This is a genomic window from Mesorhizobium sp. B4-1-4, from assembly GCF_006439395.2.
Lineage (GTDB): Bacteria > Pseudomonadota > Alphaproteobacteria > Rhizobiales > Rhizobiaceae > Mesorhizobium.
This window is the reverse complement of sequence record NZ_CP083950.1, coordinates 1,476,339-1,588,313: the sequence shown is the minus strand read 5'-3', so window position 1 is coordinate 1,588,313 and position 111,975 is coordinate 1,476,339. Positions and strand designations below refer to the sequence as shown.

The following is a 111,975-nucleotide window of genomic DNA, read 5'->3' as shown; positions in this document are numbered from 1 at the left end:
CACGGCACCGTCATTTCGGCGACGATGTAGAGCTTGTTGGAGCCGAGCAGCACCGTTTCCGTCCACGGAAACCAGGTGCGCGGCATGTCAATGACGACATTGTCGAAATAGGCCGAAACGAGGTCCAGCATGCGCACCACGACATCGGTCTTGAAGGAACGCATCTCCGATGGGTGCGTCGGCGCCGCCAGCACGCAAAGTCCGCTGGCATGTTTCGAGAGCATCACGTCGAGGAGTTGCCGGTCGAGGCGTTCGGGCTGGTTCTCGATCTCGGTGATGTCGAAACGCGGCTCGAGGTCGAGATATTCCGCGCAGGCGCCCTGCTGGAAATTGAGGTCGACCACGCAGGTCGAGGCGCCGCGCGTCACCGAGTGATGCAGCTGGAATGCCGTCTGCAGCGCCAACGTCGTGGTGCCGACACCGCCCGCGGCCGGCATGAAGGTGTAGATCTGTGACTCGGTATTTTCCTCGCGCCCCGGCCCTTGCAGTGCCCGCACGACCGATCGCACCAGGTCGGCCGTGGTGATCGGCTTGACGAGAAAGTCCGCGACCTTGAGCTGCACCAGGATGCGGACGGCGGCGGCGTTGAACTCCTGGGTGACGACGACCACCGGGGCCTTGCCCTCCAGCCTGCGCATGACGCGCTGCAGCGATTCGATCTCCTCCAGCTTCGCCGCGTCCATATCGACGATGATGGCGCCGAAGTCGGTTTCCTGGATCTCGCCGCGCAATTCGGTGACATTCTTTTCCACCGTCGAGAGCTGGATGACCTCGGAGGCGGCGAATGCGGTGCGTGTGTCCTGCACGAAGGTGCTGTCCGTCGATACGAGCAGGATCTTCTTGGTCTTGATGCCGTTTGCCATTCTCGCCGCCTGTGAAGTCGATCCCCGCCTGGATCAGTTGCCCGCCTGAATCAGTTGCCCGCCTGAATCAGTCACTTGTGCTTGTCTGCGCCGTCTTCGCGCCAGCCGCCTGATCGGATGTGACGGGGGCGGCATCACCGCGCTTGGCCGGCACGAGGAGTCTGGTGTTCTGGACACCGTACTTCCACGGATCGACCATCTGCATGACCGTGTTGGCGGCCTGCGCTTCGCCGGCGCCTGTCGTCGGACCTTCGCTGCGCACATAGTCGTCGCTGGTGCAGCCGGCGGCGATACCGGCAAGAAGCAACGCGATGCTTGCTCTCAGGATCACACGCATCGCTTCAATCCTTCGGCAGGTCGAGGAAATGACCGACCGTGGTGGCCGTCCGCGCGGCGCTGCCATCGGCCAACGCCAGCGCACGGCCGTTGTTCGCCCCCTTCACCTCCTCGGTGTTGTTGAGAAAGTAGTCGACGTTGCTGGCCGGTTGAGTGCCGTCCGTCGGCCCGGCCATCTTCTTCGACGGATCGACGGGCTTGACCAGGTAGGGCGTGACGATGATGACGAGGTCTGTCTCGCGCCGCTGATACGATTTAGACGAGAACAGCGGTCCGAGCACCGGCATCTTGCCGAGGCCTGGAATGCGCGAGGTGGTGATGTCGTTCTGCGACTGCAGCAGTCCCGCGATCATGAAGCTCTGGCCGTTCTTCAGGTCGACCGACGTCTTGGCGCGGCGAACGATGAAACCGGGCACCGAAATGTTGCCGATATTGTAGGAGGCCGACGCATCGATGGAGGATACTTCCGGCGCGATGTCGAGGCTCACGAGCCCGTCCTTGAGCACGGTCGGCGTGAAGTCGAGGCTGACGCCATATTTCTTGTAGCTGACCGAGATCTTGCCATTGTCCTCCGAAACCGGGATCGGAAATTCGCCGCCGGCCAGGAAGCTCGCCGTCTCGCCGGACCGGGCAATAAGGTTTGGTTCCGCGAGGCGTCGGGCAAGGCCGCGCTCTTCCAGGGCCTTGATGGCGATGTCGATCGAGACGCCGTTGGACAGCAGCCGGCCGATGGCTTCACCGGTTCCTGCCGCCGGCACCGCCCCGGGGTCAAGCGAAACATCGCGTCCACCAAAGCCGTAGGCAAAGTTGGCGCTGTATTTGGCGCCGAGATCCTGGCCTGCCTGGCGGTTGATCTCGACGAAGCGGACGTTGAGCTGGACCTGCTGCGACGATGAGATGTTGACCGAATTGATCACTTCTTCCTTGCCGGAGAAGCGGGTGGCGATCTTGTTTGCCTTTTCGGCGGCGACCGCGTCATCCGCCTCGCCCGACAGCACGACACGGCCATTGGCCGAGCCGACCTTGATCTTGGCATCCGGCACGCTGGCGCGGATCGTGCTCGCCAGCTGGTCGGTGTCGAGCGTCACCTCGATGTCGATGGTGCCGACCAGCTGCTTCTTGTCGTCGAACAGCGCGATACCGGTGGTGCCGAGATTGTTGCCGAGCACATAGAAAGACTTGTCGGTCAGTGGATTGACGTTGGCGATCTCCGGATCACCGATAACGATCTGGTAGAAGGCAGCACTCGTCATGATCGTCTTGGGCTTGCCCTTGGCGACCTTGATCGATGCATTCCTGGTCGACGAGACGTAGACGACATCGTTGTCCGCCCTGGCGGCGCCGGGTAAAGCGAGCACTCCGCTCGCGGCCAGCGAGGCGACCATCGCCAAGGCGCGCACGAAGTGCCGCCGAGCCGTCATTCGATATAGCGTACGCATCAACATTGTCCCGTCTCGTCCGGTCCCCACCGGCCTTTATTTCTGGTCCCGCGAAGGAACCTGATATTCCTCGGCCTGTGTGCCGCGTGTCACGATGACCGTCTTGAATGTCGGCTTCTCAGGCTCCTTGGCCACCGCGTCGAACAGCGAGCCGGCCGCCGCCTCGGTCTTGGACGCCACCGATCCGCCGAAGGAGGAAATGGTGGTGACGCCGCCATTGCCGTCACCGCCTTCGCTGGCCGACCGCAGCGACAGCGACAACGTGCCGACGGTGCGGGCAAGCGCCACTTTCTGGGCGCCATCGGTCGTCACCTGGATGGTCACGGAATTGGCCACCTGCGGCGTCGTCTGACGCTCGTCGGCGCCCTGGCCGACGCTGAGCACCTTGGCATCGGCGACGACGATTTCGGAGGTGACGGTCGAACCTGCAGCCCCTTGGGCATTCTTGGCCACTTCCTGGATTGCGCCGGCATCGCGTGTCAGCACGACATCGACCCGGTCGCCCGGCGTGACGAAGCCGCCGACGCCGGCGATCTCGTCGGTCCGGATGGTGACCGCCCGCATTCCGGGCGCAAGCATGTTGGAGAGCGTCGCACGGCCGTTTGGTCCCGACAGCTTGGCCAGCAGCACCGGCTCGTTGACCTCGATCGGCGACAGCACCACGCGGCCGCCTTCGCCGAGCAATCCGTCGACGGTGGCAAAGGCGCCCTGCGGCAGGGAATCCTGCGGCCACGGAATTTCGCTGAGCTTGGCGCGGTCGATCTCCATGCCGTAACGCAACGGCGCGTTCGCCACGACGATGGTCTTGAATTCGATCCTGGGCGTGGCTGGAGCGGCGATTGATGCCGTCTTTTCCCCGGCATCGGCCTTGGCCTGGCTCTTGACCCAGAAATCCGCGGCAAAGATCGAGATCGCGCCGAAAACGGCGGCGATGCCGATCATCGTTATGGCCTTGCCCTTCACGCCGAAACCCCTGATGCCCGCAGTTTCTTGTTATGTTGGGCTCACGCTAGGCGGCATTGTTAAAGAATCAGGTATCCCGCACGGCCGCATTTGATCTATTTCCGGCCGCTTGGTTATCGAATGGTTTTAGGATAAGAGGGGCTAGACCCCCGAACGTAACAGGAACCTCCGTCGCTTGGCGCTGAAAAGCGTGGCAGTATCGACGGGTGATTCGCAGCATCGGACTCTATGACAGGCATGGACGAAAACAACGATCTCTTCGCCAATATGGACAAGCAGCCGCAGCCGGTTCGGGCGTCCGCGCGCCCGGCGGATCCGCTGGTGCAGGCGGCAAAACGCCCGGCGGCTTCCAAGGACGGCAGCGAGGGTTACAGCGCCGCCGATATCGAGGTGCTCGAAGGCCTGGAGCCGGTGCGTCGCCGGCCCGGTATGTATATTGGCGGCACCGACGACAAGGCGATGCACCACCTGTTCGCCGAAGTCATCGACAACTCGATGGACGAGGCGGTTGCCGGCCACGCCACCTTCATCGATGTCGAACTCTCGGCCGATGGCTTTCTCACCGTCACCGACAATGGCCGCGGCATTCCGGTCGACCCGCATCCGAAATACAAGAAGCCCGCGCTCGAAGTGATCATGACCACCCTGCATTCGGGCGGCAAGTTCGACTCGAAGGTCTATGAGACCTCAGGCGGCCTGCATGGCGTCGGCGTTTCCGTCGTCAACGCGCTGTCGGACCATCTCGAGGTCGAGGTCGCGCGTGGCCGGCAGCTCTACCGCCAGCGTTTTTCGCGCGGCGTCCCGGTGAGTGGCCTTGAGCATCTCGGTGAAGTGCACAACCGGCGCGGCACCAGGATCCGCTTCCATCCCGACGAGCAGATCTTCGGCAAGGGCGCGGCATTCGAACCGGCGCGGCTCTACCGCATGACGCGTTCGAAAGCCTATTTGTTCGGCGGTGTCGAGATCCGCTGGACCTGCGACCCCTCGCTGATCAAGGAAAAGGATCAGACACCGGCCAAGGCGGAATTCCATTTCCCTGGCGGCCTCAAGGACTACCTCAAGGCGTCGCTCGGCGACGAATTCCAGGTGACGCGGGAAATCTTCGCCGGCAAGAGCGACAGGCAAGGCGGCCACGGCTCGCTCGAATGGGCGGTGACCTGGTTCGGCGGCGACGGCTTCATTAATTCCTACTGCAACACCATCCCGACCGGCGAAGGCGGCACCCACGAGGCCGGCTTCCGTAACGTGCTGACGCGCGGCCTGCGCGCCTATGCCGATCTTGTCGGTAACAAACGCGCCTCGATCGTCACCTCGGAAGACGTCATGATCTCGGCGGCGGGCATGCTTTCGGTGTTCATCCGCGAACCGGAATTCGTTGGCCAGACCAAGGACAGGCTGGCGACGATCGAGGCGATCCGGATCGTCGAGACCGCGATCCGCGATCCCTTCGACCATTGGCTGGCCGACAATCCGCAGGAAGCCTCGAAGCTGCTCGAATGGGTGATCGCTCGCGCCGACGAGCGCGTACGCCGCCGCCAGGAAAAGGAAGTGTCGCGCAAGAGCGCGGTGCGCAAGCTGCGCCTGCCGGGCAAGCTCGCCGACTGCACGCAGAACGCCGCCGCCGGCGCGGAACTCTTCATCGTCGAAGGCGACTCCGCCGGTGGCTCGGCCAAGCAGGCGCGCGACCGTGCCAGCCAGGCAGTGCTGCCGTTGCGCGGCAAGATCCTCAATGTCGCCAGCGCCGGCAATGACAAGCTGGCCGCCAACCAGCAGATATCGGACCTGATTCAGGCGCTCGGCTGCGGCACGCGCTCCAAGTATCGCGACGAGGATCTGCGCTACGACCGCGTCATCATCATGACCGACGCCGACGTCGACGGCGCCCACATCGCCTCGCTGCTGATCACCTTCTTCTATCAGGAGATGCCGGCGCTGGTGCGTGGCGGTCACCTCTATCTGGCGGTGCCGCCGCTTTACTCGATCAGGCAAGGTGGCAAGGTCGCCTATGCTCGCGACGACGCGCACAAGGACGAGCTCCTGCGCACTGAATTCACCGGACGCGGCAAGGTCGAGCTCGGCCGTTTCAAGGGCCTGGGTGAAATGATGGCCTCGCAGCTCAAGGAGACCACGATGGATCCGAGGAAGCGCACGCTTCTGCGGGTCGATGTGATCGATGCCGAGGCGGCGACCAAGGACGCGGTCGACGCGCTGATGGGCACCAAGCCGGAGGCTCGCTTCCGCTTCATCCAGGAACGTGCCGAATTCGCCGAAACGGAAGTGCTGGATATCTGAGCGCCCCCTGCTCTACCTTGTCCGTGCGGGTACGGAGTCGAACATGTGATCGGGGCGCGGCTGAAAGATTATCTCGGGACACGGTTCGCCGACCTGACGCGACCCACGCGCTCGGACTGGATCTTCGCCCTTAGAACCGTTTCGGCCGGCCTGATCGCGCTGCTGGCCGCCTACGCCCTCAAGCTCGACCATCCGCAGTGGGCGATGATGACGGTGTTCATCGTTGCCCAGCCGGTCGCGGGCATGGTGCTGGCCAAAGGCTTCTACCGCCTGCTCGGCACATTGGCGGGCGGATTAGCGGCAATCGGCATCACCACGGTCTTCGGCTCCAATCCGTGGCTGCTGGTGACCGTGCTTGCCGTCTGGATCGGCATCAGCACCTTCGTCTCGTCGCTGTTGCGCAACCCAGAGGCCTATGGCGCGGCGCTTGCCGGCTACACCGCGATGATCATTGGCCTGCCGGCTTTCGGCCAACCCCATCTCGTGGTCGATCTGGCGGTCGCACGCTGCGCTGAAATCGTGCTGGGCATCGTCTGCGCCGGCGTGACCAGCCGGCTGATCCTGCCGAAGCTGGCGGGCGATGCCATCATCGAAAGGCTGAAGCGCTCCATTCTCGACCTTGCCATTTATGCGGGCGGTGCATTTTCCGGCCGCGACAGCGCGGCCTTGGCCGATCTTCACCGAAAGCTGATCGCCGAAGCGGAGATCCTTGGTGAAATGCGCGTCTATGCAAGGCTGGAAGCGCCGAGCCTGGCGACCCGCGCGCATCCGGTCCGGCGGACCATCGGCCAGCTTCTGTCCGCTCTGTCGGCCGCGCGCGCGCTGCATGCCCACGCCGCGCCAAAGAATGCGGCGCTCATTCCCGTGCGCGCCGACCTGCATACCCTGGTCAGGGAACTCGCAGGCAAACCAGGCGCTCTCGAGGATACCACGCCGTGGGTGGCACGGCTCGATACGATCGCCGCCAAGGCACGGCAGATGCCGGACATGCCGGATGGGCAAGGTGACGAGAGGCTCGGCACCATCACTCGCCTGACCATCGCCGCCGATTTCGCGGAAGCCTTGAAGCAGGTGCTGCGCGGCCTCGACGCGTTGCGTGCGCCAGCCCCGCGCGCCGCCCGCGTGCGCAAGCAGCCAGCGCTGGTGGTACACCGCGACTACCATGCGGCCTCGCGCAACGCTGTGCGCGCGGCACTCGCCACCTTGCTGGTCGCGGCCTTCTGGCTGACGACGAAATGGTCGGAAGCCGCGGGCACGGTCATCCTGGTCTCCGTCGTCTCCAGCCTGTTCGCCGCCCGCCCCGATCCGGTGCAAGTGGCCTGGGGCTTTTTCAAGGGCACCTTGCTGGCCCTGCCCTTTGCCTTCCTTGTCGGTCAGATCGCCTTGCCCGCTTTGCCCGGCTTCGGCTGGTTCATGATCTTCGTCGTGCCGATCCTGGTGCCTGCCGCGCTGGCGATGGCCAATCCGCGCTATGTTGGCGTGGCGACGGCCTTTGCCATCAACTTCCTGGCTTTCCTCAGCCCGCATCTGGCGATGACCTATGATCCCGGCCCTTTCCTGGCGGGTTGCGCATCGATCCTGGTTGGCATCCTGCTGGCGATCGGCGTTTTCATCGTTGTGTTGCCCTCCGATCCGTGGCTCTTCGTCAACCGCATCGTGCGCGTGATGCGCGAAGACCTGGCGCGCCTCTGCTTGCATGAGCGTGTGCCAAGACGTACCGCTTTCGAGAGTCTCGCCTATGATCGGGTCAATCAACTGATGTCGCAGACGCAGCGCATTGGAAAAAAAGGCGATGCGGTTCTGGACGGCAGCATAGCCGGTGTCACCGTTGGCGTCGAAATCCTGCGCCTGCGTCACGCGCTGCAAAGTTCCACCTTGGCAGCCGAAACGACCCTCTCGATCTCGAATTTTCTGCGCGGACTGGCGCGCGAGCTGTTGTTCCGGCGGCCAGGCGAGCCGCAGACTTCAACCGTGACCGTCGCCAGACAGTATGCGGCCATGATCACACAGCGAAGCAGCGCCGGTGAAATGCTGCAGATCGCAGCCTCGCTGCGCATCATCGCCGCCGCGATCGAGGATTTTCCCGATTTCTTCGCGAAAGACCGAGGCTAGAGCAATTCAGGAAAAGTGCGCAGCGGTTTTCCTGAATTGCGCAGAAAAAAGAATTAGAGCGGGGTCAGCGATTCCATCTGAACCGCCCTAAGCCGCCGCGATCGCCAGCGCATGGCCGCGTGCGTTCTCGCGCAGCGCGTCGAGATGGATCGACTTGACCAGGGCGGCAAGATCGCCTTCCGCGGATTGCCCGCCCAATTCCTTGAGCATGAGCCAGCTGACTTCCTGCACGCCGGCAATGCGCTTGCCATTAGCGACCTCCCGCCAGATTTTCAGCGCACGCAGGATAATCGCATGCGTGCAGACGGCGAGGCCGGCGCTACGGAACAACGCTTGCAAAGCCACATCATGCCCGCCTGCCAGCAGCGCCCTCACCCGCTGCTCGGACTGCTGGCCGAGCGCGACCAGCGTGGAACCGAAGAAATCGACCTTGCCGTGGGCGATGGTGCGGATGAGAAAGCTCGCCGTGAGATCGCCGCGCAGCCTGAGATGCTCGATCAGCGCGGCGTGTTCTACCTGCCGCGTGCCCTCGATCAGCGTTACCGAGGCCTTGACGCAGGCATCACGCATGACGCGGTCGGCACGCGCGGCGCCCATCAGGGCCATGACCAGCGGCGACGTCTTCAATGTCTCGCCGAGCTTGACGAGCAGCATGTGCCGGCAGTCGGCAGGCAGGCGGGCATCCGATATCAGCGCTTCTCGCACCTGCGGGAGATGCCCGTGGCGTTCGGCCATGCGGCGGAAGCTCAGCGAAGCGATGTCGGCACCGCTGTTGGCAAGCAGGACAGCGCAAGCTTCCGCCTCGCCGATCTCGGCAATGGCCGCCGCCAGCGCCATCGAGACGAGGGGACGGTCGGCAATCAGCTTCTGCGTTGCCTTCGGGCTCGCCGTGACGCGGTTGATCAGATCGGCGTCGGTGAGCAGCGGTGAGCGCGCCAGCACGACGCCGGCGACCTCCGGCTGGTCGGACGCCAGCGCACTGATGATCTGCAGCGGCGCGTGGTGGCTCATCGAAAGCGCTTCCGCCATTGCCAGCCGCACCTTCGACGAGGCATCGTCGAGCAGCAGCGTCAGCGCCGCTTCGGCGGCGCAGCGGTCCTCGAACGGCAGTTCGGAATTGACATAGGCCCGGGCCAGCGCATTGGCCGCCGCGGCACGCTCCGACACCCTGGCCGTGTAGATCCATTTCAGGAAATGCGAAACAACAACCATGCCGCCTGCCAACGCCCCCTTGCCGGAAGGTTTTCCAGCCCCGTGCAGACGGTAGGCAGAAATGGTTTACGAACCGTTCACCATGTTCATTAACTGGCTTGCGAGCGCCGGATGCAGCGCCTATCAACCGTCAGACAGCGCAGGAGACGGAGAATGGCCGGACTATACCTCGAGGAGTTTGTCGTCGGCCACGTCTTCCAGCACACGCTGCGCAAGACCGTGACCGAGAGCGACAACATGCTGTTTTCGGTGATGACGTTGAACCCGCAACCGTTGCATATCGACTTCGATTTCGCCGCGAAAAGCGAATGGGGCAAGCCGCTGGTCAACTCGCTGTTCACGCTCGGTCTGATGATCGGCATCTCGGTCAACGATATCACGGTGGGCACGACGGTCGCCAATCTCGGTATGAAGGAAACGGTGTTTCCGCATCCGGTCTTCCACGGCGACACCATCCGCGTCGAGACAACGGTCGTCTCGGTACGCGAGTCCAAGTCGAAGCCCGATCGCGGCATCGTCGAATTCGAACACCGCGCCTATAATCAGCATGGTGATCTGGTCGCCAAATGCGCCAGGCAGGCGATGATGCTGAAGAAGACCACCTGATGCGCTCGCTGCTGTTTGTCCCCGGTGATTCCGAGCGCAAGCTGGAAAAGGGATTTGGCGCCGACGCCGATGTGGTGATCATCGATCTCGAGGACTCCGTGGCCCCGCACAACAAGGCAACGGCGCGAGAGGTCGCGGCGCGCTTTGTCGCCGAACGCCGGGGGCAAACCGGCTCGGCGATCTATATCAGGGTCAACGATCTGGCGAGCGCACTGACGGATGATGATCTTGGCGCGCTCATCCCGGCGCGACCGGACGGCATCATGCTGCCCAAGTCCAACAGCGGGCAGGACGTCCAGCAGCTCTCGGCAAAGCTCAGGGTTCGCGAGGCGGAGAACGGCCTGCCCGACGGCTCCATCAAGATCCTGCCGATCATCACTGAGACCCCGGCGGGTGTGCTTGCCGCGGCGACCTATGCCGGCGCAAGCGCGCGGCTCGCCGGCCTCACCTGGGGCGCGGAAGACCTCTCGGCGGCGATTGGCGCTCGCTCAGCCCGCGACGGGCACGGCCGCTACACCGACGTGTTCCGCCACGCCCGCCTGACGACCATCCTGGCGGCCGGCGCCGCGGAAGTCGCGGCGATCGACACCGTTTTCCCGAATTTTCGCGACATGGCAGCCTTCGCCGCGGAATGCGCCGAAGCCGAGCGTGACGGCTTTACGGGAAAGATGGCGATCCACCCCGATCAGGTGCCCGTCATCAATGCCGCCTTCACGCCATCGCCCGAGGCGGTGAAACAGTCGGCGGCGATCGTCGCGGCGTTCGCGGCTGCCGGAAATCCAGGCGTCGTCGGCATCGACGGCAAAATGTTCGACCGTCCTCATCTGCGGCTCGCCGAGCGGCTTCTGGCACGCGCGAGGGCGGCGGGGATTTCCGCCTAGACGCGCCAATCGCTACCATGCGCGCCGCCTTGACAGCTCGGCGACCGAATGCCGTCAACGCGCTGTGATTTGCCAAAGCCTGGAATCTATTCCTTGCCCCAGCGCGGCCGGCGCATCGAAAAGATTTCGTTGACGCTGGCATAGTCCATGTAGCCGAGGCGAGCCACGTTGCCAGCCTTGGTGACGTCGAACAGGCCGTCTTTCAGAAAAGCATCGTCGATGTGCACGCCCACCACTTCGCCGGCGACGACGACGGCGCTCGTCGGCGCCCCATTCAGCGCCTTCGGGCGAAAGATCTCAGTCACCCGGCATTCGAGCGCGGCAGGCGCTACCGCCACACGTGGCGGCCTGACGAGACGCGAAGGCGCCATGGCGAGATCGGCATAGACGAACTCATTGACGCCACGCGGCGCATTGACGGACGTGTAATTCATCTTCTCCGCCAGATCGCGGCCGACCAGGTTGGCGACGAACTCACCGGTCTCCTCGGCGAAGGAGGCGCTGTCCTTCTCGCCCTCGGAGGAGAACCAGACGATGAAGGGCCGCGTCGAAATGGCGTTGAAGAAGGAGTACGGCGCGAGATTGATCTCGCCAGCCTTGTTCAGGGTCGATATCCAGCCGATCGGGCGTGGCGCCACGATCGCCTTCGACGGATCGTGCGGCAGCCCATGCCCCTTGGACGGCTCGTAGAACATTCAGCCCGCCCAAGGCCCGGTGTAGTCGGCGTAGAGCTTTGCCGGATCAGGCCGTGGCCGCTCCGGCGCGGGGCCGGCATAAGAGCCGATATGGATGAAACCGACGACGCGCTCCCGCGGCGCCAGTCCAAGGATCGCCCTGCCCTCCGGCACATCGGAATACCAGTTGCTGATCATGTTGGTGCCGTAGCCCAGCGCGTTGGCTGATATCATCAGGTTCATCGCCGCCATGCCGCCGGACAGGAACATCTCCCATTGCGGTATTTTGGGATTCTCTTTCGGCACCGACACCACGCCGATCACCAGCGGCGCGCGCGAGAAGCGCGCCAATTCCTGATTGCGGCGGCCCTCGGGCAGCGGCCCTTCCCGCTGTTCGGCAAGTTCCGCCAGCTTCCTGCCGATCTCGACACGAGCATCGCCGCGATAGAGGATGAAGCGCCAGGGTTCCAGCCGGCCATGATCGGGTACGCGCGTCGCGGCGGCGATCATCGTCGCGATATCGGCATCGCTGGGCGCAGGCTCCTTGAGGTCGGGAATCGGCGCTGAATTTCGGGTCAGCAGGAAGTCGATGATAGGCGACGCCATGGGCGCAAGTCTCCTGGACACTCTGTTTTGAGCTGAAGCGCACCATCGGGAATTCGGGTGGCTCGGGCAAAGGCGCGCGAGCGCCGGACTGAAGAGTCGCGGATCGGACTCTTAAGCCTTGAAATTGCCACCGCCATGGGCTTCAACGCAAGGCATGTTTGAGGGGCGACTGCGACTTTTCCTGCTTCGGCTCTGTGCCGTGCTGTTCTTGCTGCCGGTCGCCATGGCCGTTGCGCAGGAAAAGGACGGCATAAGCGACCTCAAACTTCCCGGAATTTCGAGCTATGCGACGCCCAAAAGCGAAACGCCGCTCGCGCTGGGCGGCGGCGGCTCGATCACGCTTTCCGCCCAGCTGACCGACAAAGGCGCCGACATCACCCGGGGCCTCGTCTGGCGCGTCTTCAAGCCTGAAGCCGTCAATGGCAAATTGCCGATGGTGGCTTCCGCCCATGGCGGCAACGCCGTCTTCCAGCTGGAGCCCGGCAGCTACCTGGTTCATGCCTCCTATGGCCGCGCCGGCGCCACCAAACGCATCACGGTCGGCAAGGACGCCAAGCGGGAAAGCCTCGTGCTCGATGCCGGCGGTCTGAAGCTCGACGCGGTTCTGTCCGGTGGCGTGCGCATACCGCCGAAGAAGCTGCGCTTCTCGATCTACGAGGGCCATGCCGCACCCAATGGCGACCGCGCGCTGATCATTCCCGATGTCGAGCCCAACAGCGTCGTGCGGCTCAATGCCGGCATCTATCACGTCGTTTCGACCTATGGTGCGGTCAATGCGGTCATCCGCTCCGACATCCGCGTCGAGGCCGGCAAGCTGACCGAGGCCACCGTCGAGCATCACGCCGCCGAAATCACGATGAAGCTGGTGCGCGAAGCCGGCGGTGAAGCCATCGCGGATACGTCGTGGTCGCTGCTCAATGAATCAGGCGATCCGATCAAGGAGACCGTCGGCGCCTTTGCCTCGATGGTGCTTGCCGAGGGCGACTACACCATCATCGCCAAGAACCGCGACCGTATTTATCAAAAGGATTTCACGGTCGTGGGTGGGCAGAACCAGGAGATAGAGGTTCTGGCCACCGAAGCCGCGGCGATGGATCCCGAGGAAGGCGCGGATTAGGAGGTCGGCCGGAATCGCTGGCCGCGACTATCCGGCGGTCGCATGATATATTAGTGATATATCATGGCGAAACGTTGCTAAGCGGCCAATTTGGTCCGTGCGGGCAAAAATGGAATCCGGCGGCGCGGTAAAGGCGGCGCCAGGTCGAAGACGCCGCGATAGAGCCGCTCCAGCAGCGCCTTGCGGTCGCGCAGGAACTGCAGATCATTCCAGGTCAGCACATCGCCGACGCGCACCTCGATCGACCGGCCGGAGAGCCGCGCGAATTCGTGGATGAGCAGCGAGGTGCGCAAAGTCAGCGATGTTTTGCCGACAAACTTTGCCACGCGCCCGTCGCGCTCAGCCATGTTCATCGGGCCGCTGACGAGGTGGAACAGTCGGCCGTTCTGTCCTGAGAAATGCATCGGGACCACTGAAGCCTTGGCGTCCTGGATCAGCTTGGCCGGGAACATCTTCCATGGCAGGTCGATTGCCCGGCCGAAACCCTTCGGCGCAGTGGCGACGCCGCCGGCCGGAAACACGACGATGGTGACGCCTTCCCTCAGCAGCCGCACCGCCTCATGACGCACCGCCAGATTGTTCTTCAACGCTTCCTTGGTTTCGGAAAAATCGATCGGCAGCGAATAGGGTTCCATCTCGCGGATCTTGAGCAGATCCTTGTGGATCATCACCCGGAACGGCCGCCCCAACTGCTCGGCCAGCGAGAGCGCGGCGATGCCGTCGCCGATGCCGAATGGATGATTGGCGACGATCACCAGCGGCGTTTCGGGCAGGTCTTTCGGCGGCCATTGGCCGGCTATTTGCATCCGCACGTCGATCAGCTCGAGCATGCGGCTGAAGATGCGCTCGCCGCTCGGCACCACCTGGCGGCGCCAGAAATCATAGAGCACCGCGAAACGATCGCGGCCTGAAAGGCCTTCGACGGAGTGAATGAACCAGCGCGCCAATGCCGGCTGGCGCGGATTGGCGTAGGAAAGCTCGGGAAAGGGTCGTTGGCGCAATTTCAGCTTGAGCATAGGGGCTCGTTACTAGATCGGCGTGACAGGGATGTGAAAATGGCGGTGGATCGCTCCACCGCCATTCGATCGAATCCGTTTTCGTTCAGGCAGCGCGCTTGCGCCGGCGATCGGGTGTGATGGCTTCTTCGCTCAGTTGTGCGATCGCCTGGGCAAGGCCGAGCGACTCCTGGTCGCGCGAACCCAGGCGGCGCATGTTGACCGTCTGCTCTTCCGCTTCGCGTTTGCCGCAGACGAGGATGACCGGCACCTTGGCCAGGCTGTGCTCGCGGACCTTGTAGTTGATCTTCTCGTTGCGCAGGTCCGCTTCCACAGACAAGCCGGCGGCCTTGAGCTTTGCCACCACTTCGGTCGCATACTGGTCGGCGTCCGACGTGATCGTTGCCACCACCACCTGCAACGGAGCGAACCACAGCGGGAAATGGCCGGAATAGTTCTCGATCAGGATGCCGAGGAAGCGCTCCATCGAACCGCAGATGGCGCGATGCACCATGACAGGCTGCTTCTTCTCCGAATCCGAGCCGATGTAGAAGGCGCCAAAGCGTTCCGGCAGGTTGAAATCGACCTGCGTCGTGCCGCACTGCCATTCACGACCGATGGCATCCTTCAACACATATTCGAACTTCGGCCCGTAGAAGGCGCCCTCGCCCGGATTGATCGAGGTCTTGATCCGGTTGCCGGACCTCGACCTGATCGTCTCAAGCACGCTGCCCATGATCGCCTCGGCATGGTCCCAGGCTTCGTCGGTGCCGACACGCTTGTCCGGCCGCGTCGACAGCTTCACGCTGATTTCGTCGAAACCGAAATCCGCATAGGTCGACAGGATCAGGTCATTGATGCGCAGGCACTCCGACGCCAGTTGCTCCTCCGTGCAGAAGATATGCGCATCGTCCTGCGTGAAGCCGCGCACGCGCATCAGCCCGTGCAACGCGCCCGACGGCTCGTAGCGATGCACATTTCCGAATTCCGCAAGCTTTACGGGCAGATCGCGATATGATTTCAACCCATGCTTGAAAATCTGCACATGGCCCGGGCAATTCATCGGCTTCAGCGCGAAGATGCGGTCGTCATCGGTGTCGTCGCCGGCGACCGTCACCTTGAACATGGCGTCGCGATACCAGCCCCAGTGGCCTGACGTCTCCCAAAGGCTTTTATCGAGCACCTGCGGCGCGTTGACCTCCTGGTAGCCCTGTTCGTCGAGCCGGCGGCGCATGTAGTTGACCAGGTTCTGGAACATCTTCCAGCCCTTGGCGTGCCAGAAGACGACGCCCGGCCCCTCTTCCTGGAAATGGAACAGGTCCATCTCGCGGCCGAGCTTGCGATGGTCGCGCTTCTCGGCCTCCTCCAGCATCGTCTGATAGGCTTCGAGCTGCGCCTGGTCGGCCCAGGCCGTGCCGTAGATGCGCGTCAGCATCGGGTTGTTCGAGTCACCGCGCCAATAGGCGCCGGCCACCTTCATCAGCTTGAAGGCGTTGCCGATCTGGCCGGTCGAGGCCATGTGCGGGCCACGGCAGAGATCGAACCAGTCGCCCTGCGCATAGATCTTGAGGTCCTGGTCCTCGGGAATGGCATCGATCAGTTCAAGCTTGTAGCGCTCGCCCTTCTCGGCAAAGACTTTCTTCGCCTTCTCGCGCGACCAGACTTCTTTGGTGAACGGTTTGTTGCGCGCGATGATCTCGCGCATCTTCTTCTCGATCACCGGAAAATCGTCCGGGGTGAACGGCTCGTTGCGAGCGAAGTCGTAGTAGAATCCGTTCTCGATCACCGGCCCGATGGTCACCTGCGTTCCCGGCCATATCTCCTGCACGGCTTCCGCCAGCACGTGCGCGGTGTCGTGACGGATGAGTTCCAGCGCGCGCGGGTCGTCGCGGGTGATGATCTCGACCTTGCCGGACTTGCCGAGCGGATCGCTGAGGTCGCGCACGGTGCCGTCGATGGCATAGGCGACCGCCTTCTTGGCCAGCGACTTCGAGATCGATTCGGCGAGACCGGCACCGGTCATCGCCGCGTCGTATTCGCGGACGGAGCCATCGGGAAATGTCAGGGAAACGGAATTCAGCATTGAAATCTCCTATCCAGTCCCGCAAACGAGCGCGGGTGGTAAAAATGCACGCCGACAGCGGTTCGGGGCTGCGGCGTGCATCAGGTTAGCCGGAGGCGTCCGGCGGCGGCAGTCTTTTATGAGCAGATGCCGCCGCCGTAAAGCCCGGCTCACTGGATCAGTTGTGGCAGGTCCTTCAGGAATGCGGCCCGTGTCGCTAGCCCCTTCGGCATCTCAGTCCGTTTGGTGTCGACGACGAGCCGGGCGAACACGATCTGGCGACCATCTTTCTGCGCCCAGCCGACAATCCAGCCGAGTGAGCGCTTGTCCTTGCCGCCCTCGCCGAGCCGGGTGCTGCCGGTCTTGCCCTGAACGGCCCAATCGCCAGCCTTGAAGCTCGGTATGATGGCGCGTGTCATTTCATGCGCCTTCGCCGACACCGGCATCTTGCCGGCGAGCACCTGGCGCAGGAAGGCGACCTGTTCGACCGGCGTGATCTGCAGCGAGGAGTTGGCCCAGGAACGGGTGAGCCCATCATCCTTGCCGGGATTGCCGGAAACGTCGCCGTTGCCATAATTGAACCTGGAGACATAACCGGCAAACTTTTCGCTGCCGAGCCGACGCGTGATCTCGCGGGAGTACCAGAGCACCGAATCGCGCTCCCAAATCACCGGATCGACGGCCTTCTGGTCCCGCTTCACCGCATCGAATTCGGGTTTGTAGTCCCAGGTTGGCGTATGCTCGTCGCTCAGGATCCCGGCATCGTAGCCGATCAGCGAAAGCGGCACCTTGAACGTCGAGGCGGGACTGAACCGTTGGTCGCATACCCCGTCCTGGTGGAGCGTCTTGCCAGTCGCGGCGTCGGCGATCAGCGTGCATTGCACATCCTCCAGCGGCGCCGACTGCGCGCGCATCGGAAACCCCAGCAGCCAGGCGAGCAGGAAGAGGACTCCGGCCAGGATAAAAGGAAGACGATCGACATTGCGCATTTTTCTGCTCGCTCCAGAAGGGGGTTCGGGAAGCGGCTTAACGAGGTCTCTTGTCTCGATTTTGTCTCAAATGCGCAGTCTTTATGCAGGTTCGCGTTAACCCTACCGGATCGTAAACGCAGCCTAAAGGATGACCGGCTTTCGAACGGCCTTGCGCAGATGCGGATCAGGTTTTGAAGCACCTTTGACGACTGGAGCGGAGCTGGTCGGGTTTTCATTCATGGCTTTCGGCAGGTCGCGGGGCTGCGGCCTTGCTCCGAGAAATTCGGGCAGCAATCCATCGCCCCGTTTTGCAGCGTGGATGTGAATGGCAAGAAACAGCGACATCATGGCAAACCTCATATCCTGGAGGTCTCAGAGTCACCTCGGCCCGCAGGCGTCGCCACCCGTTTCCGGACTATCCTCTGCTGCTAGCTTTGCCGCCTTTTCTGCCGATCCGCCAATAGCGCCAAGGCATGAACCAAACATAACGGTCCGCCAGCACTTCCGGAACCAGGTCGATCCCGTGCGTGCCGAATGGCCCGCAGCGCAGCACGCGGAAAAATCCCATCCAGCCGCCGGCCCACAGGCCGTGGCGGGCGATCGCCTCATGCGCGTATTCGGAACAGGTCGGCAGATGCCGGCAGGAATTGCCGATGAAGCCGGACAGCGTCAGCTGGTAGAGGCGCACGAGCGACGTGCCCAGGAGACGGCCGGGCGTCTTGCGCCACGGGCCGGGCCAGTTGCGGCCATGCCTTGCCGGTCCGGCGCTATCCCCATGTCCATGCGGATCCACCGCTGTTCTCCGTATCGCATTTCCACGCGATAGATGTGGGCTTCCACAAGAGAACGCAATCCCCGCCCCTACCCTGTCATGGGCGCGAGCGGCGAAACGGCTGTCTGTCGACCGGAGGTGTCCACCGGTCAGAGCTGACAGGCTCGTCCGCCGCTCGACGCAAATGCGACGGCAAGGCTCCAGGCAAATAGCAGCCCACGGCCAGTCCGGCCGCGAAGCTGGTGCACCATACCGCGACATTCCAAACTCAAGCCGCTTCTTCGGCGCGCTTCTTTTCGATCTGACCGATCGCGTCGACCACAGCGTCGAAGGTCAGCATGGTCGAGGCATGCCGTGCCTTGTAGTCGCGCACCGGCTCCAAATATTTGAGGTCGGCGAAGCGCCCTTCCGGCGGTTCGCCATTTTCCTTCAGCATCTTCAGCATCGTATCGCGCACCGCGCGCAACTCCTCGGCACTCGCGCCGACGACATGCTGCGCCATGATCGAGGACGATGCCTGGCCAAGTGCGCAGGCCTTCACGTCATGGGCGAAGTCTGTAACCACGCCGTCCGCCATCTTGAGGTCGACGGTAACCGTCGAACCGCAAAGCTTGGAATGGGCCTTTGCGGTTGCGTCAGGATGATCGAGCCGGCCGATGCGGGCGATGTTTCCGGCAAAACCGAGAATTTTCGCGTTATAGACGTCGTTGATCATTATTTTCCAATCCGTCGCCGCCAAGCGAACAGCGATTGCCGCTGCCGCGTCTTCCTTTCGCTCGCTACGGTCTTATATAATGCTGGCAGTCCGGTAACGACAAGGCGACGCATGCCCGCTGTCCTGGCCGGGAAGTTCACGCCGCTTACGGGGCTGGAAACGGGGCGAGTTTCCGACACCGAAAGGTCGTGGTCCGTTCAACTCGTTCCTCCTGAGAGAGGAACTACGGGAGACGCCTTTATGGATGCCGTCATCAAGAAACTCATGCCCCAGTCCGCCTACATGGAAAAGCCGGTCACCGACCGGCCGAGCGAAGCCGAGGTCGAGGCCGCCGTTCGCACCCTGCTGCGCTGGACCGGCGACAATCCGAACCGCGAGGGGCTGATCGACACGCCCAAACGCGTGGCCAAGGCCTTCCGCGAGATGTTCGGTGGCTATGATATGTGCCCGGCAGAGGAACTCGGCCGCACGTTCGAGGAAGTCGCCGGTTATGATGACCTCGTCATCGTAAAGGACATCCAGTTCCATTCGCATTGCGAGCACCACATGGTGCCGATCATCGGCAAGGCGCATGTCGGCTATCTGCCGGATGGCAAGGTCGTCGGCCTGTCGAAGATCGCGCGCGTCGTCGATATCTTTGCCCATCGCCTGCAGACGCAGGAGGCGCTGACCGCGCAGATCGCCGGCGTTATCCAGGATGTGCTCAACCCTCGCGGCGTCGCCGTCATGATCGAGGCCGAGCACATGTGCATGGCCATGCGCGGCATCCGCAAGCAGGGCTCCACCACACTCACCTCCACCTTCACCGGCGTCTTCAAGGACACGCCCGAGGAGCAGGTTCGTTTTGTCACCATGGTGCGTGGCGGCCGGGCATAACGCCTAGGCCGATATCGCTAGACCATGATCCCGAAACGTGGGAACCGGTTTTCGGATAAGATCATGGTCAAACAGGAAAATACATCGGCGATGTCGGCACTGGAATTTCCCGAAGCTCCGTCAGACAAGAAGGCTCTGGAGGAAGGCGCGGTGTTTTCACCGCGCTTCGACACTGCCGGCCTTGTTACCGTCGTCGTCACCGATGCCGAAGACGGGATGCTGCTGATGGTCGCACACATGAACGCACAGGCATTGGCGCTGACCCTGGAGAGTGGCGTCGCCCACTACTGGTCGCGCTCGCGCAATGCGCTTTGGAAAAAGGGCGAAACCTCGGGCAATTTCCAGCATGTCATCGAGATGCGCACCGACTGCGACCAGGATGCATTGTGGCTCCGCGTGAAAGTGTTGGGCCACGACGCAACCTGTCACACCGGCCGGCGTTCATGCTTTTATCGGACGGTGGGGCTGGTCGACGGCAAGGGGACGCTTGCCGACGATGGCAGCAAACCGCTGTTCGATGCGCAAACCACGTATCGAAAGACCTGAGCTTGAACCTTCTGCCTCATACCAACCACACAGATTCATCATTTCGATACGGCCCGTCCGTATATTAGCCTTGGGACAAGGGAGATCATGATGCTCGAGTGGGCGTCATTGCGTAACAGACCAGATGTCAGGGAGGCCAATGGCCTGTCCTCTCCCGGCGGCGCATCCGAAACGAAATCTCCCAAGAAAACAGGAATTTCTCTGGCCCTCGGCGGTGGCTGCGCCAGGGGCTGGGCCCATATCGGCGTGCTGCGCGCGCTCGATGAGGCGGGCATCGAAGTCTCGATGATCGCCGGCACCTCGATCGGCGCGCTGGTCGGGGGCTGTTATCTCGCCGGCAAACTGGATGAGTTGGAAGAGTTCGCCCGCAGCCTTACCAGGCGGCGCATCTTCGGCCTGCTCGATCTCAATCTGCGCGGCAGCGGCCTCTTCGGCGGCATGAAACTGGATGCGCGTCTGCGCGAGCATGTGGCGGGCGTTCGCTTCGAAGACCTGCCCAAGCCATTCGTCTGTGTCACATCGGAAATCCGCACCGGCCACGAAATCTGGCTGTCGAGCGGTTCGCTGATCACGGCCATGCGCGCATCCTATGCACTGCCTGGCGTGTTCGAGCCGGTGAATTGCAACGGCCGAGTGCTGGTCGACGGAGCGTTGGTCAATCCCGTGCCGGTATCGGTCTGCCGTGCCTATGAGCAGCCTCTGGTCGTTGCGGTCAACCTCCATTACGACCTGTTCGGCCGCGCTGCCGTGATAAAGCACAGCGCCGGCGAGCTGGTTGTCGAGAAGGACGCCCCCCGCGCCGGCCACTTGGATCCGGACCACCAGTCGCATCAGACGCGCCTCGGTATCACCGGTGTCATGGTCGAGGCCTTCAACATCATCCAGGACCGCATCTCGCGCGCCAGGCTTGCCGGCGATCCGCCCGACATGTCGCTGCAGCCCAAGCTCAGCCATATCGGCTTGACCGAGTTCCATCGCGCCGACGAGGCGATCCAGCTCGGCTACCAGGCGACCATGGCGCAGATAGGCGAACTGACTAGGCTGCAGTCGGTTCTGGCCTAGAGCTATCCCCTTCAGAAGCCTGCTGTGCCGTTCAATTGACGGAGCGATGCCGCGCCCGCCCCAATTGGTTATGCTGGTCTGCGCAGGTGACGCTGCTCCGCTATGCGCCGCCCAGCTGAGTAACGCGGCTCAGGGGTTACGCCCGCGCCGCGTCGACAATGCGAAATTGCACCGTGCGGCTGCCGTTCCAGTAATTGCCCGACAGCGATCCGGCGACGTGGATTGTCTTGCCTCGGTTCTTGAACAGGAATTCGCCAAGTGCTGTATCGACGGCGCGAAAGGCGATCGCCTGGAGGCGTCCGCCACTTTCCGACTGCAGCTCCGCGCGGATATGGTTGGTGCCGACCGGCCTGGCATCGGCCAGTCGATGGCGCGGCAGCGCGAAAACCGGCGCGACATGCCCGGCGCCGAAAGGCCCCGCACTTTCCAGCGCTTCGAGCAGGCTGAGCGTCGCACCTTCCGCCGCAAGCGCGCCGTCGATCGCAAGGCTTTCCTCGCCCTGCAGCCGAAACACGTTGGCTGCCGCCCGTTCCTCGAAAAAAGCCCTGAGTTCGCCAAGCCTGACACGCTCAACGGTGATGCCGGCCGCCATGCCATGGCCGCCGCCCTTGACGATCAGCCCGGCGTCGGCGGCTTCGCGAACCAATCTCCCAAGATCGAATCCCGAAACCGAACGGCCCGACCCGGTACCGGTGCCGTTGGCATTGAAAGCGATGGCGAAGGCTGGCCGGCGCGCATGATCCTTCAGCCGCGAGGCAAGCAGGCCGACGATGCCGGGATGCCAGTTGTTGCTGGCGGTGACGACGATCGCCGGCCCGCTTCCTCCCGCAAGCTCGGCGTCGGCCTCGGCGCGCGCCGCGGCCAGCATCTCCTGCTCCATCAGCTGCCGCTCCTGGTTGAGCCGGTCGAGCGTTTCGGCGATGGTCCGCGCCTCCACCGGGTCGTCGGTCGCAAGCAGCCGGCTGCCGAGCGCGGCATCGCCGATGCGCCCGCCGGCGTTGATGCGCGGACCGATCAGATAGGCGAGATGGAAGGTGCTGATCGGTTCGCCGATCCGCGACACCCGTGCCAACGCAGCCAGGCCTTCGTTCTTCTGCTGACGCGCCACTTGCAGTCCCTTGACGACGAAAGCGCGGTTGACGCCGGTGAGCGGCACCACGTCGCAGACGGTGGCAAGCGCCACGAGATCGAGCAGCGAAAGCAGGTCCGGCGGGGTGGCGTCGGTCAGGCCGCGCAGCACCCTTGCCGTCTGCACCAGGGCCAGGAAGACCACGCCCGCGGCACAGAGATGGCCCTGCCCGGAAAGGTCGTCGTCGCGGTTCGGATTGACGACCGCAATTGCGGCCGGCAAGGCGCCGCCGACCTGATGGTGGTCGAGCACCACGACATCGGCGCCAGCTGCGTTGGCCGCATCGACGGAAACGGCGCTGTTGGTGCCGCAATCGACGGTAACGATGAGGGTCGCGCCGCGCGAGACAAGTTCGCGCATGGCATCGGAATTGGGCCCGTAACCCTCGAAGATACGATCCGGAATATAGATCTCCGACGGGACGGAGAAATGCGTCAGGAACCGCTTCAGCAAGGCCGACGAGGCGGCGCCATCGACATCGTAATCGCCGAAGATCGCGACCTTTTCCCGCGCCATCACCGCGGCCGCAATGCGGATGGCGGCTCTGTCCATGTCGGTCAGCGAGGCCGGATCGGGCAACAGGTCGCGGATCGTCGGATCAAGGAACCGCTCGGTCTGCTCTGCTGTCACGCCACGCCCGGCCAGGACGCGCGCGACGATATCGGGCACGCCATGACCCTGCGCGATGGCAAGCGCGATCATGTCCTGCCGTTCGGTCAGCCGGTGCTCCCAGGAGAGACCGGTAGCCGACTGCCTGACATCGAGGAAAAGGCGCCTTTCGCCCGTCATGCGCTTTGCCGACTCATGATTGGCCGCAGGATAGGCCAAAGGCGGGCGAAGCCAAGCGGTTCAGGATGGTGCGCCGTCGCGGGAGATCTCAAGAAGAACTACGCTTTCCGCCTTTCAGCCGCGCACCGAAACCGTCGGCCGACCGCACCACTCGCAGGCTCCTCAAACAGGGCCGCGCCGATCGAACGGTCTTATCGTTAAATCTTGCCGCCACCGTCGGCAGCAGCTGCATGGCTAACAACTGCGATGCGGCTTCGCAAGCGGATCTAGAACTTATCCAGATCCTGATGCCGGGCCTTGATCTCCCGCACGGTCCGCGATGACGAGCGCAGCACGATCGTATGGGTGGTGATGTAGGTGCGGCCGAACTTGACCCCCGCCAGCATGTTGCCGTCGGTGACGCCGGTGGCCGCGAACAGCACATCGCCGCGCGCCATGTCCTCCGCCCGGTAGACCCGCTTCGGATCCGAAATGCCCATCTTGGCGGCACGTGCGATTTTCTCCGGCGTATCGAGGATCAGCCGGCCCTGCATCTGGCCGCCGGTGCAGCGCAGTGCGGCGGCCGCCAGCACGCCTTCCGGCGCACCGCCGGTGCCGAGATAGATATCGATGCCGGTCTCATCGGGATCGGTGGTGTGGATGACGCCGGCGACATCGCCATCGCCGATCAGCCGGATCGCGGCTCCCGTGGCGCGCACGGCGTCGATCAGCCTGGCGTGGCGCGGCCGGTCGAGGATACAGGCCGTGATGTCAGACACCGTGACGCCCTTGGCCCTGGCCAGGCTGGCGATGTTCTCGGCCGGCGAGGCATCGATGTCGATGACGCCTTCCGCATAGCCCGGGCCAATGGCGATCTTGTCCATGTAGACGTCAGGGGCAAATAGAAGGCTGCCCTTCTCGGCAATGGCGATGACGGCGAGCGCGTTCGGCAGGTTCTTGGCGCAGATCGTCGTGCCTTCGAGCGGATCGAGCGCGATATCAACCGCCGGGCCTTTGCCGGTGCCGACCTCCTCGCCGATGTACAGCATCGGCGCCTCATCCCGCTCGCCTTCCCCGATTACTACAGTGCCCTTGATGGCGAGGCGGTTGAGTTCCTGGCGCATGGCATCGACGGCGACCTGGTCGGCGGCCTTCTCGTCGCCGCGGCCACGCAGCCTTGCAGCCGCGACCGCGGCCCGTTCGGTGACGCGCACCAACTCCATGGTGAGAATCCGGTCAAGACCGGTGACGATGTTCTGGGCCACATTCATTGGGGAAATCCTCGTTTGCATGCCACCTCCCGCCGGAGGCGCGCCTGTTTTGTCAAACGAGCATGACAACGGCAAGACCTGCCGGGAGTTTTATCGAAAGGCCTGCGATATCAATCGATTAAACCGCATTCTTAAAACGATGCTGGCCTGTTCCCGAGGAATCGGCGCAGCCTGAAACGCGAATTGCCGCTTAGAAAACCGCGAGATATCTGAGCAGCGAAACGATGCCGATGATGATGACGATAATCTGGACGATTTGTCTCATCCTGGCATCGAGCGGCAGGCGCTGAACCAAATAGAGGACCAGAATGATGACCAGGAACGTGATCAGTATGCCGATCAACACGGATGACGCCATGGTGCCCCTCCTTGAAATCAATTCCTGAAATCGGGAACCGAGCCGGCGACGTCGGCTCGGTGTTGGTCAATACCAGCGGCGCGACGTGTCGTTCATCGACTGGCCGACAGCAAGCCCGGCCAGAAAGCCGAGCAGCCCGATCATGCCGACAACAGCGGTCGTCGTGCCCGGGTTTTCGCGTGCGACGTCTGAAACCGCCTGGGCCTGGCTGCGCAACTGCTGTGCTGTTCGCGACGCACGGGTCGCGGCCGTATCGTAGAAGTCCGAAGCCTGCTCGCTGGCATCGTTCAGCATTTCCGCGCCGCGCGCCGAAATGCTCTCGTTGATCTTGGTGATCTCCTTGCGCAGTTCGGCAATCTGCTTTTCCAGCGTCTTCTGGATGTCGTCGATGTTCGGGCTGTCGGACTTGTTGGTGTCGGCCATCAAACGGCTCCCTTGGTTGTTGACCAAGAGAACGGCGCCGGCGCGGTTTCGTTCCGGCCGATCACGGCTATCTGCGAAGTGACACCGGCGAGGCCCCGCCCGACGGCGCCCGGGCGCTACCCTGCCCGCTCGATGCGGATGACCTGCGGCTTGTCGGTCAGGTGGCCGTCCTTGGTGATGCCGTCGACGGCCTTGCGAACGGCGGCCTCGGTGGTCTCGTGGGTCACGAGGATGACCGTCTTCTGCGCCGCCGCCTCGCCGCTGACCGCATGCTGGACGATCGATTCCAGAGAAATATCGTTGTCGGCCATGCGCTTGGCGATTGCGGCAAACACACCGATGCGGTCATGGACGGTCAGCCGGATGAAGTAGCCGCCCTCATGGCTGCGCATCTGCGCTTTCTTGTAGGGTTTCAGCTCCTTCGCCGGCCGGCCGAAGACAGGGCCGTGCTGGAAGCCTGGGCGGCTCTTGGCGATGTCGGCGACGTCGCCGATGACGGCCGAGGCGGTGGCATTGCCACCAGCGCCGGGACCTGAAAGCAACAGTTCGCCGAGGATGTCGGTCTCGATCGCCACCGCATTGGTGACGCCATGCACCTGCGCGATGACGGAGGCGGTCGGCACCATGGTCGGGTGGACGCGCTGCTCGATGCCGCTTTCGGTGCGCTGCGCGACGCCGAGCAGCTTGATCCGGTAGCCGAGATCGCCCGCCGCCCGGATATCAGCCTGGGTGATGTTGGAAATGCCTTCCATGTAGATGTCGTTGGCGGCGATCTTCGTGCCGAAGGCAAGGCTGGTCAGGATCGACAGCTTGTGCGCGGTGTCGTGGCCCTCGATGTCGAAGGTCGGATCGGCTTCGGCGTAGCCGAGCCGCTGTGCGTCCTTCAGGCAGGCGTCGAACGAGATGCCTTCGGCCTCCATGCGCGTCAGGATATAGTTGCAGGTGCCGTTGAGGATGCCGAACACGCGGGTGACCGAATTGCCGGCCATCGCCTCGCGCATCGTCTTGATGACAGGAATGCCGCCTGCCACCGCCGCCTCATAGTTGAGCAGCACACCCTTCTTCTCGGCGATTTCGGCAAGCGCCACCCCATGTTTGGCGAGCAGCGCCTTGTTGGCGGTGACGACGTGACGGCCGGCTTCGAGCGCCGCCTTCACCGACGAGCGCGCCGGCCCCTCATCGCCGCCGATCAGCTCGACGAACACGTCGACGTCGGCGGTCTGCGCCATCTTGACCGGGTCGTCGAACCATGTCGCCGAACAGAGATCGACGCCGCGGTCGCGCTTCCGGTCGCGCGCCGACACCGCGGTGACGGTGATGTCGCGCCCGCATTGCCGGGTCAGTTCCGCTGCCTTGTCGCGCAGCACGCGCGCCACCGACGCACCGACCGTGCCAAGTCCGGCAATTCCAACACGCAGTGCTTCAGCCATAGCAGGCGATGTCCCTCAGGTCAGATCGAAATTGTTTACGGCTTACCGGTGGGCGGACAGCGGCACCACATTGTTGGGCTGCTTGACGCTGGTCGACAGGAAGCGCTTGATATTGCGCGCCGCCTGTCGGATCCGGTGCTCGTTCTCCACCAGCGCCACGCGCACATAGTCGTCACCATGTTCGCCGAAGCCGACGCCGGGCGCCACCGCCACGTCGGCATGCTCGATGAGCAGCTTGGAGAATTCGAGCGAGCCGAGATGACGGAAAGGTTCGGGGATCGGCGCCCAGGCGAACATCGAGGCAGCCGGGGCCGGAATGGTCCAGCCGGCGCGGCCGAAGGCATCGACCATCACGTCGCGGCGCTTGTGGTAGACCTCACGCACCTCGGCGATGTCGGCGCCGTCGCCGTTGAGCGCATGTGCGGCCGCCACCTGGATCGGCGTGAAGGCACCGTAATCGAGATAGGACTTCACCCGGGTCAGCGCCGAGATCAGCCGCTCGTTGCCGACGGCAAAGCCCATGCGCCAGCCAGGCATGGAGAAGGTCTTCGACATCGAGGTGAACTCGACGCAGATATCGATGGCGCCCGGCACCTGCAGCACCGAAGGCGGCGGATTGCCGTCGAAATAGATCTCCGAATAGGCGAGATCGGACAGGATGATGATGTCGTTCTTCTTCGCGAATGCCACCACGTCCTTGTAGAAATCAAGCGAAGCGACCAGCGCCGTCGGGTTCGACGGATAGTTGAGGATCAGCGCCAGCGGCTTCGGGATCGAATGGCGGATGCCCCGCTCGACCGCCGGAATGAAGCCGTCATCGGGCTCGACCTGCAACGAACGGATGACGCCGCCCGACATGATGAAGCCGAAGGCATGGATCGGATAGGTCGGATTGGGGCACAGGATGACGTCGCCGGGCGCGGTGATCGCCTGCGCCATGTTGGCGAAGCCTTCCTTCGAGCCAAGCGTGGCCACCACCTGCGTGTCGGGGTCGAGCTTCACGCCGAAGCGGCGCTGATAGTAGGCCGCTTGGGCCCGGCGCAGTCCCGGAATGCCGCGCGAGGAGGAATAGCGATGCGTGCGCGGATCGCGCACCACTTCGCACAATTTGTCGACGATGGCCTTGGGCGTCGGCAGGTCCGGATTGCCCATGCCGAGGTCGATGATATCGGCGCCGCGCGAACGGGCGCTGGCCTTGAGCCGGTTGACCTGCTCGAAAACATAGGGCGGAAGGCGGCGGACCTTGTGAAATTCTTCCATGGCGGTTCCAGACATCGAAAGAGCCCAGACACTCGGGGGCGTTGGGCGCGCGCTATATACTCATTTGCAGGTAGGGTCGAGGGCGGGGTCGCATTTGCCTTCGATCTGCTTCAGCGTCTGAGGGCCATGCTGCTTGGCCAGATCCGTCAGCGTCGCCTGATTGGTGACCTTTGGGGCGCCCCCTTTGGGCGCTTGTGCATTCTCGTCGGCCTTCAGTTCGGCGAGTTTCGCATTCCTCTCGGCTTCGGTGAACTGTTTGTTCGCCACTTTCGGTGGGATGTTCAGATTCGGAAAGGTGCCGGTATCCTTCGGGCCCGCATCCTCGGCCATCGGCACCGGACCGCTGGTATTCGTGCTCGAACACCCAGCAACCCCCAGCAGGATCACCGCCGTGCCGATGCGGCAAAAGCGTGCGGCACCAAAAAAAACAGTCTCGCCAATATTAATCGTCATATTGTTTCCTTGGCAGCCGGGGTAGAGCGAGATTGGACCCTGCCGGATGTCCCATGTTAATATGTCAAGAAAACGCTTCGGGAGGAACCCCGCGAACCATGTCCAAGACACCCGATTCGGGCCAAGCGGAAGATGACGAGCCTTCGACCGTCGAGCAATATCTGGTGAAGGATCCGGAGCGCTTCGCGTTGAATATGGCGCGGATGGTCGAGCAGGCCGGCAAGGCGGCGTCCGCCTGGGCCGAGCCGCGCGAACGCGGCGAAGTGCGCGATCACGTCGCCGAACCGGTTGTCGACATGGTCAAGACGTTCTCGAAGCTCAGCGAATACTGGCTTGCCGACCCGCAGCGCGCGCTCGAAGCGCAGACGCGGCTGTTCGCCGGCTATATGACCGTATGGGCGAACGCCATCCAGCGCGTCAACCCCAACGCCGAAGGTCCCGACGATGCCGTCAAGCCGGAGCGCGGCGACAAGCGGTTCCAGGATCCGGAATGGGGCCGCAACGCCTTCTTCGATTTCCTCAAGCAGGCCTATCTCGTCACCTCGCGCTGGGCGTCCGAATTGGTCGAGCACGCCGAAGGTCTGGACGAGCACACCCGCCATAAGGCGAGCTTCTACGTCAAGCAGGTGTCCAACGCCATCTCGCCGTCGAATTTCATTCTGACCAACCCGGAACTGTTTCGCGAAACCGTGGCCTCCAACGGCGAGAACCTGGTGCGCGGCATGAAGATGCTGGCCGAGGACATCGCCGCTGGCAAGGGCGACCTGAAGCTGCGCCAGGCCGATTATTCTCCCTTCGAGATCGGCAAGAACATCGCCACCACGCCCGGCAAGGTCGTCGGCCGCAGCGATGTCGCGGAGATCATCCAGTATGAGGCGGCAACCGAGACGGTGCTGAAACGCCCGCTGCTGATCTGCCCGCCGTGGATCAACAAGTTCTACATACTCGACCTCAACGCGCAGAAATCCTTCATCCGCTGGGCAATCGAGCAGGGCCATACCGTCTTCGTCATTTCCTGGATCAATCCGGACGAGCGTCACGGTGCCAAGAACTGGGAAGCCTACATCAGGGAAGGATTGCAATACGGCCTCGACACGATCGAGAAAGCCATAGGCGAACGGGACGTCAACGCGATCGGCTACTGCGTCGGCGGCACGCTGCTGGCAGCGGCATTGGCGCTGATGGCCAAGGAAGGCGACGACCGCATCAAGTCGGCGACCTTTTTCACCACGCAAGTCGACTTCACACATGCCGGCGACCTGAAAGTGTTCGTTGACGAGGAACAGGTCGCGGCGGTGGAAAAATCGATGAATGAAAAGGGCTATCTCGACGGCACCAAGATGGCGACCGCCTTCAACATGCTGCGGTCCGGCGACCTGATCTGGCCCTATGTCGTCAACAACTACATGCGCGGCAAGGAACCCCTGCCCTTCGACCTGCTCTACTGGAACGCCGATTCGACCCGCATGGCGGCGGCCAACCACTCCTTCTATCTGCGCAATTGCTATCTCGAGAACAACCTGTCGCGCGGCACGATGGAACTGGCGGGGCACACGGTCTCGCTCGGCGATGTCACCATTCCGATCTACAACCTCGCCTCCAGGGAAGATCACATCGCGCCGGCGCTGTCCGTCTTCCTCGGCTCGAAATTTTTCGGCGGCGAGGTCGAATATGTGATGGCGGGATCGGGCCATATCGCCGGCGTCGTCAATCCGCCCGCATCCAACAAATACCAGTACTGGACCGGCGGTGCGCCGACTGGTGACTTCGCCCAATGGATAGCCAACGCAACCGAGCATCCCGGATCCTGGTGGCCGCATTGGCAGAGCTGGATAGAGGCCAAGGACAACACCCGCGTGCCTGCCCGCAAACCCGGCAAGCATATGAAAACCTTGGGCGATGCTCCCGGCACCTATGTCAAGGTGCGTGTGTAACGGACTGTAATGTGTGGTGAGTTGACGGACCGTCAAAAGCGGGCGAAATGGTCGTCAACCATCAAGCGGCCGTAATTAGGCGATTACTGCAAAAATACTTCCAGGCTTGCTGATTTGACACAGGTCTCGTTTCCGGATCGGAGACAAAGGTTGCCTTGACGCCGATGCCCAGGCGTTGCGCCAAGGACAAACCGACCGGACATCGAGGGGGAATTGACTTTGAAATCAGCAGGATGGAGCCTCGCAAAGGGAGAACGCCGCGCCGTCGTGGCAGCGCTCTGCTCCGTGCTCCTGGCCTCCTGCACATCGGCCGGCGACCCGACAATGTCGGTCGTGATGCCTGGCTACAATACCTCCTCTTCGGACATCCACGCGGCAACCACCGGTAAGCCGGTCGCCACCGCCGATTCGTCATCGCAGATGACGGCCACGCAAACGACCGTGATGAGCGAAGGTGACACGGCGCTGCCCGAAACGGTCGCCTACGTGCCGATGACCAAGCCCGAAGCCGCCTTTCCGCTGATAACGCCGGCCGGCGCTCAAACGATCGCGGGACAAACGCCACAGGCCTTGCAGCAGCCGGCGCAGACGGCGCAGCAGACCGACGCGGTCGCGCAGAAGATCGCCGCCGCCGATGCCGCCGTGACGGCGGCAAAGGCCGCCGCGGCGCCGGTGATGAACAATCCGGTTTATTTGACCGCGGGTGAAATGCCGCAGGCCGAGCCGCCGAAGAAAAGAGGCTTCCTGGCCTCGATGTTTGGCGCCACGCCTGCCTCGGCGACGCCTGCTCCGCTGGTCAACACGCGATCGGGCGAACAGCCGGCCGCGCAGGCCAAACCAGCGCCGGCGGCGGCAAAGCCGATCATCACTTTGGCCTCGGCCGATTCCACGGCAAAGCCGATACAGTTGGCTTCGACCGGTGATGAAGCCGGTCACATCACGGGGAGCGACGCCCTGCCTGGCGTGCGCCAGACGGCCCTGTTCGAGATCAAGCGCAAATCCGGCCTCGACGATGAAAGCGACGTCGACCTCAACGAGGACGAAGGCGGCTCCTATCAGGTTGCGTCCGCCGCCGGCATGGCGCGCCTGGCGCCCAACGGGCTGCTGAGGCAGAACGAAAACGTCGATGTGGCCTGCCTGAAGCCGTCTCTGGTGCGGGTACTGAAGACGATCGAAGGCCATTACGGCCGCAAGATGGTCGTCACCTCGGGCTATCGCGACCCTGCCCGCAACCGTCGCGCCAACGGCGCCAAGAACTCGCTGCACATGTATTGCGCCGCCGCCGACATCCAGGTGCCCGGCGTGTCCAAATGGGAGTTGGCGAGCTATATCAGGACGATGCCGGGCCGTGGCGGCGTCGGCACCTACTGCCACACCGAATCGGTTCACGTCGATGTCGGTCCCGAGCGCGACTGGAACTGGCGCTGCCGGAGGCGCAGCGGCGGTGACGAGGGCTGATTTCGGAGTGGGCCAGCCGGACACCAAGCAGAATCTGGTGTTGCAGGGCGATCCAATGTCGAAGTGGCTCGCAATCGTCTGAAAGAGTTCGCAAATCAACGCGGTCGTCTTGTTGGGCAGCGGCCGGAAACTGGTGTCAAGGCCGCGCAAATCGATCGCTTCGACAGGTCGGAAAAAAGTTGTCGCGAGCGGCCACAGACGGGTTGCCGGTTGCGTGCAACGTCAGTATAAGCCGCTTTCATCTGAGCGCGCCCATCGTCTAGCGGTCAGGACACCGCCCTTTCACGGCGGTAACAGGGGTTCGATTCCCCTTGGGCGTACCAGAAATTTCAAGCACTTAGCACCTCTTCCCCTGAACTAGCCGAATAAGCACCGAATACACGTCTGCGGACGATTGCGAACGGTGCTCTGTTGATTCCGTGTCGTTTCCTGCGACTATCGGCAAGTCCATGCGACATGGACGTGGTGCGAAAGGGGCGAAAATGGATATGCTAGACAAAGCGCTCGCCGATCTCGATCAGGCTGCAGAAATGTGCCAAGCATCATGCGAGATGATGATTCACCAGCAAGCAGCAATCTTCTCTGACCCAGAGCTTCTGAAGGCCGCAATCACCCAGCTCTATCGGCAGCACCTCGCTATCAGTCGAAACATCTCATTTCTAGGGTCGGTGATGCAAGCGCTGCGGGACGGGATCAAGATACCGCCTGTGCCAAACTGAAAGCCCGGAAGCCGAAGCCGCCGAGCCATCTCGTAATCAGGTAGCCGTAATAGGCTCCGATTGGGGTTCAACGGGCCTTGACGGTTTTTCGGGCCGATGGACCCGGCCATGCTGTTTGCTCCTCCCTGTAGGGGTAGATATGCACCATACGTTCGCCGAGTTGTGCTCGCCACAGCTCCGCCACGACCGCATCGGCTCTCGCTTTGCCGACACGCGCCTCGATGAATAGGACGCTGGCGACCATCTGCGCCCACGCGATTCGAACCGCCTCGTCGCGATCGCTGCCATCCTCGACTGAACTCAGCCGGTCCATTGCATCGAAGATGGCAATCTTGTCCTGGTCACGCATGCGCCCTTCTCCCTCACCTTCCGCAACGATCGGATCGCGGGGGATTTTGGAAAGGCTTAGTTTGTTCGGCATTTGCTTTACTCCATCTATTTGAACAGATTGAATATAGCTCGCAATCATTACCAATGTAAATTGATCCAAATTGATTATTTAGTTACCAATATGGTTGAAAAATACTTTGGCGTAACCGAACTGGTTCCATGTGGCAGGCGGCGTCACCGAAATGGTTACAATAGTCCTCGGCGATGGCGAGATGATCGGCGGCGGCGCTGGCGTGAGGCTGCGGAAGTAAATGAGCCCCACTACTCTGGACTTTCGTATCGCAGCGGATGCGCGTTCCTAATGCTAGGCCGTGCGACTTAAGGCCCATGTCGCTCGCGCATAAGTCCAGCCGCCGAAACCATTCGCTTGCCGTTTCATTTCACTGCCAACTGGCGAGAACAGTCCCTTCATCGTCAGTTCAATGGATGCCCGCCACGTCCTGCGATATCGGGCATCCAAGATGACGGAGTGACGGTGCCCATACCTGACGAGCTACGCGACGTTTCGCTTAGATTTGAGTGCCCGAAGTGCGGGCATCCCACCATCCGGAAAGGCTCATGGTTCAAAGTGATTTCCAACTTCACATGCGAGAACTGCGGGGGTGAACTTCGGCTCGGCTACCCCGACAAGTTGGCCCTGTTCGAGAAGCATAAGCACCTGGTCGGCTAACGCCTGCGCCATCGCCTCGCTGCTGATGACATTGAAGGCAATCCCGATCCCAGGCACGTCAGCACGTCATTTGCTGAACGCCAAAACCTTACCATGCGGATGCATATGCGCCGCCTCACCCCTCTGACTAATGGCTTTTCCAAGGTCGAGGCTCACGCCAACGCCGTGGCGCTGCATTTCATGTACTACAATTTTGTGCGCATCCATGCCACGTTGCGCGTGACCCCGGCGATGGCCGCTGGCGTGACTGACAAGCTTTGGGAGATCGGCGACATCGTGGCACCAATCGAGGCGAAGGAAGCCGAGAAGCCAATGGTGCGCGGACCCTATAGGAAGCACCGCGATTGCCTACTCTGGCTTACCGAGACTGGGGGAGCGACAATGAGAAGAATTTTATCGGTTCTGTGTCTGTCCGCACTTGTCACGACAAGCGGTCAGGCTCGACCTGCGGTCAACATAATCACGTATGAAACCTTTTGGGATTTCTGTCGAAACCGGGCAACTGATGAACATGACAGGGCCGTTTGCACTGCTTACGTTCTCGGCCACGTGGATGCCGCCGTTACCATTTCTGAAAATATGAGCAACGGGCCAAAGCTATGCATGGACTTTGACAGCATACCTGCGCTGGTCGATCGTGTGTTGTCTTACGTTCCGTCAAAACTGACAAGCGAAGGTCACGTTTCGACTCTCATCCAGGCCGCTATCCTAAAAGCTCTAGCCTGTTAATTTCAAACTGACCCACTACCCGAAATCGTCCGGCTTGCGCGCATGCTCCGGTTGCGGCACGGTAAAGGCCGGGACAATATTGCGGGGGAGCAATACTGTGCAGATGGTAGCTGGCTTAAGGGTGCTTATGGGCACATTGGCGATGGTCACGCCGACAAGAGCAGGCAACTTAGAAGATTGCTCGGCCTATGGGCATCTCGCTTACACAATCATGAAACAGCGTCAAAGTGGCATCGATATGTCGGTCCTGATGTCGATTCTCGAGAAGAAAGCCGACGGGGCTGCAAAGCGGCAGGCGCAACAGTTGGTGATCGACGCCTACGACACACCCCTGTTCGAAATCGAAGAGAACAAGCAGCGCACAATTTCTGAGTTCGCTAATAAGGCGCAAGTGTATTGCTACCAGTCCAAGGGGTCACAGTGATCGCAGCGGTAATGCTCGCAGTGTGGTGATTTGCGTTCCTGCTAACGTAGGGCCATGATCTGTCTGCCGGGAGGGCCTCCGGCATGGCTTGGCTGCTGGTCACCCCAACCCAAACACCCACCTGGCAGCCGGGCCGCCACGCTCTCGCCAGCAGCGTTCACTCCTCCGCAGCATGGCGCACCGACCCGGTGGTGTTCCATTGGATGAACTCGACTTCCTTCCCTGTCACTTCCCGCACGGCGTTCAACAGCGCCTCATGCAGGGTCCGCGTTGAAGGGTAATGCTCACATTGCGGCGAAATGAACGGCTTCACGATGCTCAAGTGCAGCGCCTCGGCCGCTACAAGGAAGCGCTCGATTTCAGCCTCGGAAAGCTGTTTGGATGGTCTGCTTCTGGCCATTTGGCGATCTCCGGTTTTTTGAAGTCGTCGCCGCAACGAAAGGATTATATTCCTTATCTCGCGCTGCCTGCCAAGCCCTTACGCGATCACACCATGTCCAAAAGAGGTATCTTAGCCATGCTGAATATGCGGCGGTCCTGGAGGCGGGCCGCCGGGCCGGCGCCTAATCAGGCAATTTCCCCCAACGGAAGGGCGCCGGTCACTTCCTACCTCCCTGGCCAGAGTATATTAGCCAGCGCTTGACGAAGCCGGCCGCCGCGCCAGAATCCTTGAATGGCGAAGGGTAGCATTAACGTTGGCGATGAGGTTGCCATCACCGCGACTGTGCGCAGGCGAGTGACTGAGGATCGGGTAAGCGTCTCAATCTCTTCCTATAACCAGCCGCATTCCATCTTGGATCGAACATCGAAGGTAACGCGCGGCCAGCCGATCGAGCTGATAGGCGATGTCGTCCGCGTTGACGAGGGCAAGGTGACGGTCAACCTCGGCGTGCCGGTCACGGTGGATGCCGCGACGGTTAGGTTGATGACCGCCTACGTGCCGCCGAAGCGCAAAAGGCCGCTCGTCGATAAGCCGACGTAAAAGAAAAACCCGCTGACCGAAGTCAGCGGGCCATCTCCCTCATACCTGCGCCCCCTAGTCCCCAGACAATCCGCCGCTCCAGGAAACCCTACGCAACAGCGTTTGTAGAGCTAAACCTGCTTGCTGCGCTGTAACTCTGCGGCAACACTCGCCCTCAGATGTGTCTCGTTTCGGGACGAAAAAGCCGGCCCCGGTTTTGCATTGAACAGAATGCCGGTGCTCCTCCACCCGGTCCTGATCGGGGGATCAGGTTAAGCTCGCCGGGGCATGGGCTTGGGGTCTTCGGCCCGGCGAGCTTTCCTTTTCAGTGCAGCAGCAGCGCGCCGACGACGGCGCAAGAGGCAAATGAGGGCGAGGACGGGCATCATGCTTTCCCCGCTTCGCCGTATGCCGCCTGGATGATCTCGCCGGCCGACATCATGGCGAGCACGTATTCGTTGCCGAACGCCTGCCACAGGGTGTACGGGATCGACACGCTGATGGTTGTGCCGTCCTCCATGTCAAAACGCATCCCGACCCACTCGCCTTTCGGCGCAGGCCGTTCGTGCGCAAGCACAATCTGCCGTTCGATAACCGCGGGCAGCCCGTGTCCTGCATGCGCATATCTCCGCAGCCAAGAACGGCTGGACAATGCGCTCTCGCTGACCGCCTCAGGAATGTTCATCCATCCCTCGATTGATACCAATCTCAACGAGTCGGTACGCATTCAGGGGCATGACTTGCATTTTGTCACGGTCGACCTCGCGCGATCGACCCTGGGGGTTATCCAGCGCCTGCGCGACATCGTTCTATCGCCCAGAACCGACATGGTCAGCGCCTAAGATAGTTGGGACGCTGTGCCGGTGCCCTTTACGCGGCAGTCGGGTAGCGACCAGGGCGATCTGTTCCGCAATGTCGAGGATCTTGCGATCGTGTTACTCCGGCGCTGGATCAGGTCTTTCGTCTTTCTGAGCAAGTCCGGAACCGGAACCCCCCCAGCGACTTCCGCGACGGAACGATTACGAAGCGGCGTTTCGTGAAGGACCGACGATTGACGGTTCAACATGGTGTGATCGCGGAGCTTGGGTGCCAAGTCATCTTCAGAGCGAAGCTCATTTCCGGCACGCCTTCACAAGCTCTTCGACGGCTCCGAGCGCCGCTGCCACGTCAGCTTTTACGATGGGCTGCGTGGGATTGTGCGAAAGCGGATTGAGGATGAGCTTCTTGTATTTCTTCAATCCCTCGAAGGCGGCCTTGCGGTCGGCGTTCCCATTTGCATGGGCTTCGCCCTTGTTGAGCAAATCCTCAATTTTGATCTTCTGCGGATCATCGGTGTAACCGAACTGGATGTTGTGTTTGCGGCAATAGCGGCGCAGTGTCAGCTCGCATGCCGTCCGGGCATAGTTCGCTGCGGCAGCGGGATGATTGTCGTCGAGGAACCGGCCCGCCTGTTTCAACGTCTCGGCGACGAGGTCGTCCTGGCTTTCCCAGATCACCGGGCGCAGCAGGCCGTCGGCGTCGAGCTTCTCGTATATCTCGATCGCCTTCCAAGGCTCGCCCGAGAGTTGCTCGCGTGCGAGTTCGAACCAGAAGCGGTCGTGGGTGAGCAGGATTATCTGCCACTCCTTGAACAACTCCCCGATCACGTCCAGCACCGGCCGGCGGTGCGAATAGTCGAGGCTGATCAGCAGGTCGTCGAGCACCAGCAGCTTCAGCGCCTTGTCGTTTTCCGGGACGCAGGCGAGGCGACCGGCAAGATAGGTCGCGATCGCCAGCGCGGAAAGGCGCGCCTCATTCAGGAAATTGGGTGGCGCCGGCAGCGCATGATCCCGGAATTTGACGCTGGCGGTCATCGTCTGGTTGCTGAGCTCGCGCGCTTCCTCGTCATAGTTCACGCCGAAGAAGGTGAAACCTACCAGTTCGAGCGCATCCGGCTGAAAAACGTCGAGCAGTTTACGAAGGACGGATTTGGCATGAGCTTCCAGCGCCGCGAGCGCCTGCTTCATGCCTTCATTGAACTGGTTGCAGGCGTCCTTGACCTTTTCCGCGAAGTCCGGCGGACGACGTGTTCCCTTGCTATACTGTACGCGGCGCTCAAGGCCGCATTCACTTCCGCCCAAAGTTCACCGACGGTTCGCCTGAGTCCCCCTGCCATTGTCGCCTCGTAGTCGGCAAGGAGTTTTTCCACCGTCACGGTGAGCAGATTCGGGGCGTCGTTCGCCGTCCGACCCGTGTTCATTTCGATCAGCCGCGTGTGGCTCAGAAAGGCCGACTTTCGCGCCGTATCGAGCACATTGGCGGTCGGGTGCCCCGCCGCGGACCAGTGCAGTTCGGTCTTGTCGGTCAGCGTGGCCTTTACGCTCGGTTCGGCCGGATCGCTGAAGACATTGCACATCTGCGAAATGTCCTGTGCCTCCACCGAGAACAGTCCACGCAGCGCCCGGTAGATGGAGGACTTGCCCGATCCGTTCTCGCCCCAAGCCAACAGGTTCTTGCCGTCGAGCAAGAGCGAGGCCGGCGCGAGCGCCGGGAAGGCTCGGAAGTCCGAAATATAAATGGACGCAATCTTCGCTGCGCTTTCTCCCCCCGAATCCGCCATGTCAGGCTCGCCCCTCAATGATCCGCACCGCGTCGAGGGATTGCAGGTCGAAGAGGGTCGCATAAAGAGGGTGGGCGGGGTCGGCGAGGCAGCGCGACCATTCGTCGGCGGCGCGGGCGAGCGCGGCGCCTTCGAGATCGGCGAGGCTCATCAGCCCCGCCTCGCGCGACGCTGCGAAGGGGCGCAGATTCCGCGCGTGCAGTTCCTCGGCGAAGAACAACTCGTAGACGAAGGCGTTGATCAGAGCTTCGAGGCGGGGGCGATCGGCACCGGCGAGGATTGCTCTCACTACCGTCTTCACTGACGCCTCTTGCGTGGCTCCCGCTTCTGGGATCGGCAGCTTGCCAACATACATCGGCTTGAACTCGTAGAATCCTCCCTGTTTCGAGGAAAACTCCTGCCGCGTGATCCACCACGACATGGTCGAGTTTAGAACCGCGAGCAGGAAATGTGAGCGCTCGGTGACGATGATGCTCGTCTTGTCGTTGCCGTAATATCCAGTGTCGTCGGGTGCATAGGCACACTGCTTTTCGATCGCCGGAACAAATATCTTCGGCTCTTCGAAATTCTCCCAATAAGCAACGGTGTCCTGAATCTCGTGCCATTTGTACGGACCGGCTTTACGACCGCCCCAGGTGCCATCACGTGTGTCGTTCCAATCGCGCGGCTTTGGCTCCAGTTGCGGCCGAAATTTCTCCAGATGCGCCTTAATGGCGGGGTAGCGGTCGATGTCCGTGCCCTGGCGCGTGAAGATTAGCCATTTGTCCGCCGGCTCCACCTGCCACCGCTTCACATCGCGCCCGCGCAGGAAGGGTTTGATAATTTCCGCGCTCTTTGGATCGGCGGCGATCAGTTCGGCGCGTTTGACACCGTCGATGACGAAGGCTTCGTTCAGCCCGGTCAGTATGCCGCGATAGAAGCGCCCCTGGCACCATTCGCCGAGCGGCGTGCCACCCGCGCGCAGGCGCGCGAGCAGGTCACGCTCGGCCTGGGGCTCCAATTGCCAGCCGCCGGGCGAGAGATCAGCCTGGGGCATGGCGAAGGCTTCGGCGGCGAAACGCTCAGGGAAGCGCTTGACCGATTCTTTGGGCTCCTCGCCTTCGATCGGCGTCCAGTTGAGTGACTGGATCGTCTCGCTCGGCCGAGGCTTGCTGGGTACGGATTTGCGTGTGCCAACCAGAATGGTGGGATAGGCGATCGCTTCGAACACCGGGGCATCACCGAAATCGACGATCTTCAAGATGCGCGCATGCGTGATGAGCCATTCGCGCAGGCCCTTGCCGTATCCGGCACGATACCATTTGTTCGAAGTGATGAAGGCGAGCGCGCCCGATGGCTTGAGCAGCCGCAACGCGCGTTCGTAGAAATAGACATAGATGTCGGCGGCCCCGGCGAAGGTCTCGTAATCCGCCTTGAGCTGGGCCTTGGCGATCACCGACTTATCGTTGACGCGGAAGCTCTCGATCTTCTCCTGCCGGATGTAGGGCGGATTGGCGAAGGCGATGTCGAACCAGCCTTCGTCGGCCGAGGCGTCGAGCCCGAACATCCATTCGCCGTCGAAGAAGGGTGCGAAGGCATTGGGATCGAACGGGTCCCAGGCCGCAAGTTTTTGGGCGTCATCACTAACAAATGTATGCTCACGTGCCACTTCGGCGGCGATCTCTTCGCGTAGCGCCTTGATGCGTTTCTGCATAGCCCGCTTGGCCGCACCGTTGGCGGCGGCGAAGAAGGCGCGATTGGCCTCGCGCAGAGCTCGCTGCTTGGCTGCCATGTCCCGAGTCACCAGCACTGCTTGGCCGCTGCGGTGCAGCGGGGTCAGCGTGTTCGCAGCGACGAACTTGGCCTCAAGGTTAGGAAGCGGCGTGATGCCACGATTGGGGCGGTCGGCGTGTTCTTTCTGCTCCACGGCCAGGCTGATAAAGCACCGCAGCTTGGCGATCTGCACGGCTATGGGCTGAATATCCACGCCGTGCAGGCAGCGATCTATCAGGAACAGCTTGCGCGTGTAGTCGGGATAGTGGCCGCTTGCGAACTTGACGTCGAAGTCGGTAAGTGCAGCTTCGGCCGTTTCAATCTCAGCGGCGCGTTCATTGGCTGCGGGAATGGCTTCGGCCTCGGCGAGCCGCCGTTCGTAATAGAGCCGGTTGTGCGCCTTCCACTTCTCCCCGCCGGGATCCAGCACATCAAGCATGTGGACCAGCTTCTGCAACAGGCCGAGCGGGAACGCGCCCGACCCCACAGCAGGATCGATGGCCTTGCAACTCTCGATGGCGGCGATCAGGGCATCCACTTGGGCTGAGCTGAAGTCATGCGAACGGCTGGCGAAGCTGAGCAGAGCGCGGAGGCTAGCTTCGTCTTTCCCCGAAGGTCCGGCGAATGCCGTGCGCGGAGGGCTCTTGAGGTTAAGCTCCCCCGGCAAGGCGCCGAAATTTAGCCCCTGTGCGCGAGGACGCGCGGCGTTCAGGTCCAGTTCGCTCGGCAGCTTCGGCAGCAGCCAGGCGACCAGCGCCTCGTCCACCATGAAATCGACCACCTCGCGTGGGGTATAAAAGCTGCCCGACTTGTTGCGGGCGGTGGTTCTGGTGTCCACGTTATAGGATGCAAGCAGGTTCTCGAACACCTTGCCCAGCAACTCGGGATCGAGGGCGGCTTCCTCTTCAAGCGGAGTGTTCTCCTCGACGGTGAATTTGTAGCGCTCGAACAGGTCGACAAGGCCGGGCACATCACGCGGCGCCTTGGCCTTCTCGAACCAGCCGGACAGATCGACGCCCTTCGCTCCCCCGAAGAACAAGGCGTTGGGCAGGCGCGGCTGCTTGTCCGGCTGATCGGAAAAGCCGTCGATGCGTAGGATCAGGCCTTTGCGCTCCCGCTCGGCGTGCCCCGCACGCGGATCCTCGCTCGCAATCTCGGTATCCAGGCATTCGAACAGGCCGCCGTTGAGAAAGGGCACGCTGGCAAAGGTTTCCAGCGCCTTGTCAGGTTCCGCGAACAGGGCGGCGTAGCGATAGACGTGGTGGCCGAGGTAATCCTTCGATTGCCCGCCCTCGTCCTGCCGCCAGCGCCGCTCGGACATCTCCGTGTTGAGGGTGGCGAAGAACAGGTTCTGGAGGATGGCGAGGTAGTAGCCGTGGCCGGCGGGCATCGCGGCGGGCGGCTCCTTCAACAGCTTCGCCAGCGCGGCTGGGTCGAACAGGGCCTCTGGGAAGGCCCTTCTCCTTGACGAACCAGACGAACATCAGCCTGGTGAGCAGGCGGATCAGTGCGATTTCCTTGGCGCCCTCGCCATTGCCCTGACCCTTGGGGAAGGCGAGTGGCGCGCTGGTGCTGGCCCAGGCGAACCAGTCGGCCAGCTCCTCATAGAAGCGCTTGTTGAGTTCGGCGGCCGACAGTGTCTCCAGCCATAGATCATAGAGCGCACGGAAATCGGACGGAGCCTTGCGCCGGGCGAGTGCTGCGAGCGAGAGGTCGGCCAGAATTTCGACATGGGCACGGTGGGGCCGGGCGAGGTCGATGTCCTTGATCAGGCTGATCCGCCCACCGACCACGTCGCGCGAGGCGTCGCGTCGGTTGGAGCGACGGTCGATCACCGTCAGAGTCGCGTGGTCGCCATGGCGGAACAGCACAATCGCAGGCATCGCGAACCCACGATTGAGAGCGCGCACGATCGTGACAAGCTGGCGACGTGACCAGTTGCCGTCGTCCAGATCGATGGCGAGGATGACGAAGGAGTCGATCGCGCCACGCTGGAAACTCCCGCCTGTCGCCGGATCGCCACCACGAGACAGCGCGGGCAGTTCGTCGCCGGTGAGCTGAAACAGGAAATGCACCGCGCGCCAGCGGCTCAGGGTCTCGAAACGAGCCGTATCCATCCCCATCGCTGCGAGAAACTGGACCGGGGCGGCAGGAGCGTCCAGCGTCTTGGGACTGCGATAGCCCATGGCGCCGAGCAGCGCCCGACCCGCATCCGCGAGGTCCGCGCCAGCAAGCCCGGATACCGCGTCGCGGATCGTTGCGAGACGTTGAGGAGCGTGGCTCATGCCGCCCCCGTCGCCGGTCGGATGATGAGCCAGGTGATGAGGTCATAGTCCAGGCTGGCTCGGGCTTGCGCACCCCCGTCGGGCACGCGCGCGCCGCGCGAGCCTGCGAGCGCCGCCAACGTGCGCGTCGCCGAGGTTTCGCCGATCGAGGCGACGGCGGCGCGGATCAGCCCATCATACCGCTCCATCTTCTCACCATGATCGGTCTCGTCGTCGAAAGCGTTGCACAGCGCTTCGAAGGGCTCACTTCGTCCCAGGCAGAGCGCACGATACGCTTCCAGGATCGGCTTGGGCTGGCCGAAACCTAAACGCACCGAGCCGTCATCCTTCACATGGACAAGATAGTGGGGATCTAGCGGGTTGATCTTCGCCTGCTCGGGGTTCGGATCGGGTGGGCGACGACCGAGGCAGAAGATCACGCCAGGATCGATGGCGCCTTCCTCGACCTCATTAGGCACGATCGCGTGCAGCCCAAGCGGCGCGTCACGCAGCGCCCGCTCATTGGCGCGCGCGAAGCCAAGCAGGTCGGCGCGGAAGTCGTCGAGCGCGAAATCGGCGAGCGTCAGGCCGCCGCCGGTTTCCTCCAGATCGAACACTTCATCCTTCAGTCGGAGTAGTTGCTCGTCGCGCCAGCGGGCGTCGCCATCGGCCCCGGCGCGCGCATTGAGCAGATCGTCGTCGCCCGTGGCCGAAAGATCGACCAGCGCCATGCGGGCCTCCACGCGATCCTTGAGGCGAAGGTATTTGTTGAGGTCCTCGGTCGGCCAGAAATTGACCATGCGGATCGAAGCATTGCGGCTGCCGATTCGGTCGATCCGTCCGAAGCGCTGGATCAGGCGCACGGGATTCCAGTGAATATCCACATTCACCAACAGGTCGGCGTCCTGGAGATTCTGGCCTTCGGAAATGCAGTCCGTGGCGATCAGCAAATCGATTTCGCCGCCAGTCTCGGCGCCTCGCATCGATGCACGGCGCTTGGCGCGCGGCGCGAAGTTGACCAGCACATCCTGAAAGCGCGCCCGCCCGAAGGTCGCCTTGCAGCCGTCTCCCGTCACCAGCGCCGCTTGCAGCCCGCATTCACGCGCCAGCGGAAGCAGCTCCTCGTAGAGATAGCGGGCGGTGTCGGTGAAGGCCGTGAACAGGATGATCTTGCGGTTGGCTTCGCCGTCGCGGTTGGTGTTGGGCTTGGCGGCCTTGGCGCGGACGATGTCCTTGATCCGGTCCAGCTTGGCGTCCCGATCGGGCGTGACCTTGCGTGCTTCGTCCGTAAGCGCAGCGATTCGCTCGCGGTCGCGTGTCAGCGCTGCTTTCCACGCCGCCCGGTTGATGTGGGCGAGGTTGTATCTCAGCGCGCCGCCGACCTCGAAGGCTTCTTCCAATTCATCGTCCAACTCAATCTCGTCCGGCGCAGGCGTGTCGATGGTCGCCGTCGCATCAAAGTTGTCGAGATCGCCGAGCCGCTGGTCGATGCGGGCGATCATGCGGTCCATAGTTTGACGGAACGAATTGACGGAGCTTTCCAGCCGCTTGAGGAAGCCAACCTTCATCATCGCGATGAGGTATTTCTCGCGATTGGCCTGGTCGAAATTACCGCCCTTGTCATAGAAGGCGCGATACTCTGGAAGTACGAAAGTCAGCGGGCCATAGAGCGCCAGTTCCAGCTTGCTGATAGCTGCATCCACGTCTTCGAACGCCGGAAAGCCGCCTTGGTTATCGATATTGGCAAAGACGGATTCGGGTGCGGCCCGCTTCGGAAATCCACCGATCTGCTCCATCGAAGCGGCGTAGTGGCGCTCGACGTGTTTGCGTGAGCGCGCAATTGTCACGCCATCGAGCAGGCCGAACAATGCGGGTGGTAGCTTGTTGAGGAGTTGACTGACCTCACGACTGCCGCTCTTCGCCCAGTCGGCAAAACGACGCCGAGAGCCACCGATCAGCGCGGCGAGATTTGGCACGCCCAGGTCCGCGAATCCGTCGCCCCTGTCCGCAGAGATCAGGTCCAGTTGGGCCTTGAGATCGCTCAGATCATTGTTCACCGGCGTGGCCGAGAGCATCAGGACTTTGGTTCGGAGGCCGGCCTTGATCACATCGTCCATCAGCCGCTCGTAGCGGCTCCGGCGTCCGCCTGCTCCCTTATTCCGGGATGCGCTTCGGAAATTGTGGGATTCGTCGATGACGATGAGATCGTAATTGCCCCATTCGATCCGTGCGAGGTCGATGTCGCCGACTTTCCCTTTCTCGCGCGAAAGATCGGTGTGGGACAGGACTGTGTAACCGAACCGGTCCTCACGCAGCGGGTTCATCTCGCTGTTATTGGCAGCGAGGTAATCGGTCCAGTTCTCGCGCAGCTTCTTCGGACACAGCACGAGCACGTTCTTGTTGCGCTTCTCGAACCACTTGATAACGGCCAAGGCGGTGAAGGTTTTGCCCAAACCGACGCTGTCGGCGAGGATACAGCCACCGTGTTTTTCGATCTTGGCGAGCACGGCGCGCAGGCCGTCGCGCTGGAAATCGAACAACGCGCGCCAGATTGCAGTCTGCTCGAATGCCGTCTGCTGGATCAGCGCTTCTTCGGCCGCCTGGCTGGTCAGGAAATCGCCGAACAGGTGGAGCAGCGTCTTGAAATAAACGAACTCCGGCGCGGCATGAGCATAGCTGGCTTCGAGTGCACGCAGCACTTCCTCGCGCACGTCTTCAGTCAGACCAGCGTTGTCCCATAGCTCGTCGAACCAGGCCAGTAGGTCCTCTCGGTCGCGGTCGCTATCGACGATCAGATTGAGTTCGATGTTCGCCGAGTCGCCGAGCCCAAGCCCGTTGATCGTGAAGTTCGAGCTGCCCAGCACGGCATGCGGACGGCGTCCGTCGTCGATATGGATCAGCTTTCCGTGCAGCAAGCCCGAACGCTTGACCGACCGTATCGCGACTCGGTCCCTGATCCATTGAGCACAGCGCAACGCCGCAGCCCGCCGCCTGATTTGCTCGGTGAGATGCAGTCCTGACTCGTCGAACGAGAAGGCGGGTGGGACGAGGCTCGCATTGTCGGCATCCTTCAAGAATCTCGGCTCGCCGAACAGGAAGCGCATCTGCCCAACGCTGTCCAACGTTGTTCGGAGGCGATCATAAGCAAAGGTCGTGAAATAAGCTGAGACAACCGACAGGCGGCTCTCAGGAACCGCGTGCTCAGTGATGAACTCGTGAACCTCTCCCCTTCCACGATTATCTCTGATGCCCGATCTACCTGTCTTCACGCTGTCTCCTTGTTCAATGTCACTTTAATGCGACAGCCGACGATAGTTCGAACTCCGCGATGGACTTGAGTGAAGGCAAGAACCTTCGCTATGCAACAAGTCCATAACACGTTGGAATTCGGGGACCCCTAGGGGTTTTGGCATACACTTGACTGGGTTCGCAACGACGATGATCGCGCAGGCATGTTCGCAGCTCGCCGGCTCGCCCCGACCTGACGAACGACGACCGCGTCGGCAATCCTGCCACCAAGGTGGCGACCTCGGTCTGGCCGATGCGGTGAATGCGCCCGAAGCGCTGTTCCAGACGGTTCGGGTTCCAGGGTAGGTCGTACCAAGGTGGGCGCTGGAGATTGATGCCTTCGCCGGCGGCGTCGGTCGCCAGCAGCCCTTGGACCTCGGGATCGTGACGGAAGGCTTCTGCGCCTTATCCTCTCCTCGCGGCCCATCCCGCCGCGGATGGCGACGACCGCCTGAGCTCGCCCGAGCAGCGTTCCGATCCGCGATTGAAGGTAGTTCAACGTGTCTCGGTGCTCCCATGCAGAACCTGGCCATAGCGCATCCTTTGATTCGGGCGATAAGGATGCCCCATCAAAGCCTGGGATCAAACACCTAGGCTTCAGGACTCGCACTGTGCTGGGCCGCCCTGAGCGTTATCGAAGTCAATTCGTGCGGAGCCACGGTTTCATAGACGACAATGTTGACCAGTTGGTCCGTGTCGAAGGCGAGGTTCACGTCTTCGAACTGATCCTCGTTGAAGCCGACGACGCACAAATCGTTAGCCTTCGCATCGCGCAAAATGAATTTCTTCTTGTCCTTGTCCAGTTCTCGGATAAACCCCTCGTAGGCTTTAGCCCTAGTGTCGGGAACGAATGTCTTTCTTGCGTTGGCAACCCTTTCGGCGGAACGCCTGGTCAACTGGACGGGGCGTGCTCGGCGACCGGTCAATCGACCGCTCACCTCCACACTTTCAATCACACCCTTGATGGGGGGCGTTAATTTAGCGAGTGCCTCAACTATGGACCGCCACTCAGCTGAGTGTGGAACGGGCGCGGCTTCCTTCTCCGTTGCCCACGTCAGCCCTTTCTGAAGGGCTTCACTAATCTTCTCGATCGTAGGCTGATCGTCAAAAAGGCGCTCAGAGAAATTGGGCGCCCCGAATGCTATCTCAAAACTGCGGAATCCAAAGTCCACAGCTGGCAGATCGTAAAACCGCCTGAACTCGTCCGCTGGGCGCCCAGAAAGCTGGTCCAATTCTAACGCATAGGCGGACAGCGCTCTAATTGCGCCGGTAGTACCATCGAGCGCCCGCCTGACGACGCTTGCTGGGATTCGATGCGCGTCCAGATCCTTTCCGATCAAGCGGACACGCAACAGAACGCGTGGGTCGATCGATAGAGTAGCACCTGGCTTCGGCAAAGCAGTCGCTGGAAGCTTGTTCGGGTCGATCGCGACCGGCTCAGTCAGTTTACCTCCAGCTAACCGGTCTACGAGCCACGCCCAACCACCTCCAACAAGGGCGTCCCGCAATGGCAGCCGATTGCCCTCGATTTGGGAGACGAGATGCTCATCGGCAGGAACCAACAGATAGCGGGAAATACCTCGGTCCTGCCCACACTGGTAGGCCAGTAACAATTGGTCGTCAGAAGACTTGAACGTGAAGAGCGTGGGCTCATCAAATTCATCCAACACCTGCAGTGGGCTGAGGGATGATATCCGCAGCCAAGGCGCCGGTGTCGATTCAATTTGCCAGATTGTCATTCCGTTGCCTTCACGACAAATGGCGCTTCGCGTTGGATATTCTCATATGGCCACCAAGTTGCATGGCTGACTGCGGCGCCACGGATCATCCTGGGCGTTTCTGCTATTTTCCCGAGTTCAGGCGTGAGAGAAGCTGCTGCTATGAACTCGCCTAAGTGCGGGAATTTATCAGCATAGGCCTCTGCTCCGAACTGTCCCGAAACAAACTAAGCCCATGGCATTCGCATTCGCGTCCCGGCGGGATATCATTCCCCAATTCGAAGAACGTCAAAAAATCTTCGGCTGCTGGAGGGTCGGTTTTCACGATCCGATAAACCTCTCCATGCGCATCCAGCGCGCTATCCAGCGGACAATCAGCCGGCATAGTTTCAGGGAATTTGGGCAAATCGACAGGAGCCAAAAGCGCCTCCAGCGCTTCAAGCGCTTCCAGATCAGCTTCGTCCAACTCTTCGTCGTCAGCTCCACTCATTTCGTCCTGATACTATCTGTTGGGACAGAATGAAAGATTACCAACATCAACCCAATGCAGAAGCATCCAAGGCCGCACCGCCAGGAGCAGCGCTCTAATGTTTCGCCGTGCAGCGACTGCTTCACACCTGAACCAACCAGCCGAAGCATGTTGCCGCCACACTTGCACCGTGGCCTACCTGAGGCCAGCAGCCGCAAGCGCTCGGTAGACTGACCCCCGCCCGATGCCGAGAGACACGGCAATCTCTGACACGGACTTCTGTTGCTGGAACAAGACAACCGCCTCACTGGCCTTTGCTCGCGCCGTCGGCTTCCGCCCTTTGTACTTCTTCTCTGCCTTCGCCTTCGCGATGCCTTCCTTCTGACGCTCTTTCATGAGGTCCCTCTCGAACTCTGCGAAAGCAGCGAACATGTTTAGCATCAGCCGACCGTAGGCTCCGGTTGTGTCCAGCGTCTCCTTGCCAAATTGCAGCACCTTCAGCCCGACGCCTCGTCCATGCAGGCCGTCGACGAGTTCGCCCAAGGTGCGCGTATTGCGTGCCAGGCGGTCAATCTTCGTGACCACCAGCGTGTCGCCCTTGCGCAGGAACTTCAGAGCACGGTCCAGTTCCTTCCGATCCCCAAGAGCAGACACCTGCTCTGAAAAGACTTCCTCGCAACCGGCAGCCTTAAGATCACGGACCTGTGCCTCCAACCCTGCCACCTGTTCTTCCGTTGAAGTTCTCGCGTAACCGACCTGCATCCGACCCTCCGGTGTCCAATAGCACCTAGACTTTTGAGTCAGATATGCCCAAAAGTCAATACCAACCTTATTGGACGGCACGTTGGCTGCGTTTCAAAACGTCCGATAGACCCTGCCCATGTGGACACGCCCTGGCATTGCCGTCCAATACGGCAGCCAAGTCTCAATCGCGGCAAGCCGCTGCACCGATCAACGAACGGCGCCGTTCAGGATTCATCGTCAGATCACCGGGGAACGGCATTGAGGCGCGCAACACCTATGACTTCTTAGGGGCCGTCAGCGGAATGGCGGCTTTTGGCGTCCGAAGAACGATAGCGGACGTTCAGCCGGAGGGACCAAGCACTGAAGCTGACCCGATGCAGACCTTTGCGTCGATCATTCGGAACGGCCGCAATTAAACTCGGAGTGGCTATTCATGACCGCGCAAACAGTCTCCCCGACAGCGAGGTCCTGGCGGGACGTTTGGCGTAGTAAGTTTTGCGCTCGCAACCTACGCAAATTGGGCGTACCGTTGGCATATCGTCGGCTGCTAATGCATGACCCGGCGACTGAGAGCGCAAGACTCCCACATCGGACTAGGCGCGCTAGGTTCCACAACTACTCGTCGCGCTCACCGGACCACCTGCCTCTGCCGAAACCTCTTTTGCTCGGTCCCGGCCAGTATCGCCTTTTGCCAATCGGAAGAGGAGCGTTCTGATGCAGACCATCCAAACCCGCCGCCGATTCCTGGCCGGCGCTGCAATGGCAGGCGCTGCAGGTATCGTCGGACTTCCAGAGTCACTACACGCGGAACCTCCACTGGAAACGACCACGGTTCGTCTGCCGTGGTGGGTTGATACTTCCTACTGCTGGGCAGGCGCGTACATCGCCGGAGAATTGATGCGCGCCGAGGGCTTCACCGACGTTCGCTACGTGAAAGGCGACAAAAGCATCGACCAATCGGAATGGATCGCGCGCGGCGAGACGGACTTCTCGGTGAACTTTCCGCCGAATCAGATCACGTCGATCGACGCCGGCGTGCCGATCAAGGTGCTGACCGGGTTACACTCGGGATGCCTCGAACTGATCGCAACGGAGAACATCCGCAGCGTCACGGATCTGCGGGGCAAGAGAGTGGGAGTGGATGGTTTCAATAGCTCGCGACACGTGTGGCTGACCCTCATGGCCGCTTATGTGGGGCTCGATCCCGTCAACGATATCCAGTGGGTCTTGACCGAGGGTGTCAAGCCGACGGAACTCTTCGTTCAAGGGAAGATCGACGCATTCCTCGGCACGCCGCCCCAGCCGCAGGAGCTGCGCGCCAAAAAGATCGGCCATACGATCCTCAACAATGCCGTCGACCGCCCATGGTCACAGTATTTCTGCTGCATGATCTCCGCCACGACGGACTACGTGACAAGATACCCGGTGGCGACCAAGCGGGTCTTGCGATCGATCCTCAAGGCCGCCGACCTCTGCGCGTCGGATCCGCAGATGGTGGCGCAGCTGATGGTCGATCGCGAATTCATGCCGTCGTATGACAACGCGCTGCAAACCCTGAAGGATATCCGCTACGACCGGTGGCGGGATTTCGATCCTGAAGACTCGATGCGGTTCTATGCCCTGCGCATGCAGGAGACGGGCCTGATCAAGGCGGGTCCGCAGCAGATTATCGCCGACGGCACCGATTGGCGCTTCCTCGACGAGTTGAAGCGTGAGCTGAAAACCTGATCCCATCTGTCTCGAGGAAGACGTAGACATGCAAATCATCCAGAGCCGCAGGCGCTTCCTGGCCGGCCTGACGGCTGCCGGCACCGCAAGCCTCGTCGGCGCTCCAACTCGGGTTCTTGCCGAGCCAGGGCCGGAGACCACACGCATTCGCTTGGCCAAGATCCCTAGCATCTGCGTGGCGCCACAGTATGTTGCAGAGGACCTGCTGCGCGCTGAGGGCTTCACCGAGGTTGCCTATGTCGCCACAGGCCCCGGTGCAGCCACGGCCTCCGCGGTGGCGAATGGCGAGATCGACTTTAGCCTCAACTTCGTGACAAATTCGATCGTAGCCTTGGACTCCGGTGCGCGGCTCACTCTGCTCGGCGGCGTCCATCCCGGTTGCTTCGAGCTGTTTGCCAAGCGCGGGATTGACAGCGTCGTCGATCTGAAAGGCCGGAACGTCGGCGTCCAGGGGCTCGGTTCGGGGCCGCATCTGTTCCTCGCCAGCATCGCGGCCTATGTCGGGCTCGATCCGGCGCGCGACATCAACTGGGTGGTGGACCCGGCGGTCAAGCCCAAGGAGCTGTTCGCGCGGGGCGACATCGATGCGTTCCTGGGCTTTCCGCCGGACCCGCAGGAATTGCGGCGCAGCAAGGTCGGGCACGTGATCGTCAACAGCACAGTGGACCGACCTTGGTCGCAATATTTTTGCTGCATACTGTCCGGCAACAGCGATTTTGTGGCCGCGCATCCGGTTGCTACCAAGCGGGTGCTGCGCGCCATCCTCAAGGCCGCGGATCTATGCACCGCCGCGCCGGCCCTGGTTGCCGAGCGCTTGGTCGCGGGCGGATTCGCCAGCCACTATAATGATGCGTTCGCAGCGATCAGCGAGTTGCCCTACCGGAAATGGCGGGACTACGATTCAACTGACACCGTCCGCTTCTATGCACTTCGGCTGAAAGAAATCGGTTTGATCGGCTCTACACCCGACAGGATTATCGCGGAAGGTACGGACTGGCGCTTCCTGAACGAACTCAAGCGGGAATTGAAGACCTGATCAGGCAATCGGCCAGCGGTGCTGTTTCTTCTGAAAGGAGACTCCGATGCAGATCACCCAGAACCGCCGCCGATTCCTGGCCGGCGCTGCAATGGCAGGTGCAGTCGGTGTCGTCGGTCTTCCGAAGTCACTCCACGCGGAGCCGCCGCTGGAAACGACCACGGTTCGGTTGCCGCGATGGGTCGGTGGTTCCTACTGCTGGGCCGGCGCGTACCTCGCCGGGGAACTGATGCGCGCAGATGGCTTCACAGACGTTCGCTACGTGGAAGGCGATAGGAGCGTCGACCAATCGGAGTGGATCGCACGCGGTGAGACGGATTTCTCGATCAACTTTCCGCCGAACCAAATCGCGTCGATCGATGCCGGCGTGCCGATCAAGGTGCTGACCGGGTTGCACTCGGGATGCCTCGAACTGATCGCCAAGGAGAGCATCCGCAGTGTCACGGATCTGCGGGGCATGAGGGTGGGCGTGGACGGTTTCAACAACTCGCGACACGTGTGGCTGACCCTCATGTCCGCCTATGTCGGGCTCGATCCCGTCAACGATATCCAGTGGGTTTTGACTGAGGGCGTCAAACCGACAGACCTCTTCGTCCAAGGGAAGATCGATGCCTTCCTCGGGACACCGCCCCAGCCGCAGGAGCTGCGCGCCAAGAAGATCGGTCACACGATCCTTAACAATGCCGTCGACCGGCCCTGGTCACAGTATTTCTGCTGCATGATCTCCGCGACGACGGACTACGTGAACAGGTATCCGGTGGCGACCAAGCGGGTCTTGCGATCCATCCTCAAGGCCGCCGACGTCTGCGTGTCGAATCCGCAACTGGTAGCCCGGCAGATGGTCGATCGCGATTTCGTCCCATCGTATGACTACGCGCTCCAAACGCTGAAGGATATCCGGTACGACCGCTGGCGCGAATTCGATCCTGAAGACTCGCTGCGGTTCTACACGCTGCGCATGCAGGAGACGGGCATGATCAAATCGAGCCCGCAACAGATCATCGCAGACGGAACGGATTGGCGCTTCCTCAACGAGTTGAAGCGCGAGTTGAAAACGTGAGCCTGTTCCTCCAAGCGAAGGAGACGTGACATGCCGATAATCCAGACCCGTCGCAATTTCCTTGCTGGCTTGACCGCGCTCGGCACAGCGGCATTTGCAAGCGGCCAGAATTCGTCCGCCGATAAGATCCGACTCGAGACGACCACCGTGCGCCTCCCGGTGTTCGCCAAGGTCTCGGACTGCCAATCGCCGATGTATGCGGCCACCGAGCTTCTGCATGCCGAAGGCTTGACCGACGTTGAGTTCGTGTCTTCGGGCACCGGCCCGGATTCGTCGGACTGGATCGGCCACGGCGAGATCGACTTCGACTGGAACTACCCGCTCGCGCATGTGCTTAACATCGCAAAAGGCGCGCCGATAAAAGTCTTGACCGGCTTGCATGTAGGCTGTCTTGAGCTGATCGCAAACGATCGGGTCGTTGGCATCCCTGATCTGAAGGGTAAGACAGTAGGAGTGGATGGCACCACCATCCAGTATCTGTTGCTTAATGTGATGTCTTCCTACGTCGGCCTTGATCCGGCAAAGGATTTTGAAACTCTCGTAACCCCCGATGCGGTTCAAAGCCTCGCGGAGGGTAAGATCGATGCGTTCATCGGCGGACCGCCCACGCCCCAGCAGGCGCGCGAGCGAAAGCTGGGCCATGTACTTGTCAGCACGGCGATCGACAAACCATGGTCGCAGTATTTTTGTTGCATGCTCGCGAGCACCACAGATTACTTAGGACGTTACCCGCTGGCGACTAAACGAGTCATGCGCGCCCTACTCAAGGCCGTGGACCTCTGCATAACCAATCCGGAAGTGGTTGCGAAAAGTGCGGTCGATACAGGCTACGCCAGCGACTACACGCTTCAGGCTATCCGTTCCGACATACGCTATGACAAATGGCGCGAATATGACCCCGAGGACTCCCTGCGTTTCTATGCGCTGCGTATGCAGGAGACAAATGCGGTCACGATGAGGCCACAGGAGGTCCTGGACCGCGGCACCGACTGGCGTTTCCTTAAGGAGCTCAAGCGCGAGATGAAGACGTGAGCCGCTGGCCGACGCGCGCGTTGCTGCTCCTCGCCCTCGTCGCAGCGCCCGTGCACACCTCTGCGCACGAAGCGTCAAAGCACGCCAAGGACAGCGAGCGCCTGCCGATGATGGGCGCTGCACCGGATTTCACGCTGATATCACAGGACCGCAAGCCGGTGTCGCTGCAGGACTTCCGCGGCAAGGTGGTCGCCATTGCATTCATCTACACGTACTGTACCGACGTGTGCCCGATGCTGACCGCCTATATGGCCAGCGTGCAGGAGAAGCTGGGCTCGACATTCGGACCCAAAATCGCCTTCGTTTCGATCACCGTCGACCCGGAGCGCGATACACCCGACGTGTTGAAGGAATATGCGCAGAATTTCGGCGCCGATCTGAAGGGCTGGTCGTTTCTTACCGGCGACCCTGCGACTGTCCATGAGGTTGGACGGCAATATGGGGTGATCGCGAAGAAGGCGGCGAACGGAGATGTCGACCATACCTTATTGACGTCGCTCGTAGACCCCGATGGCATGTTGCGAGTACAATATCTTGGCGTCCGGTTCGACTTGGAGGAGTTCCGGGGTGATCTTCTCAGCCTCTTGGACGAATCCAAATAGCATAACGAACCGGCTCGTTGGCTGGGTTGCCCGGCTGCCGGCGCGCGTCCAGACCAAGCTCTTGATCGCGTTCCTGTCGATTGTCGGCCTGTTGATCGTGCTCGGGGCCGTCGGGTTGCAGGTGCTGAGTGGGGTCAATGATCAAACAAACGAGCTGATCAAGCTGCAGCGCCGGATCGCGGCCTATCGCCAGGTCCAGCACGACACCACGAACCAGCTCTACGGCATCTCGACCGCACTTCTGCTTCAGGACGAGCGGATGCTGGATGCGGCGTTGCGCCAGCTCAATCAGTTCGGCTACGACCTCGATCGCATGGAATTCGTCGCCAAAGCCGAGGTGGAAGTGCTTGGCCAGGTCAGGCAAGAGTACGAACGACTCGCGGCCGGCGTGACGCACGTTGTGCAACTTTTTCGCGCCGGTCGCATGGAAGAGGCGCGCAAGGTTCAGCTGGATGAGATCATGCCGTCGGCGGATCGCCTCGAGCGGCTGACGAACCAGTTGGTCAACATGGCCGAAGCCGACATGGTGGCGGCGATCGAAACGACCGAGGGAGCGTACGGCACTTCTCGACTGATTGTGGTCTCCTTTGCAGTGGGCAGCATCCTGCTGGCGCTAGGGCTTGGCTACATCATCTCCTGGTCGTTGATCGAACCGGTGAAGAAGATCGAGACGCGTCTCAGCCAAATTGCGGCCGGCGACTTCGCCCAACGGGTTGTCGTCCCCAACCGCGACGAACTGGGAGCACTTGCGGACAACGTCAACCAGACATCCGAGCGGCTGGGGCGACTGTATCAAGAGGTGCAGGCGCGCACGGCCGAGCTTGCACGCTCAGTCGGCGAACTGGAGGCGCTTGGGGACGTCAGCAAGGCGGTCAATTCGACGCTGGATCTCGACACGGTGCTGAAGACGATCGTCGCCAAAGCGGTCCAGTTGTCGGAGACGGATGCTGGCACCATCTACGTGTTCAGCAGCACGCGGCAGCAATTCCGTCCGCGCGCAAACTTCGGTATGAGCGATGAGCTTATCGCCGCAGTCTCGCACCAGACGATCGGGCTGGCCGACATGGGGATCGGCGACGCGCCCGGGCGCTGCATGCCGGTGCAGTTTCCCGACCTCAGCGAGGAGACCTCATCCTTCCTTGTGAGAAAGACGATCGTCGACGCCGGATATCGCGGTATCCTGATCGTTCCGCTGCTGAGGCCCAACAAAATCGTCGGTGCACTGGTCGTCAGGCGCCACAAGCCAGGTGCCTTCGATGAGCAGGTCGTGCACCTGCTGGAGACCTTCGCAGCCCAATCGGTGCTCGCGATCCAGAATGCCAAGCTGTTCCGCGAGATCGAGGAGAAAGGCCGGGAGCTGGAGGCAGCCAGCCGCCACAAGTCCCAGTTCCTGGCGAATATGAGCCACGAGCTCAGGACACCGCTCAATTCGGTCTTGGGCTTCACAGAACTGCTGGTCGACGGCATCTACGGCGAACTCCCGGACAGGGCAAAGACCACCGTCGCGCGCGTGCAGGCAAACGGCCGTCATCTCCTCGGGCTCATCAACGACGTACTCGACCTTTCCAAGATCGAAGCCGGCCAGCTCACGCTGGCGATCGAGGACTACTCCGTCGCGCAGATTGTTCGATCGACCATTACGGCTGTCGAGCCGCTGGCACGAACGAAGGGTCTTGAGCTTTCAACGACTGTTGCCGAGAACCTTCCATTCGGCCGCGGGGACGAACGCCGTTTGACACAGGTCCTGCTCAATCTTGCAGGCAATGCCGTCAAGTTCACCGAAACGGGTGCGGTCGACATTCTTGCCGATGCGGTCGACGGGCACTTCGAGATCACCGTCCGAGACACCGGTCCCGGCATCGCGTCCAAGGACCAGGCTCTCATCTTCGAAGAATTCCAGCAGGTCGACAACAGCAGCACCAGGCAGAAGGGTGGCACAGGGCTGGGCCTGGCGATCTCGAAGCGCATCGTGGAAATGCATGGTGGGACCATAGACGTCGAGTCCGTGATCGGGTCAGGGTCGACATTCCGTCTGAAGGTACCAATCCGGGTGAATGAGGAAGTGAGGGCCGCATGAGCAAACGAATCCTGATGGTGGAAGATACCGAGGACAACCGCCAGATCATCCGCGATCTCATTGCCACCACCGAATACGAACTGATCGAGGCGGCGGACGGCGCCGCCGGCATCGCTGCAGCCGGAGCGCACAGGCCGGACCTGATCCTTATGGACATTCAGCTTCCGGTGATCGATGGGTATGAAGCGGCCCGCCGCATCAAGGCCGACCCGGCGCTCCGGCACATTCCGATTATCGCCGTCACCTCCTACGCACTGTCGGGCGACGAGGCAAAAGCCCTTGCTGCTGGGTGCGATGGTTACATTGCCAAGCCATTCAGTCCGCGCCAGCTGCTTTCTGAGATTCGCGGGTTCCTTTCCTGAGGGGAGACAGTGCCTTGCACGATCCGCCTCGCATTCTCGCGGTCGACGATACCCCGGAAAATCTCGAGATCCTGCGCATGCGGCTCGAGGCGAATGGCTATGAAGTGGTGACGGCCGCGGATGGCGAAGAGGGACTTGCGAAGACCCGCGAACTCACACCAGATCTGATCCTTCTCGACATCATGATGCCGAAGCTGGACGGCATCAGCGTGGTGCGCATGCTCAAGCAGGACATCGCCTTGCAGGCGATTCCGGTCATCCTCGTCACCGCGAAAGCCGACACGCGCGACGTGATCGAGGGCCTGGACGCCGGCGGCGACGACTATCTGACAAAGCCCTTCGAGCACAGGGCGCTGCTAGCGCGGGTGCGGTCGATGTTGCGCCAGAAGGCGCTTCACGACACTGTCGCGAGCCAAACCAAACGCCTTGAGGACCAAGCCGCACAGCTTTCCGATTTGAACCGCTCACTCGAACAGACCGTGGCGGAACAGGTGACCGAGATCGAGCGAATGGGCCGGCTCCGACGATTTCTGCCCGCGCAGGTCGCCGACCTAATCGTTGCGGCAGGAAATGGCGACGCGCTTCTGCAAAGTCACCGTCGCGAGGTGACCGTCGTTTTCTGCGATTTGCGCGGCTTTACGGCCTTCGCCGAGACCGCCGAGCCCGAAGAAGTCATGACAGTTCTTGCCGAGTATCATTCCTGTCTTGGTGAGCAAATCGTCCGCCACGAGGGAACTCTCGAACGGTTCGTGGGCGACGGTATCGTCGTGGTTTTCAACGATCCGCTGCCGTGCGCCGACCACAGCGAGCGAGCCGTCTCAATGGCTGCTGCGATGCGAGACGCGATTGACGAGCATTCGGAGCGATGGCGCAAGCGGGACTATTTGCTGGGCTTCGGGATCGGCATTGCTAGGGGCCACGCAACCATCGGGCGCATCGGTTTTGATCAGCGCTCGGACTATGCCGTCATCGGCACTGTGTCGAATCATGCTGCCCGATTATGCGAGGAGGCCAAATCCCGCCAGATTCTCGTCAGCCAACGCGTCGTCGGCGCTGTCGAGTCGCTGGCCGAATCCGTTCTTGTTGGCGATCTGACGCTGAAGGGTTTTCGCCGCCCGATGCCTGCCTATGAAATCGTGAGGTGGATCGGTCGGCCAAGTTAGCGTCAGACGCACTCTGGTCTCTTTCGGACGATATGGCGCGTCGACCGTCGGCACAAAGCAGTCCAGCCATCGACCGATCTCGAAATCGCCGCAGACGGCCGATTGCAGACTGTCGGCTTTTCGAGGTTGACTGGGAATAGCCGCCGACCCGGAACAACATAACTGGAAGCGCGTCCAGTGCTTGACATTGGCGAAGCCTGCTCGATCGGATTGAGCTCCATGTCCAGCACCAGGCAAATTCGGATCATTGCCGCGACACTCGACTCTTTTTGGCATCCATTCGGAAGAATTCGGAACAAATGATGCAGCCTTCGAGACGCGTGCGAGAAGCTTCCCCAATCTGAGGCGTGCCGTCATGCCGACGGTGCAGAACCCCAAGGAGGGCGCGCCATGGACGTCGTCAAGTCAATTCCAGACACTGAATGCGGTTTGGCCATCGGCAAACAGCAGGCCTATGAACCGTTTTTCAAACGGCGCGGGCCGCCGCGCTTCGAAACCCTGGAGCAGGAGCGGCAACACCGAAAGGAGCGGCTCGCTGCCGGCTTCCGCATATTCGCGGAGTTGGGCTTCAGCGAAGGCGTTGCCGGACATATCACGGCACGTGATCCGGAATTCACCGAAACATTCTGGGTTAATCCGTTCGGCATGCATTTCGCACATATCACCGTCTCGGACCTCATCCGCGTCGACTGCTCAGGCGATGTGATCGAGGGCACGATGCCAGTCAATGTAGCCGCATTCGCCATTCACCATCAGATCCATGCCGCGCGGCCGGATGTCGTCGCGGCCGCCCACGCCCACTCCATCTATGGCAAGGCGTGGTCGGCGGTGGGCCGGCTGCTCGATCCGATCACGCAAGACGCCTGCGCGTTCTATGAGGATCACATCTTCTTCAATGACACGCGGGTGCTGGTCACCGAGGCAAGCGAGGCGGCCCGGATCGCCGGGGGCCTTGGTGCCCACAAAGCGGCGATCCTGCGCAATCACGGTCTGCTTACGGTCGGTGAAACTGTCGACGAAGCAGTCTGGTGGTTCATTTCAATGGAACGCTGTTGCCAGGCGCAGTTCCTCGCCGAGAGCGTGGGGACGCCGCTGCAGGTCGATCCGGCCAATGCCCGAGCCGCTCGCGCGGTGAACGGAACGCCGACCGCAGGCTGGTTTCAATGCCAGCCGCTCTGGCAGCGCATCCTCAGGCAACACCCCGATCTTCTCGAATAGGCTGGCGTGCCACAGAGGGAGACGTCTGATGGGTGATGGCGAAAGCCATCCCCCTTTCCATCTCGCCGTCATGATCGAGGAACGCCTGTGCCCCGTTATCCGCCTCGAAATAGGAGGGACGTCACTGCCCCTATCCTGCAGCTGGTCCTTCAAATGTTGGGATAGCAGATGCTCGACAGGCGGGCGCAAGGCGCAAACCTTCTGGAGCCAATACGCGAGGCAAAAGCCGTCAACGAATTAAATTAATGTCCATCATATTAGCCATAGTTGCGCAGGTGACTTGCGAACGAAGGACGGTGGCCGATAGCGTGATCCCGCATCATTCCCCATCGAGTTGCGAAGCCGCATTCCCGCCCTCGGTTCGGCGCTTCTGATCGGCGATATAGGCAGCTATATAGCGGTCGAGCGCTACGCGAAATTCTTGATCGCGGGGGCGTGGAGTGCTCACTGGGGTTACCTGAGTGGTCTCGGTCCCAAACCCGATACGGTCGAAAACAACAGCGGACATTTTCGGCTCTCCTGTCTCGAAACACCTTGTCAGGGTGAATCCGGCGCGCGGCAAGGTCGCGGGGCGATGGCCGAAAAGTTCCGAAAAGCTCCAAAAAGATGTTAGTTTGTTCCATGATGGGGAAGCGTTTCGCCTTCGGCCCGTTCGAGCTCAATCCGGAGGCAGGAACGCTGGTCCGGCAAGGCCTTCCCGTTCCCGTCGGCTATCGCGGTGTGTTGCTGCTGGCAGCGCTGGTGATGCGAGCTGGGGAAGTTCTGTCAAAAGCGGAGCTCATGGACGCGGCTTGGCCGCGCGCGACGGTCGAGGAGAGCAACCTCTCCGTCCAGATCGCATTGCTGCGCAAACTGCTTGGGCGGGCGTCCGACGATGCCGAGTGGATCGCGACCATACCGCGGATCGGCTACCGCTTCGGCGGCGCGGTGGAGTTCCTTGACGCGACCTCGACCCCATCCGACAACGAGGAGGCTGGGCCCTCCATCGCCGTGCTGCCCTTTGCGAATCTTAGCGACGACAGCGAGCAGCAATATTTCGGCGACGGTCTCGCCGAAGACATCATCACTCGGCTTGCGCGGCTGCGCTGGCTCTTCGTTTCGGCCCGCAACTCTTCCTTTACCTATGGCGGTAAAGCGGTCGACGTGAAGCATATCGGGCGCGAACTTGGCGTGCGCTATGTGCTCGATGGAAGCGTGCGCCGTTCCGGACAGCGGCTCAGGATCAATGCCAGGTTGAGCGACGCCAACACCGGGCGCCAGATCTGGGCGGAGCGTTATGATGCGGAAATCGCCGATTTCTTCGCGCTGCAGGACGAGATCGCCCAAAGCGTGATCGGTGCCATCGAGCCCAGGCTCTACGTGGCCGAGCAGGAGCGTTTCCAGAGCCGGTCACCCGGCAGCCTAGACGCCTGGGGGTTCGTCATGAAGGCTATGCCCTATGTCTGGACCTGGGGTTCGATGCCGGATTTCGAGATCGCCGAGCGGCTGCTGAAAAAAGCTATCGACATCGACCCCGACTATCCACGTGCCAACTGCCTGGTAGCCTGGGGCCTCGGCGCAAAGGTGATGCTTGGACTGGCTGATGCCGAAGCCACCTTGCCGACTGCCCACGACATGGCGCAACGGGCGATCCGCAGCGATCCGGAGGACCCTTGGACGCACTTCGCCGCGGGCTTCGTGTATATGGCCTCGCGCCGTTTCGATCCTGCCGTTAAAGCCCTATCTGAGGCGATCACCCTCAATCCGAGCCTCGCCTACGCGCACATGATCCTTGGATCGAACTATGCCTATGCCGGCATGCCCGACGACGGTCTGCACCATGTCGCGCTTGCCGACCGGCTCAGCCCGCGCGACTTCACGCAGGCGGGCAGCCTTTCCGTCACCGGCCTCTGTCATTTCATGGCGGGGCGTTATGTCGAGGCAGCCGAGTTCGAGCGGCGCGCTGTGGATCTCAGGCAGAATTTCGGGACGGCTTGGCGCACCTACGCCGCCTCCGCAGGCATGGCGGGCGATCACGCGGCCGCCACCCACGCGCTGTCACAAACGCGGCGCCTACATCCATCCGTGTCCGTGGATTGGGTCGAGAAATACCACCCCATCATCCACGAAAAGGATCGCGCGCGCTATATCAAAGGATTACGCGTAGCCGGGCTCGACTGACACCGCCCGTCGCTGCCCGCCGTCAGCTCGAGCACGGGGTTGGAGAGGGCGGCAGATCGTGACCCTCGAGGCGACGTACCCGGGCGATGCCGAGTAAAGAGCTAATTTTAGGCTGCAGCGCCCCATGACGGGACGCGGAGTTCGCTATGGGGCCGGAGGCGGACTGGCAGCTTATGGCGTCCGCGAAGCGAATAGCGGACGTTCGAACCGATAGGACAAAGGTCTTGGATTTGACCCCGAAGCCGACATTCCCCTCATTGCCAAAGTTCAGTATCTTGAGCGGCGAGCTTCGCATCTGCCTCGGTAATGCCTAGCGATGCGATTACGCAATCGATTTGTCAGGCGCCATGCAAAGACCGGAGACCCGCTATGCCCGATGCGGCGACGTCACCATCGCTTATCAGGTGGTCGGCGACGGTCCGACGGATCTGCTTTATGCTCAAGGCTGGCTCAGCAACGTCGAGTACGCTTGGGAGAGTCCCGAATACGCTCGATTTCTCACCGGTCTCAGCCGCTTTTCCCGTCTAATCTTCTTCGACAAACGCGGTACGGGAATGTCCGATCGAAACGTCGGCTTTCCGACGCTCGAACAAAGGACCGAGGACATCAATGCGGTGCTCGATGCCGTCGGATCGAAGCAGGCGGCGCTCTTCGGAGTTTCAGAGGGCGGAAACATGACTTCGCTGTTTGCGGCCACCTATCCCGAGAGGGTGAGTGCGCTGGTTCTGTATGGCTGTTTTGCCCGAAGCAAATGGGCGGCCGACTATCCCTGGGGGCGGACCGACGAGGAAATCGAGAAATACGTGGCGTCGCTCCTGGACAACTGGGGTCGGCCGTTCGACTTAGACGACGGTGCGCCGAGCGTGGCGGGCGACCCCGTGGTTCAGAGCTGGTTTGCTGCCTACCTTCGATTTTCAGCCAGCCCGCACGCCGCCGAGCTGATTGACCGGCTCAACTACGAAATCGACATTCGCGCTATCCTCCCCGCCATACATGTGCCGAGCCTCGTTCTCCATCGCGCCGGCGACCGCTGGCGCGCAGTGGATGAAGGGCGCTATCTTGCCGAACATATTCCAGGCGCCGAGTTTCGCCTGTTGCCGGGCGACGACCACGTCCCCTTTTACGGCGACCAGGACGAGCTGATCGGGCAGGTCGAAGAGTTCGTCACAGGTACACGGACGACCGCAAAACCCGAACGCGCGCTCATGACGTTGCTGATGACCGACATCGTCGACTCGACCAAGACCCTGAGCGCCGTGGGGGATGAGCGATGGCGGTCGATACTCGAGCAACTCGATTTCAACGTCAGCCGACGCGTTGCCGCACTCGGCGGGCAAAAGATCAAGCACACTGGCGATGGATATCTGCTCACATTTGCGGGACCAACCCCGGCGATTGAATGTGCAAAGGCGCTGGCGCGGGACGCGAAGTCTCTCGGGCTGGCGCTCCGCACCGGTGTTCACATCGGAGAGTGCGAGCGCCGCGGCGACGACCTGAGCGGTCTGGCGGTCCATTTGACAGCGCGCATCATGGCCGAAGCCGCGCCTAACGCGATCCTTGCCTCCAGAACCGTGAAGGATCTCGCGGTCGGCTCCGGGCTGGACTTCACGCTCCTCGGTCACCGGGAAATGAAAGGCATCCCCGAGGGCTGGGAGCTTTATGCATTGGCTGGCTGAAGCGAATGTTTGCTTTGCGGCGCATTGCAGTCCGGCGGCTTCGGGCCGCGAGCAGTAAGTCCGCTTTGGTGAGGAGAAAACGATAGCGGACCTTTTAACTTTGTTGGGTGACCCCGGGGCATCGTTCTGCGCCATCCATTTTTGGCTATGAACTGCCCCACCTGGGCAATGACCGCGAAACCGACGGATTGCATTGCCCGCTGCCCCAAGGGGCCAAGCATGCTCGCAATCAAAGTAGTACTAGAGTACGCTCTCAAGCCAAGCTTTTGCCCTTGGAGGTGGGACACCAGCGTATGGAGCGACGGCTCACCGCAATCCTTGCTGCCGACGTGGTCGGATATAGCACGCTCATGGGCGAGGATGAGGTCGGTACGCTTGAACGGCTGAAAAGCTGCCGCCGCGAGTTGATCGACCCTGCGATCAAGGAATTCCACGGTCGCATTATCAAACTCATGGGCGACGGGGCACTGGTCGAGTTCGCCAGCGTCGTCGATGCCGTCCAGTGCGCTGCCACGATTCAGCGCCGGATGGCTGTCCGTGACCAAGGTACCGCCGGTGCCCGTCACATCCGGTTTCGTATCGGCGTCAATCTCGGCGACGTCATCGTCGAGGAAAATGACATCTACGGCGATGGCGTCAACATCGCCGCGCGCCTTGAGGCAATGGCCGAGCCGGGCGGAATCTGCATCTCCGGGACCGCGTTCGATCATGCCGTCCACAAGGTGGACGTCGGCTTTGCCAGCCTTGGCGAGCAACGCCTCAAGAACATCGCCGATCCGGTTCGCGCCTATCGGCTGCTGCTCGATCCCGCAGCCTCTGGCAAGGTCGTGGCCACACCACACCGGCAAGGCCCACGCTTCATAATCCTGGCGAGCGTCGCCGCCTTGGCGATTGCCGCGATTGCCGGCATTTTTGCCTGGCAGAAATACTCGGTGCCATCGCGGCCATCGGTTGCCGTGCTGCCGTTTGCAAACCTTGGCGGTGATCCAGGCCAGGACTATTTCGTTGACGGCATCACCGAAGATCTGATCACCGATCTCACCAAGCTTTCCGGTCTCGACGTCATCGCGCGCAACTCGGTGTTCGCCTACAAGGACAAGCCTCCGGCGCTGACTGACGTCGCGCGCGACCTTGGGGTCCGCTTCGTCGTCTCGGGCAGCGTCCGCCGTACCGGCGAGCAGATTCGCCTCAACGCCCAGCTCATCGATACGGCAACGGGCGACAATCTATGGGCCAACCGATTCGACCGTGGCATGGACGGCGTGTTTGCCGTCCAGGACGAGATGAGCGGCGAGATCGCCAAGGCGCTTGGCATCCGGGCTTCGGCAGCGGAGAGCGAACGAATGGCGCGCCCGCCGACGGAAAACCTCGAAGCTTATGACTTCTATCTTCGGGCCGAGCAGACAGCACGGACCGGTCGGCGCAACGGGCTGCGGGAGGCGCTTACGCTCTACGACAAGGCGGAGGAGCTCGACCCCGCTTTCGCGGAAGCCTTCGCGGCTGATGCAAGCATGACAGTTTATATCTGGCGCGAATCGTTCAACGACATCATGCAGAGTGCGCCGGCGCGCAAGCGCGCTTATGAGAAGGCAAGCCGTGCGCTGCAACTCGATCCGGATCTTTCGTCGCCTTACGCGATTCTTGGCATCATGCAGGTCGTGGATCGCCGCTACGAGGAAGCCATCGCTTCGGTCGAGCGAGCCGTCGCACTTGGCCCCGGCGATGCCGAGACGCAAATAGCTCTGGGATACGTGCAACTGTTCGCCGGCAATCATGCCGAGGCTACCGAAGCGGTCGAGACAGCTCTCAGGCTCGATCCCAACCTTTCACCCATCAACCGGCAAATTGCCGGTCTGGTCTTTCTCATTCAAGGTAGCAACGACAGGGCGATCGAGGCGCTCGAACGCACCCGCGACGATGCGCCCTCAGTCGGAGATTTCACGATCACGCTTGGTGCCGCCTACGCCCGCGCCGGCCGCCTGCAGGATGCCAAGGCGGCGGTCGCCGAGGGAATGGGTGCGATGTCGACACCGGGGTTCGATTCATTGTCCGCATACCGGCTCAACGGTGCCCAGTACCGTAACCCGCAGGATTTGGCTCTGATCATCGTCGCATTACAGCAGGCGGGCTTGCCCGAATGGCCGTTCGGCTTCACCGGCGACGAGCACAACCGCTTGAAGGGCGATGAGATCGCCTCGCTGGTGCTGGGCCATACGTTGCAAGGTCAGCTTGAACCCGGTCTCCAACCAGCCTTCCTCCAGATCGGGAGCGACGGCAAGGCAGCCTTCCGCTCGACGACGCGGCTGGTCACCGAGACTATCCGTGTCGATGGCGACCTTTTGTGCGAGTTGAGCGAGAATATGTTCGGGCGCCCCGACTGCGGACCTGTCTACAGACGCCGCGATCATGCCGGCAACGGCTATTCCTTTGTCAATTCAAGCAAGGTGTTTCACTTCACGGTCGTTCAGTAGGCGGACCTGGTCTCAGGGATACTTGTCGAGCTCCATAGCGGACGTTTTACCTCCAAGGTCCGACGTCGTGAGCTGACCCGAACCGGTCATTCCAACCGCATTTCGGCGTCTCCAACGAAGACACTGGGCCAAGCCGCCGCTGTTCGCCCCAAGCAGACATCGACTGAGTAACGCCGGCATCCTCTGGAAAGCGGCTGCGTACGCTCGCGTCCGACGCGGGACTGGAATAGGCTGCAGCAAAGCCGCGTGATCGACCGGGAGGGCGCAGGCAGGTATGGAGCGAAGGCTCACCGCAATCCTTGCTGCCGATGTGGTTGGCTACAGCCGCCTCATGGGCGAGGACGAGGTCGGGACGCTGGAGCGGTTGAAAAGCTGCCGTCGCGAACTGGTCGACCCCGCGATCCAGGAATTCCACGGTCGCATTATCAAGCTCATGGGCGACGGAGCGCTGGTCGAGTTCGCCAGCGTCGTCGATGCCGTCCAGTGTGCTGCCGCGATTCAGCGCCGGATGGCCGATCGCAACAAAGGCACCGCTGATGCCCGGCAGATCCGGTTTCGCATCGGCGTCAATCTCGGCGACGTCATCGTCGAGGAAAATGACATCTACGGCGATGGCGTCAACATCGCCGCGCGCCTTGAAGCTATGGCCGAGCCAGGCGGAGTCTGCATCTCCGGAACCGCATTCGATCATGCCTTCCACAAGGTTGATGTCGGCTTTGCCAGCCTTGGCGAGCAGCGGCTCAAGAACATCGCCGATCCGGTTCGCGCCTATCGGCTGCTGCTGGATCCCGCGGCCGCAGGGAAAATCAAGCAGGCAGTTCACCGGCCGATATCCCCCCGGGCGATCGGGATTGCAGGAATCGTGGTCCTGTTTGTCGTGCTCTTTGCAGGGTTGTTTGCGTGGCAATCGAGGACATCTTCCCGGGCCGACCGACCATCGGTCGCCGTAGTGCCGTTTACAAACCTTGGGGGTGATCCGAGCCAGGACTATTTTGTAGACGGCATCACCGAGGATTTGATCACCGACCTTACCAAGCTTTCCGGTCTCGATGTCATCGCGCGCAACTCGGTGTTCGCCTACAAGAACAAGCCTGCGGTGCTGGCGGACGTCGCGCGCGATCTTGGCGTCCGCTTTGTCGTCACGGGGAGCGTCCGCCGCACCGGCGAGCAGATCCGTCTCAACGCCCAGCTCATCGATACGGCAACGGGTGACAATCTGTGGGCCAACCGGTTCGACCGCGGCATGGCCGGCGTGTTTGCTGTCCAGGAAGAGATGAGCGGGGAGATCGCCAAAGCGCTCGGCATCCGGGCTTCGGCAGCGGAGAGTGAGCGCATGGCGCGCCCGCCGACGAACAATCTCGAGGCCTACGACTACTATCTCCAAGCCGAGACGGCGTCACGCAGCGGCCTGCTGGCCGGTCTGCGGAAGGCGCTTGCGCTCTATGAAAAGGCGGAGGGGCTCGACACCGCCTTCGCAGAAGCCTTTGCGGCCGACGCGCGCACGACAGTCTATATCTGGCGCGAGGCCTTCAACGACATCATGCAGAGCGCGCCCGCGCGCAAGCGAGCCTACGAGAAGGCGAGCCGGGCTTTGGAACTCGAACCGGACCTTTCATCGCCCTATGCCATTCTCGGTATCATGCAGGTCGTGAATCGCCGCTACGACGATGCGATTGCCTCTGCCAGGAAGGCTGTTTCAATCGGTCCGGGCGATGCAGAGGCGCAAGCAGCCCTTGGATATGTTCAGTTATGCGCCGGCAATTATGCCGAGGCAGCCGCAGCGGTCGAGATAGCGCTCAGGCTCGACCCCGACCTCTCCGCTATCAACAGGGAGACTGCCGGGCTGGTTTTTCTTCTCCAGGGGAATGTCGATAAAGCGATCGAGACTCTCGAACGCACCCGCGACAATGCGTCCACAGTTGGCAACTTTCGCTTTACACTCGCTGCGGCGTATGTCCGCGGCGGCCGTCTACCGGATGCGAAAGCCGAAATCGCAGCTGGGCTCAACCTCGTAGCAGGGTCCAGCTATGTGGACTCTTTGGCTGGATGGCAGATGACTCATGCGCATTTCCGGAACCCGCAGGACCTGGCGATCCTCGTCAACGCACTGCGGCAGGCAGGCCTACCCCAATGGCGCTATGGCTTTACCCCGGACGAGCACGACCGGTTGAAGGGTGCTGAGATCGCTTCCCTCGTCATTGGCCATACATTGCAAGGCCAGATCGAACCCGGTCTCCAACCAGCCTTCCTTCAAATCGGGAGCGACGGCAAGGCGGCCTTCCGAACGACGACGCGGCTGGTCACCGAGACCGTCTACGTCGATGGCGATCTCTTGTGCGAGCAGAGCGAGAACCTGTTCGGACGCCCCGACTGCGGTCCCGTCTACAGGCGCAATGGCGCAGCCGGCAACGGCTACTCCTATGCCAATACAAGCAAGGTGTTTCACTTCACGGTGGTCAGGTAGGCGAACCTGGAGCATTTCACCGTTTCACGGAAACGGCGAACGCTCCATCTTTTTGTTATTACGCAATTCCGGACGGAAAACCAATCACACTTTTCCTGGAATTGCTCTAGGCTCAGTGATACTTGTCGAGCTCCAGATTGGCCGCGACCTGCGGCCAGTTGGCATCGGCTTGCGGTATGTTTTCAGCTGCGTGCGCGGCGAAATCATCCGCATTGCCGACGTCGTAGATAAGGTAGAGCTTGCCGTCGATAATCTTGAATGCTTCCGGATCGACATTGATCGTGACCCCACCGCCCACGACTTCGCCAGCACAATAGCCGCCATATTGAGGGGCGTACTTGACCGGTTCGCTCATGAACATTTCCTGGTGTTTCTTGCTGGCGAAATGCCAGGGTGTCCCCAACCATTCATAGGTGAACTCTTCGGAGCCCTTCACGGCCTTGCCGTCGGTGAAGTAAGCGACCGTGTCGTAGCCCATGATCGCCACACCGCCGAAATAGCCGGTGTTTACCGAATCGTCGGCCCGGGCCGATCCCGCGCCGGCGACGGCAGCTACCGCGACCAGGGCAGCCGCCCCCAGATTCTGAACCAGTCGTAACTTGATCATCGTGCTCATCTGCATCCTCCGTCAGTCGTGGATTTCGGTGCACTTCGCCGCGTTCGCCTCGCCAAGGATCTTGGCTTGGCAGGTAGCGCCATGGCGTTTGAACAGTCGTAAGATATCCGTATTGCCCTTCCAGAATGCGCGCGTTATCGGCATGTAACCATGAGCCTCGGGATGGTTCACATCGGCTCCTTTCGCGATAAGGAATTCGGCCAGTTCAAGGTTGTTTTCCTCGCCGGCCACCAACAACGGCGTAGCGCCCGCCTTGTTGGCGTTATCGTCGAGCACCGCGCCTTTCTCCAGCAGCATCTTGGCGATCGGCAGGCTGCCCGAGAAGGCCGCCGCATGAAGCGGGGTAAAGCCGCCCGAATTACGCGCCATGACGTCAGCGCCCTTGCCCACCAGGAATTCGGCGATTTCAGGCTGGTTGTCGAGCGCGGCAGCGATGAGGAGAGTTGCCTGGTCGCGTGCCCGGCTGTCGACGTCGGCACCGCCTGCCAGGGCTTGCTCCACGGCGCCCTTGTCGCCAGCGGCGATGGAGTCGAACAACGGCTCACCTGCGGCTGCAGTTGTAGCCGCCAATACCAGCATTCCAAGTGCCAGCAGTCCGCGCATGTCGCAGGAGTAGCATATATTAGCCTGGAATCATACAAGCGGTTTGGGCTCACCGGGAGGATGCCGACGTGCGATCCAGCCGGGCATAGCGAACGCGGCCCAGGTGGAAGAGGCGCAGGGCTAATGGCTTCGACTAGGCCTCAGTTCTGGTTTTGACTTGAAAATCCGACTACCGGTGCTGGGCGGCCTCACACAAACTTGTCTAGTTCCTCGATTGGACGGCCGGCAACCGCTAACGTAGCCGTTCACTGGGATGTCCGCTTTCCGGATGCGGCTATGGTCTGCTCAATGACTGACATTGGGCGCAGAGCTGCCAGAGCTCCGCTTGTTGGCAAATCAGACGCTTCTTCGCTACGTGGCAGGCATCGAAGATTTCAAGCCCCAAGATCTCTTGGACGGCAATGACGCTGCCTGCCAGGGGATCACCGTGACCGGTGCATGCGTCGCGCTGTTCAGAGCAGGTCCAGCGTGTGCTGGTCACGCTCACCTCCAAAGAACCGGTCTAGCGCCTGGTGGAAGATGGAGCCGTCAAGGCCGGCGGTTTCGCCAAATAGCGTCATTGATGACCGGAACTTCAAATCGTCTGGAGAGCCGAAGATCTCGTGTGCTGAGCGGCCGCTTACACTGAGAGCCGCCGCTGTCGCATGACGCAGGCGTTGGCCAAGGACGGCATCCGCGAGGTACGCCCGCGCTTCATCCTGGGAGGAGATTCCATAGAGCTGGGCGGTCGGCGAGTGCCCAAGTCCGCGCAGCTGCGGGAAAACGAACCAGATCCAGTGGGAACGCTTGTGGCCAGCGCGCAGCTCTGCCACCGCTGCTTCGAAAACCGGCTCCTGTGCGGCACGAAAGCGGGCCAGGTCGAACGGATCGTCAACCGCCATGCTTACGCCTCGGCACGAACGATCCAGGCCGGGGCGTGATCACTCGCCTTCTCCCAACGTCGGACATACCGGTCGACTCCGGCCTCCCCGCGCTTGGCGTGTCCGCCAAGGCGTCCGAATTCCCGCAAGTAGCTCATCGGTCGCTCCACCTCGATATGCTGATTACAGTCTCCAGGGGCAGGACAGCCGGACAGTGAGCCGCCGGATGGTAACTGCGACCTCTTCGTTCGATCCTATGACATATCCAATAATTTCAGAAAGGCTCGCGCAGCTTGATCTGGCGGTCGCTGATCGTCGCCTTCGACTGTCTGATAGGCTACCACGAGTTCCCAGCAAATCTCCGGGCCGGCGAGACAAGCAATTCCCAACGAGGCGCGGCGAGCTTCCGCGACGGCTTCGGGCAGAAGAGCCACGCCCATGCCTCGCCTTACCAACTCAACGAGCGTTTCAAGATCGCTGACCTCGAAGGCAATGTGTCGGCCAATGCCGGCGCCGAAGAATGCCTGGTCAACCAGCCTTCGTGTCCCCCAAGCCGGTTCGAAATCGACAAAGGGCTCATCTTTCAGAGCGGCCAAAGAGACCCCTTGCGCCCCCGCGAGGGGGTGCCCTGCAGCACATGCCAGGACGAGGGGCTCGCAGGCAATCATATCAGTCTTGATGTCGGCTGGTGACTCGCTGAGCGGGAAAAAGGCCAGATCGAGACGACCGTTTTTGATTCTTTCGATGAGTTCCGAAGAGCTGCCTTGACGCAGTTTGACCTCAACGCCGGGATGCAAGGTGTGGAATTTTGCGATGAGCGAGGGCAGATCGAGAAACGCCGGCAGACTTTGGACGGTGCCGATGCTCAATGTCCCTCGTTCGAGATTGCGGACAGCTGCCACCGCCTCGCGCGCATCCCGGATGGAATCCAACGCACTCCTCGCCTTGTCAAGCAACATCCGTCCAGCGTCAGTCAGCCTGACTTGACGCGTGCTGCGAATAAACAACTTGACGTCGAGTTCTTCCTCGAGCAACCGGATCGAATTTGAAAGGGCCGACTGCACGATGTTCACGCGCTGCGCCGCCCTCGTGAAGTGCTTTTCCTCGGCCACGGCGAGGAAATGCTGCAACTGCCGAACTTCCAAAGAGGCACCCTCTATTAATCTGTCCAATCGCTTAGTGGCATCTATATAATCTACTTGAACGATGGGCAAGAGATACCCATCTGGAGATTCATCACATGGCTGCCAGTGCCTCATGCTTACCCCGATTTACTGCGATTAAGGAGAGGCAAAGCCTGTGCTGCAGGCGATTTTCCGATGACCCAGAGGCACTCCCTTTCTTCAGAATGGCATGACGGCGAAGAAGCCGGCTCGCAGCGCAAATCGGGGATAAGCGCTCTTGGCGAGACTTCCTGGGGCATGCACATGTGCGTTTTCTATGAGACCGCGCAAGACCTGCTGGATGCCAATATCCCGTACTTTAAGGCGGGCCTGGAGAACAACGAGTTCTGCCTATGGGCGATCTCCGATCCGACCACTGCAGAAGCCGCCGCGGACGCGTTGCGAGCATCGCTTCCCGATATCGACAAACGCTTAGCCGCCGGTCAGATCGAGATCGTGCAGGCTGCCGAATGGTACACGCCCGGAGGTGAGTTTGAGCTGAAACGGATTATCGAAAGCTGGAACGAAAGGCTCCGGAACGCATTGGCGAAAGGCTATGACGGAATACGGATCAGCGGGAACGCATTCTGGCTTGGCACCGACCGTTGGGAGAAGTTTTGCGAATATGAGCGCGACCTGGACCGGTCCGTAGCCGGCCAGAAAATGCTCGTCTTGTGCACTTACTCCATGGCGAAAAGCGGGATCGTGGACCTTCTCGAGGTTGTGCGCGCCCATCAAGGCACGATCATCAGGCAAAACAATGATTGGGAGTTTCTTGAGCCCCCTGAGCTCAGGCCATCAAAGCAGCAGGGCGGGAAGCTCAACGGGGCGCCGGATATCCTGCCAAACCCCTTTCCGGGACATGACGCACTGACGTCAAGAGAGCGGATGGTGCTGGCCCAAATCGCCAAAGGGCACTCAAGCAAGGAGATCGCCCGCGTCCTGAACATCGCCCCCCGAACCGTCGAGTTTCACCGCGAAAACCTAATTAGGAAGACTGGGGCTAGGAGCACCGTCGACCTGCTGCGTATCGTCCTGAGCGATTAGCGAACGAACAAAAGAAGGTTCATCCCCGACATAGCTTCGGAAACTCCGCCAGCCTGCCAGCGGAGTACTCATTTTACGCGCAGCAGACTGGGGTCGATACGCTGGCGTGAAGATCGGCCCAAATGATTTTCTGGCCATCCATCCTGTGATTCCTCCCAGTAGAAAGTGTGAGGCCGCCTGATAGTTTCTGGCTCGATTTCTGTCTGGACCTACACGTCTCGCAGGTGAGCCATGCCACCAAAATTCAAGGCCGGTTTCGGCGCGCTAGTCACCTCGATACCGAATGAACGCTCGGACTGGCTTCGCGACCACTTACCGGAAACGATCACGAACAGGCTGCCGGACCTCTCACGAGACGGCGTGGCCGTTAGTGACCTGCGCGACAAGGATTGCCCGCTAGTTTACGTCAACCGCGCCTTCCAAGAGATTACAGGTTACGTCAGCAATGAGCTAGTCGGGAAAAACTGCCGCTTTTTGCAAGGTAGCGACCGGCTCCAACCTGAAATACATGCTGTTAGCGAGGCAATTGCGAGGCGGACGAGCATATCCGTCACTTTGAAGAATTATCGCAAGGACGGCACGCTGTTCTGGAATGATCTTCGGCTTGTGCCGGTAAGTGCAGATGGCCAAGAGGCAACGCATTACATCGGGTTGATCCGCAACGTGACGGCGGGGAAAAATGCCGCGGAGCAGATCGAGCATAGTGCACGCTCGGATCTTCTGACAGGCGCCCTCAATCGGTATGCCTTTATCGAGGAAATTGGAAATCTCCTGATTGGCCGGCAGGAGCAGATCCTGATTTCCAAAATCGACATGGCAGGTTTCCATGACATCAACGAAGGTTATGGCTACGACGTAGGTGATCAGGTCCTGAAACAGATTGCACAGCGGCTCTCCAAAGCGGGCATTGCGGTGGTCTCGCGGACCGGCTCAGACGAATTTGGCGTCGCGCATCCGCTAATGCCCGGCCAAAGTGCCCAGACCGTCAATGCGACGATCCGGTCGGTCCTGTCACAGAGCTTCGTCGTTGCCGGCGCCACCATCAACATGCGGTTCGCCCTGGGCTATGTCGTCGGTTCCCCAATGGCCGACGCGATGACCCTGGTCCGCCAAGCCGGCGTTGCCTTGCGTAGGTCAAAGTCATCGGCTTTCCTTGAGGTCCGCGAATTCAAACCGGAGGATGAGCGACAAGCTCGTAATCGACTACGCCTGACCCGCGAAATGCAGCAGGCATTGGCCAATGACGAGTTCGGCTTCTATTATCAGCCGCAGGTCGCGCTGGACACCGGAACTCTGGTCGGCGCTGAGGCTTTGCTGCGCTGGCATCACGGCCTATTCGGAACCCAGCAGCCCGGCAAATTCATCGAGCACGCCGAAGACACCGGTTTGATACTTGACATTGGGTCCCGCGGTTTGCGGGCGATCGTGGACTATGCGCAATTGACAAACGACGGCCGAGCGACCGCGCTCAAGTTCTCGATGAACGTCTCGGCCGTCGAATTCAAGCTTCGCGATATGCCGCAATTCGTTCACGAGGTGGTGTCCGAGCGCGGGGTCAATCCCGCGTGGATCACCCTTGAGCTCACGGAGAGCTTGATGGTCGAAAGCTCTGGAGAAATGCTGTCGATCATGAGGGATCTTCGTCAGCTTGGGGTTGGCCTCTCCATTGATGACTTTGGGACGGGCTACGCGAACCTGCGCTATCTGGAAGAGCTCCCTATTACGGAGATCAAGATTGATCGCACCTTCGTCGCAGGGCTTCAAGAAAGCCGCTCCAAGCAGATCATTGTCGAATCGATCATCAGGATATCGAACGAACTTGGATTTCGTGTTGTGGCGGAGGGAATCGAAACGGACGAGGATTGCGAACGTCTGCGGGATATGAATTGTCCCTTCGGACAGGGATTTTTCTTTGGCAAGGCCGTGGATGCCGCGACCTTTACCTCACTCTCGAGTAGCGTCGGGGAAGGCTAAGATCGTGGCGCTCCGAGCGCACCCCAGCCACGGCGTCGGGGTGGGAAGAGATCAAGATCGCCCGTTCAGAGCTTATTTCCGGCGCAGAGCGGCGTCGAGTCGAGCGTGAGACCATGTCAGATCTTGGGATGGAGGTCTCGGTTGCGCAACGTCCGAATATGGGCGCGTTGCCGACCAACGGGCGGCCGGTAGAGCGAAGTGGGCATCATTGGCCATGACGGCATGACGGGGGTGCGGTTATTCTCGGCCAGGACAGTTCCCCCAACGAAACCTACATCCAGGTCGCCTTCGACCAGACCCTCGTTGCGCCCTTCAACTCACCTGTGTGTCCTTGTGTGATTGTACCCTTCGATAACTTGAAGGAGAGAAAGATGGACATTCGATCGAAGCTGACTGCGCTGTGTGAAGCGTTCAATTCGCACGACTTGGATTCCATCATGGAGTTCTTTGCTGAGGATTGTGTCTTGGAGATGCCGAGGGGAACCAAGCCTTGGGGCTCCCGCTTCGAGGGCAAACGTAAAGTACGAGACGGGCTCTCCACGCGCTTCGAAGGCTTGCCGGATGTTCATTACGGCGACGCCGAGCATTTTGTGGATGCGATGGCAAACACGGGGATTTCGAAATGGATGCTGACGGGCACTACGCGCGAAGGAAAAACGATCGAGGTCCGAGGATGTGACTTTTACAGTTTTCGCGCGGGCGAGGTGGTTCGCAAGGACTCGTATTGGAAGATTGTTGAGGATCCTTGGTCGGCCTGAAGGCGACGCATGGATCCGAATATGGCCCATCGCCCACATATTGCGCTGCCGCACTAACTTGGTTGCTATAGGAGCAAAGCGGGCTTAGTCAAAGTCGCATGTCCGCTTTTGGGATGCGGCTAGGGTCTGCTCAACTACTGACATCGGGCGCCTTCAAGACAGGCAGCAACGGGGCCGGATGCGGAAGGGCAGCTTCAGGTCTTCGGATGGGCGATAGCGGACGTTTACCGTGGGTGCCTTGAAGGCTCGACCTGATCCAAAGCCGACGTAGGCGCATTAAATCAGGCGGTTGCTTTCAGCAAGGTGACGCGCCCGCCGCATCGTGCCGTCGGTGTCGGCGATCTTTCGTCTTGCGGCTTCGTCGCTTCTGATCGTCAGCCGCTTCGATAGGACTTTTGCGGCCTCGACGATTGGCACGATCGTTACGACCGGAGCATCCGGGGTTTTCAAGTATCTCATGCTCATTGTCCTTTCAGGCAAAAAATGAAAGCGAGCGCGGAGCAGCTGTCCGCTCCGGCAAGTTATGCACGGCGACAAGGTTACTTTCGTACGATCCAGGCCAGCAGTGCCGAATCAAAATCGGAGTTGCCGGTATAGTCGCGGATCAGAAGCGCGGCGTATCCGTGCCATTGATCCTCAGGGATCCGATTTTCGATGACCGATGTTCTGAAGGCGTCGCGCAGGATATTGCAGTCAAAAGTCGAAATCACATCGGCGGAATGATCGTTGTCCACAATGCGACTCCCATCGAGGGGCGGGAGTATGATGGACGCTCTCAAGCGCCGGTGCCCATGTTCTGGCCGGCGACAATGGGACTGTACGCCCCCGACAGGCGGTTAGCGAATCATTCCGGCGGATTTATTCGTTGGTACATCGGTACAAGTCAGCGGCCGCCCTCTTCCCGCCGCTTGGCGTCTTGATCGTTCAGCCGGCTGACCATCTCGTACGCTTGGCCGGCATTGATGCCGACCATGATCTTGTGATCGGACTCGGCGGGCTGGCCGGTGAAGACGTCGAAAACGGTCCAGCTGTCCGGATGGTCCATACGAAGCGCGTAGCGGTTTGCCATATTCCGCGTCCTTTCGTTTTCGCCCGCCGCCGATCTGTTCAGGTCTGCAGAATGAAAAATACCGTCGCCAGGACAAGGACTGTCCACAGCACCACGCCGAGCTTCAAAGCCAGGCCCCCGTGCGACGAGAGACCCTCTCGCATACGGGCCGCCAGGTTCGTCATATTGCTGGATCTGGCCGGAGCCGCCACGATGGCGACCGGCGACTTGACCCCAAGCCTGCCGAACACCGGGAGCAGCGTCGGTTCACGCACGGCATTCTCCTGGCGCCAAGGTCTTAGTATCCCATTCCGCCCATACACCCGCCGCCGGACGAAGGCGCGGCATCCTTGGCCGGAATGTCCGTGATCATGGCTTCGGCGGTGATCAAAAGTGCGGCGATCGAGCCGGCATCCTGCAGTGCCGTGCGTACCACCTTAGCCGGGTCGACAATGCCGGCCTTGATCATGTCGAGATAGACCTCCTTCTGGGCATCGAAACCCTGATTGCGATCCTTGCTGTCGGAGAGCTTGCCAACCACGATCGAACCCTCGACGCCGGAATTCTCGGCGATCTGACGGATCGGCGCCTCCAGTGCCCTGAGCACGATCGAAATACCAGCCGTCACATCGGCATTGGCGCCCGTCAGGCCGTTGAGCGCCGACCTGGCGCGCAGCAGCGCCACGCCGCCGCCCGGAACGATGCCTTCTTCCACCGCAGCGCGGGTGGCGTTCAGCGCATCGTCGATGCGGTCCTTCTTTTCCTTGACCTCGGTCTCGGTCGCACCGCCAACGCGAATGACTGCAACGCCGCCGGCGAGCTTCGCCAGCCGCTCCTGCAGCTTCTCCTTGTCGTAGTCGGAAGTGGTCTCCTCGATCTGCGCCCTGATTTGGGCGACACGCGCCTGGATGGTGGCCTTGGGGCCGGCGCCGTCGATGATCGTGGTGGTGTCCTTCTCGATCAGCACGCGCTTGGCGCGACCGAGCATGTCGATGGTGACGTTTTCGAGCTTGATGCCGAGATCCTCCGAGATCATCTGGCCGGCGGTGAGCACGGCGATGTCTTCCAGCATCGCCTTGCGGCGGTCGCCGAAGCCCGGCGCCTTGACGGCCGCGACCTTGAGGCCGCCGCGCAGCTTGTTGACGACCAGCGTCGCCAGCGCCTCGCCTTCGACGTCCTCGGAGATGATCAGCAGCGGCTTGCCGCCCTGCACCACCGCTTCGAGGATCGGCAGCATCGCCTGCAGATTGCCGAGCTTCTTCTCGTGGATAAGCACATAGGCTCTTCCAGTTCGACGCGCATCTTGTCGGCATTGGTGACGAAATACGGGCTGAGATAGCCGCGGTCGAACTGCATGCCCTCGACGACGTCGAGTTCGGTGTCGGCGGTCTTGGCTTCCTCGACGGTGATGACGCCGTCATTGCCGACCTTGTCCATGGCCTTGGCGATCATCTCACCGACGCTGGCATCGCCATTGGCGGCAATGGTGCCGACCTGCGCGATCTCGGCCGACGACTTGACCTTCTTGGCCCGCGCCTTGATTTCCCCAATGACGGCGGTGACCGCCTGATCGATGCCGCGCTTGAGGTCCATCGGGTTCATGCCGGCAGCGACCAGCTTGGCGCCTTCGCGCAGGATGGCGGCCGCCAGCACCGTGGCGGTGGTTGTGCCGTCACCGGCAAGGTCGTTGGTCTTCGAGGCCACTTCGCGCACCATCTGCGCGCCCATGTTCTCGAACTTGTCGGCAAGCTCGATCTCCTTGGCGACGGCGACGCCGTCCTTGGTGATGCGCGGCGCGCCATAGGCCTTGTCGATGACGACATTGCGGCCCTTGGGGCCAAGCGTCACCTTGACAGCGTTGTTGAGGATCTCGACGCCGCGCAGCATCCGGTCGCGCGCATCGGTGGAGAATTTGATTTCCTTGGCAGACATTTTTTTATCCGATTCGGTTTGGGGAAATGCGCGGCGCTCAGATCAGGCGGCCTTCTTGACCGCCCCGGTCTTGTTGGCGCCGGCCATCTCGCTCTTGTCGATGACGCCCATGATGTCGGCTTCCTTCATGATCAGAAGGTCTTCGCCGTCGATCTTCACCTCGGTTCCCGACCATTTGCCGAACAGGATGAAGTCGCCGGCCTTGACGTCGAGCGGAACAAGCGCACCGTTTTCGTCGCGAGCGCCCGGGCCGACAGCGATGACTTCGCCTTCCTGCGGGTTTTCCCTGGCATTGTCGGGAATGATGATGCCGCCCTTGGATTTGGTGTCGCTTTCGGCGCGCCGGATGACGACGCGGTGGTGGAGTGGCCGGAATTTCATGGGAACTTCTTTCTGTGGCCGGCATGGGCGGCCGCTGCCTGTGTATAGGCGGGCTGGCACTCGATAGATAGGAATGCCAGAATTATTTCTCGCCAATGGCCAAGAATTCGAGTGAAATAATTCGAGCCGCACAGAAATTCATCCGCACTGGTGGAAAACTTTCTGCCGGTTTGAATTTCGCGGGCGCGCATCTGTTATTTCAAGCGACAAATAAAAGGCGTCGCGACCTTGTTTGGAACTCAAATGAGGCGTATAGGTAAAACTCGTTGATTTGGTCGAGTTGGCTTTGTGTCAGAGCCCCGCCATTCACCACCGAATTCTCGAAAACGAGTGCACGCGCCGGTCCGGCGCACATTTCGTTCCGTTCGAACCCCTGGAATGACATCGACGCTGACCACAGATGTACTGGCAGCGTCGGGCATCGTCCCGGCGATTCGAGTGGGAATGATACGGAAAGGCGCGGCCGCCCGTTTCCGCGGAAAGCCGCAGTTCATGACCAGCCGCACCACACCAACGGTCGTCCGCTTCAAGTCGGCGTTTTCGCTGCCCGGCTTCGATGCACCGCAACCACCCGGGGATTACCGCGTCGATCATGACGAGGAAGCCCTCGAAGGAGCTTCCCTGATCGCGTGGCGCCGCGTCGCCACCTTCATTCACCTGCCGGCGATCTCCGCAAGCGGTGCTACGCGGCAGATGGTGCCGATCGAACCGGCATCGCTCGAAGCCGCACTGGAGCAGGACCAGACACAATGATGAGAACCACGACGATGATGCAACGCAACCCACGCCCGGTCCGCCGCGAAGCCGCAACGCATCTCTTTGCCGTCGGGCAGGCTGTCCGGCTGAAGGGCGGCTTTGGCACGTTTCCAAAGACCGTGGAAATATACCGCATCACAGCCCCGCTCCCACCGAGAGGAGATTCGCTGCAATACCGCATCCGCAGCGACGGCGACTTCATGAACGGGTGGCGACGCAGGACAGTCTCGAACCGGTCGCCACATCGCCGGGTGACACCATAACGCTCATCGAAAGGACGTTCGCACATGTCAAAGGGACAGAAACGCTCGAGCCGGGAAATCAGGAAGCCGAAGCAGGAAAAGGTCCTGCCCAAGCCTAAAAGCGTGTTCGGCGCCCAGACCAGACTTGCCGCTAACATCAGTACCCCGCGCGGCAAAGGCGAGAACTGACACGGCGAGACGGATGACGATGAAGATCATGATCGAATTCTATCGCACCCGAGAAGCGGACGATGCGCATGCCGTGCTCGGCCGCGAGACGGCGGAAGCCGCCGACCTCGACGATGCGATCGAAATCGCCAGGCTTTTGGCTGGGACCCTGAACATGCCGCAGCGGCCGGACGCCATGACGATCGCCGATGCGAATGGCGCAACGCTCTATTCGGGCGTTCTGGTCGGGGAGGCGATTAATGAGGAACGGCTAACATCATGAGTGGCCATAACAACGAAAGCTGTCGGACCCGCAACGTCGCGGCGCTTGCGGTCTGGGAAAATGAGGGCGGCGCGTCCGGGCGCGATTTCTATGGACCATCAAATGGCCGTCGAGTCGAAGTTGATCGCTCCTGGACCGACTTCCACGTTTTCAGCGCGCAACGCCGTCCGCCTCACCGATCATGACGGCTTGCTTCTTGGTCGATGTCGAGGCGCTCGCGAAATCGGATATCGCCTTGGCCGAGACCGGGGCTGCTGAAACAAGATACCTTTCAGCATTCGACGCCTTGCTGATGTCCATCCATGATGTTGCTTGCAAAGCCTACTCCCGCAACCGTCGCGATTCCTGCACTCTGACCCCCGCTGATTTCCGGCAGGCAAGATCCACATGCTGATCCGCTACGGCTATGAGATCACGCTGACCTGCCAGCAACCGACCGCATTGGTATGCCTGCTGTCGGTCCACGACGACCGCGCGGCCGACATCAGGATCCCCGAAACGGTCTTCACCACGCCCGATGTTCCGACATCGACCTACCATGATCTTTTTGGCAACCGATGCCGCCGGCTTGTCGCGCCCGCGGGCGACCTGACGATGTGGGGCGATGCAACGATCGAGGACGACGGCAAGATAGACAGGCTGCTGCCAGTTGCCCGCGAAGTAGCGGTGTGGGATTTGCCGGACGGCTGCCTTGTCTACCTGATGGGCAGCCGCTATTGCGAAACCGATCGTCTCAGCCAGGCGGCGTGGGACATGTTTGGCGCCACTGCCCCAGGTTGGGGCCGCGTGCAAGCAATCTGCGACTTCGTCCACGGTCATATTCAATTCGACTACATGCAGGCCAGATCGACGCGAACGGCCTTCGAGGCGTACCAGGAACGCATAGGCGTCTGCCGCGACTTCGCCCATCTCGCGCTGACTTTGTGCCGCTGCCTCAATATTCCTGCACGCTATGTCAACGGACATCTCGGCGACATCGGGGTCCCGGTCGTCGACCCCATGGACTTCAGCGCCTGGATCGAGGTCTTCCTGGACGGTGCTTGCATACTTTTGATCCGCGAAACAACACGCCCAGGATTGGCAGGATCGTCGTCGCCCGCGGCCGCGATGCGGCCGACATTCCGCTCATCAACTCCTTCGGCCCGCATGTTCTCAAAGGGTTTCGGGTCTGGACCTACGAAGTGCAGAACCTTCATCTCACATGAATGATTTGCGGGCGGGGCGGGGCGCGGCCTCTCGACCTGTTGAATTAGGGGCCGTTGCTGGCGCCAAGCGGATCGTCTGCTAGTGGCGCTACCATGACTTCCAGCGCGGCCGCGTGCGACGTCCGCTTTTAGGCAGGGGCACAGCTAACTTTGATGACCGAAATGGGCGCAAAGCAGCCATGGAACCTCTGCCAGCTGACGCGTAGGCCGAAGGTCCAAATTAAATTGACCTATTACTCTACTCGTCCATCATCCGACCGATAAATCCGACAAGGGAGAGTGCACCCGCTGGTCTTGGGGGATCCCATGTCGACCCAACTTTCTCCGCCAAGGCGCGCATCGACTCTGCCCATCCCGCAAGCTCGGCTGTGCGTTCAGGCGTTATGCGGCTGTCGAATGCCCATCCTTCGAACACGTCGGCTAAGTGTATCATATGACGATAGCCGAGCTCCTCGCGCAGGTCCTCCGACCAGCGTTGCTCTGCAGCTTGGTCGAATATTCGCGCGATTCCTTCGGCCGGGGACTTCGACTGGTTCCTGCGCTCCTCCATGGCGTTCAACGCGAGCAGGTTCTTAGCCGCGAGGCGAAGCTCTACCCTTTTCTCCGAGCTTAGTCCTTCGCCCGTCGCAGCGCGGATCTCGAGCGTGCCAGCCAATGCAATCCTTTGCTGTGGGGTCAGACGGGGCATCGGTTTAACTTTCGCGCTGTTCGGGGCCTAGGGCCGCTCATCTACGGATCGAGGATTGCTGGTGCTGTTCGATTGAACTCCTGGCCGCAAAAAGCCGCAACCCACGACACTGGTCCCAGAAATACAAACACGTCTTGAGCGAGCACGAATCATCTCGGAAGTGTGAAGCAGTCTCCCTCACAGGTAATTTTGCCGAGGTCTGATTCTGGGACGCGCACGGGAACGGAAAACGTGGGCAACGGCGGGCTTACGATCCGCGTCAACGTACACTCTCCACCCGTTTGCATAGCCCTTTTGCGACCCATGAATATTGGCGCAATCAAAGTCGACGGTTGTTTTTTCACAGACTCGCTCGAAGCAGATTGTTGCTTTTGGCGGCGAAATATCGGCCGAGCCATCCGTGTAATTGGCGCACCCCGCCAAAGCCGGCCCCGGAATGATTGCGGCGAAAAATGCGGTAGTGGCAGTAATGACCAGAGTTTTCATGACAGTCCCATTTTCGAGTTTGGAAGAAATCGGCTGTCAGTCGATCACCGCCTACCCAACTGCGCCAAACAGATTTCGGCAGGGCCCGACAAGCTGACATCATTTTCAAGGCGATCGCCAGCCGAGACCTCCCGCACGCACTGCTGGTAGGGCGAGAAGTAGAGATGCAGCCCAACCGCCAAGATGATCGCAGACCCGAGAATTGCGGCTGACCGTTCGGTGATCATTTGCTCGGACCTCCTAGTGAAGAGATGAACCCGGCCGGCTCGCCAACACGTCCCCAACCGCGTATCAAACTCAAAGCCGAACGACTCCGCGATACGCCGACGCGAGTCGGTTAAGTGTCAGTCAGCTTTGCCTTTGGATCTTCGTTTCCGCGATCCAACTCATGCAAAACAGGAAAATCCATTTTTTGGATAATATGAAATTCCGATTACCGCAACGTCGAAGTGGAGATTGCTCGACGAGCGGATGGCCAAAACCCTGCATTCGGACCGCCATCGGCGACTTGCTGAGCTGCTAACCGAGAAGCGAAAGCTGGCAGGATTGACGCAGGCAGCTGTCGCCAAAGCTCTCGGTCGTCATCAGCCTTTCATTGCCAACATAGAAAATGGCGATCGTCGCCTGGATCTCGTTGAATACCTCGATCTAGCCAAGGTGATTGGGTTCGACCCGCACGAGGTCATGCGCCAGATCGAAGCGGTTGACCCGCCGAAGCGATGAACGTCATTGCATAGCGTTTAGCGATCTTCAGCTTTGCCTCCAGCTTGCTTTCGTTTGGCCGAGGTTTGCCCCTAACGCAGCAGATCGGAGAGCGTCAATCTGCGGCGGCGTTCGGGCAGAATTTTAGACCCGCGGCCTCTGCAATTGCGTAACGGCGCACGGCTGCGCAAGCTCGGCAAGTGATGGGCAGGCGCTTATGGTCTGTACCGCGACAACAAATTCAACAGATCCTTGCACGGCCCACGAAAGTGGATAACTCTTCCGTCATGACGGCACGCCAGAACATTCAAGAAGCGGAATTCTTCGGGGTAGGTTCCTACACCGTCGGAGAGGCCGCACGTCTCATCGGCACGTCAGCGCTCAACATCTCGAGGTGGATGAAGGGCTATACCTACCGCCGCCATCAGGTTGAGCATCGAATTGCGCCACTATGGTCGTCACACTGGCCAATCGTCGACAATCACCTCGAGATCGGTTTCCGGGATCTGATCGAGCTGCGCTTTGTCAAGGCGTTCACGGAGGCCGGCGTCGGCCTGTTGGCGATTCGGAACTGTCTGGAATGCGCACGTGAATGTGTCGATGACGATCGGCCGTTCTCCACTAGGCGTTTCGAGACTGACGGCCGAACGATATTCCTTGAAAGCATCGAGCGTTCCGGCGAGTCAAAACTGCTCGACCTCAAGAAACGCCAGTACGTCTTCCGCCAAGTCATAGAGCGGACGTTCAAGGATCTGGACATCGAGGATGACGCGGTAGCACGCTGGCGACCGTTCAATGGCAAGCAATCTATCGTGATCGATCCTCATCGCTCGTTCGGTCAGCCAATTGCTTCCAAATACGGCGTGCCGACCGTTGCGCTCGCGCAGGCTGTGGAGGCCGAAGGATCCGTGGATAGGGTCGCGCGCCTTTTCGACGTATCGCCGGCCGTCGTTAGAGACGCAGTGAAGTTCGAAGAGAGCCTTCTGAGCGCCGCGTGAAAGTTCTGGTCGACGAAAACCTGTCGCCCGCTCTCGCACATTCCCTAAATGCGCTGTTCGTCGGCGAGCATGAGATCGTCCATATTAGAGAAAAGTTCGGCCCAGGCGTGAAGGATATCGAGTGGATAAGCCACCTGAGCACGCAGGGGCGTTGGGTCGTTATTTCTGGCGATCGGCGTATCACCCGGAACAAGGTCGAATATGCGGCGTTTCGAAGCTCGCGGCTTGTCGGCTTTTTTCTTTCTAAGGGCCTCTATAAGGCCCCGGTCACCAAGCAGATGGAGCGGCTTCTTGCCCTTTGGAGCACGATCGAAAAGCAATCCGAAATCGTCGCCGGAGGAGCGATGTTCGAACTTCCGATGAAGAGCACGCGCATTGAACAATTGAAGGTCTGAGAGTCCCCCGAGGTTAAGCCCGATCTGGTCTGCGGGTTCCCGGGCGGCGGCGGAACCTGGTACACATGTTCCCTCGCCGAGAAGCTCGGGATCCCTGTTCTCAGGCTGGCCCGACCTTAGAGAAGGCTCGCTGTCGACGCCTGCGCGCCAAACCCAATCGTCTTGAACAGCTTAGGCGGTCTATCACCGGTGAACACGATTTCCCCTACCACGGGGACCGGCGCGCAGTTTGTCGGTTGCCGCGGCAAAGGCACGTAGCGAAGCCCGCTCCAGAGCCATTCCGTAGACGTACAGTCGATCATAGGTCGCCCAGTGCATTCCGGGTGGCTTGTCTGGGAAGGGCAGCACTAAGTTGCCAGATTCGCCCAGCCGTCGTCTAACCTTCCGCGCCTTGGAGAGAGACCGAAAGCGAGGATCTTCGCTTTGGGAACGATAAGCGAGACGCTGACATTGTCGGCAGCGGAAATGCTCGTCGCCGTATAGAACTGCGCACCTTCGGTCGCAGGCAGGGCAGACAAACCAACGCCGCTCGCCGCCGAAATGTTGTTCCGTGGAATCAAGCGCGATGATCTCGTGCACGTCCCGCCAATGCTGGGACGGACCTTGATGGCGGTAGGTCAGCTCCAGATAGCCTTCGTTCGCGAAGATGCCAATCGAACCGGCAGACCGGCCGTTGACGGTCCACCCCAGGTTCCCTCGGCGCCCCGGCTCCAGCAGCCCATACTTGCGCAAGGCCGGAATGCGGAGATCCAGTAGGTCCTCGCACTTCTGTCGGCCCCCGTCTCGCCACCGATTCCCCGATCCTGCGCCGCCCATGGGAGACTCCGATTTTCCCGCAATAATGTGGGAATTCGTACAACTCTTATCCCGCTCGGACATGAAAAAGGCTGATGGCCCAGCTCGTTCCAGAAGGAATTCCCGCCTACGCTATGGATATCTGATCTGCAGTGCCTTCTTCAGGCAGCCAGCCGACCGAGGCATAGATCGAAGAGCTCCTTCATTCCGGCAGAAGGATTGCAGAAGGGGTTGCAGACCTAATTCCTCTTTATTTCGGGCAAACCGGCCCGCCAGCGCGCGTTTGAGGCAAATATTAAGGGCCGGCAGCAGAACGAACAGTGCCAATCAGAGTGCGGTTGCTGGTTCGCGCGGCCTGCGCGATGTCATCACGCTTGATTCCAGGCGCCCTCGTACACGTTTGCGAGAGCAGACATACAGCTTTGTGCTCACGCGACATGCCCCCCGCCGGGCCGGTTGCCATAGGTGAGCCTGGCGATTTCGGCCTGCACCGCCGACCAAAATGCGCCGAGCTGTTCGTCCTGCTCCCGCTCGGGGATGGCCAGCCGTGTCATGTGGCCCAAGAGGCCGGTCGTTACCTGGTCGCGGTAGCGTTCCGCGTGCCGATCAGTCGACTTCGTCAGCATCTTGCTGGCTACCTCACGGATACGACCGAGCCGACGGATGAGCGGGAAAGCGATTACATGGCAGCCGCGATTCCAGTCGAGCAGTTCCATCTGAGCGCTCATGCTGCCCTCCCCTTTGCCCTGGCATAACTGTTGGTCTGTTCCTCTCCCTCGCGCGCGTAGACGCCAAGTTCTGTTCCGTCGGAGCGGATTTCGGTATCACTAAGGTTTCCCTCTAAGGTATCTACTTTACGGTGACCGTAAGGAACTTGGTTATCGGTGACCGGTAAGTTGTTCTTATCGGTGACCGGTAATTTTCGGGTCTGCTTTCGAAGCCGGCCATCACGGAGCGCAGCGGCTTCCTCGCCCTTCGCAAATTGCGGCTTTGATACCCTCTCCGCCATTTCGGCTGCCCAGCCAAAATTGAGCTTCAGGAACAGGCCACGTTGGCCCTTCTTCGGAGCTACATTACCCGGAACATCGCGTCGGTGCACCTTATCAAGGGCACCCTCGGCTCTCAGTTTCGTTATCGCTGGGCTGACCTTCTCCGGCGTCAAATTCAACTCTGCCGCAAGTCGCTCAAGTGAGGGAAAAGCGTACCCAAGTTCGGGGTTGTAGAAGTCGGCGATCTTGGTAGCGACTCGACCAAGGATCGTTTCGCGCTTCCATTTCGGCGCGGCGTTTACGGCATCGCGCCAATCGTATTTGGAGATGTCGGCCAGTTCCTTCCTGAACCAGGGCTTCGGCTGCTTGGTCATCCGGCGCGCGCCATCCGGAGAGCGAACTCTTTAACCGCGGACACAGCCTCGCCCGTCGACAGCCCGAAACGCTGCTTCAGTAACGGTACCGCGGCGCCGTGCCGTTCGTGGCGGGGAGTATCGATCAAGCACTGTACGGCCTGCTCGATCACAGCCGTATCTTCGAGGTTCTTGGCGGCGAGGCCGATCATGCTGTTTGCTCCCCGTCGTTAGGCTCGCGGATCGGCAGCGACGCAAGGAAGCGCTCGAGATCCGCGCGCAGGACGAGCGTGCGGCGCCCATGCTTCCGGGCGACAAGCTGTCCACTACCGATAGCAGCGAATATGCGTGTGCGGCCGATGTCGGACATTTCCGCCGCCTCCTCAATGGAGAAAGCAAGTTTTCCGATGTTCATAATAGTGCTCCGCGATCTGTTGAAGTTCGTGGAGCACGATAAGCGGCTGGCCCTCGTGAAATTCTGAAACGGACGTTCCTGCCACCAAAAACCATCGGACCTTCAAACGAAAAACCATCACGGAAACATAATTTCCGTGATGGTCAGTTTTATTGGACCATGGTCCTAGCCTGGCGCAGCGCTTCCAGTTCCTTCTTCGTCATCGACTCCTTTGGCACTTCCATTTCTTTCATCGGCTTTGGCCGCTGGCTTGCGGCCTTCCGCGCCTTCTGCGCCGCTTTCGCCTTCTTCGGCGGCCTGCCGCGCTTCTTGAACTGGTATGCCCCGTCCTGGTTGATCACCTGCCAAAGATTCAGCCCGCGATCCTGAGCCTGCTTGTGCGCGCCCTGTAGCATGGCGGCCACTCTTTCATCCTTGCGTGCGGCGCTCAGCCGATTTCTAAGAGTCCGCTCGTTCTCGCCCTTCCATCGTTGGACGAACCGCGGCGACGTGGTCAGAATGTGAATGGCCCCGCTGTCGGAACAGCGCCGTTCACCAATGACGTGGTCGGCATCGAGGATCAGCGCGATGTCCCTCTTCCATTCCCGCGGCCGGCCAACCTTGCCTCGCTTAAATAGACGGAAACTTGGCTCGTGCCGCAAAAGAAGCGCTATGGCCAGATCTTTCCAGGGCACATCCCGATCGGAGGTCAGCTCAATGCGATGGCGATCGCAAACCTGCATCAGGTTTTTCCAGAAGTCTTCGACGTCGTCCCAGGCGATAGGCTCGGTCGTGGAATACTTCATGATCCGACTCCAAGCCGAACGACATTGCCGTCCCGGACCGGCACCAGTGGGACCACCGCCCGAGCCGCCAGTTCCTCGAGCCCGTCAACAATCCATTTTCCGTAATGCCGCTCAATCATGGGCACCGACGTATCGTGCAGGGCCGCAACCAGCCGAATCGGCAGATTGGCGCGGATACCACGCACGATCGAGGAATGGCGCAGCGCGTATGGGATCACGTTGAGGATCTTCGCCCGTTCCCTGATGTCGTGCCACGGCCGATGCAGTTCGCTCGGCGAGTGCCACGGACCGCGCCCATCACGAACCCACCGAATTCCGCCCGCAACCTGCTTGTAGCGCCAGCGCTCCAGAAACGGAGCGTCGTTCTTCCTGCCCGTGACCGTTGGCAGCAGCGCGTCTAGCACGTCCTTGCCGATCGCAACGGGAATGTTGCCGCTCTTGCCGCCTCTGCCCTTGCGGCTCACTGGCACCATCACCCTTCCCTGGCTCCGCTGTACATCACCGACCTTCATGCGTACGACCTGCGAGAAGCGCGCGCCGGTGGCAGCAAGGACCACAACAAGTCGGAACAAATCGCCGTCCCAATCCTGTTCGTCATCAATCTCCCGCGCCGCGGCAAGCAGCGCGCCCACCTGGGCATCACTGAGGATCTGATTATCACGCGCCAGCGGAACGGCGTCATCGTCGTCGCTCTGCTGGGCCTTCAGGCCGTGCTTAATGACGGCTGGCAAGGTAGGTTCCAGCCGGAGACGGTGCGCGGCATAGGCGCCGTTGAGGGCCGCTTTCAGGTCATTGATGGTGCGCTGCTTTGCCGTCACCTTCAGCGTCTCCGGCAAGCGGTCGCGCCACTCTAGGAGGTCGCTTTCCTTCAACGCGTGCAGCGCCACGTCCGCCAGCGGTTCTGCTGGAATTGCTTTCTGTTTTCCGCGCTTCTCCTGGCCAAGGATGTACCGGCTGAGCCGCCTGCTAGCATCCGAACGGATCGTGCGACCAGCCCTTCTGCTCTCGCGCGCATCGCGGTCGGAAATATAAGCTTCGACAGCCAGGCGCACCGTAAGCACTGGCCCGTCGGCTGCGGCCTTCGCTCCCCTGCGCGCCTGATCGACAATTTGGCGAGCCCGCGCCTCGGCCTGCGGGAACGTGAACAGACCTTCCGTCGGCTTGTCGTTGAGGTCATTGGCAGGGCCTACTTGCACTTGCTTGTAGTTAGCGCCTGGTCCCCAGTTGCGCCATCGGGCAAACCAGACACCGCCCCGCTTGCCTATGCGGTACCAGACCGCTGCCTCAGCATCGAGGCGCCTCGGATATTCACCAGCACCGAGCTTGGAACGAGCATTCGCAGTGGTGATCGGTGCTTCCTTGAGGGTCTTCGCCATGTACCCGCCTTTCGAGTTTCGAAAACACGTCGAATATACGTCGAATATATGCCCCCGTACAGTGATGAACGGAAAAGAACGAAAGCCTTGTAATTACTGAATTTCTGCGAATGGCCATGAACAGTGAAGCCCAGAAAATCCAGCCCTTTCACGGCGGTAACAGGGGTTCGATTCCCCTTGGGCGTACCACAAAATCAAGCACTTAGTGAATTTTTACCGGCTTCTGTCCAAGATTTGGCCAATATGGGCCGAGAATCATCCAACAAAAAAAGGCCCGGAAGCCGAAGCCACCGGAATAAAAGCGGGCCCGAAAAGCGTTCGTGCTTCATGCCGGGTGCTCTTAACCCCGAGCGCCTTCCTGAAACGCAAAGGAGAACACCATGAAGCATCTCCTCACGCCAATGATCGCCGGCTTGTTCATAGCCTCCGCCAGCACGGCTTGGCTGCCAACGTCCATACCGTAACAGGCACGACTGGTCAGCCCAGCCAAACGATCGGCACCTCTGAAACAGGTAGCACCACCCCTGGCCACGCCAGCTCTGCCCCGGGTTCTGCCTTCAATCCCGATGGGAATGCGGGAACACACTATGCCGGCGAGCAGCCGCAGAACTCAAAGAACCCGAAGAGCGTATCTCAATACGACGTGGCCGGCTTCCAGCAATCGCATAAGTGATGCTCGCCGGCCTGCAAAGCACAAGAAAGGCCTGGCAAGCCGGTGGCCGCCGGGCCCTTTCGGGGTAAAGAAAACGCCCACCACCTTATTCCGCAGCGGGCGCTAGTTCGGGAGGAGTGTCCCCTTTTACCCGGGACAACGGTACGCCTCGCTTAGCTGGATAATAAGCTCGCGCCAGTTGAAGTGCTGGATATTCGAGTTGCGTGACTTTTCCGCCACAGACATAGCATCCCCCGAAGCAGCCGAGCCCTTTTTCGCTTGCGGAACGCTTAGGATTTCTTATCGCCGTTGGGATTTGGTACTGGTGCCTCTCGCACATCTCGCGGCGGTGGATCGACATGTTTGGGCTGTGGCGATTCTTCCTCGTCGGGACGACGGACAGGTGGCTTCTTCGGGTCGGGCCTCGCCGGAGGTTCTTTGACCTTGATTGGCATATCTAGTTAACCGGCTTCCCGGCATCTCGTTCCGTTGAATGCAAAAGATCCGGAAGCCGAAGTCGCCGGGCCAAAAAATAGCCGGTCTTCGAGTTAATTGACTGTCGCCCCGCCAGTCGGGCCGAAAAACTCTTCATCGCTGATCTCGGTGTGCTTTACCGTCGCCGCCGACGTCGCCAGCATCGTTTCGAACGTCACGATGAACTTGGCAACGCAGACGCATTCCTGGCTGCCGTCGAAACCGCGCTGGTTGGCGAAGTGCGAAACGCGACAGAGGTTTTTCGAAAGCCCCTCGACGCGACCAACGCCTTGCACGAGGTGTCTAGGGGGTGATCGAAGGGGATGATCGAATTGATGACGCAGTGCCGCGCCGCTCGCGCGCTCGTATCATGGACGCAGCAGAACCTCGCCGACGCGGCCAAGGTCGGCGTTGCGACGCTCCAGAATTTCGAGACCGGAATGTCTACCCCCGCAACGTCACACTGGAAGTCCTGGAGCGCGTCCTCCGTGAAGCGGGCGTTATCTTCCTCGAAGACGGACAGATGGTCGACGGCGGCGCCGGCGTTAGGTTGAGGAAATGACCGCGATCCTGGCCGCGTTGTGCGCCTACGCATTGATGCTTTCGCCGGCAGCCTCGGAGCCGGCGCTGACTCCGATCGCACGGTGTGAGAACTTTCTGCGGTTTTTCGAACTGCATGGTGAGAGTCACGAGAGCTACAGGCGCATCAGCGTCACGGAGCAAGTTGATCCGCTGAAGGTGACGATCGAATTTGAAATCCGCAGCAAGGCGCATGCCCCCCATCGGTCGGTCGCCTCGTGCGAGTTCTATCAGGATCGGCGGCATATCGGCTTCATCACGTTGGACGGATCGCGCAGCCAGATCATCTATGACTGATTGTCTGCGAGGGAAAACAGTGGTTCAACCTGCATCGCTTTCGATGATCTTGCCAGCGCCTTGAAAACCCCTCAGAAGAGGCAGGGAAGCCCGTACAGCACGTTTGCCGCCGAGATGGCAGCGAACTTGGTCCTTGGTTCGCGATCGACTTTTGGAATCGCTCTAAGGCCCGCTATCGCGGGCTGATCCCGAATCCCGGCTCCGATCGTATTCGCGTTCCAATGGTTGAACTTCACCATGTCCGATCTCACGATCCTCCCCGTCTCCATTGCCTCTGACCTAGGTGCCCTCGCACTCGAAGTCCGGCGCAAGGTGTTCATTGTCGAACAGAACGTGCCCGAGACGGTGGAACGGGATGCCTATGACGCCGAGGCCATCCACCTTGTCGCCATCGACGGCGGCGATGTCGTCGGCACGCTGCGGATTGTCTTCCTGCCCGAACACGCCAAGTTCGGCCGTGTCGCCGTGCTGCGCCATGCACGGGGCAAGGGCATTGCCTCGCGGATGATGCAGGCGGGGATGAAGATCGCGCGGTCGCGTGGCGAGAACCGCTTTTATCTCACGTCCCAGGCGGACAAGATCTCGTTCTACGAGAAGCTCGGCTTCGTAGCCTATGGCGACGCGTTCGAGGAAGCTGGCATGCCGCATCGGGCGATGAAGACCTATCTTACAGATTTGCAAGCGTAGCATCCCCGCCTGTATGCGTTTTCCGCCGCCGCTGTCCTACATCGCCGAAGCCTCTGGCGCGCTGGCGCCTCCCGGAGCGCTCATTTCAGATTCCAAATCGCATTTGCGTTCTTGCTAATGTAGGGGCATGATCAAATCAGCCGGGAGGAACTCCGGCATGGCTCGGCTGCCCAAAGGAAAAACCCCCGGCAGCCGGGCCGCCTCCCCTCCGCATCTGGCGCACTGAAGCTTTAGGCGGCCCCAAGGGCTCTCGGGTCGAGTTGTACCGAGTGGGGCACAATTCGGTTCCCGAAATCACGTGCACCGACCGCGGACTTTGATGACACCGCCGGGGTCGATCTATCCGTTGACGCCTATCTGACGTTACGTTAACTTTTCATTAGTTTTTCCTAAAATAGGAGATTTTAATGAAAACTGCTATCGCGTGCGCGGCTATTGTCCTTGCCGCGTCAAGTGCCGCCGTGGCGCACGAAAAGAAGGCGAAGGTCACTGCCAATGCATGTGCTGGTCTGTCGATCAAGGCGGTAAAGGCAGCAAAATTGGATTGTACGGCAACCGGCACCGCCATTTCATCACAGACCGACACAAGCAAACCCAAGCCGCGCCTGGGATACGACACCAACCCTTGGGTTTTCTCTTTCGGTCTCTAGTTCCTTCCCCAGCAAGTGCCCAGGGAACCGAAGCGCCCCTGCCGGTCCTGCGGAACCCTCAGTTCCAGCTTGCCGACACGGGTGACAAGCGTGCGGCCAAATCGGTCTGGAAGATTGATGCGCGAAGGGGCTCGTTCAATTTCTGCGGTCGTCGTGTGATCGACAGACGGAAGGATCACCATACGGGCCTGGCGCTGCGGCCAGAACGGTGTGCCGAACAGGAGGAACCCCGTTGCAACCAACCAGAACAGGATAACGGCGGCGAGGTGTTCGCGATAGTCGCCAAGGTGGGCATACGCATCTCCGTCTCCGCCAGTCTCCTTTGCGAACCGCGTGCAAGACTTCTGCGCGAACGTGTCGCATCCATTATCGTTCCGACGCAGGAACTCTTCGCACTGTCGGGTCGTTCTTCGGACTTAGCGGGCCGGCGAATTGCCTGAAGGGTTACCGCTCCGTTTTTTTCGATCCGAAAAACAGGGAGACTGGGCGACGTGGCCGTGAACGTCGAGGATGGGTCGGCAGGGCAGGCGCTGACAGGCATTTCGCGCTCGGCGGCCTCCATAGCCAGCCGTACTGAGGACCGGGTCATGCTCGACTTTGCCGATTTCACCCGCGCCCGGCGGCACATGGTGGAAAACCCAACCCAAATGGCGCGGCGTGCGTGATCCAGCGGTCTTGATGGCGACGCACCGCCACTTTTCGAACGGTTGCGAGGAAGGAGCAATGCAATGCCAGACAAAAAGACCATCGAGAAGGCGCGAAAGGACAAGCGCCAAGGCAAGTCGCCGAGCACCCAGGCTGGTGAGTTCGTTCATGAGGAGATCGAAAAGGTCCGGCGCGGCGAGCATGGCGCGCGCTCGACCAAGCAGGCGATCGCCATCGGCCTATCGGAAGCACGTCGCGCTGGTGTTGATCTGCCGCCGCCCAAGAAAGGCAAGGTCAAGGAGAGCACGCGCAAGAGCGCCGAATACGCCTATGAAGTCGGCCAGGGCGAGCGCACGCCGAAGCGCCGCCCGAAGGTCTCGAAGGCTGTGTCCGAGGTCCTCGAACACGAACCGAAGAACACGACATCGCATGAGGCTCTCTCACGGCAGACCAAGCGCGCGGCATCACACCGGACGGCAGAAGAACGCTCGGCTGCGGCGAAGAAGGCAGGCGAGACGAAGGGCCCGTCCGGTCGTTCGGCCGCGGCACGGAAGGCCGCCGAAACGCGTGCGCGGAAGACCTGACCGGAGCGAATGGGACACGTCACGGACAACCCTCTGCTTCCCCGGAGCCTGGCGGGCAGTTCTACCGAGATATCGCGAGGCCAGATCCAATCCTCGATTTCCTCAATATGGTCTCCGTGCGCATCCCAGTCGTCAAATGCTTCCCATGAGTTGAATGCGCCACAGGGATTCACTCCACAGACGCAAATCCATGGAACCCCCAAGCGTTCTTCCCGTTTCAGTTCGTACTTCCAGAAATCGTCACGCCAATTGAGCGGCTAATCCTGAACGCCGAGGGCTCCGTGACTGAAGCGAAGGTTCGTAATTTCACCATCAACTTTGGGCCGCAACACCCGGCAGCGCATGGCGTCCTGCGGCTTGTGCTCGAACTCGACGGCGAAGTGGTCGAGCGAGTCGATCCGCATATCGGACTGCTGCACCGCGGCACGGAAAAACTGATCGAGCATAAGAACTATCTTCAGGCACTCCCCTACTTTGATCGGCTCGACTACGTCGCCCCGATGAATCAGGAGCACGCCTTCTGCCTTGCGGCTGAGAAATTGCTCCAGATATCGGTTCCGCGACGCGGGCAGCTCATTCGCGTCCTTTTCTGCGAAATCGGGCGGCTGCTGTCGCACCTCCTCAACGTCACGACGCAAGCAATGGACATCGGCGCTCTGACCCCGCCGCTGTGGGGTTTCGCCGAGCGTGAGAAGCTGATGGTTTTCTACGAGCGTGCTTCCGGCGCCCGGATGCACGCTAACTATTTCAGGGTTGGCGGCGTGCATCAGGATCTGCCACCGGAACTTCTCGACGATATTTGGAATTTTTGTGACCCTTTCCTCAAGGTCTGCGACAATCTCGATGAACTGCTGACTGGCAATCGGATTTTCAAGCAGCGAAACGTTGACATCGGAACGATCGGTTTGGACGACGCCTGGGCATGGGGCTTTTCAGGCGTGATGGTGCGCGGTTCCGGAGCCGCCTGGGATTTGCGCAAGGCCCAGCCTTACGAATGCTATCCCGAGATGGATTTCGACATTCCCGTCGGCAAGAACGGGGATTGCTACGACCGCTATCTGGTTCGAATGGAGGAAATGCGCCAATCCGTCCGGATCATCAAGCAGTGTTTGGAAAAGTTACGGCTTCCGGCGGGCCAAGGACCAGTCGCAATATCCAATCAAAAGATCACGCCGCCAAACCGTTCCGAAATGAGGCGCTCCATGGAAGCGACTATCCACCATTTCAAACTCTACACCGAAGGCATCCGTGTCCCTACTGGAGAGGTGTATGCGGCTGTCGAAGCACCAAAGGGCGAGTTCGGCGTCTATCTGATTTCAGATGGCAGCAATGTCCCGTATCGATGCAAAATCCGGGCCCCATCCTTTGCCCACCTGCAGGCGATGGATTTCCTGTCCAGAGGCCACATGATCGCCGACGTGTCGGCGATCATCGGCTCGCTCGACATCGTGTTTGGAGAAATCGATCGTTAGCGCGGAATGTCAGGTAGCAAGCTGGCCGCGCGATCGGAGGTCGATGATGAGAGCAATGGTCCTACTCTCGCTTTGGGTGGGAGCCATCCTGCTCATCCCGAGCGCCGCGCATCTTCAGAGATGCCGCACAGGCTCGCGATGGATCAGGCAGTCTATTTCGGCGCACAGCAAATGTAGCTCGGCTGGCCGCTGTTCGGCCTGCCCATCACCGCAAAGCTCATCCTTGACGCAATACTCGCTGTCCTGTTGCTGCGAATGAAAATGGTCTCCGCGGCGCTGACCGGGTGCGGACTGATCGTGTTCTTCCTGTGGGTCCAGCCGATCAATGTCGCGACCTCAAACTGGACAACCCAGCCAGGGCAATGGGAAAGGCTCCGGCAACGCTGGGAATACGCTCATCTCGCAATTGCGCGCCATCCTGCATCTCTTTGTATTCTCGCGGTTATTGGGCGCAAACCTCGGAGCAACAGGAAAGCATCGTCCTTTCCGCCTCGTCCATGATCGCGAGATCTGGCAGGAAAGCCTGCGCTCGACGCCCTCGATAGTTGAAGAAAATAGCTGAGCTGCTTTTACCTGCTGCAAGCGGATAATATCGCTAAGGCCCATCTTAAGTCAGCCTTAATACGTTTGGCGCTATATTACGGAAAGCGCTCTAAATTTCCCGCGGAATCAGCGTATGGCGCGGGATTGGTCTAATTACACCAATGTTTTACCTGAAGCCATTGAAGGATGTTAGCGTCAGGACCAAGCTCTCGCTGGGCTTTGGTCTGGCGTTGTTGTGCGTCCTGGCAGTAGGGCTATTTGGGGTGGATCAGCTGCGATCTCTCAATGAAATCACAGGTGAGATCACAGGCGTTTGGTTGCCGCAGGTCCAGGTCGTGGAGGAGATGAAGCGCAATCTCGCGGAACATCAGCTCTATGCGACGCTGCGCATGCGCACCGACGATACCCGACAGCTGCTGCGCATCGATGACGAGATGGCGAGGGAGAGCGACGAGATTCTGAGGGGTCGGCGTGCCTACCGTAGAAGCGCCGGATCGCGCGCCGAGCAGGAACTGTTCGATCAGTTCGTTTATCTGTGGACGGCCTATCAAGACTCCCTGACATCCATTTTCCCGCTCCTGGAAACAGAGGGGCGAACAAAGGCCCTTAAAGAGTTCGAGACGGTATCGCTGCCAACCGTCGCCGAGGCGGCGCAGCGGCTGGACGGCTTGCTGGCCCTCACCAATCAGCGCAGCACGGCTGTCGCAGCCATGGCGGATCGCACCTACACCATCGCGCAGCGGCTGACCTGGGCCGCGATTGCCTTTGCCGCCGTGTGCCTCGGCGGGCTTGTCGCCTGGATTCGACACAATGTCAGCAAGCCGATCCTCACGGTGAGCGAGGCGATGCATCGCCTAACACTGGGTGACCGCCGCTCAACCCTCGTTGCACCCAAAAGGGATCGCCGGGACGAGATTGGGGTGTTGTTCTCGGCCTTTGCCGGCTACCGTGCCAGCCTGGAACGCAGTGATGCCTTGGCCCGCGAGGCGGAGCTGGAACGGCAGCATCTGGCCGCAGCAGCAGCAAACATGCCGGTGGGTCTGTGCATGTTCGATGCCGAGCGGCGGCTGGTTTTTTGCAACCAGACCTACGCTGACCTCTATCACTTGCCGGAGACCCTGACCCGTCCAGGCTCGCATTGGGCCGATTTGAAGCGGTTCCGGATCGCCGCGGGGCTCTATGTCGGCCTGGAGCCGGAAAGATATCTGGAAGAACTCTCGGCGACGATCGACCGTGCCGAGCGCGTCGTGAGCCTCGTCGAACTCCGGGACGGGCGCACAATCGACCTCATCCACCAGCCGCTGCCAGGCGGCGGATGGCTTGCCACGCACCACGACGTGACCGACTTGCGGCGTAGCGAGGCCCGCATCTCGCATATGGCCCGCCACGACGGGCTTACCGATCTTCCGAACCGTACATTGTTCCACGAACGCGCCGAGGAAGCTCTGATCGAGATGAGCCGGCAGAACGGCAAGGTCGCCGTCCTTTGCCTTGATCTCGATCATTTCAAGACGGTCAACGACACGCTGGGGCATCCGATTGGTGACGCCCTGCTGAAGGAGGTCGCCGCCAGGCTGAGGCGCGTCCTCCGTGAAGGCGACACGGTAGCCAGGCTCGGTGGCGACGAGTTCGTGATCATTCAGAAGGGGACGGATCAGCCGGTCGAGGCCACTGCCCTTGCTCAAAGGGTCATAGACGCGCTGAGCGCGCCTTATATCGTCGATGGACACGGGGTTATGATCAGCGCCAGCGTCGGCATTTCGATTGCGCCGGACGATGGCGAGAACGCCGACGAGCTGCTCAAGAACGGCGACATGGCGCTCTACCTGGCAAAGGCGGACGGACGCAGAACATATAGGTTCTTCGAGCCGGAAATGGATGCCCGCATGCAGGCGCGGCGGTTTCTCGAACTCGATCTGCGCGAGGCGGTGGGACGGGAGCAGCTCGAGATCTATTACCAACCGCTCCTCAATATCGGCCGCGGCGAGGTCAGCTGCTTCGAAGCGCTGCTGCGCTGGCATCACCCGAAGCGTGGCATCGTCTCTCCGGCAGAGTTCATTCCCCTGGCCGAGGAGATCGGCCTCATCGTCCCGATCGGCGACTGGGTGATCAAGCAAGCGTGTCTCGACGCAGCAGGCTGGCCCAAAGGCATCAAGGTTGCCGTCAACCTGTCGCCGACGCAGTTTCGCACGCGCTTGCTTTCGACGATCGTCGAGGCACTGGATGCCTCGGGGCTGCCCGCGAGTCAGCTCGAGCTTGAGATCACCGAGACGGTACTGCTGGCCAACAGCCCGGCGACTCTCGCGCTGCTGCAGCAGATCCACATACTGGGGGTGCATATTGCGATGGACGACTTCGGAACCGGATATTCGAGCTTGAGCTACCTGCGCTCTTTCCCGTTCGACAAGATCAAGATCGACCAGTCCTTCGTCAGGGATGCCGATGACGTCGACAGCTCGGTTGCCATCATCCGGGCCGTCACGAGCCTTGGCAACAGCCTCGGGATACAGACCACCGCCGAAGGGGTCGAGACAGCGGAACAGCTCGAGCGGGTACGAAGAGAAGGCTGCACCGAGGCACAGGGTTTCCTGCTCAGTCGGCCGCTCCCTGCTCGGGAAATCCCCGCAATGCTGCAGCGCACGCGCGCCGTCGTGGCTGGCGACATCATCGAGCCTGCACCCGAAATAACGGCCGAGCGGAAAGATCGGCGTCGCAAGAGCGCGTTGTAGGTAACGCCTCATGGTTGCAGCTGCGCGAGAAGCTCGGCCTAATCAGCTAGCTAGAAGACAAAGCTCGCCGGCGCTCGTTCATCGTCAGATCAGCTGCGATGCGAGACACCTTTCCGTTGAGTTTAGGCGTGGTGCGCTGATTGAAGGCGGAAAGGCGAAGAACCGCCTTCTGCCGAGTTGAACCTGGTCGATGTCGGGCGGCGCGATCCGATGAAGCCGCCTTGATATCCAGTTATCGGGCCGGAACAAGAATTATCCCTCAGACACGGCAAGGCCGAACGAGACGCGAAGGCCATCCACACGAGGAAGTGATAAAGAAGCAATTTGACGATCGATCCGATCGGACCGAGGAATCCCGAGAGACAACAGCCGGGACGATGCGCATGAGCGACGAATCCGACGACGACACTGATATCGTGAATCAGCTCGCCTATATCAGAGCCGATCCAACCCAGCACGACACGCTTACGCTTCTCACCATGATCGATGCCGCGATTGCCGAGATCATGAGCTTGAGGATGAAGCTGCGGCTGAGCGAGGAAAGGAATGGCGGGAGCAACCAGTTCCAATAGCTGGCCGGAACGGGAATGAACGGCGACGCGAACCCTACTCCGCGTCCGCCATCATCTGCCGACCGCCGGCCCAGGCGCGCCATTGACGCTCGTCGCCATGGAAAACGTTGAGGTCGATGCGGCCGGTGACGCCATGCGACAGGCCGGAGCCGGAATATTGCCAGAACAGCCATTTGCGATCGGGATAGACCTTTGACGGATGTCTCGCCACCGCCCGCAGCCAGAACGGATAGTCGAGAAAGGCGCCCTGCAGATTGTCGCGATAGAAATCCGGCGCGGTGTAGATGATCGGACGCTGGCCATAGTGACGCTCCAGCTTGTCCATGAACACCTGCATCTTCTCCAGGACCTTTTCGCGCGACGGCCGCCGCTGGCAGCTGGAGTCGCCGTTCCACTCGACATCGATCACCGGCGGCAAGGCGCCTTCGACCTTCGGCACGTTGCGGATGAACCAGTCGGCCTGCTCGCCGGCGGTTCGGCACCAGTAGAAGAAGTGATAGGCGCCGCGCTTCAGCCCGGCCGCGTCGGCGCCGCGCCAGTTCCTGGTGAACATCGAATCAAGATGGTCGCCGCCATCGGTCGCCTTGATGTAGGCGAAGTTGGCGCCCTGGGCGCGTAGCTTCTCCCAATTCACATTCCCTTGCCAGCGCGACACGTCGACCCCGTGCACGGCAAGATGCCGGGGCGAGGAGCGGCCGAAATTGATCGGTTTGGCATCGCGAAAGCCATAGCGCGTGATCGGCCCGGCAAGCATGGGCGGGGCTGCCCGCGACAAAAGTTTCGGAGGCGAGACCAGGGCTGCCGGCTCGACCGGCGGATCGACGCTGTCGGGCAATTCGGGCGCCGGAAACGCCACCGTTTCCTCCTCCGCAAGGCCAAAGGGGCGAACAGTGTCGTCCACGGGCGCGGGCTCAGTGCGCTTGCGCGCATTGTTGACCCTGGTGACGGGGACGGATGCGATCGGCGCGCTTGGCCGCACCACCGAACTGGTGGTCTCGTTCGACGGCTTCTGCACGTCGAGCGCATCCATGCCCGATGTCGACGAGCAGCCGGCAAGGCACAGTGATGCGATCACGAAACTGATGACGCCTGGTAACCGCATCTGGACCTGTACTCGAAACGCAACAGACCGAAGGCGACGGCCGACGGACAACCAGGCTCAGTTATGAACGAGAAATTACCAATAAAGTTTGAATCAAGTTTTTTACCAAACCTGTGACCCGTTTCAGACATCCGCCGTCAATGGCGGCCCAAGCCTTGACAGCGCCATGATGTGGCTGTTGAGAGCAGTATGCGGCGTCTCCGGCGACGTTCCCCGAGAGCCCAAAAAAGGCGCCCGATGATTGCGTTGCAGCGATTTCTCCTGGTCCTCCTGCTCGCGGCCCTCTCCTGGAGTGGCGCGCTCATGGTGGAGACGGCGCATGCCGGCGGGCTGGTCGTCGTTCCATCCGGCAATCGCTCCGAAACGCAACCGCCAATCCCGGATGCATCCGCGACGCGAACGCGCGCCTTCAAGACCACCTACCCGGAAAAATACGAGAAGATCGTCGCGCTGCTGAAGCACGAGAAGAAACTGGTGGCGCACATCAAGCAGGTGGCGGCCGCCTACGATATCGATCCTATCCATATCGTCGGCGCGCTTGTCGGCGAACATACCTATAACGTCACCGCCGTCGGCTCGGTACAGACCTACTATGTGAAGGCACTGTCCTATTCCGGCCTCGACTTTGCCTTCCGCTACAAGGGCGTGCCGGTGCAGACCTTTGTCCAGCGGCCGGAGTTCGCGGCCTGCGCCGAGGCCAAAGACAGTGCCGCCCTGTGGAGTTGCCGCGACAGGGTCTGGGTAGAACATTGTGGCAAGAGCGTCGATAGCGTCACCTACGAGGCCATGACCTTCCAGCAGGCGTTCTTCCAGCCCTTCTTCGCCGGCCAGACATTCGGCCTTGGCCAGATCAGCCCGTTGACCGCGCTGGAAGTGACCGACCTGGTCAACAGGGTGAGCGGCTATGACAAGCTGACGCCAGATCGTCCGCAGGCGATCTATCGTGACGTCATGGATCCGGACCGCAGCATCGTCTACATCGCGGCGATCGTGCGCGACGCCATCGACGCCTACAAACAGGAGGGCTTCGACATATCGGGCAATCCGGGCATAACGGCCACGCTCTACAATGTCGGCCAACCCCGGCAGCGGGCGGCCGACCTGCGCGCGGCAGTCGCCAGTGGCAAGGGCCGCAAGCTGCCGGTGGAAAATTATTATGGCTGGCTCGTCAACGACAAGCTCGACGAACTCAGGAGCCTGCTCGATAGCGGCAGCTGAGAGACGCTTTTTATCAGGGAGCTTGCGTGCAGTCGTTCATCGACCAGAGCGTTTGTTTCATCGAAAACCATCAGGCCTGGGCAGGCGTCGTGGTCGGACTGCTGGCGTTCGGTGAATCGCTGGTGCTGGTCGGCATCCTCTTGCCCGGCACCACGGTCCTGGTCATCGTCGGCGGCCTGGTGGGCGCAGGCATTGTCCAGCCTTTGCCCGTTCTTCTCGCAGCGATGGTCGGTGCGACGCTCGGCGACACCGTCTCCTATTTCCTTGGCAAATGGCTCGGACGCGGTGTCGTCCATAAATGGCCGCTCAATCGCTACCGGCGCGAGATCGCCCGGGCGCGGCTGTTCTTCCATCGTTATGGCTTCGCGGCGGTTTTCGTCGGCCGCTTCTTCGGCCCGGTCCGCGCCACCGTGCCGCTGGTCGCGGGCATGATGGGCATGAACCGGCGCCGCTTCCAGATCGCCAACATCCTGTCGGCGATCATCTGGGCTCCAGCCGTTCTGTCGCCGGGATGGCTGGTCGCCAAGGGCGCCGGCAGTCTCCCCGAACTCGATGCGACCAGCCTGTTCGGCATGGCGGTGATCGCAGCCATCGCCTTGGTCATCATAGCGGTGATCGCCGGCAAGCTCCGGGGCAAGCGCCAGCCTAGCCGCGCTTCCTGAACACGCCGATCATCGGTCCCAGATTCCAGTAATCGTCGTTGCGGCCGATTGCCGGGGCAAGCAGGCTTGAAATCGAGCCGTCGAGGAACAGCGCATTGTCGCAGCCGAGCGCATCGCGAAAGAGCCGGGCGAATGCATGGAACGTCACCGCACCATTCGAAATGGCAAAGACCGCGACACCGTCCTTTCGCACGCCGACACCGTCGCGGGTCTTGCGCGAGGTGCTGTCGGACTGGAATTTCGGATGAAGGTGGCCGTCGATCACCAGCATCGGCCCGGATTGCGTCGCATAGTCGGTGGGCGGCCGCTTCCTGACGAAGTCCCTTGTCGCCCGGACCGCGGCCTTGCCGCCGCTGATGTAGAAGATGCCATTCGGCTGCAGCGAAAAATTGCCGGTTCCCGATCCCGTCTTCACATCAGCCATTTCCTGGCCTCGCTCGATATAGAGGCCGACCGGCCTGAGGTCGGGGTGATACATGCCGGCATTGATGGCAAACAGCATGGTGCGGCCGGCCGCGCGCTGAGCATAATCGAGATTGTGCAGCGATTGAAAAGGTTTACCAGCTGGATCCTTCCAGAACAGCTCGATCGAATAGCGTTTCGGGTCGACCTCGCAGACGAGATAGCTGGCCGCCTCAAAGGCAAAACCGCGGCACGGTGGTACCGTTGCGAACCATTGGCCGAACGCCATCATCGTGGCGATCGCCTGGGGCAGGGCGGTCTTGGCGAAGGCCGCCAACAGCGGGACGGCGTTGAGAAGTGTCGGAAAATCCATGCGCCTACCGGATTGCCAGCTCCAACGAGCGACGTGGATACCACCGCGGGGCGCCAAAATGGAAGGCGGCTTGAACAGAACGCAGGAACGGTCCTTTAGCGGGCGCCATAGCGCCGCGGAGACTATTTGACAGCGCTGACCAGCTGTTCGTCGCCGCCAAGAATGGAAACCCAGTGCCCGGTGTTGTCGCTCGCCTGCCTCTTCAGGTAGCGGTAGCTGGTCTGGTTCCAGAGGCGGACCTTGTCGGTCAGGTTGTCGAGGATGAAGTCGCCCTTGTCGGTGCGCACTGTCAGCACGGCATGACCTTCGCCGTCGGGCTTGCGCACCACCGTCATCAGGAGATTGGCGATGGCAATGCCTAAACTGTTGAGTTCGCGCCGCTTTTCCAGCGCGTAGTCCTCGCAATCACCGAAGCCGTTGTCGGGATAGGCCCACCATTCCTCCTTGCCGTAATTGTCGAGGTCGCTCATCGGCTTGACGCGCGTGTTGACCGAGAGATTTACCGCCGTGATCCCGTGCAGCAGCTTGCCGGTCATATGTTCGGGCGCGTTATCGGGTGAGCGGATGGAGCATTCCGCGACATGGATCTTGCAAAAATCATAGTGGCCGATCGGCTGGGAGGTCGAGCCACCGATAACCATGGACGCGGGCGCGGAATAGGCGAAGCTCGCCGCCGAACAGAAAGCGGTCAGCGCAACCGCCAGCCCCAGCCCCTTCGCCTTGCGGCGCCAACCTGTCGAGGATGCCATGCGGCCCCGCCCATCGTTTTTGTTAACGGAACGTTAAGGGCGGTTATGTCCCGAAGTCAATGAACGCGGCTGATCACATCTTTGCGGGAGCCGCATGGGCCTTGGCGGGTTGCAACGGCGCAACACCAAGGTCCAGGTTCCCAGGCTAGGCCAGCCATCCCATCGCGACGCCGAGCAACAGGACGACTCCGAGCAGGCCACGGTAGATGACGAAAGGCCAGGCGGAGAACCGTTCCAGAACGCGCATCAACCCCCAGATGGCGAAGAAGGCGGAGATCGAGGCGACGACCAGCCCCGTGGCAAGAACCGACCACCCATGGGCATCAAGGTGAACCTTGTGCAGTTCCCACAGTTCCTTCAGACCGGCCAGCGCGATCGCCGGTAGGCCGAGCAGGAACGAGAACCGCGCCGCCTCGGCCCGTTTGAAGCCGAGCCCCAATGCCGCCGTCAAAGTCGAGCCCGAGCGTGAGACGCCGGGTATCAGCGCGCCGATCTGGGCGATGCCGACCAGAAGCGCGTCGGCGAGCGACGCTTCGCCCATGGTGCGGCGGTGGCGGGCGAAAATCTCGGCCAGCGCCAGCAGGACCGCCATGACGATGCAGGCCCATCCGATCACGCTCAGGCTGCGCAGCGGCGAATTGCAGGTATTAAGAACGCCTGACAGCGCCACGCCGGCAATGACGATCGGGATCGTCGCCAGCACGATCCAGGAAGCCAGCCGAAAGTCGCGGTCCGCGAAATCGCGCCGCACGAGAGCCCCGAGCGAGCCGAACACGAGATCCCTGACATCGCCCCAGAAATAACTGACGACGGCGGCGAGCGCGGCAAGCTGCATGGCCGCGGAGAAGGCGGAGCCGGGATCCTGCCAGCCAAGCACCGCCGGCACGATGCGCATGTGGGCGGTCGAGGAAATCGGCAGCAATTCGGTGATGCCCTGAACGAGGCCGAGAAAGGCGACCTTGGCATATCCCAGGCCGACAAAGCCCGTATCCACGCCCTGAGTGCAGATGTCAGCCATGTCGGGTTCCGTGTGTGAGAGATCTAGCTTGCGCAGGTGTTACCGGCGTCGGTCGGTCCCGCGCAAGCCTTACCGTCATGGGTCGGATAATCAATTTACGGATTTGTAAGCTGGCGCCGTGCGTCGAAGTACGTCGTCCGGGACCGGCCCAAGAGGCCGGCCTGTGTTCTCATGGGATAGAACGGCAAGCAATTACGGGCACAGCCAAGGTTTCTGGCAAGTCCTGGCGATCACATGGGCCGGGGGAACGACAGGTTCTTCGGCCGATGGTCGGCGCACCCGTTCGAGCAGCATGCGTACCTGTTCCGGGCGCACACGGTCGCGCTCCATCACAAGCAGGACCATCGGATCGCTCAAAAGCTCGTCCAGGGTGCTGATGCTGTCGTTCATCCGTCGTCTCCTCGAATGCCGGCCCGCGCAGCATAGATAGGACGCAAAGATGGCCCGCCAATGACGGTTTGCCGGCTATCGCGTGACGATTTGGATTAATTTTTTGTCATGACTGCACGGGTTCGTCCTTCTCCGTACGGGAGAAGGGGGAAGTACTTACGGAGGCGGGGCGCCTTCATATTGCGGCAGGCCGTCGTCAAGGACCAGCCAAGGCTGCTTCGAGCCGGTCCAGATATGCATCTGCGGCCGAAACAGCGAAGGATCGTCGAGCGATCCGGTGGTGATGCCGATGATGCCGGCGGAATCGCGCCGCGAAAACATCGTCGTGCCGCAATTCGGACAAAAGCCGCGCTTGAGATCCGGCGAGGTGTTCACAGTCGCCAGCGGTCCTTCGACCGTCACATCGTCGATGCGAAACAGCACGCGCGCATTGAAGGCAGCGCCGATCGCCTTCTGGCAAAGCCGGCAATGGCAGATACGTTCGTTGACAGGATCGACGTCGGCACGATAGCGCACCGCTCCGCACAAGCACCCGCCCTGATATCCAGCCATCGTCCTGATCCAGTCTTGGAGAGAGTAATCGACAGGCTAGCGGCGGAACCGATTGGGTCAATTGAAAAGCTTTGATACAAGGTCATCGATTATGATGATGCGGGTGGAACGGAAGCCATGACGCCGGATATCGAAACCATCGGGATTGCGGACCTGTTCGGGCCGCCCTCGCCCGCCCGCGACCGCACCGACGCCCGGATCATGGCCGCCGCCTCGGGCATCGGTTTCATGGCGGTCCGCGATTTTCCCGGCGATGGCTGGCTGACGCCGGACAAGCGCGCGCAATTGCTGCGCATCTTCACGCTTCCCGATGCCGAGAAGCAGAAACTGCTGCGCTGGAATTTCGACCGCACCAAGAAGAATTTCTACCGCGGCTGGTTCCCGCTGCAGCCGCGAGCCGTTTCCTACAAGGAAGGCATCGACATGGGGCCTGACCTTGCCGATCCGACGCGTGTTTCGGCTTCCGATGATCCTTTGCGCGAGCCAACACCTTTGCCGGCCGAAAATGCCCTGCCCGGCTGGCGCTCCGCGGCCGCCGACTACTATCGAGCGATGGGGACGGTCGGCAACGCGCTGATGCGGTCGATCGCCCGCGGGCTTGGCCTGCCGGAGACGGTCTTCGATGCCTATTTCGATCAGGGCATCTCGACGCTGCGCCTGATCCGCTATCCCCTGCGTGACGTCAATGCCGGCGCCGATGCTGGTGGCCCGCAGTTCTCGGCGGTCCATCGGGGCGAAACACGCACCATCATCGGCGGCGAACATGCCGATTCAGGCTTCGTCACTTTATTGGCGCAGGACGGCGTCGAGGGCTTGCAGGCAAAAAACCTGGCCGGCGAGTGGATTGACGTACCGCCGGCCAACGGCACGCTGGCGGTCAATTTCGGCCAGTTGCTGGAGCGCTGGACCGGCGGACGTGTCAGGGCGACGCGGCACCGGGTGATTGCGCCGAAGACGGTGCGTTTTTCGATCCCGTTTTTCTACGAGCCGCGCGTCGATGCCGAGATCGCTCCGTTGCCACTGAGCGGCACGGAACCTTTCGAGCCGTTTCTTTATGGTGATTATCTCTGGGACTCGGCGACGAATTTCGTCGAGATGAGCGGCATCAAGCATCTAAGGCTGCCCCACCGGACACGGGCCTCCTGAGCCGAGGCGGGCCATCTCGCGGCAGACAGCGAGGCTCGCGTCAGTGGCGCTTGGCTTGGACCAGATAAGCGTCGATCTCGGTCTCGCCGAGCCACTTGGCTGCTTCCAGACGATGCAGGCCTTCGACGAGTACATGGCGCTTGCCGTCGTGGCGGACCTGGATCGGCGTCTTCATGCCGTTCTCCAGTATATTCTCGGCGAGATGCCGCACCGTCTCGGGATGCAGCGTCTTCCTGCGCGCAGTGGGCACGTAGATGTCGTCGACCTTGACCTTTTGCACCCTCAGCATGCCTGTCCCCGTGGCGGAACCGCCGCCGTCTTCCTGAGATAGTCGGTTTGTTCAGGAGGACCAAGGGCGCGGCTAACGAATATCGGCCCGTCCACCGGTTTGCCTCTCGCCACGCGTTTCGCTATGGCGTCTCGCGATCCTAATAGAGGCCACGGAACCATGAGCAAATCCCTCGTCACCTTCGTCGGTGTCGTCCATCCCTGGATGTGCGACGTGATGGGGCACGTGAATGTGCGCCACTACGCGGCGATGTTCGATGATGCCAGTTTCCAGCTCCTCGGCCATATCGCCGGGCAGGATGGCAGCCAGGCAGAGGCGACCGGGTGGGCCGATGTGCGCACCGAAATCGACTATCGCAATGAAACGAAAGCCGGCTCGCTGATTACCATCCGTTCGCATGTGGCGAAGATCGGCCGCACCTCCATCACCTTCGAACAGATCATGTCGGGATCGCTCGACGGCATCGTCCATGCATCGAGCCCGACGACCAGCGTGCGCTTTGATCTTGCCGTGCGGGCCTCGGTGGCGCTCGACGAGCCGATGCGGAGCCGTGCGGCGTTCCTGATCGAATAGGCCGGCTTCGACCGATCAGCCGTTGTAGATGCGATCCTCGATCGGCGTCTCGGCGATCAGTGTCTGAAGCCCCGAAAGCAATGCCTTCTCGGCCCGGTTCATCGCCTTGTCGGGGTTGACCAACAGGAAGATGTCGATCGCCGGCGGCGCATCGTAGGGCGGCAGCCGCCATAGCACGCCGTCGCGCACATCGCGCCGTGCGACATGCAGTGGCAGCGGGCCGATGCCGAGCCCGGCCACGATCATGCGCCGCACCTCCTCCAGGCTCGAGGACACGCCGACGACATCGGCGTTCAGCCGGGCTTCGCTGCGCAGCAACGCGACAGGCCTCAACGCGTCCGAAATGTGGTCGGTCTGGAAGGAGACCTGGGGCTCGCCGCGCAGATCCGCCAGCGCCAGTCCGGTTTTTCCGTAGAGCCTATGCCGCGGGCCGCAGAAGAAACCGAAGAACTCGCGGTAGACCATCTGATAATCCAGTGCGGGATCGCGCTGGCTGACCAGGCAGATGCCGAAGGAGGCACGGCGCTCCCTCACCTGCTTGGCCACGTCCATGCTTGCCGCGACCGAGATGGTGATCGAGGCGCGCGGATAGTTGCGGTGGAATTCCGCCAGCGCCTGGTCGAACAGTGGCGAAACGACATGGCTTGCGGTCGCGATCATGACGTGGCCGGTGACGTCATCGCTGATGCCGCGCATCAAGAGCGGCAGTTGCGAGATGGTGCCGAACACCTCGACGCTCTGCTCGTAAATCAGCCTCCCGACTTCGGTGAGTTCAAAGCGTGTCGCGTCGCGCTCGACCAGCCGCCGGCCAACCCGGTCCTCCAGGCGCCGCAAAGCATTGCTGACGCTGGGCTGCTTGAGGTTGAGGCGCTCGGCGGCGCGGGTGATGCTCTTCACTTCCGCGATGACGACGAATGTCCGCAGAAGGTTCCAGTCTAGATCCCAGACCAGACGTTCGGGGCGAGGCAAAGCCATTCCTGATATCTATACTCCCTATTCCCATTATCTATTTGCGCAATGCTGATGCAAAGGCAATCATTGCCATCAGGAGAGCGCCCCAACGCCTCCCAAGAACAAGCCTTCGCGCTTCATCCAGAGGACAGAAATTTCAGATGAACAGGGTATTCTCCGGCATCGCGAGTGCCGCACTGCTGCTTGCGTCGGCCTTCACCACCGTTTCGGCGCAGGCCGACGATCTCGAAAAGGTCAAGGCGGCGGGCGAGCTGAAAATTTCCATGAGCGGTCAGTATCCGCCCTTCAACTTCGTCAGCGATCAGAACGAGATCGTCGGCTTCGACCCGATATCGGCAAGGCCATCGCCGAGCGCATCGGTATCAAGGGCACCATCATCACCACGGCCTGGGACGGCATCATCGCCGGGTTGGTGGCCAACAAATACGACACCATCGTCGGCTCGATGACGATTACGCCGGAGCGCGAAAAAGTGGTCGATTTCGTCGGGCCCTACTATCACGCCGGCCGCGCGGTTTTCGTCAGCGAGGCTTCCAAGGTCCAGAGCCTGGACGAGCTCAAGGGCAAAACCCTTGGCGTGACACTGGGCGAAACCCATGAGAAATGGGCCCGCGCCCAAGGCGGCTGGGACGTCCGCACCTACAAGGGCCTGCCCGAACTTCTATTGGAGCTGAAGGCAGGCCGTGTCGACGCCATTGTCGTCGATAACATACCGGTCATGGTCGCCGTTAAGGAAACCGGCGAGAAGGTGCGCAGGCTCGACACGCCCAATATCGAGGGCGGCAGCGTCGCCATCGGCATCGCCATCCGCAAGGACAATCCGGAGCTCAAGGCCGCCATGCAGAAGGCGCTGGACGAGATGATGGCCGACGGCAGCTACGAGAAAATCTCCAAGCAGTGGGTCGGCAGCGACATCCGCTAATCTCCTCAGGCCTCGGGCGATCCAGATTCGCCTGAGGCCAAGCACCTCTCCCGCCGGGCCGTTCCATGGATTTCTCCCTGATGCAGCGCGTCTTCCCGTTCTTCGTGGAAGCCGCTTTGGTGACGTTGGAATTGACAGCCCTGGCCCTGGTTCTGGGGCTGGCCGGGGCAGCGCTGGCCGCTGCCGCAAGAATGTCGAGGTCGGCGATCCTGCGCGCCATCGGCACGGCCTATGTCAGCCTGTTTCGCGGCACGCCGTGCCTGATCCAGCTCTTCGTGCTGTATTTCGGCGGCCCGCAGATCGGCGTCAATCTTGACCCATTCGCGGCCGGCGTCATCGGCCTTGGCCTCAACATCGGCGCCTATATGGCGGAATCGATCCGCGGCGCGGTGATGGCGGTCGACCGGGGCCAGACGGAAGCTGCCCGCACGATCGGCTTCAGCCGCTTCCAGACCTTGCGCAAGGTCGTGCTTCCACAGGCCGCAAGGCTGATGATCCGGCCGCTCGGCGTCAATACGGTCGCTCTGCTCAAGGGGTCGGCGCTCGTATCCACCATCTCGATGGTGGAGCTGACCTATACCGCCCAGCGCTTCATCGGCTCGACCTACAAGCCGTTCGAGATCTTTGGCGTCGCGGCCCTGCTCTACATGGTCATGGTCTACGCCGTCGCCCGTGTCGTCGATCTGCTCGACAAACGCTTCGCCATCGTCTGACGGGAGAGCGCGATGCAAGGTTTGGATTTCACCGTCGTCACGCCCTATTGGGATCTCCTGTTGACGGGCGTCTGGTGGACCGCTGTGCTGACGGCTTCGGCGGGAGCACTCAGTTTCATCTTCGGCATCCTGTTTTCCGTCATAGTGCTCTATGCGCCGGCAATTCTCGCCTATCCCGTGCGTGCCTTCATGTGGGTGTTCATGGGTACGCCGCTGCTTTTGCAGCTGTTCCTGATCTATTTCGGCCTGGTGCAGATCGGCATCGATATTCCCGCGCTTGCCGCCGGCATCGTCGGGCTCGGCCTGCACTTTGCCGTCTACAATGCCGATGTGATGCGCGCCGGCATAGTGGCTGTCGACCTTGGCCAGACGGAAGGGGCGCGCAGCATCGGTTTCGGCAAGTGGCAAACGCTGCGCTATGTCGTCATACCGCAAGCCGTGCGCAACACGGCGCCACCGATCGGAAGCAACCTGATCGCGCTGTTGAAGGAATCCTCGATCGTCTCGGTCATCGGCATCGCCGAACTGGTCCACTCGGCGCAACTCGCGATCAGTGAAACCTTCCGTCCCTTCGAGTTCTACATCACCGCCGCCGCGCTTTATTACATCTTGAACCTTGTGCTCGAAGCGGCCTTGCATCGGTTTGAAAGACATGTGGAGGTTTCCCGATGAGCACGCAGCGGCCAATGGTCGAGGTCCGCGGCACACGCAAATCCTTCGGCGCCGTCGATGTTTTGAAGGGCATCGGCCTGTCGGTCGAACGTGGGCAGATCGTGGCCATCATCGGGCCGAGCGGCTCCGGCAAGAGCACGCTGCTGCGCTCCATCAACCATCTCGAGACCTTGAACGGCGGTGAAGTCTGGCTCGACGGCGTGCAGGTCAACCAGAAGCTGCACGGCCAGGCCTTCGAGCGGCACATCAACAAAGTGCGCCAGCAGATGGGCATGGTGTTCCAGCACTTCAAGCTGTTTCCGCATCTGACCGTGATCGAGAACATCACGATGGGGCCGGTGATCCTTAAAGGCATGCCGAAGGCCGAAGCCCGGGCGCTGGCGGTTGGCTTGTTGTCGAAGGTCGGGCTCGCCGACAAGGTCGACGCCTATCCGTCGCGGCTTTCGGGCGGACAGAAGCAGCGCGTTGCGATCGCCCGCGCGCTGGCCATGCAGCCAAAGGTGATGCTGTTCGACGAAGCGACCTCCGCGCTCGACCCCGAACTCGTCGACGAGGTCAACGCGGTGATGAAACAGCTTGCCGCGGAACACATGACCATGCTCATCGTAACGCATGAAATGCGCTTTGCCGGTGAAGTCGCCGACAGGGTGCTGTTCATGGACGGCGGCGTGGTGGTCGAGGAAGGCCCGCCGATCGAGATCTTCCGTTCGCCGCAGAAAGAACGCACGCGCAGCTTCCTCAAAAAATATCTTTCCGCCTGAGCACGCCGATGACCAGACTACCCACGGAATTTCCCGATTTCGGACTGACGGAGGAGCAGCGTCGCCACGCGGTGCGCGGCCATTACTACGAGTGGCCCGGGATGGACGGCGATCCCGGCGAAATCTGGTGCTACAGCGACCGCTTTTCCTATCGCGCCGGCGAGACAGTGACGCTGCATGTCAGTTCGACGGCTCCATCGTTCAACATGACGATCGTCCGCGACGGCGGCAGCGAGACGACGGTGTTCGAGAAATCGGGCATCGCGGCGCGCTGGCAGGAAAGTCCGGATCAATGCTCGGCGGAGGGTTGTGCTTGGGAAGCCTCGTTCGAATTGCGCGTGGGAAATGACTGGCCGTCCGGTGCCTATCGGGTGACGCTCACCGCCGACGGACGCGGTGGCAAGCCGATCCTTTGCCACCATTTGTTCATCGTCTCTCCCCGACCCGGGAGAAAGCCCGACCGCGTGCTGCAGGTGGCGGCGACGGGCACCTGGCTTGCCTACAACACCTGGGGCGGCTCGAACCACTATCAGGGCATCACCGGGCCGGATCGCAACCAGTACTCGCCAATCGTCTCGACGCAGCGCCCCTGGTGCCGTGGCTTCGTCGTGCTGCCGCAGGATGCGCCGCGCGTGCCGCTGGAGATCGCCGTGCCGCCAAAGACGGTGCCGCGCTATCCGCATATGGAATGGGCGCTCGCCACTGGCCATTCGAAGAAATACGCCTCGTCGGGCTGGGCCAGCTACGACAGCCATTTCTTTCGCTTCGCCGAACGCGCCGGCTACGGCGTCGATCTCGCCAGTCAGCACGATCTGCATTTCTCGCCCGAGATTCTCGACGGTTACGACTGCGCCGTCTTCGTCGGCCATGATGAATACTGGACCTGGGAAATGCGCGACGCCGTCGATCACTATGTCGAGCATGGCGGCCATGCGGCGCGCTTCGCCGGCAATTTCATGTGGCAGACCCGCCTTGAGGAGGAGGGCCGCCGGCAGGTCTGCTACAAGTACCGCGCCCGCGCCGAGGACCCGGCCTATCGCGGTGGCGACGTGACCCGCGCCACCAATTCCTGGGAGGCGCCGGAAATCGGCCGGCCGGGTTCGGCAACCTTCGGGCTCAATGCAACACGCGGGCTTTACGCCGGCTGGGGCGGCTGCGCGCCGCGCGGCGTGCGCGGCTTTCCGGTCTATCGGCCCGAG

Annotated in this window: 112 protein-coding genes, 1 tRNA gene and 7 pseudogenes (2 of these 120 running past the window's edge); 56 read left to right on the top strand and 64 right to left on the bottom strand. The window is 61.1% G+C overall.

What is annotated here, in order from left to right; all coding sequences use genetic code 11:
- From FJW03_RS07655 to cpaB, 4 genes are all read right to left on the bottom strand, one after another.
- On the bottom strand, nt 1-863 hold the 5' portion of the coding sequence (locus FJW03_RS07655) for an AAA family ATPase (RefSeq protein ID WP_140610134.1). The gene continues 352 nt to the left of window position 1, outside the view; 863 of the gene's 1,215 nt are visible here — the first part of the coding sequence; the start codon lies at nt 861-863; its stop codon lies beyond the left edge, outside the window.
- A 67-nt stretch (nt 864-930) separates the two neighbouring features.
- Nucleotides 931-1,200, bottom strand: a complete 270-nt coding sequence (locus FJW03_RS07650; RefSeq protein ID WP_140610135.1) for a hypothetical protein — start codon at nt 1,198-1,200, stop codon at nt 931-933.
- Between the two features lie 4 nt (nt 1,201-1,204).
- A complete protein-coding gene (locus FJW03_RS07645) occupies nt 1,205-2,584 on the bottom strand; it encodes a type II and III secretion system protein family protein (protein ID WP_413466500.1) in 1,380 nt (459 codons plus the stop codon).
- Nucleotides 2,585-2,674: 90 nt separating this feature from the next.
- Nucleotides 2,675-3,601, bottom strand: a complete 927-nt coding sequence (gene cpaB, locus FJW03_RS07640; RefSeq protein ID WP_264296518.1) for a Flp pilus assembly protein CpaB — start codon at nt 3,599-3,601, stop codon at nt 2,675-2,677.
- Between the two features lie 237 nt (nt 3,602-3,838).
- Here cpaB and parE point away from each other — a divergent pair, with 237 nt between their 5' ends.
- Nucleotides 3,839-5,893, top strand: coding sequence for a DNA topoisomerase IV subunit B (parE, locus tag FJW03_RS07635; RefSeq protein WP_140761897.1), 2,055 nt, complete (start codon nt 3,839-3,841; stop codon nt 5,891-5,893).
- Between the two features lie 45 nt (nt 5,894-5,938).
- Entirely contained in the window at nt 5,939-8,005 is a 2,067-nt protein-coding gene (locus FJW03_RS07630; protein WP_140761901.1) for an FUSC family protein, read from the top strand.
- Between the two features lie 87 nt (nt 8,006-8,092).
- Here the strand turns inward: FJW03_RS07630 and FJW03_RS07625 are convergent, their stop codons facing one another.
- The gene (locus FJW03_RS07625; protein WP_140761904.1) at nt 8,093-9,217 is read right to left on the bottom strand and encodes a DUF2336 domain-containing protein; all 1,125 of its coding nucleotides are present in this window, start codon (nt 9,215-9,217) and stop codon (nt 8,093-8,095) included.
- Nucleotides 9,218-9,370: 153 nt separating this feature from the next.
- On the opposite strand from FJW03_RS07625, the gene FJW03_RS07620 reads away from it, so the two are divergent.
- Together FJW03_RS07620 and FJW03_RS07615 are read left to right on the top strand one after the other, a co-directional pair.
- Complete coding sequence (locus tag FJW03_RS07620) at nt 9,371-9,823, top strand: MaoC family dehydratase (protein ID WP_140610140.1); 453 nt, start codon at nt 9,371-9,373, stop codon at nt 9,821-9,823.
- Nucleotides 9,823-10,704 carry an HpcH/HpaI aldolase/citrate lyase family protein gene (locus tag FJW03_RS07615; protein WP_140761907.1) on the top strand — a complete coding sequence of 294 codons (882 nt, stop codon included), beginning with the start codon at nt 9,823-9,825 and terminating at the stop codon, nt 10,702-10,704. Before FJW03_RS07620 ends, FJW03_RS07615 begins: the two co-directional genes overlap by 1 nt.
- Nucleotides 10,705-10,790: 86 nt before the next feature.
- Here the strand turns inward: FJW03_RS07615 and FJW03_RS07610 are convergent, their stop codons facing one another.
- On the bottom strand, nt 10,791-11,399 hold the full coding sequence (locus FJW03_RS07610) for a flavin reductase family protein (protein WP_140761910.1): 609 nt from the start codon (nt 11,397-11,399) through the stop codon (nt 10,791-10,793).
- The gene (locus tag FJW03_RS07605; protein WP_140610143.1) at nt 11,400-11,984 is read right to left on the bottom strand and encodes a nitroreductase; all 585 of its coding nucleotides are present in this window, start codon (nt 11,982-11,984) and stop codon (nt 11,400-11,402) included. It lies immediately after the preceding gene.
- A 154-nt stretch (nt 11,985-12,138) separates the two neighbouring features.
- Between FJW03_RS07605 and FJW03_RS07600 the strand changes: the two genes are divergently transcribed.
- Nucleotides 12,139-13,101, top strand: a complete 963-nt coding sequence (locus tag FJW03_RS07600; protein WP_140610144.1) for a hypothetical protein — start codon at nt 12,139-12,141, stop codon at nt 13,099-13,101.
- 77 nt (nt 13,102-13,178) lie between these two features.
- Here FJW03_RS07600 and FJW03_RS07595 read toward each other — a convergent pair whose 3' ends face one another.
- From FJW03_RS07595 to FJW03_RS07570, 6 genes are all read right to left on the bottom strand, one after another.
- Complete coding sequence (locus FJW03_RS07595; RefSeq protein ID WP_140610145.1) at nt 13,179-14,117, bottom strand: lysophospholipid acyltransferase family protein; 939 nt, start codon at nt 14,115-14,117, stop codon at nt 13,179-13,181.
- An 85-nt stretch (nt 14,118-14,202) separates the two neighbouring features.
- Nucleotides 14,203-16,179, bottom strand: a complete 1,977-nt coding sequence (gene thrS, locus FJW03_RS07590; RefSeq protein WP_140761913.1) for a threonine--tRNA ligase — start codon at nt 16,177-16,179, stop codon at nt 14,203-14,205.
- Between the two features lie 149 nt (nt 16,180-16,328).
- On the bottom strand, nt 16,329-17,147 hold the full coding sequence (gene blaOXA, locus FJW03_RS07585) for a class D beta-lactamase (protein ID WP_140761916.1): 819 nt from the start codon (nt 17,145-17,147) through the stop codon (nt 16,329-16,331).
- A 123-nt stretch (nt 17,148-17,270) separates the two neighbouring features.
- Nucleotides 17,271-17,477, bottom strand: a complete 207-nt coding sequence (locus tag FJW03_RS07580) for a hypothetical protein (protein WP_140761919.1) — start codon at nt 17,475-17,477, stop codon at nt 17,271-17,273.
- A 67-nt stretch (nt 17,478-17,544) separates the two neighbouring features.
- Complete coding sequence (gene yidD, locus FJW03_RS07575) at nt 17,545-17,922, bottom strand: membrane protein insertion efficiency factor YidD (protein WP_140761922.1); 378 nt, start codon at nt 17,920-17,922, stop codon at nt 17,545-17,547.
- Nucleotides 17,923-18,169: 247 nt separating this feature from the next.
- Entirely contained in the window at nt 18,170-18,616 is a 447-nt protein-coding gene (locus FJW03_RS07570) for an iron-sulfur cluster assembly scaffold protein (protein WP_140610149.1), read from the bottom strand.
- Between the two features lie 240 nt (nt 18,617-18,856).
- Between FJW03_RS07570 and folE the strand changes: the two genes are divergently transcribed.
- The 3 genes from folE to FJW03_RS07555 all read left to right on the top strand — a co-directional run bounded on the left by folE (nt 18,857) and on the right by FJW03_RS07555 (nt 21,100).
- A complete protein-coding gene (gene folE / locus FJW03_RS07565) occupies nt 18,857-19,492 on the top strand; it encodes a GTP cyclohydrolase I FolE (protein ID WP_140610150.1) in 636 nt (211 codons plus the stop codon).
- A 90-nt stretch (nt 19,493-19,582) separates the two neighbouring features.
- The gene (gene hisI, locus FJW03_RS07560) at nt 19,583-20,038 is read left to right on the top strand and encodes a phosphoribosyl-AMP cyclohydrolase (protein WP_140610180.1); all 456 of its coding nucleotides are present in this window, start codon (nt 19,583-19,585) and stop codon (nt 20,036-20,038) included.
- Nucleotides 20,039-20,125: 87 nt separating this feature from the next.
- Complete coding sequence (locus FJW03_RS07555) at nt 20,126-21,100, top strand: patatin family protein (RefSeq protein WP_181165610.1); 975 nt, start codon at nt 20,126-20,128, stop codon at nt 21,098-21,100.
- 136 nt (nt 21,101-21,236) lie between these two features.
- Here FJW03_RS07555 and recJ read toward each other — a convergent pair whose 3' ends face one another.
- The 7 genes from recJ to FJW03_RS07520 form a co-directional block, all read right to left on the bottom strand.
- Complete coding sequence (recJ, locus tag FJW03_RS07550) at nt 21,237-23,018, bottom strand: single-stranded-DNA-specific exonuclease RecJ (RefSeq protein ID WP_140761925.1); 1,782 nt, start codon at nt 23,016-23,018, stop codon at nt 21,237-21,239.
- A 266-nt stretch (nt 23,019-23,284) separates the two neighbouring features.
- Nucleotides 23,285-24,268: a class II fructose-bisphosphatase gene (gene glpX / locus FJW03_RS07545; RefSeq protein ID WP_140761928.1), complete on the bottom strand. Its 984-nt coding sequence runs from the start codon at nt 24,266-24,268 to the stop codon at nt 23,285-23,287.
- A gap of 190 nt (nt 24,269-24,458) precedes the next feature.
- A complete protein-coding gene (locus FJW03_RS07540; RefSeq protein ID WP_140610153.1) occupies nt 24,459-24,626 on the bottom strand; it encodes a Thivi_2564 family membrane protein in 168 nt (55 codons plus the stop codon).
- A 66-nt stretch (nt 24,627-24,692) separates the two neighbouring features.
- Entirely contained in the window at nt 24,693-25,049 is a 357-nt protein-coding gene (locus FJW03_RS07535; RefSeq protein WP_140610154.1) for a hypothetical protein, read from the bottom strand.
- 116 nt (nt 25,050-25,165) lie between these two features.
- A complete protein-coding gene (locus FJW03_RS07530) occupies nt 25,166-26,479 on the bottom strand; it encodes a homoserine dehydrogenase (RefSeq protein WP_140761931.1) in 1,314 nt (437 codons plus the stop codon).
- A 42-nt stretch (nt 26,480-26,521) separates the two neighbouring features.
- On the bottom strand, nt 26,522-27,739 hold the full coding sequence (locus FJW03_RS07525) for an LL-diaminopimelate aminotransferase (protein ID WP_140761934.1): 1,218 nt from the start codon (nt 27,737-27,739) through the stop codon (nt 26,522-26,524).
- Between the two features lie 60 nt (nt 27,740-27,799).
- Entirely contained in the window at nt 27,800-28,303 is a 504-nt protein-coding gene (locus FJW03_RS07520; protein WP_226890612.1) for a hypothetical protein, read from the bottom strand.
- On the opposite strand from FJW03_RS07520, the gene phaC reads away from it, so the two are divergent.
- The 4 genes from phaC (at nt 28,291) to FJW03_RS07500 (ending at nt 32,303) form a co-directional block, all read left to right on the top strand.
- Nucleotides 28,291-30,126: a class I poly(R)-hydroxyalkanoic acid synthase gene (phaC, locus tag FJW03_RS07515; RefSeq protein WP_140761937.1), complete on the top strand. Its 1,836-nt coding sequence runs from the start codon at nt 28,291-28,293 to the stop codon at nt 30,124-30,126. The genes FJW03_RS07520 and phaC overlap by 13 nt on opposite strands.
- Nucleotides 30,127-30,339: 213 nt before the next feature.
- On the top strand, nt 30,340-31,584 hold the full coding sequence (locus FJW03_RS07510; protein ID WP_140761940.1) for a YcbK family protein: 1,245 nt from the start codon (nt 30,340-30,342) through the stop codon (nt 31,582-31,584).
- A 248-nt stretch (nt 31,585-31,832) separates the two neighbouring features.
- Nucleotides 31,833-31,907: transfer RNA gene (locus FJW03_RS07505), tRNA-Glu, on the top strand.
- 159 nt (nt 31,908-32,066) lie between these two features.
- A complete protein-coding gene (locus FJW03_RS07500) occupies nt 32,067-32,303 on the top strand; it encodes a hypothetical protein (protein WP_140761943.1) in 237 nt (78 codons plus the stop codon).
- A 67-nt stretch (nt 32,304-32,370) separates the two neighbouring features.
- Here FJW03_RS07500 and FJW03_RS07495 read toward each other — a convergent pair whose 3' ends face one another.
- Nucleotides 32,371-32,724 (bottom strand): hypothetical protein, encoded by a 354-nt coding sequence (locus FJW03_RS07495; protein ID WP_140761946.1) that lies wholly within the window; start codon nt 32,722-32,724, stop codon nt 32,371-32,373.
- A gap of 675 nt (nt 32,725-33,399) precedes the next feature.
- On the opposite strand from FJW03_RS07495, the pseudogene FJW03_RS07490 reads away from it, so the two are divergent.
- Together FJW03_RS07490 and FJW03_RS07485 are read left to right on the top strand one after the other, a co-directional pair.
- A pseudogene (locus FJW03_RS07490) lies at nt 33,400-33,663 on the top strand (IS1 family transposase); the annotation flags it as partial.
- Between the two features lie 526 nt (nt 33,664-34,189).
- The gene (locus tag FJW03_RS07485; protein WP_140761949.1) at nt 34,190-34,516 is read left to right on the top strand and encodes a hypothetical protein; all 327 of its coding nucleotides are present in this window, start codon (nt 34,190-34,192) and stop codon (nt 34,514-34,516) included.
- Between the two features lie 157 nt (nt 34,517-34,673).
- Here FJW03_RS07485 and FJW03_RS07480 read toward each other — a convergent pair whose 3' ends face one another.
- Entirely contained in the window at nt 34,674-34,916 is a 243-nt protein-coding gene (locus FJW03_RS07480) for a hypothetical protein (RefSeq protein WP_140761952.1), read from the bottom strand.
- A 393-nt stretch (nt 34,917-35,309) separates the two neighbouring features.
- Between FJW03_RS07480 and FJW03_RS30205 the strand changes: the two genes are divergently transcribed.
- Nucleotides 35,310-35,498, top strand: a complete 189-nt coding sequence (locus tag FJW03_RS30205; RefSeq protein ID WP_319022908.1) for a hypothetical protein — start codon at nt 35,310-35,312, stop codon at nt 35,496-35,498.
- Between the two features lie 364 nt (nt 35,499-35,862).
- On the opposite strand, the gene FJW03_RS07470 is transcribed toward FJW03_RS30205, so the two are convergent.
- The 10 genes from FJW03_RS07470 to FJW03_RS07425 all read right to left on the bottom strand — a co-directional run bounded on the left by FJW03_RS07470 (nt 35,863) and on the right by FJW03_RS07425 (nt 48,329).
- Nucleotides 35,863-36,162, bottom strand: coding sequence for a hypothetical protein (locus FJW03_RS07470; RefSeq protein WP_140761958.1), 300 nt, complete (start codon nt 36,160-36,162; stop codon nt 35,863-35,865).
- Between the two features lie 427 nt (nt 36,163-36,589).
- Entirely contained in the window at nt 36,590-37,483 is an 894-nt protein-coding gene (locus tag FJW03_RS07465; protein WP_140761960.1) for a hypothetical protein, read from the bottom strand.
- Complete coding sequence (locus FJW03_RS07460; RefSeq protein WP_181173187.1) at nt 37,480-38,076, bottom strand: hypothetical protein; 597 nt, start codon at nt 38,074-38,076, stop codon at nt 37,480-37,482. Before FJW03_RS07460 ends, FJW03_RS07465 begins: the two co-directional genes overlap by 4 nt.
- Before the next feature lies 1 nt (nt 38,077).
- A complete protein-coding gene (locus FJW03_RS07455; RefSeq protein WP_413466499.1) occupies nt 38,078-40,267 on the bottom strand; it encodes an Eco57I restriction-modification methylase domain-containing protein in 2,190 nt (729 codons plus the stop codon).
- Nucleotides 40,268-41,051: 784 nt separating this feature from the next.
- The gene (locus FJW03_RS07450; RefSeq protein ID WP_226890611.1) at nt 41,052-42,113 is read right to left on the bottom strand and encodes a hypothetical protein; all 1,062 of its coding nucleotides are present in this window, start codon (nt 42,111-42,113) and stop codon (nt 41,052-41,054) included.
- Nucleotides 42,110-45,361, bottom strand: a complete 3,252-nt coding sequence (locus FJW03_RS07445) for a helicase-related protein (protein ID WP_140761965.1) — start codon at nt 45,359-45,361, stop codon at nt 42,110-42,112. Before FJW03_RS07445 ends, FJW03_RS07450 begins: the two co-directional genes overlap by 4 nt.
- Before the next feature lie 88 nt (nt 45,362-45,449).
- Complete coding sequence (locus FJW03_RS30200) at nt 45,450-45,743, bottom strand: C-terminal helicase domain-containing protein (protein ID WP_413466498.1); 294 nt, start codon at nt 45,741-45,743, stop codon at nt 45,450-45,452.
- A gap of 227 nt (nt 45,744-45,970) precedes the next feature.
- Entirely contained in the window at nt 45,971-47,119 is a 1,149-nt protein-coding gene (locus FJW03_RS07435) for a hypothetical protein (protein WP_140761967.1), read from the bottom strand.
- Nucleotides 47,120-47,270: 151 nt separating this feature from the next.
- Nucleotides 47,271-47,588, bottom strand: a complete 318-nt coding sequence (locus FJW03_RS07430) for a hypothetical protein (protein WP_140761970.1) — start codon at nt 47,586-47,588, stop codon at nt 47,271-47,273.
- A gap of 174 nt (nt 47,589-47,762) precedes the next feature.
- The gene (locus FJW03_RS07425; RefSeq protein ID WP_140761973.1) at nt 47,763-48,329 is read right to left on the bottom strand and encodes a recombinase family protein; all 567 of its coding nucleotides are present in this window, start codon (nt 48,327-48,329) and stop codon (nt 47,763-47,765) included.
- Between the two features lie 696 nt (nt 48,330-49,025).
- Here FJW03_RS07425 and FJW03_RS07420 point away from each other — a divergent pair.
- The 9 genes from FJW03_RS07420 to FJW03_RS07380 all read left to right on the top strand — a co-directional run bounded on the left by FJW03_RS07420 (nt 49,026) and on the right by FJW03_RS07380 (nt 58,589).
- Nucleotides 49,026-50,039, top strand: a complete 1,014-nt coding sequence (locus FJW03_RS07420) for an ABC transporter substrate-binding protein (RefSeq protein WP_140761976.1) — start codon at nt 49,026-49,028, stop codon at nt 50,037-50,039.
- A 28-nt stretch (nt 50,040-50,067) separates the two neighbouring features.
- On the top strand, nt 50,068-51,075 hold the full coding sequence (locus FJW03_RS07415) for an ABC transporter substrate-binding protein (protein ID WP_140761979.1): 1,008 nt from the start codon (nt 50,068-50,070) through the stop codon (nt 51,073-51,075).
- A gap of 46 nt (nt 51,076-51,121) precedes the next feature.
- Nucleotides 51,122-52,135 carry an ABC transporter substrate-binding protein gene (locus FJW03_RS07410; RefSeq protein WP_140761982.1) on the top strand — a complete coding sequence of 338 codons (1,014 nt, stop codon included), beginning with the start codon at nt 51,122-51,124 and terminating at the stop codon, nt 52,133-52,135.
- Between the two features lie 30 nt (nt 52,136-52,165).
- Entirely contained in the window at nt 52,166-53,167 is a 1,002-nt protein-coding gene (locus tag FJW03_RS07405) for an ABC transporter substrate-binding protein (protein ID WP_140761985.1), read from the top strand.
- On the top strand, nt 53,164-53,769 hold the full coding sequence (locus tag FJW03_RS07400) for an SCO family protein (RefSeq protein WP_140761988.1): 606 nt from the start codon (nt 53,164-53,166) through the stop codon (nt 53,767-53,769). The genes FJW03_RS07405 and FJW03_RS07400 overlap by 4 nt, the downstream gene beginning before the upstream one ends.
- Before the next feature lie 61 nt (nt 53,770-53,830).
- Entirely contained in the window at nt 53,831-55,846 is a 2,016-nt protein-coding gene (locus tag FJW03_RS07395) for an ATP-binding protein (RefSeq protein ID WP_181173189.1), read from the top strand.
- Nucleotides 55,843-56,208 carry a response regulator gene (locus FJW03_RS07390; RefSeq protein ID WP_140762002.1) on the top strand — a complete coding sequence of 122 codons (366 nt, stop codon included), beginning with the start codon at nt 55,843-55,845 and terminating at the stop codon, nt 56,206-56,208. Before FJW03_RS07395 ends, FJW03_RS07390 begins: the two co-directional genes overlap by 4 nt.
- Before the next feature lie 14 nt (nt 56,209-56,222).
- Complete coding sequence (locus tag FJW03_RS07385) at nt 56,223-57,371, top strand: adenylate/guanylate cyclase domain-containing protein (protein ID WP_140762005.1); 1,149 nt, start codon at nt 56,223-56,225, stop codon at nt 57,369-57,371.
- 390 nt (nt 57,372-57,761) lie between these two features.
- Nucleotides 57,762-58,589: a class II aldolase/adducin family protein gene (locus FJW03_RS07380; RefSeq protein ID WP_140762008.1), complete on the top strand. Its 828-nt coding sequence runs from the start codon at nt 57,762-57,764 to the stop codon at nt 58,587-58,589.
- A gap of 319 nt (nt 58,590-58,908) precedes the next feature.
- On the opposite strand, the gene FJW03_RS07375 is transcribed toward FJW03_RS07380, so the two are convergent.
- Nucleotides 58,909-59,097, bottom strand: a complete 189-nt coding sequence (locus tag FJW03_RS07375) for a hypothetical protein (RefSeq protein WP_226890610.1) — start codon at nt 59,095-59,097, stop codon at nt 58,909-58,911.
- A gap of 212 nt (nt 59,098-59,309) precedes the next feature.
- Here FJW03_RS07375 and FJW03_RS07370 point away from each other — a divergent pair, with 212 nt between their 5' ends.
- The 4 genes from FJW03_RS07370 to FJW03_RS07355 all read left to right on the top strand — a co-directional run bounded on the left by FJW03_RS07370 (nt 59,310) and on the right by FJW03_RS07355 (nt 67,360).
- Nucleotides 59,310-60,749: a winged helix-turn-helix domain-containing tetratricopeptide repeat protein gene (locus tag FJW03_RS07370; protein ID WP_181173190.1), complete on the top strand. Its 1,440-nt coding sequence runs from the start codon at nt 59,310-59,312 to the stop codon at nt 60,747-60,749.
- A gap of 347 nt (nt 60,750-61,096) precedes the next feature.
- Nucleotides 61,097-62,425, top strand: coding sequence for an adenylate/guanylate cyclase domain-containing protein (locus FJW03_RS07365; protein ID WP_140762014.1), 1,329 nt, complete (start codon nt 61,097-61,099; stop codon nt 62,423-62,425).
- Nucleotides 62,426-62,718: 293 nt separating this feature from the next.
- On the top strand, nt 62,719-64,896 hold the full coding sequence (locus tag FJW03_RS07360) for an adenylate/guanylate cyclase domain-containing protein (protein ID WP_140762017.1): 2,178 nt from the start codon (nt 62,719-62,721) through the stop codon (nt 64,894-64,896).
- Between the two features lie 274 nt (nt 64,897-65,170).
- A complete protein-coding gene (locus tag FJW03_RS07355; protein ID WP_140762020.1) occupies nt 65,171-67,360 on the top strand; it encodes an adenylate/guanylate cyclase domain-containing protein in 2,190 nt (729 codons plus the stop codon).
- Between the two features lie 112 nt (nt 67,361-67,472).
- On the opposite strand, the gene FJW03_RS07350 is transcribed toward FJW03_RS07355, so the two are convergent.
- The 4 genes from FJW03_RS07350 to FJW03_RS07335 all read right to left on the bottom strand — a co-directional run bounded on the left by FJW03_RS07350 (nt 67,473) and on the right by FJW03_RS07335 (nt 70,569).
- Nucleotides 67,473-67,976: a YHS domain-containing (seleno)protein gene (locus FJW03_RS07350; protein WP_181173191.1), complete on the bottom strand. Its 504-nt coding sequence runs from the start codon at nt 67,974-67,976 to the stop codon at nt 67,473-67,475.
- A 12-nt stretch (nt 67,977-67,988) separates the two neighbouring features.
- Nucleotides 67,989-68,579 (bottom strand): ankyrin repeat domain-containing protein, encoded by a 591-nt coding sequence (locus FJW03_RS07345; protein WP_140762023.1) that lies wholly within the window; start codon nt 68,577-68,579, stop codon nt 67,989-67,991.
- A 452-nt stretch (nt 68,580-69,031) separates the two neighbouring features.
- A complete protein-coding gene (locus FJW03_RS07340; protein WP_140762025.1) occupies nt 69,032-69,460 on the bottom strand; it encodes a DUF1810 domain-containing protein in 429 nt (142 codons plus the stop codon).
- 233 nt (nt 69,461-69,693) lie between these two features.
- Nucleotides 69,694-70,569, bottom strand: coding sequence for a LysR substrate-binding domain-containing protein (locus FJW03_RS07335; protein WP_226890609.1), 876 nt, complete (start codon nt 70,567-70,569; stop codon nt 69,694-69,696).
- 189 nt (nt 70,570-70,758) lie between these two features.
- On the opposite strand from FJW03_RS07335, the gene FJW03_RS07330 reads away from it, so the two are divergent.
- From FJW03_RS07330 to FJW03_RS07320, 3 genes are all read left to right on the top strand, one after another.
- Nucleotides 70,759-71,649 carry an MEDS domain-containing protein gene (locus tag FJW03_RS07330; protein ID WP_140762031.1) on the top strand — a complete coding sequence of 297 codons (891 nt, stop codon included), beginning with the start codon at nt 70,759-70,761 and terminating at the stop codon, nt 71,647-71,649.
- A gap of 231 nt (nt 71,650-71,880) precedes the next feature.
- Nucleotides 71,881-73,623: a putative bifunctional diguanylate cyclase/phosphodiesterase gene (locus FJW03_RS07325; protein ID WP_140762033.1), complete on the top strand. Its 1,743-nt coding sequence runs from the start codon at nt 71,881-71,883 to the stop codon at nt 73,621-73,623.
- A gap of 371 nt (nt 73,624-73,994) precedes the next feature.
- On the top strand, nt 73,995-74,381 hold the full coding sequence (locus FJW03_RS07320; protein ID WP_140762036.1) for a nuclear transport factor 2 family protein: 387 nt from the start codon (nt 73,995-73,997) through the stop codon (nt 74,379-74,381).
- A gap of 276 nt (nt 74,382-74,657) precedes the next feature.
- Here FJW03_RS07320 and FJW03_RS07315 read toward each other — a convergent pair whose 3' ends face one another.
- The 7 genes and pseudogenes from FJW03_RS07315 to FJW03_RS07285 all read right to left on the bottom strand — a co-directional run bounded on the left by FJW03_RS07315 (nt 74,658) and on the right by FJW03_RS07285 (nt 77,933).
- Nucleotides 74,658-74,840: a hypothetical protein gene (locus tag FJW03_RS07315; RefSeq protein WP_140762038.1), complete on the bottom strand. Its 183-nt coding sequence runs from the start codon at nt 74,838-74,840 to the stop codon at nt 74,658-74,660.
- 80 nt (nt 74,841-74,920) lie between these two features.
- The gene (locus FJW03_RS07310) at nt 74,921-75,115 is read right to left on the bottom strand and encodes a hypothetical protein (protein ID WP_140762041.1); all 195 of its coding nucleotides are present in this window, start codon (nt 75,113-75,115) and stop codon (nt 74,921-74,923) included.
- 149 nt (nt 75,116-75,264) lie between these two features.
- Nucleotides 75,265-75,450 carry a hypothetical protein gene (locus FJW03_RS07305; protein WP_140762044.1) on the bottom strand — a complete coding sequence of 62 codons (186 nt, stop codon included), beginning with the start codon at nt 75,448-75,450 and terminating at the stop codon, nt 75,265-75,267.
- A 38-nt stretch (nt 75,451-75,488) separates the two neighbouring features.
- Nucleotides 75,489-75,704 (bottom strand): hypothetical protein, encoded by a 216-nt coding sequence (locus tag FJW03_RS07300; protein WP_140762047.1) that lies wholly within the window; start codon nt 75,702-75,704, stop codon nt 75,489-75,491.
- Nucleotides 75,705-75,727: 23 nt separating this feature from the next.
- Nucleotides 75,728-77,361 (bottom strand): annotated as a pseudogene (groL, locus tag FJW03_RS07295) (chaperonin GroEL).
- A gap of 42 nt (nt 77,362-77,403) precedes the next feature.
- The gene (locus tag FJW03_RS07290; RefSeq protein WP_140762049.1) at nt 77,404-77,742 is read right to left on the bottom strand and encodes a co-chaperone GroES; all 339 of its coding nucleotides are present in this window, start codon (nt 77,740-77,742) and stop codon (nt 77,404-77,406) included.
- Nucleotides 77,739-77,933, bottom strand: a complete 195-nt coding sequence (locus FJW03_RS07285) for a hypothetical protein (RefSeq protein ID WP_140762052.1) — start codon at nt 77,931-77,933, stop codon at nt 77,739-77,741. Before FJW03_RS07285 ends, FJW03_RS07290 begins: the two co-directional genes overlap by 4 nt.
- Nucleotides 77,934-78,234: 301 nt before the next feature.
- Here FJW03_RS07285 and FJW03_RS07280 point away from each other — a divergent pair, with 301 nt between their 5' ends.
- The 4 genes and pseudogenes from FJW03_RS07280 (at nt 78,235) to FJW03_RS07260 (ending at nt 80,396) form a co-directional block, all read left to right on the top strand.
- Nucleotides 78,235-78,495: a hypothetical protein gene (locus FJW03_RS07280; protein ID WP_140762261.1), complete on the top strand. Its 261-nt coding sequence runs from the start codon at nt 78,235-78,237 to the stop codon at nt 78,493-78,495.
- A pseudogene (locus tag FJW03_RS07275) lies at nt 78,492-78,859 on the top strand (hypothetical protein). The gene FJW03_RS07280 and the pseudogene FJW03_RS07275 overlap by 4 nt, the downstream one beginning before the upstream one ends.
- 89 nt (nt 78,860-78,948) lie before the next feature.
- On the top strand, nt 78,949-79,191 hold the full coding sequence (locus tag FJW03_RS07270; RefSeq protein ID WP_140762263.1) for a hypothetical protein: 243 nt from the start codon (nt 78,949-78,951) through the stop codon (nt 79,189-79,191).
- 387 nt (nt 79,192-79,578) lie between these two features.
- Nucleotides 79,579-80,396 (top strand): annotated as a pseudogene (locus tag FJW03_RS07260) (transglutaminase-like domain-containing protein).
- 238 nt (nt 80,397-80,634) lie between these two features.
- Here FJW03_RS07260 and FJW03_RS07255 read toward each other — a convergent pair.
- The 3 genes from FJW03_RS07255 to FJW03_RS07245 form a co-directional block, all read right to left on the bottom strand.
- A complete protein-coding gene (locus FJW03_RS07255; protein WP_140762055.1) occupies nt 80,635-81,084 on the bottom strand; it encodes a hypothetical protein in 450 nt (149 codons plus the stop codon).
- Nucleotides 81,085-81,261: 177 nt separating this feature from the next.
- The gene (locus FJW03_RS07250) at nt 81,262-81,570 is read right to left on the bottom strand and encodes a hypothetical protein (RefSeq protein ID WP_140762057.1); all 309 of its coding nucleotides are present in this window, start codon (nt 81,568-81,570) and stop codon (nt 81,262-81,264) included.
- A 44-nt stretch (nt 81,571-81,614) separates the two neighbouring features.
- A complete protein-coding gene (locus tag FJW03_RS07245) occupies nt 81,615-81,797 on the bottom strand; it encodes a hypothetical protein (protein ID WP_140762060.1) in 183 nt (60 codons plus the stop codon).
- 244 nt (nt 81,798-82,041) lie between these two features.
- Between FJW03_RS07245 and FJW03_RS07240 the strand changes: the two genes are divergently transcribed.
- From FJW03_RS07240 to FJW03_RS07230, 3 genes are all read left to right on the top strand, one after another.
- On the top strand, nt 82,042-82,293 hold the full coding sequence (locus tag FJW03_RS07240; RefSeq protein ID WP_140762063.1) for a helix-turn-helix domain-containing protein: 252 nt from the start codon (nt 82,042-82,044) through the stop codon (nt 82,291-82,293).
- A gap of 266 nt (nt 82,294-82,559) precedes the next feature.
- A complete protein-coding gene (locus tag FJW03_RS07235; protein ID WP_140762066.1) occupies nt 82,560-83,270 on the top strand; it encodes a hypothetical protein in 711 nt (236 codons plus the stop codon).
- A complete protein-coding gene (locus FJW03_RS07230; protein WP_140762069.1) occupies nt 83,267-83,665 on the top strand; it encodes a hypothetical protein in 399 nt (132 codons plus the stop codon). Before FJW03_RS07235 ends, FJW03_RS07230 begins: the two co-directional genes overlap by 4 nt.
- A 1,223-nt stretch (nt 83,666-84,888) precedes the next feature.
- On the opposite strand, the gene FJW03_RS07225 is transcribed toward FJW03_RS07230, so the two are convergent.
- From FJW03_RS07225 to FJW03_RS07200, 6 genes are all read right to left on the bottom strand, one after another.
- The gene (locus FJW03_RS07225; protein WP_181173193.1) at nt 84,889-85,188 is read right to left on the bottom strand and encodes a DUF6074 family protein; all 300 of its coding nucleotides are present in this window, start codon (nt 85,186-85,188) and stop codon (nt 84,889-84,891) included.
- Nucleotides 85,185-85,823 (bottom strand): hypothetical protein, encoded by a 639-nt coding sequence (locus FJW03_RS07220; protein WP_140762072.1) that lies wholly within the window; start codon nt 85,821-85,823, stop codon nt 85,185-85,187. Before FJW03_RS07220 ends, FJW03_RS07225 begins: the two co-directional genes overlap by 4 nt.
- Nucleotides 85,820-86,014 (bottom strand): hypothetical protein, encoded by a 195-nt coding sequence (locus FJW03_RS07215; RefSeq protein ID WP_140762075.1) that lies wholly within the window; start codon nt 86,012-86,014, stop codon nt 85,820-85,822. Before FJW03_RS07215 ends, FJW03_RS07220 begins: the two co-directional genes overlap by 4 nt.
- Nucleotides 86,011-86,217 (bottom strand): helix-turn-helix domain-containing protein, encoded by a 207-nt coding sequence (locus FJW03_RS07210; protein ID WP_140762077.1) that lies wholly within the window; start codon nt 86,215-86,217, stop codon nt 86,011-86,013. Before FJW03_RS07210 ends, FJW03_RS07215 begins: the two co-directional genes overlap by 4 nt.
- A 149-nt stretch (nt 86,218-86,366) precedes the next feature.
- Nucleotides 86,367-87,002, bottom strand: a complete 636-nt coding sequence (locus FJW03_RS07205; RefSeq protein ID WP_140762080.1) for a hypothetical protein — start codon at nt 87,000-87,002, stop codon at nt 86,367-86,369.
- The gene (locus FJW03_RS07200; RefSeq protein WP_140762083.1) at nt 86,999-88,378 is read right to left on the bottom strand and encodes a tyrosine-type recombinase/integrase; all 1,380 of its coding nucleotides are present in this window, start codon (nt 88,376-88,378) and stop codon (nt 86,999-87,001) included. The genes FJW03_RS07205 and FJW03_RS07200 overlap by 4 nt, the downstream gene beginning before the upstream one ends.
- A 205-nt stretch (nt 88,379-88,583) precedes the next feature.
- On the opposite strand from FJW03_RS07200, the gene FJW03_RS07195 reads away from it, so the two are divergent.
- Nucleotides 88,584-89,051: a hypothetical protein gene (locus FJW03_RS07195; RefSeq protein ID WP_210240577.1), complete on the top strand. Its 468-nt coding sequence runs from the start codon at nt 88,584-88,586 to the stop codon at nt 89,049-89,051.
- A gap of 527 nt (nt 89,052-89,578) precedes the next feature.
- Here FJW03_RS07195 and FJW03_RS07190 read toward each other — a convergent pair.
- The gene (locus tag FJW03_RS07190) at nt 89,579-89,800 is read right to left on the bottom strand and encodes a hypothetical protein (RefSeq protein WP_140762086.1); all 222 of its coding nucleotides are present in this window, start codon (nt 89,798-89,800) and stop codon (nt 89,579-89,581) included.
- 262 nt (nt 89,801-90,062) lie between these two features.
- Here FJW03_RS07190 and FJW03_RS07180 point away from each other — a divergent pair, with 262 nt between their 5' ends.
- The 3 genes from FJW03_RS07180 (at nt 90,063) to FJW03_RS07170 (ending at nt 91,717) form a co-directional block, all read left to right on the top strand.
- On the top strand, nt 90,063-90,380 hold the full coding sequence (locus FJW03_RS07180) for a hypothetical protein (protein WP_140762089.1): 318 nt from the start codon (nt 90,063-90,065) through the stop codon (nt 90,378-90,380).
- A 237-nt stretch (nt 90,381-90,617) separates the two neighbouring features.
- Nucleotides 90,618-91,067: a GNAT family N-acetyltransferase gene (locus FJW03_RS07175; RefSeq protein WP_140610162.1), complete on the top strand. Its 450-nt coding sequence runs from the start codon at nt 90,618-90,620 to the stop codon at nt 91,065-91,067.
- Between the two features lie 407 nt (nt 91,068-91,474).
- A complete protein-coding gene (locus tag FJW03_RS07170; RefSeq protein ID WP_140762092.1) occupies nt 91,475-91,717 on the top strand; it encodes a hypothetical protein in 243 nt (80 codons plus the stop codon).
- 23 nt (nt 91,718-91,740) lie between these two features.
- Here the strand turns inward: FJW03_RS07170 and FJW03_RS30005 are convergent.
- Nucleotides 91,741-91,863, bottom strand: a pseudogene (locus FJW03_RS30005) (transposase); the annotation flags it as partial.
- 345 nt (nt 91,864-92,208) lie between these two features.
- Between FJW03_RS30005 and FJW03_RS07160 the strand changes: the two are divergent.
- The 4 genes from FJW03_RS07160 (at nt 92,209) to FJW03_RS07145 (ending at nt 97,690) form a co-directional block, all read left to right on the top strand.
- Nucleotides 92,209-92,382: a hypothetical protein gene (locus FJW03_RS07160; RefSeq protein WP_181173194.1), complete on the top strand. Its 174-nt coding sequence runs from the start codon at nt 92,209-92,211 to the stop codon at nt 92,380-92,382.
- A 63-nt stretch (nt 92,383-92,445) separates the two neighbouring features.
- Nucleotides 92,446-92,946 carry a DUF6496 domain-containing protein gene (locus FJW03_RS07155; protein WP_140610164.1) on the top strand — a complete coding sequence of 167 codons (501 nt, stop codon included), beginning with the start codon at nt 92,446-92,448 and terminating at the stop codon, nt 92,944-92,946.
- A 281-nt stretch (nt 92,947-93,227) separates the two neighbouring features.
- Nucleotides 93,228-94,418, top strand: a complete 1,191-nt coding sequence (locus tag FJW03_RS07150; protein ID WP_140762096.1) for an NADH-quinone oxidoreductase subunit D — start codon at nt 93,228-93,230, stop codon at nt 94,416-94,418.
- Between the two features lie 704 nt (nt 94,419-95,122).
- The gene (locus FJW03_RS07145) at nt 95,123-97,690 is read left to right on the top strand and encodes an EAL domain-containing protein (RefSeq protein ID WP_140762099.1); all 2,568 of its coding nucleotides are present in this window, start codon (nt 95,123-95,125) and stop codon (nt 97,688-97,690) included.
- Between the two features lie 70 nt (nt 97,691-97,760).
- On the opposite strand, the pseudogene FJW03_RS07140 reads toward FJW03_RS07145, so the two are convergent.
- A pseudogene (locus tag FJW03_RS07140) lies at nt 97,761-97,900 on the bottom strand (HlyD family type I secretion periplasmic adaptor subunit); the annotation flags it as partial.
- Nucleotides 97,901-98,073: 173 nt separating this feature from the next.
- On the opposite strand from FJW03_RS07140, the gene FJW03_RS07135 reads away from it, so the two are divergent.
- Nucleotides 98,074-98,262, top strand: a complete 189-nt coding sequence (locus FJW03_RS07135; RefSeq protein ID WP_140762102.1) for a hypothetical protein — start codon at nt 98,074-98,076, stop codon at nt 98,260-98,262.
- A 34-nt stretch (nt 98,263-98,296) separates the two neighbouring features.
- Here FJW03_RS07135 and FJW03_RS07130 read toward each other — a convergent pair whose 3' ends face one another.
- Nucleotides 98,297-99,364, bottom strand: a complete 1,068-nt coding sequence (locus tag FJW03_RS07130; RefSeq protein ID WP_140762105.1) for a GH25 family lysozyme — start codon at nt 99,362-99,364, stop codon at nt 98,297-98,299.
- 237 nt (nt 99,365-99,601) lie between these two features.
- On the opposite strand from FJW03_RS07130, the gene FJW03_RS07125 reads away from it, so the two are divergent.
- Complete coding sequence (locus tag FJW03_RS07125) at nt 99,602-100,582, top strand: DUF1402 family protein (protein WP_413466470.1); 981 nt, start codon at nt 99,602-99,604, stop codon at nt 100,580-100,582.
- Nucleotides 100,583-100,608: 26 nt separating this feature from the next.
- Nucleotides 100,609-101,244, top strand: coding sequence for a DedA family protein (locus FJW03_RS07120; RefSeq protein ID WP_140610170.1), 636 nt, complete (start codon nt 100,609-100,611; stop codon nt 101,242-101,244).
- Here FJW03_RS07120 and FJW03_RS07115 read toward each other — a convergent pair.
- From FJW03_RS07115 to FJW03_RS07095, 5 genes are all read right to left on the bottom strand, one after another.
- Nucleotides 101,228-102,019: a phosphodiester glycosidase family protein gene (locus FJW03_RS07115; protein WP_140762111.1), complete on the bottom strand. Its 792-nt coding sequence runs from the start codon at nt 102,017-102,019 to the stop codon at nt 101,228-101,230. The genes FJW03_RS07120 and FJW03_RS07115 overlap by 17 nt on opposite strands.
- A 122-nt stretch (nt 102,020-102,141) precedes the next feature.
- Nucleotides 102,142-102,768 carry a transglutaminase-like cysteine peptidase gene (locus FJW03_RS07110; protein ID WP_140762114.1) on the bottom strand — a complete coding sequence of 209 codons (627 nt, stop codon included), beginning with the start codon at nt 102,766-102,768 and terminating at the stop codon, nt 102,142-102,144.
- 145 nt (nt 102,769-102,913) lie between these two features.
- Complete coding sequence (locus tag FJW03_RS07105) at nt 102,914-103,786, bottom strand: undecaprenyl-diphosphate phosphatase (RefSeq protein ID WP_140610173.1); 873 nt, start codon at nt 103,784-103,786, stop codon at nt 102,914-102,916.
- A 192-nt stretch (nt 103,787-103,978) separates the two neighbouring features.
- Nucleotides 103,979-104,176, bottom strand: a complete 198-nt coding sequence (locus FJW03_RS07100) for a hypothetical protein (protein ID WP_140610174.1) — start codon at nt 104,174-104,176, stop codon at nt 103,979-103,981.
- 156 nt (nt 104,177-104,332) lie between these two features.
- Nucleotides 104,333-104,728: a GFA family protein gene (locus tag FJW03_RS07095; protein WP_140762117.1), complete on the bottom strand. Its 396-nt coding sequence runs from the start codon at nt 104,726-104,728 to the stop codon at nt 104,333-104,335.
- A gap of 117 nt (nt 104,729-104,845) precedes the next feature.
- Here FJW03_RS07095 and FJW03_RS07090 point away from each other — a divergent pair, with 117 nt between their 5' ends.
- Entirely contained in the window at nt 104,846-105,874 is a 1,029-nt protein-coding gene (locus FJW03_RS07090) for an isopenicillin N synthase family dioxygenase (protein WP_140762121.1), read from the top strand.
- A gap of 40 nt (nt 105,875-105,914) precedes the next feature.
- Here FJW03_RS07090 and FJW03_RS07085 read toward each other — a convergent pair whose 3' ends face one another.
- Nucleotides 105,915-106,163, bottom strand: coding sequence for a ParB N-terminal domain-containing protein (locus tag FJW03_RS07085; RefSeq protein ID WP_140762124.1), 249 nt, complete (start codon nt 106,161-106,163; stop codon nt 105,915-105,917).
- A gap of 159 nt (nt 106,164-106,322) precedes the next feature.
- Here FJW03_RS07085 and FJW03_RS07080 point away from each other — a divergent pair, with 159 nt between their 5' ends.
- Nucleotides 106,323-106,736 (top strand): acyl-CoA thioesterase, encoded by a 414-nt coding sequence (locus FJW03_RS07080; protein ID WP_140762126.1) that lies wholly within the window; start codon nt 106,323-106,325, stop codon nt 106,734-106,736.
- A 15-nt stretch (nt 106,737-106,751) separates the two neighbouring features.
- Here FJW03_RS07080 and FJW03_RS07075 read toward each other — a convergent pair whose 3' ends face one another.
- A complete protein-coding gene (locus FJW03_RS07075; RefSeq protein ID WP_140762128.1) occupies nt 106,752-107,711 on the bottom strand; it encodes a LysR family transcriptional regulator in 960 nt (319 codons plus the stop codon).
- 137 nt (nt 107,712-107,848) lie between these two features.
- Between FJW03_RS07075 and FJW03_RS07070 the strand changes: the two are divergent.
- The 5 genes and pseudogenes from FJW03_RS07070 to FJW03_RS07050 form a co-directional block, all read left to right on the top strand.
- Nucleotides 107,849-108,630, top strand: a pseudogene (locus FJW03_RS07070) (ABC transporter substrate-binding protein).
- A gap of 65 nt (nt 108,631-108,695) precedes the next feature.
- Nucleotides 108,696-109,343, top strand: a complete 648-nt coding sequence (locus FJW03_RS07065) for an amino acid ABC transporter permease (RefSeq protein ID WP_140762131.1) — start codon at nt 108,696-108,698, stop codon at nt 109,341-109,343.
- 12 nt (nt 109,344-109,355) lie between these two features.
- Nucleotides 109,356-110,015 (top strand): amino acid ABC transporter permease, encoded by a 660-nt coding sequence (locus FJW03_RS07060; protein ID WP_140762134.1) that lies wholly within the window; start codon nt 109,356-109,358, stop codon nt 110,013-110,015.
- Complete coding sequence (locus FJW03_RS07055) at nt 110,012-110,776, top strand: amino acid ABC transporter ATP-binding protein (RefSeq protein WP_140762136.1); 765 nt, start codon at nt 110,012-110,014, stop codon at nt 110,774-110,776. The genes FJW03_RS07060 and FJW03_RS07055 overlap by 4 nt, the downstream gene beginning before the upstream one ends.
- An 8-nt stretch (nt 110,777-110,784) precedes the next feature.
- Nucleotides 110,785-111,975 carry the 5' portion of a N,N-dimethylformamidase beta subunit family domain-containing protein gene (locus FJW03_RS07050; protein ID WP_140762139.1) on the top strand. Its footprint extends 450 nt past the window's final position, so 1,191 of the gene's 1,641 nt are visible here — the first part of the coding sequence; its start codon is at nt 110,785-110,787; its stop codon lies off the right edge, out of view.

Bases quoted from the DNA above. Each gene is read 5' to 3' on its own strand.
- FJW03_RS07650 (WP_140610135.1), bottom strand. From the start codon at position 1,200: ATGCGTGTGATCCTGAGAGCAAGCATCGCGTTGCTTCTTGCCGGTATC.
- FJW03_RS07645 (WP_413466500.1), bottom strand. From the start codon at position 2,584: ATGGTCGCCTCGCTGGCCGCGAGCGGAGTGCTCGCTTTACCCGGCGCC.
- parE (WP_140761897.1), top strand. From the start codon at position 3,839: ATGGACGAAAACAACGATCTCTTCGCCAATATGGACAAGCAGCCGCAG.
- FJW03_RS07625 (WP_140761904.1), bottom strand. From the start codon at position 9,217: ATGGTTGTTGTTTCGCATTTCCTGAAATGGATCTACACGGCCAGGGTG.
- FJW03_RS07620 (WP_140610140.1), top strand. From the start codon at position 9,371: ATGGCCGGACTATACCTCGAGGAGTTTGTCGTCGGCCACGTCTTCCAG.
- FJW03_RS07615 (WP_140761907.1), top strand. From the start codon at position 9,823: ATGCGCTCGCTGCTGTTTGTCCCCGGTGATTCCGAGCGCAAGCTGGAA.
- FJW03_RS07610 (WP_140761910.1), bottom strand. From the start codon at position 11,399: ATGTTCTACGAGCCGTCCAAGGGGCATGGGCTGCCGCACGATCCGTCG.
- FJW03_RS07605 (WP_140610143.1), bottom strand. From the start codon at position 11,984: ATGGCGTCGCCTATCATCGACTTCCTGCTGACCCGAAATTCAGCGCCG.
- FJW03_RS07600 (WP_140610144.1), top strand. From the start codon at position 12,139: ATGTTTGAGGGGCGACTGCGACTTTTCCTGCTTCGGCTCTGTGCCGTG.
- FJW03_RS07595 (WP_140610145.1), bottom strand. From the start codon at position 14,117: ATGCTCAAGCTGAAATTGCGCCAACGACCCTTTCCCGAGCTTTCCTAC.
- thrS (WP_140761913.1), bottom strand. From the start codon at position 16,179: ATGCTGAATTCCGTTTCCCTGACATTTCCCGATGGCTCCGTCCGCGAA.
- blaOXA (WP_140761916.1), bottom strand. From the start codon at position 17,147: ATGCGCAATGTCGATCGTCTTCCTTTTATCCTGGCCGGAGTCCTCTTC.
- FJW03_RS07580 (WP_140761919.1), bottom strand. From the start codon at position 17,477: ATGATGTCGCTGTTTCTTGCCATTCACATCCACGCTGCAAAACGGGGC.
- FJW03_RS07570 (WP_140610149.1), bottom strand. From the start codon at position 18,616: ATGATCAACGACGTCTATAACGCGAAAATTCTCGGTTTTGCCGGAAAC.
- folE (WP_140610150.1), top strand. From the start codon at position 18,857: ATGGATGCCGTCATCAAGAAACTCATGCCCCAGTCCGCCTACATGGAA.
- hisI (WP_140610180.1), top strand. From the start codon at position 19,583: ATGTCGGCACTGGAATTTCCCGAAGCTCCGTCAGACAAGAAGGCTCTG.
- FJW03_RS07555 (WP_181165610.1), top strand. From the start codon at position 20,126: ATGATGCTCGAGTGGGCGTCATTGCGTAACAGACCAGATGTCAGGGAG.
- recJ (WP_140761925.1), bottom strand. From the start codon at position 23,018: ATGACGGGCGAAAGGCGCCTTTTCCTCGATGTCAGGCAGTCGGCTACC.
- glpX (WP_140761928.1), bottom strand. From the start codon at position 24,268: ATGAATGTGGCCCAGAACATCGTCACCGGTCTTGACCGGATTCTCACC.
- FJW03_RS07540 (WP_140610153.1), bottom strand. From the start codon at position 24,626: ATGGCGTCATCCGTGTTGATCGGCATACTGATCACGTTCCTGGTCATC.
- FJW03_RS07535 (WP_140610154.1), bottom strand. From the start codon at position 25,049: ATGGCCGACACCAACAAGTCCGACAGCCCGAACATCGACGACATCCAG.
- FJW03_RS07530 (WP_140761931.1), bottom strand. From the start codon at position 26,479: ATGGCTGAAGCACTGCGTGTTGGAATTGCCGGACTTGGCACGGTCGGT.
- FJW03_RS07525 (WP_140761934.1), bottom strand. From the start codon at position 27,739: ATGGAAGAATTTCACAAGGTCCGCCGCCTTCCGCCCTATGTTTTCGAG.
- phaC (WP_140761937.1), top strand. From the start codon at position 28,291: ATGTCCAAGACACCCGATTCGGGCCAAGCGGAAGATGACGAGCCTTCG.
- FJW03_RS07500 (WP_140761943.1), top strand. From the start codon at position 32,067: ATGGATATGCTAGACAAAGCGCTCGCCGATCTCGATCAGGCTGCAGAA.
- FJW03_RS07495 (WP_140761946.1), bottom strand. From the start codon at position 32,724: ATGCCGAACAAACTAAGCCTTTCCAAAATCCCCCGCGATCCGATCGTT.
- FJW03_RS07480 (WP_140761952.1), bottom strand. From the start codon at position 34,916: ATGGCCAGAAGCAGACCATCCAAACAGCTTTCCGAGGCTGAAATCGAG.
- FJW03_RS07470 (WP_140761958.1), bottom strand. From the start codon at position 36,162: ATGAACATTCCTGAGGCGGTCAGCGAGAGCGCATTGTCCAGCCGTTCT.
- FJW03_RS07465 (WP_140761960.1), bottom strand. From the start codon at position 37,483: ATGAAGCAGGCGCTCGCGGCGCTGGAAGCTCATGCCAAATCCGTCCTT.
- FJW03_RS07460 (WP_181173187.1), bottom strand. From the start codon at position 38,076: ATGGCGGATTCGGGGGGAGAAAGCGCAGCGAAGATTGCGTCCATTTAT.
- FJW03_RS07455 (WP_413466499.1), bottom strand. From the start codon at position 40,267: ATGCTTGATGTGCTGGATCCCGGCGGGGAGAAGTGGAAGGCGCACAAC.
- FJW03_RS07450 (WP_226890611.1), bottom strand. From the start codon at position 42,113: ATGAGCCACGCTCCTCAACGTCTCGCAACGATCCGCGACGCGGTATCC.
- FJW03_RS07435 (WP_140761967.1), bottom strand. From the start codon at position 47,119: ATGACAATCTGGCAAATTGAATCGACACCGGCGCCTTGGCTGCGGATA.
- FJW03_RS07430 (WP_140761970.1), bottom strand. From the start codon at position 47,588: ATGAGTGGAGCTGACGACGAAGAGTTGGACGAAGCTGATCTGGAAGCG.
- FJW03_RS07425 (WP_140761973.1), bottom strand. From the start codon at position 48,329: ATGCAGGTCGGTTACGCGAGAACTTCAACGGAAGAACAGGTGGCAGGG.
- FJW03_RS07420 (WP_140761976.1), top strand. From the start codon at position 49,026: ATGCAGACCATCCAAACCCGCCGCCGATTCCTGGCCGGCGCTGCAATG.
- FJW03_RS07415 (WP_140761979.1), top strand. From the start codon at position 50,068: ATGCAAATCATCCAGAGCCGCAGGCGCTTCCTGGCCGGCCTGACGGCT.
- FJW03_RS07410 (WP_140761982.1), top strand. From the start codon at position 51,122: ATGCAGATCACCCAGAACCGCCGCCGATTCCTGGCCGGCGCTGCAATG.
- FJW03_RS07405 (WP_140761985.1), top strand. From the start codon at position 52,166: ATGCCGATAATCCAGACCCGTCGCAATTTCCTTGCTGGCTTGACCGCG.
- FJW03_RS07390 (WP_140762002.1), top strand. From the start codon at position 55,843: ATGAGCAAACGAATCCTGATGGTGGAAGATACCGAGGACAACCGCCAG.
- FJW03_RS07380 (WP_140762008.1), top strand. From the start codon at position 57,762: ATGGACGTCGTCAAGTCAATTCCAGACACTGAATGCGGTTTGGCCATC.
- FJW03_RS07375 (WP_226890610.1), bottom strand. From the start codon at position 59,097: ATGTCCGCTGTTGTTTTCGACCGTATCGGGTTTGGGACCGAGACCACT.
- FJW03_RS07365 (WP_140762014.1), top strand. From the start codon at position 61,097: ATGCAAAGACCGGAGACCCGCTATGCCCGATGCGGCGACGTCACCATC.
- FJW03_RS07360 (WP_140762017.1), top strand. From the start codon at position 62,719: ATGGAGCGACGGCTCACCGCAATCCTTGCTGCCGACGTGGTCGGATAT.
- FJW03_RS07355 (WP_140762020.1), top strand. From the start codon at position 65,171: ATGGAGCGAAGGCTCACCGCAATCCTTGCTGCCGATGTGGTTGGCTAC.
- FJW03_RS07350 (WP_181173191.1), bottom strand. From the start codon at position 67,976: ATGAGCACGATGATCAAGTTACGACTGGTTCAGAATCTGGGGGCGGCT.
- FJW03_RS07345 (WP_140762023.1), bottom strand. From the start codon at position 68,579: ATGCGCGGACTGCTGGCACTTGGAATGCTGGTATTGGCGGCTACAACT.
- FJW03_RS07340 (WP_140762025.1), bottom strand. From the start codon at position 69,460: ATGGCGGTTGACGATCCGTTCGACCTGGCCCGCTTTCGTGCCGCACAG.
- FJW03_RS07330 (WP_140762031.1), top strand. From the start codon at position 70,759: ATGACCCAGAGGCACTCCCTTTCTTCAGAATGGCATGACGGCGAAGAA.
- FJW03_RS07325 (WP_140762033.1), top strand. From the start codon at position 71,881: ATGCCACCAAAATTCAAGGCCGGTTTCGGCGCGCTAGTCACCTCGATA.
- FJW03_RS07320 (WP_140762036.1), top strand. From the start codon at position 73,995: ATGGACATTCGATCGAAGCTGACTGCGCTGTGTGAAGCGTTCAATTCG.
- FJW03_RS07315 (WP_140762038.1), bottom strand. From the start codon at position 74,840: ATGAGATACTTGAAAACCCCGGATGCTCCGGTCGTAACGATCGTGCCA.
- FJW03_RS07305 (WP_140762044.1), bottom strand. From the start codon at position 75,450: ATGGCAAACCGCTACGCGCTTCGTATGGACCATCCGGACAGCTGGACC.
- FJW03_RS07290 (WP_140762049.1), bottom strand. From the start codon at position 77,742: ATGAAATTCCGGCCACTCCACCACCGCGTCGTCATCCGGCGCGCCGAA.
- FJW03_RS07285 (WP_140762052.1), bottom strand. From the start codon at position 77,933: ATGCGCGCCCGCGAAATTCAAACCGGCAGAAAGTTTTCCACCAGTGCG.
- FJW03_RS07280 (WP_140762261.1), top strand. From the start codon at position 78,235: ATGACCAGCCGCACCACACCAACGGTCGTCCGCTTCAAGTCGGCGTTT.
- FJW03_RS07270 (WP_140762263.1), top strand. From the start codon at position 78,949: ATGAAGATCATGATCGAATTCTATCGCACCCGAGAAGCGGACGATGCG.
- FJW03_RS07255 (WP_140762055.1), bottom strand. From the start codon at position 81,084: ATGCCCCGTCTGACCCCACAGCAAAGGATTGCATTGGCTGGCACGCTC.
- FJW03_RS07250 (WP_140762057.1), bottom strand. From the start codon at position 81,570: ATGAAAACTCTGGTCATTACTGCCACTACCGCATTTTTCGCCGCAATC.
- FJW03_RS07245 (WP_140762060.1), bottom strand. From the start codon at position 81,797: ATGATCACCGAACGGTCAGCCGCAATTCTCGGGTCTGCGATCATCTTG.
- FJW03_RS07240 (WP_140762063.1), top strand. From the start codon at position 82,042: ATGGCCAAAACCCTGCATTCGGACCGCCATCGGCGACTTGCTGAGCTG.
- FJW03_RS07235 (WP_140762066.1), top strand. From the start codon at position 82,560: ATGACGGCACGCCAGAACATTCAAGAAGCGGAATTCTTCGGGGTAGGT.
- FJW03_RS07225 (WP_181173193.1), bottom strand. From the start codon at position 85,188: ATGAGCGCTCAGATGGAACTGCTCGACTGGAATCGCGGCTGCCATGTA.
- FJW03_RS07220 (WP_140762072.1), bottom strand. From the start codon at position 85,823: ATGACCAAGCAGCCGAAGCCCTGGTTCAGGAAGGAACTGGCCGACATC.
- FJW03_RS07215 (WP_140762075.1), bottom strand. From the start codon at position 86,014: ATGATCGGCCTCGCCGCCAAGAACCTCGAAGATACGGCTGTGATCGAG.
- FJW03_RS07210 (WP_140762077.1), bottom strand. From the start codon at position 86,217: ATGAACATCGGAAAACTTGCTTTCTCCATTGAGGAGGCGGCGGAAATG.
- FJW03_RS07205 (WP_140762080.1), bottom strand. From the start codon at position 87,002: ATGAAGTATTCCACGACCGAGCCTATCGCCTGGGACGACGTCGAAGAC.
- FJW03_RS07200 (WP_140762083.1), bottom strand. From the start codon at position 88,378: ATGGCGAAGACCCTCAAGGAAGCACCGATCACCACTGCGAATGCTCGT.
- FJW03_RS07180 (WP_140762089.1), top strand. From the start codon at position 90,063: ATGACCGCGATCCTGGCCGCGTTGTGCGCCTACGCATTGATGCTTTCG.
- FJW03_RS07175 (WP_140610162.1), top strand. From the start codon at position 90,618: ATGTCCGATCTCACGATCCTCCCCGTCTCCATTGCCTCTGACCTAGGT.
- FJW03_RS07170 (WP_140762092.1), top strand. From the start codon at position 91,475: ATGAAAACTGCTATCGCGTGCGCGGCTATTGTCCTTGCCGCGTCAAGT.
- FJW03_RS07155 (WP_140610164.1), top strand. From the start codon at position 92,446: ATGCCAGACAAAAAGACCATCGAGAAGGCGCGAAAGGACAAGCGCCAA.
- FJW03_RS07145 (WP_140762099.1), top strand. From the start codon at position 95,123: ATGTTTTACCTGAAGCCATTGAAGGATGTTAGCGTCAGGACCAAGCTC.
- FJW03_RS07135 (WP_140762102.1), top strand. From the start codon at position 98,074: ATGAGCGACGAATCCGACGACGACACTGATATCGTGAATCAGCTCGCC.
- FJW03_RS07130 (WP_140762105.1), bottom strand. From the start codon at position 99,364: ATGCGGTTACCAGGCGTCATCAGTTTCGTGATCGCATCACTGTGCCTT.
- FJW03_RS07125 (WP_413466470.1), top strand. From the start codon at position 99,602: ATGATTGCGTTGCAGCGATTTCTCCTGGTCCTCCTGCTCGCGGCCCTC.
- FJW03_RS07115 (WP_140762111.1), bottom strand. From the start codon at position 102,019: ATGGATTTTCCGACACTTCTCAACGCCGTCCCGCTGTTGGCGGCCTTC.
- FJW03_RS07110 (WP_140762114.1), bottom strand. From the start codon at position 102,768: ATGGCATCCTCGACAGGTTGGCGCCGCAAGGCGAAGGGGCTGGGGCTG.
- FJW03_RS07105 (WP_140610173.1), bottom strand. From the start codon at position 103,786: ATGGCTGACATCTGCACTCAGGGCGTGGATACGGGCTTTGTCGGCCTG.
- FJW03_RS07100 (WP_140610174.1), bottom strand. From the start codon at position 104,176: ATGAACGACAGCATCAGCACCCTGGACGAGCTTTTGAGCGATCCGATG.
- FJW03_RS07095 (WP_140762117.1), bottom strand. From the start codon at position 104,728: ATGGCTGGATATCAGGGCGGGTGCTTGTGCGGAGCGGTGCGCTATCGT.
- FJW03_RS07090 (WP_140762121.1), top strand. From the start codon at position 104,846: ATGACGCCGGATATCGAAACCATCGGGATTGCGGACCTGTTCGGGCCG.
- FJW03_RS07085 (WP_140762124.1), bottom strand. From the start codon at position 106,163: ATGCTGAGGGTGCAAAAGGTCAAGGTCGACGACATCTACGTGCCCACT.
- FJW03_RS07080 (WP_140762126.1), top strand. From the start codon at position 106,323: ATGAGCAAATCCCTCGTCACCTTCGTCGGTGTCGTCCATCCCTGGATG.
- FJW03_RS07075 (WP_140762128.1), bottom strand. From the start codon at position 107,711: ATGGCTTTGCCTCGCCCCGAACGTCTGGTCTGGGATCTAGACTGGAAC.
- FJW03_RS07065 (WP_140762131.1), top strand. From the start codon at position 108,696: ATGGATTTCTCCCTGATGCAGCGCGTCTTCCCGTTCTTCGTGGAAGCC.
- FJW03_RS07060 (WP_140762134.1), top strand. From the start codon at position 109,356: ATGCAAGGTTTGGATTTCACCGTCGTCACGCCCTATTGGGATCTCCTG.
- FJW03_RS07055 (WP_140762136.1), top strand. From the start codon at position 110,012: ATGAGCACGCAGCGGCCAATGGTCGAGGTCCGCGGCACACGCAAATCC.